Genomic DNA, 115,343 nt, shown 5'->3' with positions numbered 1-115,343 from the left:
AGTCGTCACAGAACGCCACCACGATACCGCGCAACGCGGTCGACAATGGAACGAAGCCGACCTTGACGGCGTCGGACATCAAGCAATCCTCCAATAATCATGAGCCGCCGGACGCCTTATCCGTCCCCCAATCGAGGGGCAAGGCACGATTGGCGGCGTTTCGGAACGCGACGTCGCAACACTATGGCCCGCCGTTGCCTCCGCTGCCAAGCGCCGCGTGGCCAGCGCGCCACAACAGTTAAATTTTAACCGTATTATAACGGCGCCATGGCACAGCCATTTTGTTGACAGATCAAAGGGATGGTAGTGAGAATCTTGGCCTTCGGGAAAGTGTTCAACCCGTTAGGCTCGGAGCCGCTTTCGGGGTAGTTTGCAGGTGCTCGTCGGGGGGCGGCGAGCGGGTTGTGCGGGTCAGGATGGGGTCGATCGACAGGTATATTTTCCGCACGACCCTGGCGTCGTTTGCGGTGGTCTTGATCAGCCTCACGGGCGTGATCTGGATTACGCAGGCGTTGCGCGGTATCGACCTGATGACGAGCCAGGGCCAGACGATCCTGACCTTCCTGGGCATCACGGGTCTGGTGATCCCGTCCTTGATTGGGGTGATTTCGCCGATCGCGGTGATGATCTCGATCTCGCACACGCTGAACAAGCTCGCGACCGATTCAGAGATCATCGTGATGAACGCGGCCGGCATGTCGCCATTCCGGCTATTCCGCCCATTCGTCTACGCTACCTGTGTCGTGGCGGTGCTGGTGACCTTCATCGCCGCCTATATGGCGCCCGATGGCCTGCGCCGGATCAAGCAATGGGACGCCGAGATCACGGCCGACGTGCTCACCAACATTCTGCAGCCCGGCAGCTTCAAGCAGCTCGATCAGGGGCTGACGATTCGCATCCGCGAACGCAAGCCGGGGGGCGAGCTTGCCGGGATCATGATCGACGACCGGCGCGATCCCAAGGAGCGCAACACGATCATCGCCGACCGCGGCACTGTCGTGAAGAACGGCGACGGCTCGTTCCTGGTGCTCGAGGACGGCAATCTCGAGCGATTCGAGATCGGCAAGCGTGAGCCGGCGCTGGTGGCGTTCGCTCGCTACGCCTTCGACATGTCGAAATTCTCCAGCCAAGGCCACGATGTCGCGCTCGGCATTCGCGAGCGCTATCTGTGGGAATTGTTGGAGCCGGACGAGAACGACCCGATCTACAAGCAGATCCCGGGACAGTTCCGGCAGGAACTGCACGACCGTTTCCTGGCGCCGCTCTATCCCTTCGCCTTCGCCGCCCTGACCTTCGCGTTTCTGGGGGCCCCACGCACCACCCGTCAGAGCCGCAACTTCTCGATGGGCGGCGCAATTCTCACCGTGTTCGGGGTGCGCATGGCCGGCTTCGCCTGCTCGGTGATGACGGTCAAGACCCCGGTTGCCGCACTGGTCCAGTATCTCATGCTGTTCGGCGTCATCGGCCTCTCGGTCTGGATCATCGTTGGCGGCGTGGTGGTCGAGCCGCCGCCGGCCCTGATGGAGGCGATCAACAGGTCCAATGCGCGCATCGCGCGGCTGTTCGGAAGGCCGGCCACCGCATGAGCATGGTCACCAACACGCTTGGGCGCTATTTCGCCGGCCGGTTTCTGGTTTCAGCCATCGGCGTGTTCGCGAGCATTTTCGTGCTGCTCGTGCTGGTCGATTACATCGAGATGGTGCGCAGAACCTCCGGCATTGCCTCGGCCTCGGCGATCATGGTCGCGGAGACGTCGCTGTTTCGCGTGCCGCAGCTGCTCGAGAAGATGATGCCGTTCTGCGTCCTGATCGGCGCCATGACCTGCTATCTGGCGCTGTCGCGGCGGCTCGAACTGGTGGTGGCGCGCGCCGCCGGCGTCTCCGCCTGGCAATTCATCGCCCCGGCCCTGGTCAGCTCGATCCTGCTCGGGATCCTCGCCACCGCCGTCTACAACCCGGTCTCCGCCAACTTGCGGGAGTTGTCCAAGCGGATGGAAGCGGAACTGCTCGGCTCCGCGCCGGCCGGCGGCGTCCAAGATGCCTCCGGCTTCTGGCTCAACCAGATCAACAGTGACGGCCAGGTCATCATCAACGCCGCGCGCAGCGAGCAGCAGGGCGCACGACTGACCGGGCTCACGCTCTTCCGGTTCGATACGGACAACCAGTTCAAAGAACGAATCGAAGCGAGAGAGGCGACGCTCGAGGAAGGCCACTGGCTGTTCCGATCGGTGCGCCGATTCTCGCTCGATGAGCCCCCGGTCGATCAGCCGACCTTCATTTTGCCGACAACTCTGACGCCGGCCCAGGTCCGCGACAGCTTTTCCACCCCCGAAACTGTGTCGTTTTGGCAACTGCCGAGCTACATCCGTTCGTCGGAAAGCTCAGGCTTCGCGACCGCGGGCTATCGGCTGCAGTATCATAAGCTTATCGCGCAGCCATTTTTGCTGGCTGCGATGGTGATGTTGGCTGCGTCCGTGTCACTCAGGTTCTTCCGGATGGGTGGCGTTCAAAAAATGGTTTTGAGTGGCGTGGGCGCCGGCTTTCTGCTCTATGTGCTGTCGAAAGTAACTGAAGATTTGAGCAAGGCTGAGTTGATGCATCCGATCGCTGCGGCGTGGCTGCCCGTGTTCGTCGGCGGCCTCACCGGATTTTTGGCCTTGCTCTACCAGGAGGACGGTTAGTGCCGTTCGTCGCCGTCCGACAATCAGCTCTTGCCGCAGCCCGGCAGCAAGCCGTTGCGCGCTGCGCGTGCGCGCGCGCGTCTGTTGTCGTGTCCATTTTCTCGTCCGTTGTCCTCGGACCTCTGCTCGCCTTTGCGTTGACCCTGGTCGTTGCCGCCGCGCTCGACCTGGTCTCCGCCGCGCCCGCCTCGGCTCAGGGCTTCACCTACAATCCGCGCCCCCCGAAACCGGCTCCGCCGCGGGTGGCGAACGACAACCAGATGCTGGTGCAGGCGACCGAGGTCGACTACGACTACAACAACTCGCGGGTGTCGGCGGTCGGCAACGTGCAGCTGTTCTATAACGGCACATCCGTCGAAGCCGATCGGGTGATCTACGACCAGAAGACCAAGCGCCTGCATGCGGAAGGCAACATCCGCATGACCGACTCCGAGGGCAAGATCACCTACGCCAACAGCCTCGACCTCTCGGATGATTATCGCGACGGCTTCGTCGATTCGCTCCGCGTCGAGACCGAGGATCAGACGCGGATGGCGGCAACGCGGGCCGACCGCTCCAGCGGCAATTACACCGTGTTCCAGAACGGTGTGTACACGGCATGCGCGCCCTGTAAGGACGATCCGAAGAAGCCCCCGCTCTGGCAGGTCAAGGGTGCCCGGATCATCCATGATCAGAACGAGAAGATGCTCTATTTCGAGAACGCCCAGCTCGAATTCTTCGGCGTTCCGATGGCGTATATGCCGTACTTCTCGACCCCGGACCCGACGGTGAAGCGCAAGAGCGGCTTCCTGATGCCGGGCTTTTCCTCGTCGACAGCTTTCGGCTTCGGCGTCGAGATCCCGTATTATTGGGCGATCGCGCCCGACTACGACGCGACCTTCACCCCGCGCATCACCTCCAAGCAGGGCGTTCTGCTGCAGGCTGAGTTCCGCCAGCGGCTGAACAATGGCGCCTACCAGGTCAAGCTGTATGGCATAGACCAGCTCGATCGGAACGCCCTGGCCGGTCAGCCCGGTGACCGCCAGTTCCGCGGCGGCGTGGAGACCCATGGCCAATTCGCGCTGAACGACAAATGGGCGTTCGGCTGGGACGGCGTCGCGCTGTCCGACTATTTCTTCATGTCGGATTACCGGCTGTCGCAGTTCAAGGATCCCTACACCTCGTTCATGAGCCTGCCGACGGAAGCGATCTCGCAGCTCTATCTGACCGGGGTCGGCAACCGCAGCTTCTTCGACGCGCGCACGATGTACTTCCTGAGCTTCTCAGGAAACCAGCAGACCGTGCCGGTCGTCTATCCCGTGATCGACTACCAGAACGTGTTCAACTATCCGATCCTGGGTGGCGAGGTCAGCTACAAGACCAATTTCGTCAACCTGTCGCGGCAGACCGCCGCGTTCGATCCGGTGAACACGACGGCCAGCACCACCGGCCTCTGCGCGGTCGCCTCGGCCGATCCGCTGGCGCGCCTGCCGTCGCAATGTCTGCTGCGCGGCGTTCCCGGCACCTATACCCGCCTCACCGGCGAGGCGCAGTGGCGCCGCTCCTATACCGACTCGATCGGCCAGATCTGGACACCGTTCGCGATCCTGCGTGCGGATGCGATCAATGCGAGCATTTCGAACCAGCCCGGCGTGTCGAACTTCCTGCCGACCGGAGACACCCAGGCGTTGCGGGTGATGCCGACCGTCGGCCTCGAATATCGCTATCCGTTCATCAACGTGCAGCCGTGGGGAACCACCACGATCGAGCCGATCGCGCAGGTCATCGTCCGCCCCAACGAGACCTATGCCGGCAAGCTGCCGAACGAAGACGCCCAGAGCATGGTGTTCGACACTTCGAACCTGTTCGCGGTGGACAAATTCTCCGGTTATGACCGCGTTGAAGGCGGCGGCCGCGCCAATGTCGGCGTCCAGGCCACCACCCAGTTCGACCGCGGCGGAACCGTCAAGGCGGTGTTCGGGCAGTCCTACCAGCTGTTCGGGCTGAACTCCTTCGCGGTGCGGGACGTCACCAACACCGGCGTCGATTCCGGCCTGCAACGCGCGGCCTCGGACTATGTCGCGAGCGTCGATTATTCGCCCAACCGGACCTATACGTTCAGCGTCCGCTCGCGCTTCGACCAGCAGACCGCGACCATTCAGCGCTTCGAGGCCGAAGCCAGGGCCAATTTCGATCGCTGGTCGGTCGGCGTGACCTATGGCGATTATGCCGCCCAGCCCGATATCGGCTATCTGACCCGGCGCGAAGGCATCCTCGGCAGCGGCTCGGTCAAGATCACGTCGAATTGGGTGGCTACTGGCGCCGCCCGATGGGACCTGCAAGCCAACAAGATCAATCAATATGCCGTCGGCGCAGGCTATGTGGACGATTGCTTCACGCTGGCCGCGAGCTATGTAACGTCCTACAATTACACGGCGGGAACCGCAGCCCCGACGCTCAATCACACATACATGCTGACGATCGGCCTGCGGACACTTGCCAATACGTCCGTTGGCTTCTAACAGCGCGGAGCGGTGTTTCGGAGGGGGAGTTCGGTCGCGGATCGAAGATGCGCCGCTTCACGTTTGAATCCGTTGCGAACAGCGAAGCTTGGTCATGACGATTTCTCTCTCTCTCGTTCGGTTTGTTGCGGCGGGCTGCATCGCCGCGGCCTGTCTCACCTGCGGCCCGTTCGAGGCCCGCGCCCAAAGCATCGTCGTCATGGTCAATGGCGACCCGATCACCGATTACGACATCGAGCAGCGCACGAAGCTCAACTTCCTGAGCACGCACAAGCAGCAGAGCCGCCAGGACGTGCTGAACGAGCTGATCGACGAAAGGGTGAAGATCAAGGAAGGCAAGAAGTTCGGCGTCGAACCCTCCTCGTCCGACATCGACCAGTCTTTCGCCAATATGGGCTCGCGGATGCGGCTAACGCCCGATCAGCTGGCGAAGTCGCTGGAGAGCCAGGGGATCCGGCCGGAGACCCTGAAAGCGCGCATCAAGGCCGAAATCGTTTGGACCAGCCTGGTGCGCGGACGCTACAAGGAGCGGCTGCAGGTCGGCGAGAAGGACGTTGCAGCGGCGGTGGCCGCTGCCGGCGGCGACGCCGAGCAGCAGGGACAGGCCTTCGAATACAAGATGCAGCCGGTGGTTTTGATCGTGCCGAAGGGGGCACCGCAGAGTACGTTCGAGGCACGCCAGAAGGATGCGGAAGCCCTGCGCGCCCGCGTGCAGACCTGCCAGGAGGCCAATTCCTATTTCCGCTCCATGCAGAACGCGGCGATCAAGGAAATCGTGGTCAAGACCTCGGCCGACATTCCGCCCAACTTGCGCAAATTGCTCGACGACACGCCGATCGGTCATCTGACCCCGCCGGAAGTGACCAAGCAGGGCGTCGAAATGGTCGCCCTGTGCGCGCGCAACCCGACGACCGTCGACACGCCGAAGCGGCGCGAGATGCGCGAGAAGATGTACACGGAGAAATATGAGGCGACGTCGAAGGCCTATCTGCAGGAAGTCCGCAAAGCGGCCATGATCGAATATCGCTGATGGTCAGGCCGCTCGCGCTGACATTGGGTGAACCCGCCGGCATCGGTCCCGACATCACCCTCAAGGCCTGGATACGCCGCAAGGAGCTTCAGCTTCCGCCCTTCTATGTTCTGGGCGATCCGGATTTTCTGGCGCAGCGTGCCAACCTGCTTGGGCTCGCCGTTCCGATCGCAGCAACGACGCCGGAAGCCGCCGCTGGCGCTTTCGCCGAGGCGCTGCCTGTGGTGCACACCGGGGTGGCCACCACTGCCCTTCCCGGCCGCCCGGACCAGTCCAGCGCCGCATCTGCGATCGCCTCGATCCGCGCCGCCGCCGGCGACGTCACGGCGGGTCGCGCCAGTGCCGTGGTCACGAATCCGATCGCCAAGGCCGTGCTCTACCGCGCCGGTTTCCGCCATCCCGGACATACGGAATTCCTCGCCGAACTCGCCGCCGTGGACGGCAAGGTTCCGCAGCCGGTGATGATGCTGTGGTCGCCCATGCTGGCGGTGGTGCCCGTCACGATCCATGTGGCGCTGCGCGATGCGATCGAGCAGCTCTCGAGCCCTCTGATCACCTCGACGGCGCGTATCGTGGCGGCAAGCCTGCGCCGTTATTTCGGCGTCACGCGGCCGCGCCTTGCGATCTCCGGGCTCAACCCGCATGCCGGGGAGGACGGCACGCTCGGCACCGAGGACGATGAGATCATCGCGCCTGCGATCGCCACGTTGCGCAACGCCGGGCTCGATGTGCAAGGACCACTGCCGGCAGACACGATGTTTCATGAGGCCGCACGCAAGACCTATGACTGTGCGATCTGCATGTATCACGACCAGGCGCTGATCCCGATCAAGACGCTGGCTTTCGACGAGGGCGTCAATGTTACCTTGGGCCTGCCCTTCATCCGCACCTCGCCCGATCACGGCACGGCCTTTGCCATCGCAGGCACCGGCAGCGCGAACCCTGACAGCCTGATCGCAGCGATCAAGCTTGCCGCGCGCATGGCCGCCGCCGTCTCATGAGCGCGATCGATGATCTCCCGCCTTTGCGCGAGGTCATTCGCGAGCTTTCGCTTTCGGCGCGCAAGTCGCTGGGCCAGAACTTCCTGCTCGACCTCAACCTGACCGCGCGGATCGCGCGCGCAGCAGGACCGCTCGACGAGGCCACCGTGGTCGAAATCGGCCCCGGACCGGGCGGCCTGACCCGCGCCCTGCTCGCGCTCGGCGCGCGGCATGTGATCGCCATAGAGCACGACGAGCGCGCGATTCCGGCGCTGGAGATGATCGCCGAGCGCTATCCCGGCCGGCTCGAGATCGTCTGCACCGATGCGCGGACCTTCGATCCGAAGCCCTATCTTGGCACGAGCAAGGCCAAGATCGTGGCCAACCTGCCCTACAACATCGCGACCAATCTCCTCATCGGCTGGCTCTCGGTCGAACCCTGGCCGCCCTGGTACGAGACGATGGTGCTGATGTTTCAGCGCGAGGTTGCCGAACGCATTGTCGCGCGCGAGAACGAGGAAGCCTATGGACGACTCGGCGTGCTCGCGAACTGGCGCTGCGAAACCAAGATCCTGTTCGATATCTCGCCATCGGCCTTCGTGCCGCAACCGAAAGTCACCTCCTCCGTCGTGCGCCTCGTGCCGCGCCCCGTGCCCGAACCGTGCGAGCGCCGCGCGCTCGAGCAGGTCGCGGCGGCCGCGTTCGGCCAGCGTCGCAAGATGCTGCGGCAAAGTTTGAAGTCATTGCCTGCCGATCCGGCGCGGCTTGCTGCCGCAGCCGGTGTCGACCCGACCCGCCGCGCGGAGACCATTCCGGTATCAGGCTTTGTTGCCATGGCGCGCGAATTGACGAATATTCGGGCCGAAAACAGCTGATCAAATCCAATCAATTCAAGGGAGAAAACCGATGGCATTGATGCGCCGGCAGTCGCTGGTCAAGTTTGACGCGCCGCTTTGCGAAACCATCGTCGAAACCCCGAAGCCGCAGGGACGCGAGGTCCTGGTCCGCGTCGAGCGCTGTGGCCTCTGTCATTCCGACCTGCACATCCAGGACGGCTATGCCGATCTCGGCGGCGGCAAGCGGCTGGACACGACGCGTGGCATGACCCTGCCGTTCACGCTTGGGCACGAGATCGCGGGGATCGTCGAGGAAGTGGGTCCCGACGCCCCGCGGGAGCTGCTCGGCGCCAAGCGCGCCGTCTTTCCATGGATCGGCTGCGGCCAATGCCGCGACTGCGCCAATGGCGACGAGAATCTCTGCACCAGGCAGCGGTTTCTCGGTGTTTCGATCGACGGCGGCTTCGCCACCCACGTCTTGGTGCCGGACGCCAAATACCTGCTCGAATACGACCCGCTTCCGGTCAACCAGGCCGCGACCTTGATGTGCTCCGGCGTCACCGCCTACGGCGCGCTGAAGCGGCTGGTCGACCGCCCGCGGCAGCGCAATCTGCTGCTGATCGGCCTCGGCGGCGTCGGCATGATGGGCCTGTCGTTCGCACAGGCTATGTTCAAGCAGCCGATCTCGGTTGCCGATCTCAGCGCGGCCGCGCGCGAAACCGCGCTGCAGAACGGCGCGGCGGTCGCCTATGATCCGGCCGAGCCGGAGGTCGCAAGGCGCATCCTGAAGGAGACCGACGGCGGCTTCGATGAGGTGGTCGATTTCGCCGGCAACGAGAAGTCGATGGCATTCGCAGTCTCCGTCCTGGCGCGGGGCGGCAAGATCGTGGTCTCCGGCCTGATGGGCGGACAATTCACCCTGCCGATGGTGCAATGGGTCTACAAGCGGATGACCATCGAGGGCTTCATGGTCGGCACCCTCGCCGAGAGCCACGAACTGATGGCGCTTGCGCGCGCCGGCAAGATCAAGCCGCCGCCGATGCGGGAAGAGCCGATGAGCGACGTGCAGACATGGATCGACGCGCTGCGCGCCGGCCAAGTGGTGGGACGTGTGCTGCTCAAGAACTGACGACCGCGCATCCACCTCCGCCAAGCGGAGGTTCGGCTCTGCGGCGCAGCAGCATCTCGCAACGTCTGAGCAGCTAGCCAAGGTTGCTGGTAGCTGTGATCAAAACGAGGAGGCGAAGGATGCGGCCTGTGATCTCACAGGTCACAGATCTGCGCTCGAAATGATGCCCAAACCGCACCATTCTCACGTCGCGATGTGGGAAAAATGCCGCATCCACAATTGAAAACACCGAGCCGGAATTAATCCGGATTTGCGGCTCATTGCGACCCAACTTCTCTCCGAGAACGCAGCGTTCGATCGCGTATCCGGAGTGATGAATGGCAAAACGAACTGCACGATTTGCATTCGCCATCATTCCCGCGATCGCTGGTAGCGCCCTTCTGATCTCGCTGGCTTGCGCCACCCTCGCCGTTGCGGCCGACGACTGCCTCCCCGAACCCACCGGCGACAAGCCTGACGGCCAGCACTGGTATTACCGCTTCGACCGCGCCAAGAACCAGCGCTGCTGGTATCTGAAAGAGCGGGCGTCGAACGGGACGCCGGTCGTCAAGCAGGCGCAGCAGCCGTCCGCCTGGGACTTCGCTCAGCCGGCGCCGCCGAAGGCCGGGCCGCGCCGAACGGATACGGCCGCACCGCGCAGCTCTTCCGCGGCATCCACCGACGCGCCGATGCGTCTGCGCAACGATGACGATGCCGGAACGGCGCAGAAGACCGCGATCTCGGCGCCCGCCACGACAACCGAACGAGCGGGCCTCGAAAGCCCGGCCGATGCCATGGCGGCCATGCCATCGCCTGCGGCTCAGTCGCAGCTGCTCGACGCTGCCATGCCCGACCCCGGACCGGCAGCGGCCACGCTCACCGGCGACGATGCCGCGCTCGATCCGGACACGAACGCCGGCGCACCGCAGCCGGAGGCGGCTACGATCCCCCCGGCCAAGCCGTCAAAGCCCGTCGCGCCAATTCCCATGCTGCTGCTGGTCGTGGTCGGCGCCCTGTCGATCTCGGGCCTGATGGCGAGCGGCCTTTATCGCTTGGGCAGGATTGGACAACGGCGACGGCGCAATGCGAACTGGCAGATGGCGATCGCCAGGACACGCCGCGCGCGCAGCAAAATGCGTACAAAGGCAAAGCCTGCCCATGTCGCTAGCCGGCCCACAGGCGGCAAGAAGAAACCCGTGAGGGCAGCCGCGCCGCGCGTCGTTGCGCACGCATCGGCGCCCGTCGAGATGGCGCAGGCCTCAACGACCATCGACAACAGAAGCGGACTTGCAGAACTGCTCGAAACCCGCGCGGTCAAATCAGCGACAACGCCGGCCGACTTGCCGGCAACCGCTCGGGCCCATGAGGTGACCGGCTCCGGCCTGGCTCCGGCGAACGCCCCCGATCATGCTGCGGCGATCGAGGACAATCTAGACTCCCGCGGTGGACAGTCCGCCGTCCGAGCCTTCGATCCGATGACGCCCGGCAGTTCTGCAGCTGTCGCGCTCGATCGGCGGGTCATCCATCCTGATACGGTCGAGGAGCTGGAACATCTGCTAGGATCTCGTGCCGTCAAACCGGCCAATCCCGCAGCTTACGAGGCGGATCCGTCCGCAGCGCGCCCGAGCGCAGCGCCGACCATCCTCGATCGCGCCGCTGAAATTGAAAACCTGCTGGAATCCGCCGGCGCATCAGCGGTGCGGCCCGCTGCAGCGACACCTCCCGCAAACCTTCACGTCGCATCTGGCGGCGGCCAGCAAGCGGCGCTGGAAGACACCGACCCAGCCGCCGAACTGATAGATCTCCTCGAATCGCGTTTCGCTCCGCCTGAAGATCGCCCGCCGGCCGCCGAGTTCGCGGCCGCCGCCGCTCAATCGCGCTCCGACGAGTTGCCGCCATGGCAGCGCATTCCGATCACAGCGTCCAATGACGATGACGCAGCGTTGCCTCCGCTCGACTTCATCCCGCGCCCGCAAGCATTGCGTCCCCGCACCCGAGACGTGAAACAGGACCAGTCCCTCGACGGCATCCAGGACATCTTGGCGCGGCTTGCACGCCACGGGTAAACCTGCGCCAGACTCGCGCGTCAGAAATCCAGCTGGCGCTGCAGCTTGCGAACGAATGTGGTGAGTCCGACGCGACGCTCGCGCTTCAACCGTTCGGCTTTGAGGATCGATTGAACCTCTGCAAATGCCTCGTCGATGTCGTGATTGATCACGATGTAATCGTACTCGGCCCAGTGACTCATCTCGTCGCTGGCGCGGCTCATGCGGGCACGGATCACCTCGTGGGAATCCTGGGCGCGGGTGTGCAGGCGCTTTTCAAGATCGGCGGCTGAGGGCGGCAGGATGAAGACGCTGACGACGTCGGCGCGCGCCTTCTCGCGCAGCTGCTGGGTGCCCTGCCAGTCGATGTCGAATAACACATCCTGTCCGACCGACAGCGCCGCCTCGACTGGCGCGCGCGGCGTGCCATAGCAGTTGCCGAACACAGTCGCCCATTCGAGGAGTTCGTCGCGCTTCACCATGTCGTCGAAGCGGGCCAAGTCGACGAACAGATAGTCGCGGCCATCGACCTCACCAGGTCGTTTCGCGCGTGTCGTCGCCGACACCGACATCTGCAGCCCCGGCATGCGCTCGATCAACAGGCGCGACAGCGTGGTTTTGCCGGCGCCGGACGGAGACGACAGCACGAACATCAGCCCGCGCCGCTCCACTCCATCGAAGCTGCCGCCGTGAGCCGTCATCCGTCACTCCAAATTCTGAACCTGCTCGCGGAATTGCTCGACCACCGTCTTCATCTCGAGGCCCGTATTGGTCAGTTCGATATCGTTCGATTTCGAACAGCAGGTGTTGACCTCGCGATGGAATTCCTGGGAGAGGAAATCGAGCCTGCGGCCGACAGCGCCCCCCTTCTTGAGCATCTCGCGCGCCTGCGCGACGTGCGAGGCGATGCGATCGAGTTCCTCGCGCACATCGGCCTTCGCGGCGATCAGCAGGGCTTCCTGGGCAAGGCGGTCGGCATCGAACCGGTCGGAGGTTTCCAGCAGCGCCGCAACCTGTTCGGCGAGCCGAGCCTTCACGGCCTCCGGCTTGCGGCCTGGCGATGCTTCGGCCTTCTGCGCCAGCGCCTCGATCTCGGCGACCCGCTGGTTCAGGATCTGCCCGAGCGTTTCGCCTTCGCGGCGTCGCATCTCGACCAGATTCCTCAGCGCCGCGTCGAACGCGGCAATCGCCGCATCCCGTGCAGCCTTGTCCTCGGCCTCGTCGCTCTCCGGCTCGACCACCTCGATCACACCCTTGATCGCAAGCAGCCCGTCGATACTGGGCGCCACCGCATCCAGCTTGCCGGCAAGCGAGCTTGCGACCTTGACGATGGAGGCGAGCACATCCTCGTTGACCCGCACGGTCGAGCCGGCATCGGCGCGCTTGACGGTCAGATTGGCGTAAATCGTTCCGCGCGACAGCACCTCGGCGACCCGCTTGCGGGCGAAGGCCTCGACGTCGTCCCAGCCCTGCGGCAACCGCAACCGCACATCCAGCCCCTTGGCGTTGACCGACTTCAACTCCCACTCGAACGCGTAAGGTCCGCTCGCCCCGTGACTTCGGGCAAAGCCGGTCATGCTCGACAGCCCCATTTGATCAATTTCTCCGGCAGATCAGGTGGCGGCAGATTCGCCGCATAAAAGTTGCGCGAACCTTAAGGCCTTTTGCCGAAATGTTAAGTCCGGTTCTGCAGCTGCGAATGGTGGGTGCAAGGCTACTGCGGAACCGCAGGCGCCGCCGGTTGAACCGCCCCTTGTCGTGCACCAGCCCCGCCCGTGCGCGACGCCGGCTTCCTGGCAGCCGGCTTTGGAGCGGGGGCGCTCGCGGTCGGCTCCGTCGCAGCCGCATTGGCGTTGGCCGGTGGCGCGTCTTCCGGCTCGACCGTGTCGTTCTGGGTCTGCTTCTCCATCGCCCGCAGCCGGGCGACGTTCTTCTGGTGCAGGTCGTAGGTCTCGGTGAAGGCGTGGCCCCCGCTGCCGTCGGCGACGAAATAAAGGTCGCGCGTGCGCGCAGGATTGGCGGCGGCTTCGAGCGAGGCACGCCCTGGATTGGAGATCGGCCCGGGCGGCAGGCCCTCGATCACATAGGTGTTGTAAGGCGACGGCTGCGTGATCTCGCTGCGCTTGATCGGTCGTCCTAACGTGCCTTTGCCCCCAACAAGACCGTAGATGATGGTCGGATCCGACTGCAGCTTGATCCTCTGCTTCAATCGATTGACGAACACCGCAGCGACACGGCTGCGCTCGTCCGGCTTGCCGGTCTCCTTCTCGACGATCGAGGCCAAGGTGACCAATTGCTCCGGCGTCTTGATCGGAAGGTCGGGGCTGCGGCGCTCCCAGATCTCGGCAAGAACGCGCTTCTGCGCCTGCTGCATGCGCTGGATCACCTGATCGCGGCTGGTGCCGCGCGGAAATTTGTAGGTCTCCGGCAGCAGAGTTCCCTCGCGCGGAATTTCGCGCACGCCGCCGGAAAAGATGTCGCTATCGGACAACCGGGCCACGATCTGCTCCGAGGTCAGCCCCTCGGGAATCGTGACCGAATGCTGCACCACCTTGCCTTCGACGATCACCCCGATCACGTCGCGCAACGATGCGTTCTTCTGGAAGGCGTATTCGCCCGGCTTCAGGTCCGAGCTCGCCTTGAGCGCAAATACGCTGCCGATGAACACCCAGGGATTGACGTCGATGACGCCCTCACGCGTCAGCACGTCGGCGATGTCGCGCTTGCCGGCACGCGCGGGGATGTTGACGATCTTGTCTTCCTGCAGCGGACCGGGCGCTTCGATGATCTGCCGGCCGTAGTAGTAGACGGCGCCGGCTCCGATCATCGTGAACAACAGCAGAGTAATGATGGCGTTGCCGACGACCACAAACGGATTGCGCGCCCGATCCGAACGCCGCGGCGGTGGCGGAACCTGCTCCGGCTCGAGCGCGGCGCGCGGACTGCGGGGCGAGATGGGCGGCCGTTCACTCATCGATGCAACCTTCAGTCCTGTCGCCAAGTGCGGCGAATTTGAAGTTCCGACCGGTTTCTCAGCGCGTTCTTCATCGGAACTTCAAATCCTAAGCCGCACTCGATTCAGGTGGTTCTGCTAGCGCTCTACGGTTCCGATGTCGCAAACGAATCTAACCGCGATAAGATGCGAACCTCGGAATCGAAACACTAGTCGTGGCTTGCGATTCCTCACGCAAGCGACCCGAACTCTACGCCCACCTAACGATTCGTTGTCGAATACGGCGAAACGGTGGTTGCGCCGCGCATCGACCTAGCCGCGCATCGACTTAGTTGACGACCCGTCGCAGGATCAGAGAGGCGTTGGTGCCTCCAAATCCGAACGAGTTCGACAGCACGATGTTGATCTCGCGCTTGCGTGGGGCCTGCGGCACGAGATCGATCGCTGTCTGCACCGACGGGTTCTCGAGATTGATGGTCGGCGGCGCGATATTATCCCGAATCGCCAGAATGCTGAAGATCGCTTCGACGGCCCCGGCCGCACCGAGCAAATGGCCGATCGAGGATTTGGTCGAGGACATCGTAACCTTCGAGGCCGCGTTGCCCAGCAATCGCTCCACCGCACCGAGCTCGATCTCGTCACCAACCTGGGTCGAGGTGCCGTGGGCGTTGATATAGTCGATATCGGCAGCGGTGATGCCGGCCCGTTTCATCGCCGCACTCATGCTGCGGAAGCCGCCGTCACCGTCGGGCGCCGGCGAAGTGATGTGATAGGCATCGCCAGAGAGGCCGTATCCCGTCACCTCTGCGTAGATCCGTGCCCCCCGCGCCTTGGCATGCTCGTATTCCTCGAGCACCACGATGCCGGCCCCCTCGCCCATGACGAAGCCGTCACGATCCTTGTCATAGGGCCGCGACGCTCGCTCTGGAGTATCGTTGAACGCGGTCGACAGTGCGCGCGCAGCGCAGAAGCCCGCGATACCGATCCTGCTGATCGGCGATTCAGTGCCGCCCGCGACCATCACGTCCGCATCGCCGAGTGCGATCAGACGGCTGGCGTCGCCGATCGCGTGCGCACCGGTCGAACATGCCGTGACCACGGCGTGATTCGGCCCCTTCAGGCAGTGCTCGATCGAGACATAGCCGGAGGCAAGATTGATCAGGCGCCCGGGGATGAAGAACGGCGAGACCTTGCGCGGGCCGCGTTCCTTCAAAAGAATTGCCGTTTCGGCGATGCCCGTCAGTCCACCGATGCCGGCGCCAATCATGGTGCCGGTAGCACAGCGGTCCTCTTCGGTCGCCGGATGCCAGTTGGCGTCGTCGAGCGCCTGGCGCGCCGCAGCCATCGCGAAGATGATGAAATCGTCGACCTTGCGCTGGTCCTTGGGCTCCATCCACTGGTCGGGATTGAACGTGCCATCGCTGCCGTCACCCCGCGGCACCACGCAAGCAATCTTGCTGGGCAGATCGGACACGTCGAACGTCTCGATCCTGCGGGCACCGCTCCTGCCTTCGAGGATGCGTTTCCAGGTCGTTTCAACACCGCAGCCGAGTGGCGACACCATGCCGAGGCCCGTAACGACAACCCGCCTCATCTTTGTTTTCTCCAGACCGGGCCTGAGGCGCGACCGCGTCCAATTGATCGAAAGCGCGCGTCAGGCTGTTGTTTGCTGTGCATCACGTAACGGAAATTGCGCCGCTTCCGGATCGCGCAGCCCGCCAATAGCAAGAAACCGGTCGGCCGCATGCAACGGTCCGGCCGGTTTCGCTTGAGATCGCCGAGGCGTCAGCTCTTGGCGTTCTTTTCCAGAAACTTCGTGGCGTCGCCGACGGTCAGGATGGTCTCCGCCGCGTCGTCCGGAATCTCGCAGCCGAATTCTTCTTCGAAAGCCATCACAAGCTCGACCGTATCGAGGCTGTCAGCGCCGAGATCGTCAATGAAGCTCGCGTTGTCGACCACTTTGTCGGGCTCAACACCGAGGTGCTCGACCACGATCTTCTTTACCCGCTCGCCAATCTCACTCATCGTCCAAACCTCGTGCTTGTTCCCTTAAGATCCGACCCCCGGATGATGGCGTCATCCCGGCTGGTAAACTTCCTTCGCGATCGCGCAAAACAGATGTGCCCCGCAGTGAGCCCCTTTCCGAAATCCGCCGACCCCTGCGGACCAAGACTTCGGAAGCGGGACCACCACAAACTCCATAAATCCAGTGCACCTCCGATTGATGGTCCCGCAGAGGGACCTCAGATCGGTCGCACCAGCCGACGGAAGGCCCGGCGAACGACGGCAAGCTTCGCCCCGCCAATATACAGGGTTTGGAAATCCTGCAATGGCGTTCTTTGTCCCTCCGTTGGCGGTTCGGTTATCATACCCACAAAACCTTCATTATCAGGACGGCCTGGGACGTCTTTTCGCCGCATTCGTCCCAGGGACCATCCAGATGCCCGGCGGCTCAGATCATTGCCATTCCGCCATTGACGTGGATGGTCTGCCCCGTCACGTAGCCGCCCTCGTTCGAGGCGAGATAGACCGCAGCTGCAGCAATATCCTCGGGCGTACCGAGACGTGCGGCCGGAACCTTGGTCAGGATGGCTTCCCGCTGCTTCTCGTTGAGCGCGTCCGTCATGGGCGTCTTGATGAAGCCTGGGGCGATGCAGTTGGCGGTCACGCCGCGCTTGGCGTATTCGGCCCCGAGCGTCTTGATCATGCCAATGATTCCCGCCTTGGAGGCGCTGTAGTTGCCCTGCCCGGGATTGCCGGTCACCCCCACGATCGAGGTGATCGCGATAATTCGGCCAAATCGCTTGCGCATCATCAGCTTGGTGGCGGCGCGCGCCAGGCGAAAGGTTGCAGTCAGATTGACCTTGATGACCTCGTCCCAGTCTTCGTCACGGAGTTGGACGAACAGGTTGTCGCGGGTGATGCCGGCATTGGCCACCAGGATATCGAGCTGTCCCATGGCCTGCTCGGCAGCAGGGACCAGTGCCTCGACCTCGGCAGTGTCCGAAAGGTTGCAGGGCAGCACATGAACACGCTCACGGAGCTCGCCAGCCAGCGTTTCCAGCACCTCGCGCCGCGTACCGGAAATCGCAACCGTGGCGCCCTGCGCATGCAGCGCCTTGGCGATCGCGTTTCCGATGCCCCCGGTTGCCCCAGTGACCAGCGCGGTCCTGCCACTCAAATCGAACATCCAACTCTCCTCAACGCCGCGTCAGTTGCGGCCGCACTTACGCCGCCGTCGCGGCGATCAAAGCATCTTTCGCAGTCGCGATGTCGGCAGGTCCCCCAACAGCAATTCCAACCGCCCCATCTGCAATACGCTTGACCAGGCCGCTCAGCACCTTCCCGGCTCCGATCTCGAAGAACCGGGTGACGCCCTGGGCGGACATATAGGCGATCGACTCGCGCCAGCGCACCGTCCCCGTCACTTGCTCGACCAAGCGCCTCCGGATCTCGTCGGGATCGCTGATGGGCGACGCCAGGACGTTGGAAACCAGCGGCGAAACCGGCTTGTGGATCGTCACCTTGGAAAGAGCTTCGGCCATGACCTCGGCGGCCGGCTGCATCAACTTGCAGTGGAACGGCGCGGACACCGGCAGGAGCATTGCGCGTTTGGCCCCCCTGGCGCGGGCAATCTCCACCGCGCGGTCGACGGCGGCCTTATTGCCCGACACCACGACCTGGCCCGCACCGTTATCATTGGCGGCTTGGCAGACCTCGCCTTGCGCCGCCTCCGCGGCCACGGCCACGGCGACTTCATACTCCAACCCCAAAAGCGCGGCCATCGCCCCCACCCCGACGGGTACCGCCTTCTGCATGGCCAACCCACGGGTCCGCAACAGCCGGGCCGTGTCGGCAACCGTCAGGCTGCCCGCCGCAGCCAGCGCCGAATATTCGCCGAGCGAATGCCCAGCAACGAACGCCGCATCCCGGCCAACGGAAAAACCCGCCTCCGTTTCCAAGACGCGCAATGCCGCGAGCGACACGGCCATCAACGCCGGCTGCGCATTCTCCGTCAATTGCAGGGTCTCAGCCGGCCCATCCCAGATGATCGCAGTCAGCTTCTCGCCCAGCGCGGCATCGACTTCGTCGAACAGGGCACGCGCCACCGGGAAATTGTCGGCAAGGGCCTTGCCCATGCCAACCGACTGAGAGCCCTGCCCCGGAAAAGTAAATGCTGCCGTCATCGGCCGCTCCTCGAAACGTTCCGAAATCCCTAGAATCCGCTAAATTTGGAATCCGCTGACTTTGGCCGGAAAGACACCGCCGGAGGCGCGGATGTCAAGCGCATGTCACGTTTCAGCCGCTCTCCCCCCACCGAATCAGGCAGGATTCCCTTGCCATCGGGCCGAAAATGGGTATAAGCGCGCCATCCGTGGGTCCCGAGCCGGGAGCTGAACGGACGGTCTCAGCAAAATCACCTCGATCAGGCGACTTTGATGTGGCAGGGCCAGTCGGCCCGTCGTCCCGTGTTTCCGCCTTCCGAGCTGACGTCTACGAGTCCTTTCCATGAAGGGCTCGAAGGGCTTGACGCCGGGCTCCGCGCCAACTTGGAAAGGACATCCATGCCGCTTTACGAGCATGTCTTTCTCGCGCGTCAGGACGCGAGCACCCAACAGGTGGAAGAACTGACGACCCAAATGACCGGCATCGTCGAGGGACTCGGCGGCAAGGTCACCAAGACCGAGAACTGGGGCGTTCGCTCGCTCACCTACCGCATCAACAAGAACCGCAAGGCTCATTTCGTCCTGCTCAACATCGACGCACCGTCAGCGGCGATCGCCGAGATCGAGCGCCAGGAGCGCATCAGCGAGGACGTCCTCCGCTATCTGAGCGTCCGCGTCGAAGAGCTCGAGGAAGGCCCGTCGGCCATGATGCGCAAGGCTGACCGCGATCGCGAGCGCGATGACCGTGGCGGCGGTTTCCGTGGCGATCGTGACGGCGGAGGCTTCCGCGGCGATCGCGATGGTGGCGGTTTCCGCGGCGATCGCGGCCCGCGCCGGCCCCGTGACGAAGAAACTCCGGACGAGGAGTAAGAACAATGGCTGAAGCTCCTGCACGTCGCCCCTTCTTCCGCCGTCGCAAGACCTGCCCGTTCTCGGGTCCCAACGCGCCGAAGATCGATTACAAGGATTCCAAGCTCCTGATGCGTTATGTGTCCGAGCGCGGCAAGATCGTGCCGAGCCGGATTACCGCGGTATCGGCCAAGAAGCAGCGTGAGCTTGCGCGCGCGATCAAGCGCGCCCGCTTCCTCGGTCTGCTGCCTTACGTCATTCGCTAAGACGTCTGCAGTCGGCGGCCGCGTAGGCTGCCGACTGCATCTCACTTGCTCATAAGGCTTCCGGATCGTCCGGTCGCCGATGGTTGGGGTCAAGCTGACCTCTAACCGCTCGAAAGGAGCGGGACAGCTGATGATTGGACTGTTCGCCATTGCGCTTGCGGCCGGCGCTGCGTCGGCCTTGATGTTCGCCTCGATCATTTCGGGCGCGCTGATCTCGCTCGTGCTCTATTGCCTGGCTCCGCTGCCCCTGATGGTTGCGGCGATCGCCTGGGGCCCGCTTTACGCCGCGATTGGCGGCATTGCGGCCGCGACTTGCCTCGGCGCAGCGGTCAGCTTCTCCTACTGCATTGCTTTTTCCATCGCGGTGGCGTTGCCGGCGTGGTGGCTCGGCCATCTTGCCCTGCTCGGACGTCCGGCCGACAACCATGCCCCTGGGGCGCCACTTCAGCCGGCAGACGCTGCAGCCGCCTTTCAATGGTACCCGATCGAGCGCATCCTGCTTTGGATCGCCGGGGTTGCTTCACTGACGACTTTTGCCGCCCTGCTCACACTCGGCAGCGACGCCGCGACAATCACCGGCACCTTGCACCGGGCGCTCTCGCGCGTCGCAAGCGCGGCGGATTCGCCGATATCGGCAGATGCCGATCAATGGATCGATGCGCTGATCAAGGTCGCGCCGGCCTTTGCCGCTATCTTTGCCACGGCGACTTTGACCGTGAACCTATGGCTGGCCGCCAAGATCGCCGCGACCTCCGGCCTGCTCCGTCGTCCCTGGCCCGACCTCCGCAGCGTCGCCTTGCCGCCGCTGACGGTCGCTGCACTGTTTGCGGCGATCGGCTTCAGTTTTGTCGGAGGTCTGGTCGCGATCATCGCAACGATCGTCACGTCGGTGCTCCTGGCGGCCTATGCGCTGACCGGTCTTGCAGTGCTCCATACGCTGTCGCTCACCTGGAGCGCCCGTCCGCTCTGGCTCGGCCTGATCTACGCGCTCATCTTCACACCGATCTGGCCGATATTGTTTTGCGCATTAGCCGTGCTCGGCCTCGCCGATCTTGCATTTGGGCTACGCCAGCGATTTTGGCAGCGCCGGCCGCCACCTTTGCCAGTCCCCTAACTTCAACCCTCGAACCTGAACAGTACGACAAGGAGAATACCGATGGACGTCATTTTGTTGGAACGCGTCGCCAAGCTCGGCCAGATGGGCGAGATCGTAAAGGTGAAGGACGGCTTTGCCCGCAACTTCCTCTTGAAGCGCAAGAAGGCGCTTCGTGCGACGGCCGAGAACAAAGCCAAGTATGAGGGCATGAAGGCCGAGCTTGAGGCCAACAACATCAAGGCCAAGTCGGAAGCGAGCAAAGTCGCCGAGAAGATTGACGGGCGCGACATCATCATCATCCGCCAGGCCTCCGAAGCCGGCCAGCTGTTCGGCTCGGTCTCCGTGCGCGACATCGTTGTGGCGCTTGACGCGGATGGCATCACCGTCAGCCGCCCGCAGGTCTGGCTCGACGCTCCGATCAAGGCGATCGGTCTGCAGAAGGTGACGATCGCTGTTCACCCGGAAGTCGAGGCATCGATCACCGTGATCGTGGCTCGCAGCGCCGACGAAGCCGAGCGGATCAAGCGCGGTGAAGACATCTCGACGCGCCAGGAGGATCTCGATGCAGCGGCCGAAGCGCTAGAGCATTTTTCGATCAAGCTGGTTCGTATCCTGCAGCTTTGAAGTAGTTGGCGCATTCGGCTGGTTTGAAGCAGTCGAGGCAGCGCCCGATGGCGTCCCATAGGCCATCAACAGTCCGTTCTGCGGCCGCCCTGAGAAGCGCTTTGAGCTTGGAGAAGGCATTTTCGATGGGATTGAAGTCCGGACTGTAGGGCGGAAGATAGAGCAAGTGCGCTCCGGCGGCTTCTATCGCCGCTCGTACGCCCGCGCCTTTGTGGCTGCTGAGATTGTCCATCACGACGATGTCGCCTTGCTGCAATTCGGGAACGAGAACATGATCGACATAGGCTTGGAAAGCCTCGCCGTTGATCGGGCCATCGAGCACCATCGGTGCCGTCATTCCCGATTGACGCAGGCCAGCGACGAAGGTCGTCGTCTTCCAATGACCATGTGGAATTGAAGCCCGCAGGCGCTCGCCGCGAGGGGCGCGACCGCGGGTCCGAGCCATATTGGTCGAGGCCCAGGTCTCGTCGATGAAGACAAGCTTGGTGGCGCTCAATTCGGTCTGCTTGCACGCCCACTCTTCCCGCTTGCTCAGGACATCAGGCCGCTCTTGCTCGGCGGCGTGCGCTGTCTTTTTTTAAACGTGATTTTTCGACGGGCGAAGAAGCGGTGCAGTGCAGAGACGCTGAAGCTGTGCCCTTTGGCCACGAGGGCCATCTTCAATTCCTCCAGCGTCATATCGGACTTGTCAGCAACCAGCGCCAGAATGACATCGGCCTGCGCCTCAATCGCCTTCGAACGCTGATCGCCGCCCAGCTTCTTTGGCGCGACATCGCCAGTTTCCTCTCCCTGCGCGACCCACCGGATCGCACTTGATGCGCTCACCTGGTAATGGGCCGCTGCCTGCCGCCGCGACATGCCGCCCTTGACCGCTGCGACAACCCGCTTCCGAAGATCGACCGAGCAAGAGCCTGCCATCGCTTGCCTGCCTCCTTTGCCTGCAAGCAATTTGAAGCAGACCAGAGCCAATTTGGGAATCCCTCTCGATTCAGCTCGATCGCAAACCGCTCTAGCGGCCGCCGGCGAGTTCTTCGATCCGGAAGCCCAGCAAGAGGATGTTGTCCCGGCTGGCGAGTCCGCGTCATAGTTTTCTCAAAGCGTGTCAAAGCAAGAGCCCGGCCTCGACGGCCGGGCTCTTTTACGTTCTGCGTAATCGCTAATATTTGCCTGACAACGGCCACGCCCTCAATGCGAGGCCGGCGATGACGGGACGGCCGGATCGCTCGCTGCGCTCGATGGCGGCGGTGCAGTCGGGATCGATTGTGTGACCGTCGGCGCAGCGGCCGGCGGCACCGGATCGGCCGGCTGCACGGCTGACTCCCTTGTCTTCGAGCTCTCGGTCGCGGGCGCCTCAACCTTCGGCGTCTCCACACGATCCACTGACCCCGTATTCTCAGTCCGCGACGGCTCCGTCTTCGGAGCTTCCAGCGCAGCGTCGGACGGCTGCCCGGCCGATGCATCGGGCTTTGAAGCGTCGTCGCCGGACGGCTTGCCGTGTTTCCGCTTGGTGACGGACCTGCGGCCCTCGACCGCGGGATGTTCGGCCGCAGGCTGCTGACCGTCGGCATCGGTCCCCGCCTGCGTCGCAGCCCCATGCCGCGACATGCGCTTGCGGTGGCCGCTGCGCGGCGCCGGCTCGTTTTGCGAAGCCGCTCCCTCGGATTCCGGAGCAGCTTCACGCACCTCCGACGCGGCGGCCGGATGGTGTCGGCGCCCGCGCCGCGAAGGTTGCGCTTGTTCGGGGCCGCCCGGTCCCGTCTCCGAACGAGACTCCGGTTTCGGATCCGGCTTTGCTTCCTTGCCGTCCTTGCCTTTGCCCATGTAGCGGGCGTCGGTTGCCCCGTTCGACAGCAGGTAGTTGGCGAGCACGCCGGCCATCTCGGGACTCGTCGTGTAGTGCTGACGAAGGAAGCCCGGCAACGATCCCGGTGCAGTGCTCTTCACGAGGCCCCGCGGACTCTTATGGCAAGCCACGCAAGTTCCGGCGAAGATCTGCGACGGGCTCTTGCCAGCCTCGAGATTTTCCTGCGCCTGTATCGGCCCTGCCATGCAGAGCGTAAGCATCACCGCGCCCAAACCCAGCGCCCGGCCCACCATTCTCGTTCTCCAGCTGCGGTCCCGACCGCGCGCCTCGCGATCGTTCAAGGGAATAGTCGCGCCCGTGCTTTCGCTCACCATCATGGCGAAGATCAAATCCGAAACCGCCTCAAATTCATGTCTTTGCCGGCGATCCCTCATCCCTCACATGCGCGTGCCGTGAGGAGCGATAAGCGCGGAGCGCCGCATCGGCGCTTGCGGCGTCACCTTTTAGCGCAATATCGTGCGAAGGAAAGCGCGCAGATGCGGTACGGGCGAATGTCACTTTTGGAATATCCGCTTTGTCTGCAACGCAGTACCGTCCGAACTGGGAGCTTACTATCATAAAAATCTGTTGAAAGGGAACCAATCGGTTCCCAACGCGTCGAGTGCGACGGCCGGGAAAGTCAGCATCTCACGGGATAGCTCGTTGGGTGGTGTAGATGGACCGTTTGTTGCGTAGCCTCTTGAGGGGCTTCATCCGCCGTGGTTCGGTCGAGTTCACGACCGCGGACGGCGTCAGATTCCGCTGCGGCGATGCCGCAGAAGCCTCCGTGGCTGCGCGGTTTCTGACCCGGCAAGCCCAACGCAGGTTGATCACCAACCCGGAGCTCGCGCTGGGCGAGATATACATGGACGGCAGCTTCGTCATGGAGCGCGGCTCGATTGCCGACCTGCTTGCGATCGTGATGGACCAGCCCGACGTGCTGCCGCGCTGGGCCAAACTGCAGTGGTGCTTGCGCTATCTGACCCGGCACTTCGGGCAGTTCAACTTCCGTGGCCGCTCCCGTACCAATGTCGCGCATCACTACGATCTCGACGGGCGGCTGTACTCGCTGTTTCTCGACGCCGATAAGCAATATTCCTGCGCCTATTTCGAGACGCCGGACACGACGCTCGACGACGCGCAGCTCGCCAAGAAGCGCCATCTCGCCGCGAAGCTCTTGCTCGACAAGAGCGACCGGGTGCTCGACATCGGCTGCGGCTGGGGCGGGCTCGGCCTGTATCTTGCGGAGACTGCCGGCGTCGATGTCACCGGTGTGACGCTGTCGACCGAGCAGGTCCAGGTGGCCAATGCCCGCGCGGCCGAGAAGAGTCTGAGCGACCGGGCCCGCTTCATCCTGCAGGACTATCGCGACGTGCCCGGCCCGTTCGACCGCATCGCTTCGGTCGGCATGTTCGAACATGTCGGGGTCGATTTCTACGAGACCTATTTCCGCCGCTGCGCCGAATTGCTCTCCGACGATGGCGTCATGGTGCTGCATTCGATCGGCCGCTCCGAAGGACCGGATGCCACCAATCCGTGGATCGCGAAATACATCTTCCCCGGCGGCTATATCCCGGCATTGTCGGAAGTGCTGCCGGCGATCGAGCGCGCGGGGCTCCTGGTCTGCGACATCGAAATCCTCCGCCTTCATTACGCCGAAACGCTGAAGGCGTGGCGGGAGCGTTTCATGGCGCGGCGCGAAGAAGCGGTGCAGCTCTATGACGAGCGGTTCGCGCGGATGTGGGAATTTTACCTGGCCGCATCGGAAATGGCCTTCCGCAAGCAGAACATGATGAACTTCCAGATCCAGCTCACGAAGCGACAGGACGTCGTGCCGATAACCCGCGATTACATCCCGCATGAAGAGGCCCGCTTGCGTGCGCGGGAGCGCGGCAGCCGCCCCGTGCTCAAGATGGCCGGCGAATAGTCACACCGTCCTGCCGGAAGTCCCGCGTGCGGCAGTTCGCGGGCTCGTTCGACCCAAAATCCGATGCAGTGAACCGCGGGCGAGCCTGGCTGCCGCCGGCGGGCGCAGCAGTTGCGCCCGCAGCGCCTCCGGCGTCGGGACCGGTTGGGCCGAGGCACGGGACTCCGCGACGTCATCGAAGGTGCGCACCAGCAGGGCCAGCCAGCTCCGGCTCTGCCGCTCCGACCGCCAGTTCCGAAATCGGCGCTTCATCTGCCGCCTCCTGCCCGCGGGAACGCCCTGCTCCCAAAGAAATACCGGTCCGTGTGAACTGGCTCACAGAGAATGCCGGCGCCTTTCCGTAAAGCCTGCGGAATGACGCGGAACACGCACCAGACCATGCTGGACCCCCAGACCGACTTCAGCACCGATTACGCGCTGATCGCAGCTGGCGTGGGCGCTTCCCTCGTCGCGTTGCTCTATCTCCTGCTTGTCTGAGCCGGCCGAACGATCCGCCACGAGGTTAACGAGACCTTTCAAACATTGGTCGGGGCGAAACGTTCCCGGTTCAGATCGGCGGGACCAATTCCCAAACTCGTGACGCCTCCTGCATTGCGCGGAACTTACCTCGGCCTGCTCCGGTCAAGCTTGGCATCCGGCGAAGCCGGATTCATCCACCGCTATTACCCGGCGGTGAATATCGGCGAGCTTTCGCTTTCGCTTCGGTGAGGACGGGCGCTTTATCGCCTCCCCTCGAAAGCTGTTAAACACGCTGTCATGGCCGCCACTGATTCGAACGTTCTCAAACTGTCGCCCGACGCCTCGGCGCCAACCTATCGAAGCGCACCGCACAATATCGAAGCGGAGCAGGGTCTCCTGGGCGCCATCCTGGTCAATAACGACGCGTTCTACCGCGTCTCCGACTTCCTCGAGCCGAAGCATTTCTTCGAGCCGATCCACCAGACCATCTTCGAGACGGCCTCCAGCCTGATCCGGATGGGCAAGATCGCCACGCCCGTGACGCTCAAGACCTTTCTGCCCGCGGATATCGACATCGGCGGCATGACGGTCGGCCAGTATCTGGCACGGCTCGCGGCGGAAGCGACCACCATCATCAACGCCCAGGATTATGGGCGCACCATCTACGACCTGTCGCTGCGCCGCGACCTGATCGGCATCGGCGAGGACATGGTCAACGTCGCCTATGATGCGCCGGTCGATTTTACACCGCGCACCCAGATCGAGGACGCCGAGCGCAGGCTGTACGAGCTGGCGGAATCCGGCCGCTATGATGGCGGCTTCCAGAAATTCTCCCAGGCGCTCACGGTCGCCATCGACATGGCCGCCAAGGCCTTTCAGCGCGACGGCAAGCTGTCCGGCATCTCGACCGGCCTGCGCGATCTCGACGCCAAGATGGGCGGCCTGCAGCACTCCGACCTGATCATCCTGGCCGGCCGTCCCGGCATGGGCAAGACCTCGCTCGCCACCAACATCGCCTACAACGTGGCGCAGGCCTATCGCGGCGAGCTGCAGCCCGACGGTTCCATGAAGGCCGTGAATGGCGGCGTGGTCGGGTTCTTCTCCTGCGAAATGAGCGGCGAGCAGCTCGCCACCCGTATCGTCGCCGAACGCAGCGGCATCCCGTCGAGCCTGATCCGTCGCGGCGGCATCACCGAAGCGGATTTCGAGAAACTGCGGGAATGTTCGATCGAGCTGCAGTCCCTGCCCTTCTATGTCGACGAGACCGGCGGCATCTCCATTTCGCAGGTGATGGCCCGCGCACGGCGGCTGAAGCGGCAGAAGGGGCTCGACCTGCTGGTCATCGACTACATCCAGCTCTTGAGCGGCTCCGGCAAGCGCGGCAACGACAACCGCGTGCAGGAGATCACCGAGATCACCACCAGCCTGAAGGCGCTGGCCAAGGAGCTCAACGTCCCCATCATCGCGCTGTCGCAGCTCTCGCGCCAGGTCGAGAACCGCGACGACAAGCGCCCGCAACTTTCCGACCTGCGTGAATCCGGCTCGATCGAGCAGGACGCCGACGTCGTGCTGTTCGTCTACCGCGGAGAATATTATCTCGCCGCCAAGGAGCCGCGCCCGGGGACCGAGGAACACGCCAAGTGGCAGACCGAAATGGAATTGGCTCTCGGCAAGGCCGAGGTCATCATCGGCAAGCAACGTCACGGCCCCACCGGCACGGTTGAATTGCACTTCGACGCCTCGGTCACGCGGTTCGGTGACCTCGCTCATGATGGCATGGCACCCAGCCACGATTACTAACCTTGCGCGGTTGAACGGGAACGCTGCGGCGCGTAAAAGCCCTACATGACAGTTCCAAGCCCGAAACCGGCCGGCGACGTGGACGCGCCGGCGCTCGAACCGGATCACGTGCCGCCCAGCGCCACCGGCGTTTTGACCGTCGATCTCGATGCGCTGGCGGCGAACTGGCGCAAGCTGGAGAAGACCGCGGTGCCGGCGGAATGCGCCGGCCTGATCAAGGCCGATGCCTATGGTTGCGGCACGGCGCCAGTCGCACGCGCGCTTGCCGCCGCCGGCTGCAAGACCTTCTTCGTCGCCACGCTGTCGGAGGCGCGCGCTGCCCGCGCTGCGCTGCCCGACGCGGCCGCGCTCTATGTGCTCAACGGCTTCTTCCAGAACACCGGCGACGAGTACGCAAAATACAATTGCCGGCCGGTGATCGGCGACCTTCATGAACTCGCCGAGTGGGACATGTTCTGCCGCCGCACCGGCTGGAACGGCGGCGCCGCCATCCACATCGACACCGGCATGAACCGGCTTGGTCTCACCATCGGCGAGGCGCAGAGCATCGTGCCGCGGATCCGAGCCGGCGACCACGGCATCACTCTGGTGATGAGCCATCTCGTCTCCGCCGAGCAGCTCCACGCCCCTGTCAACGCACGCCAGCTCGCCGCCTTCCGTGAGATCGCCAGTGAATTCACCGGCGTACCGGCCTCGCTGGCCAATTCGTCGGGCACGTTCCTCGGCGCACAATTCCAGTTCGATCTGGTGCGGCCGGGCGCCGCGCTTTACGGCGTCAACCCGACGCCCGAAGCCGACAACCCGATGCAGCCGATCGCGGACATCAAGGCCCGCATCGTTCAACTCCGCGAACTCGAGCGCGGCGACACCGTCGGCTACGGCGGCACCTGGACCGCGCGCCGTCCGACCAGGATTGCGGTGATCTCGGCGGGTTATGCCGACGGCTATTTCCGCGCCGCCGGCTCCAACGACGGCACCCGCGGCGCCGACGTGATCATCGCCGGCAAGCGCTGCCCGATCGCCGGGCGCATCTCGATGGACCTGATCGCGGCCGACATCACCGATGTGCCGCCGAAAACCATCAAGCGCGGCCATATGGCCACCCTGCTCGGCGAGGGCATCACGGTCGACGAACTCGCGCATCATTTCGGCACCATCGGCTATGAGGTGTTGACCAGCCTCGGCAAGCGCTACACCCGCGTCTACAAGGGTGAGCCGGATGCGGCGCAGGGCGCGTGAGGACATCACGTCCTCCTGCCGATTGAAGCTGCCATTCGTCCTGTCATCATCACCGGGCATAGCTGCGCGATCTCGCGGCGCCTTGCGCCCGAGAGATGCATCCTTCAGGTCCCTCTTCAAATGCGAGGGCGCAGGGAAGGCCGGGCGCTCGCCGCCCCATGGCCCGCCTGCAGCAAAAAAGCAGGCGGCAGTCACCACAGGATCGGCCGAGACATCCCGGCCTTCCCTGCGCGACGGTTTTAACGGCTGTTTCGCGTTCTCCCCGGTGCGCCGGGCTTTCTGGCCACCGTCATCCGCGCGAGGCAGAGCCTCGTCGCGAACTTGATACTAGCGTCGGAGTATCAGGACCGCGCGACTTGACCGTACGCCTCGAAGACCGTTCGTCCGACGGTCCCAAAGCGTCCATCACAGCCCGCCTCTACGTATCGTGACGACGCGTACGCCCCTCTGCATGAGGCGGGTTGCTGGTAGAGAACCACGATTTCTGAAATTACGAAATAGAAATATTTTTCGTCGGAGATCTGGACAGGCCGAGTCACGTTGAAAACGCAGGCGAACTTCGTGTTTTGGCGCGTGCGATTTTGGAGCTCTTTCTGCTTCGCATGATTTCCGGCCGACGAATGTCACACTGCATTCGTTGGCTGACGCGGGAGACCGCCGTGCCATGCGCTGCGGTGATCGCTCTCAGGGAACCGCGATATGTGAACGTACTCGAATAGCCCTGCCCGAACGGCTTCTGCACATGGCAGCATGCTCGCAGTTGGTCTGGTGGGCATCGAGATCGTGAAAACATCAGGCAGAGACCGCCGCATCTCGCTGCGCTCATGCGTGCTACGTCCAGGCTGGCGCCAGAGCCGGAGCGTTATTGCCCGATGCCAAATCCGCCGGGCTCCACATCACCGGGTGCAACGGGCGGTGCGTATGGGCTCGTGTCGACCCGGTCGTCCTCGGGACGATAACGGTAGCGAGGAACGATATTGTAGTCGGGAATCCAATAGGGATCTCGCCTCACCACGGGCACTATGACCAGCCTGTGCTGCCAAACCGGCCTGTGCAGCGCAGGTCGAACCTCAACTCGCGGGCTGGCGGCGGCTGCAGCACTGAGCACCACCACCGTCCCCAGCGCCAACGTGACGGTCGTCATTCTCATGCGGTTGGATCTTTCCTGGCCAGAGAGCCAAGTCAACGAGCCCCGTTCATGATCGTTCCGGAGTACGTCGAGGTTTGATCCAGGACCGGACGACTACTCCTCCAGGTCCTCAAAGCTGCGGACGTCCTCGGCGCGACGTGCAAGCTCATCGAACCGCATTGCGGCCTTCAACAGCGCGTCCCTGGTTTCGCCGTGACTTGAGGGTTTCGCCGTGACTTGAGCTTTCCGCCTTGGCCCGGAACTGTTCGGCTCGTTTGCGAAAATGTTCGGGTGAATAGCTGCACTCAATTCCCATGACGCTCCCTCAAAGGCCCATTCGTTCTGGGCCTTGGCTGCGCCGGATTCACCATCGCATCTCTCGGTCCAATCTTGCGGAACGTGCGCGCCGGGAGAGTCAAAAAACAAAACATAGCTATCTCAACAGCTTAATGGCAACCTCGTCACATTCGGCAGATTGTGACCCAACCTGGGTTAATGTATCTAATGAGCTTAGTTAGCTAATGAGCTTAGTTAGTACGGCCTCGACGAACGCTATTATCTTCGGCGTGGATCGTCCGACGAGGTCCGCTTCAGAATGATCGTCGGCTTTCCGCGCTGGCCGGATGATTCTCCAGCCAGCCATGACTTGCAAAAGCGGGTCCGCGTCGGGAATTAGGAACTTCGTAGCGCCCGCCTCTGTTGCCGGACATGTCAGCCGTGGCAAACCTGCTCATGCGAAGGCAGAAGCTGCTCGAGCAGCTTGAGAGTGCCACAGCACAGCCCGACCGCGAGGAAATCGAACGTCAACTCGAGCAGATCGAGACGGCGCTGGAATTGCTCGAGTGGTTACCGTCGAGCAAGGATCCGGGCAAACCGTGATGTCGATCCCCCAAATCTCGCTGCAACAAGTCCTTCTGCAACGCGATCCAACGGGCTTGAAGCGCTCGATGATAACTATATTTGCGGTCCCTGCTTGCAATGCGGTTATGCGTCTATATATTAGATTTATTCGATCAGCCGCTGTGCCTTGTTGAATGCGCCCGCGGGCTCCTTTCCCAAAGACATCGTCGAAATTGAATTTGTTCGCGCGATAACCGCACGACGAACGCGCGTGTGCGCTTTGGAGAAAAGAATGACAACGGGTACTGTGAAGTGGTTCAACGGCCAAAAGGGCTTCGGGTTTATCCAGCCGAACGACGGCGGCAATGATGTGTTCGTGCACATCAGCGCGGTCGAACGCGCCGGGCTTTCCGGGCTGGCCGAGGGCCAGAAGCTGACCTTCGAGATCAAGTCCGATCGGATGCGCGGTAAGGTCAGCGCGGACAATCTTTCGCTGGCATAAAAAAGCAGCGCCTTTCCACGGATGTACTGGAAGGCGTTACGCCCGCTCAACCCCTGGGGTTGAGCGGGTTTCTGGTTTTGGACGGTTTGGGGTTTGAACGGCGGGCGGCCGCCTCCTAGAAGCTGATAAAGGATATAGCCGCCAACCGCGCTCCTGATCCGATTTTAGAACTTGAGGCTGTCACTCGGCACAGCTTACTCGGTGTAAGTCCGCCAACGCTCCGCCCTTCGGTAGATGCTCCCCGCCAGACATCGGCGCGCGCGATCGATCTGGGCCTCGGTTGCACCGTGACTACGCGCGTACATTTCGGCGACTGCCGCCGTATATTTCTCGACGTAGTATCGCACCTCCGAACAGGATATCCGTTGTACGAGCCCCGGCTCGCTGGCCGCCTGCACCTGCGAACTCATCGCCAAAATCAGCGCCCCCGCGCCGATCGCACGCCGTAACATCGTCGTCCTCCCACCCACAGAACCGGCTGCCAGGACGCCTGAATCGTGCGGCTCGCGCAAATTAACAATGGTGGGAGCGCGCAAAGTTTGTGGACATTGTTGCTGAGAAGCGTCATCCGCAGAGCTCTCGGCTTTCAATGCTATCGGCTCGTTCCTTGCGTGGAACCGCTCGTGCCGCATCAGTCGGCCCGCCAGAGTCCCCGCCTCCAATCCGATGCGATCGCTCTGCTGCGCTCTCGCTGCCTCACCACGGCATAGCGGATCAGGCATCGCCGACGCGCCGCGCTATTTCTTGTTGGCGTCGAGCACCTTCTTGCAGCTGTCAGCGAGCTGGGCGTACTGCTTGTTCAAGCAGGCGATGATGCGGCCGCCGCCGGGGGTGACGGTCGCGCAGTATTTCTCGTAGTCTGCCTTGCACGCCGTCCTTTGCTCTTCGGTCAGAGCCTGGGCGACAGCGGCCTGCGACAGGCCGACCAGGGCAGTGACCAAAACGGCGTATCCGAGCTTTGACATGAAAATCCCTCTGGTGCCCGTTGCGTTGCTCCCGTCATCATGAAGATCGCCACATTCAACATCAACAACATCGGGCGACGGCTCCCCAACCTGTTGAGCTGGCTCCGCACCGCCAAGCCCGATGTGGTCTGCCTGCAAGAGCTCAAATGCACCCAGGAGGCGTTTCCGATCGAGGCGATCGAGCAAGCCGGCTACCGAGCGGTGTGGCGCGGGCAGAAGACCTGGAACGGCGTTGCCATCCTTGCGCGCAAGACCGAGCCGGTGCTGACCCGCACCGCCCTGCCCGGCACCCCCAAGGACACCGATGCGCGCTATATCGAAGCCGCGGTGCGCGGCATCGTCATCGGCTGTCTCTACCTGCCGAACGGCAATCCGCAGCCCGGTCCGAAATTCGACTATAAGCTCGCCTGGTTCAAGCGTCTGCACAGGCACGCGGCCAAGCTCATCAAGAGCGAGCTGCCGGTGGTGCTGGCCGGCGACTACAATGTCGCGCCGACGCCGCTCGATATCTATCCGACCAAATCCTGGGACAAGGATGCGCTGATCCAGCCCAAGAGCCGCGCTGCGTTCAAGGCGCTGGTGGATCAGGGCTGGTGCGATGCGATCCGCGAGCTCTATCCGGACAAGCCGATGTTCACGTTCTGGGACTACAAGCGCAACCGCTGGCCGCGCGATGCCGGCCTGCGTCTCGATCATCTGCTCTTGAGCCCGCAGCTTGTGCCACGCCTGCTCAAGGCCGGCGTGGACCGCGCGGTGCGTGGCGAAGACGGCGCCAGCGATCACGCGCCGGCATGGGTCGTGCTGAAGTAGCGCTGATATCATGATGCGATTAGGAAGAATCGCATCATGATCTCATCTGTTTGATTGCGCATGATCGCCGCACAAACGCCTATGGCGTTTGTCGCGAGGGAAAACCGGTTTCCACTTTTCCGGATCGTGCTCTAGTCCCGTCCGGCGTCCATGATCGCCTGCGCGAGCCGCGCCGGATCGGAGAAGCAAAGCTCGTGACTGCCGGGGACTTGCACCAGTCGGAATAGCCCAAGCTTGCTCGATAGCCGCGGATGCCATGGCAGGCTGTGTGGCAGCGCGGTATCCTCGGTGCAGTTGATGTAGGACTTGGCGATGCTCATCTCTGCCGGGTTGGTGCGCAGTCCGATCTTGTCCGTGAAGGTCTTGTTCGGATGCGGATTGAGCACCTCATAGGCGCGGGTGGCAGTCGCGAGATCGGCGTCGTTGATGAAGGCCTCGCGCCAGACCGGAAACGGCAGAACCACAGAGCCGTCGCCGCGCTCGGCGCTGATCGCGTCGAACAGCGCAACATAATGCGGCGGCACCATGTCGTTGAGTGACTCGCCGTCATTGGGAACGAAAGCGTTCCAGTAGACCAGCCTGCGGATTCGCGCCGGCACGCGATCGGCGACCCCGGTGATGATCATACCGCCATAGGAATGGCCCATCAGAATGATCTCGTTGAGGTCCTTCTCGGCGAGGTCATCGACGATGGATTGGATCGCCTCGTCGAGGCCGATCGTCTTCGGGTCGCCGGGCCGATTACCCCTGATGGTTGGCAGATGCACGGTGTGGCCCGCAGCACGAATATGCGCCGCAACCGGCTCAAACTCTGCACCCGTGTGCCAGGCGCCGTGGACCAGGACGTAGATTGACATGGTCGGTTTCCTTTGCAGGATATTTGACAGCTGAGCAGCCAGTGTGGCGCAGCGGCGGATGCCGCGCTTGGCTGGAACTGAACCCAATTGGCTTGGGAGCGAACTGGTGCCGGATGTGCAGGCGCTACAGCGGAGCTGGAATACCGAGGCGGTCAGGCCGGCCGAGCAGTTCTCATTCTACCGCGAGGCGATCTGCCAAGCTTTCATGAATCTCACGCCGGAGTGGCCGAAGGGAGCCGCCTTCCCGGCGCGTGTCGAGAATGTTCAGTTCGGCGACGGTGCCGTAAACCGGGTCACCTTTCCCGAGCATACCGTGCGGCGGCTGCCATCCGACATCGCCGCGTCCAGCCGGCGCTGCTTCTACCTGAATCTCAAGCTCGCGGGCCGCTGCCGCATCCTGCAGGACAGTCACGAGCTCAGCCTCTCCTCCGGGCAGGTCGGCATCTTCGACAGCGACCGGCCGTTCACGCTGATACATGATCGCGGACCGGTCCTCGGCGTCGCCTCGTTCAAGGTCCCCGCCGAGGCCATAAACGATCGGTTGGGGCCGTCGGAATCCGTCCCGCCGACGCATGTGTCCGACGATCCTGCGCTCGGGACACTGATCGTGGAGAGCGCGCGATCCTTGAACGCCAATGCCCTGCGCATGCCGCCGGCGGATGCGGCGGCGTTGTTCGGCGTGCTGCTCGATCTTGTCGCATTGGCTCTGGCGCGCCGCAGCCGTGGCAACGTACGCGAAGCAAGCTCCTTCGCGGACGCGACCACGCTGGCGTTACGCCGCGCCATCCATGAGCGGCTGCGCGAGCCGCGCCTGACGGTCACCAGCATTGCCACTTCGGTCGGGATCAGCGAGCGCTATGTGCACAAGCTGCTCGCGCGGGCCGGCACAAGCTTCTCCGAATTCGTGATGGAGCGACGTCTCGACGGCGTCGCGGCGGAGCTGCGCGACCCCGCTCACACCCGTCGCGACATCGGCAGCATCGCTTTCGACTGGGGCTTTGCCGACCTCTCCCATTTTACGCGCCGGTTCAAGCATCGCTTCGGCGTGCGGCCGCGCGACTAGCGGGAGGGGAAGTAGTTCAACTGATCGGCCACGGCGGCATCCGAGGAGGCGCGCAGGGCACAGATCACGCAGTCAGCCGCTTGGCGTTGGCGGCGACATGCTCGCGGTAGCGGTCGACGACCACAGCGGGGCTCGCGCCGGCCATCAGCTCTGCGGTGGCTTCCAGCGCAGCGACGATCTTCTCGGTCACCATCAGTTCGGCCTCGTCGCCGGCATCGGCGTCGCAGCGCGCGAATTTCTCGAGCCGCAGTCGGATCACCTCAGCCGCCTCCATCGCGAGCAGCGCCCCCGCAAACCAGGGAAAGCTGTCCGTTAGCGGCGCGCTGCTGTCCGGCGCGCCAGAAGGATTATCGTCCATCGTGTGCGGCTCCAAAGTCCGAGGAACTGACGTGACAGCATGGGCCTGAAACTCTAACAGCCGGCACGTTCAGAGGCAGGCTTTTTCGCAACCCTTGGCACTTGCCATTAACCATGCCGATCGCACCGGTCTGAAGCCCACGCGACACCGCCGCGCCCGGTGCCCGGTCCGGTATCCGGTGCCAGCATCACGCACTTCGGCTGTCGGGCCAGACCTGCTCCAGATTGGTCGACCGCTCGGGCAATCCCTCGGTCAGGACCGCGGTGCCGCCACACACCGGCAGATGGACGACGAGGCTTGCCGCATCCGGAACGTCGGGCCGCGGCGTCGCGTTCAACAGCAGGATCTCATCGCGCGTGCGCCTGATCTCCTTGAACTCGTAGCTGAACGCCGCCGAGTTGCGCGGGTATTCGCGCCAGATCTGCCCTTGTTTCCTGAAACTGCTTTGGGTGCCGGCATAGACATCAGCGTAAGACAGGCAGGCCGGAATGTTCAGCGTCTTGAGCACGGCCTCGCCGACATTCGAGACCGCGGGAAGCGCGCTGTTCACCGCTCCGATGGCGGCCAACACGGTCGTGGCCGCGGCGGCAAGGATCGCCAGCAATCCCCGCGTCGTCATGCGCGACTGCGCCTTGGGGGAAGAAAGCTTGGGGGAAGAAAGATGTGCATGGGCCATGACTGCGCTCTCCGCGTCTTGGCAAGCAGCGCGCAACAGGTGGCCGCCGATTGCCGCCAACCGAGGTCCGTTCACGGAAACCTAATCTGGCGCAAATCCGGCTTGGCGAGTGTGACGCAGCTCACAACCTTCGATTTCTCGATGGGCGTGGCGCTACGGGAAGACGAGCCGCGCCGCACATCGCCGATGCGCGCCGCAGAAGCTGCTGGAATAGCCCGGCCGCGGCCCCCAATTGTGCTAAGACGTGGTCCCGATCTTCCCGCTAACGATTCCCTTCCCTTCATGGCCAAGAACGCACTGTCCTTTGTCTGCCAGAACTGCGGCGCGGCCTATTCGCGCTGGCAAGGCAAATGCGAGGCCTGCGGCGAGTGGAACACGCTGGCCGAAGAGGACACCACGGGCGCGACCTCGGCGCCGGTCTCGCTGCGCTCCAAGCGCAAGGGCCGGCACTTCCAGCTCGAAAGCCTGTCCGGCAAGAGCCTGGACGCTCCCCGCCTCTCCTCCGGCATGACCGAGCTCGATCGCGTCACCGGCGGCGGGTTCGTGCGCGGCTCGGTGCTGCTGGTCGGCGGCGATCCCGGTATCGGCAAATCGACGCTTCTGACGCAGGCGACCTCCATGCTGGCCCGCGCCGGCCACCGTGCCGTCTATATCTCCGGCGAAGAAGCGGTGGCGCAGGTGCGGCTGCGCGCGGAGCGCTTGGGGCTGGCGGACGCGCCGGTGCAGCTCGCCTCCGAGACCTCGGTCGAGGATATCATCTCCACGCTGTCCGAAGGCACGGTGCCGCGGCTGATCGTGATCGACTCGATCCAGACCATGTGGACGGACACGGTGGAGTCCGCGCCCGGCACCGTGACCCAGGTCCGCGCCTCCGCACAGGCCCTGATCCGCTTCGCCAAGAAGTCGGGCGCGGCGATCATCCTGGTCGGCCACGTCACCAAGGACGGCCAGATCGCCGGCCCCCGGGTGGTCGAGCACATGGTTGACGCAGTGCTGTCGTTCGAAGGTGAAGGCTCGCAGCAGTTCCGGATCCTGCGCGCGGTGAAGAACCGCTTCGGCCCGACCGACGAGATCGGCGTGTTCGAGATGACCGGTCTAGGCTTGCGCGAGGTTACCAACCCCTCGGAGCTGTTTCTGTCCGAGCGCGATCTCGGCAGCCCCGGCACCGCCGTGTTTGCCGGCATCGAAGGCACCCGTCCGGTGCTGGTCGAGATGCAGGCGCTGGTGGCGCCGACCTCGCTCGGCACGCCGCGCCGGGCCGTGGTCGGCTGGGACCCGAGCCGGCTGTCGATGGTGTTGGCGGTGCTGGAGGCCCATTGCGGGGTCAAGCTGTCCGGCCATGACGTCTATCTCAATGTCGCCGGCGGCTTGCGCATCCATGAGCCCGCCGCGGATCTCGCCGCGGCCGCCGCGCTGGTCTCTTCGCTGGTCAATGCGCCCTTGCCGCCGGACGCGGTCTATTTCGGTGAGATCTCGCTGTCCGGCGCGGTGCGACCGGTGGCACAGACCTCGGCGCGTCTGAAGGAAGCTGCCAAGCTCGGCTTCGGCCGGGTGGTGCTGCCCGAACAGACGCGCGGCGAGATCGGCGGCGATGCCGGCCTTAGTCTCAACACCGTTGGCGGGTTGACGTCCCTGGTCGCCGAAATCGCCGCGCGCGGCGTTCCACGGGGCCGACCGGACGGCGCGAGGCAGGAGAATGGCCGTAAGCTTGCGGAAAAAAATGCCACACCAGCGAGATTCCGCCGCCAGGACGGCTAGCCGCATCGTGACGTTCCCGTGACTCGCCGCTATACAACCCCGCAACCGGGGCTACCCACAGGATCGTGCCACCTTGCGGCCTTGTCGGGGAACCGCCCGCTCTCCCAAGAGAGCATGGCCGTGCCGCCGATTCGGAAGACGACCTTTGACCAGTGAAGCGGACCTGACCAGCCGATGCCGATAACGATCCTCGATCTCATCCTGCTCGGCGTCATGCTGATTTCGGGACTGCTCGCGATGGTCCGCGGCTTCATGCGCGAGGTACTGTCGATCGCGGCCTGGGGCGCCGCCGCGTTGGTAACGCTTTATTCATTCTCGAAGCTGCTGCCGACCGCGAAGACCTATTTCAACAACGACACGGTCGCGAGCGTGGTCGTGGTCGCCGGTACCTTCATCGGTACCCTGATCGTGGTGTCGATCATCACGGTCCGCATCTCCGACATGATCCTGGATTCGCGAATCGGCGCGCTCGACCGCACGCTCGGATTCCTGTTCGGACTGGGCCGCGGCCTTCTGATCGTGGTGGTCGCATTCCTGTTCTTCAGCTGGCTGGTGCCGGAAAAGCAGCGGCCCGATTGGGTCACCGGTGCAAAATCCCGCGTCGTCCTGCAGGGAACCGGGGATTGGCTGATGTCGCTCTTGCCTGACGACCCCGAGAACACCATTTTAAAGAAATTCAAGAAGAACAAGCCGGACGACGACCAGACTGACACCGAGCCGCCAGCAGCAGGCGGTGATGGGTACTCAAAGCCTGCCCGCGACAGCTTGAAAAAGCTGATCGAGAAGCCCGCGGCCAAGTGAGGCCGAGGCCTCGCCTAGCAAGGCGGCATGTGAACGAGACCCAGAAGAGAGGCGCGATGGACCAGAACCACGATTCTTCCGGCGAAGCCCAACAAGCGGATCTGGACTTTGGACCTCCCCCCTACCTACGAGACCCCGACCTAGATGGAGACACGCTGCGCGAGGAGTGCGGCGTGTTCGGCATTTATGGGCACGACGACTCCGCCGCGATCACCGCGCTCGGCCTGCACGCGCTTCAGCATCGCGGCCAGGAGGCCGCCGGCATCGTCTCCTATGACGGCTCCCGCTTCCACAGCGAACGACGGCTCGGCTTGGTCGGCGATACCTTCTCCCGCCGCGAGGTGATCGAGCGCCTGCCCGGCAATGTCGCGATCGGCCATGTGCGCTATGCCACGACCGGCGCCACCATCCTGCGCAACGTGCAGCCGCTGTTCGCCGAGCTCAACGCCGGCGGCTTTGCGGTCGGCCACAACGGCAACCTCACCAACGGCCTGACCTTACGCCGCGAGCTGGTGCGCGCCGGCGCCATCATGCAGTCGACCACGGACACCGAGGTGATCCTGCATCTGGTCGCGCATTCCCGCCGCACCAATTTCATCGACCGCTTCATCGAGGCGCTGCGCGCCATCGAGGGCGCCTATTCGCTGGTCTGCATGACCAACAAGAAGCTGATCGGCGCGCGCGATCCGCTCGGCATCCGCCCGCTGGTCTATGGCGAGCTCGAGGGCTGCCCGATCCTGGCCTCCGAGACTTGCGCGCTCGACATGATCGGCGCGCGCTACATCCGCGACGTCGAGCCCGGCGAAGTCGTGATCTTCGACGAGCAAGGTATGCACAGCCACAAGCCGTTCCCGCCGAAACCGGCGCGGCCCTGCGTGTTCGAATACATCTATTTCGCCCGCCCCGATTCCATCGTCGGCGGCCGCTCCGTCTACGAGGTGCGCAAGGCGTTCGGCGCCCAGCTTGCCCGCGAAAGCCATGTCGATGTCGACGTCGTGGTGCCGGTTCCGGATTCCGGCGTGCCGGCCGCGCTCGGCTACAGCCAGCATTCCGGCGTGCCGTTCGAGCTCGGCATCATCCGCAACCATTATGTCGGCCGCACCTTCATCCAGCCGACCCAGAGCATCCGCGAATCCGGCGTGCGCATGAAGCACTCGGCCAACAAGGCCGCGATCGCGGGCAAGCGCATCATCCTGATCGACGACTCGCTGGTGCGCGGCACCACCTCGAAGAAGATCGTGCGCATGATGCGCGACGCAGGCGCGACGGAAGTGCATTTCCGCCTGGCCTCGCCGCCGATCCTCTATCCCGACTATTACGGCATCGACCTGCCGGACCGCGGTGGCCTGCTCGCTGCGACCCATTCGCTGGAGGAGATGCGCGAGCTGATCGGCGCCGACTCGCTCGCCTTCCTGTCGATCGACGGCATGTACCGCGCCATGGGCGAGCCCGCGCGCGACCCGGCCAGCCCGAAATTTTCCGACCACTGCTTCACCGGCAGCTACCCGACCCACCTCACCGACCAGGCGCTGGTCGAGCCGCAGCCGCGGCAATTGTCGCTGCTGGCCGAGGCGAGCTGACGCGCAGCGTCATCCCGGGGCAAGGCGCAGGCCTTGAACCCGGGATCTCGAGCTTATTTATCCGTGCCCATTCCGATCGAGATTCCGGGTTCGATGCTTCGTATCGCCCCGGAATGACGGCCGTTATGGCTATGGGCTTGTCCTAGCCGGTCACGTCTGTAAAAACCGCGCCAACCAAGACGCGGAAACAGCCATGTCCCTCCCCCTCGCCTCCCGTATCGCCCTCGTCACCGGCGCCTCGCGCGGCATCGGCTATGCCACCGCGCACGCGCTGGCCCGCGCCGGCGCGCATATCGTCGCCGTCGCCCGCACCCAAGGCGGGCTCGAGGAGCTCGACGACGAGATCCGGAAGGAGACCGGCAACGGCGCCACGCTGGTGCCGATGAGCATGACCGACACCGACGGCATCGCGCGGCTCGGCGCGGCGCTGCACGAGCGGCACGGCAAGCTCGATATTCTCGTCGGCAATGCCGGCGTGCCCGGCCCCTCCTCGCCGCTCGGCCATATCGACCTGAAGGCCTGGAACGATGCGGTCGCGGTCAATGCGACCGCCAATTTCCAGCTGATCCGCTGCATGGAGCCGCTTCTGAAGGTCTCCGACGCCGGCCGCGCCCTCTTCGTGACCTCCGGTGCCGCGCACAAGGCATCGGCCTATCTCGGCCCTTACGCCGCCAGCAAGGCCGCGCTGGAGACTTTGGCGCGGGTGTGGGCCCACGAGACCGAGCGCACGCCGCTGCGCGTCAATCTGTTCAGCCCGGGACCGATCCGCACCCGCATGCGCGCCACGGTGTTTCCCGGCGAAGATCCTGACACGCTCGACACGCCCGAGCAGGTCGCCAAATTCATCGTGCCGATGTGCCTGCCAAGCTGGACCGAGACCGGCAAGCTCTACGACTACAAGAGCCGCACGCTGAAGAACTTCCAGCCGCCGACCTGAGCGGTTGCAGGGCGGCAACTTCGACGGCTACTTGGCGTCCTCGTCCTCGCCGGCCGCGACCTTGACGAGGCTGATCGCGCGCTCCGGGCAGGCAACGACGCACAGGCCGCAGGCCAGGCAGCGGTCGCTGCGCGGCGTATAGGCCGTCTTCATGCCGTGAACCCGAACGCGCAGGCGGCCGACGAAGGACAGCGCGCGGAAGTCGGCCGGCTCGATCGCCGTAACGTCGAATACGTCGTAGGGACAGACCTCGACACAATCGCCTTTAGCCTCGCATCGATTGCGATCGACAACGGGGACGTAGGCGCCGGGCATGGCCTGGCATTCGGTCCCCGGACGGTCGGGATGCCGCGCGGCCTTGCGCACCTTGGCCGGATTGGCTCGCTTGGAGCGACGCGGCTTGGCGACGGAGTCCGGCACACCGCCGGCTGCTGGGATCAGCTCGGAGTCACGCATCGGCGGTCAACACCATGATGTTGCCGCCGGGATCACACAGCCGATGCTGATCGCCGTCGCCCATGACGTCGATCCGTCCACGCCACCGATGGCTGTAAACGCCACCGCCTCTCATCAGGCTGCGACAGAGTCAGAGCAGTCACCATGGTCTCCATTCGGCGAGGCCGTTGAAGCTTGCCTTCCCAGGAGTGCACATGATCCGAACGCGCAGGGGCATCAGCGGGAGGCCGCGCATGGCTACTTCCTGTCCTGCTTGGCGTTGGCCGGCGTCTGATGATCGCGCGCCGCCACCAGCTCCTTGCGCAGTTTCTCCTGCTCCTCCCACGTCAACACCGGACGCTGTTCGTCACGGGGCACGTCGTTCACGGGAAGATAGTTGTAAGTATTGCCGAACCGCTCGGCCTCCGACGGCATCACGCCCGAGGACGCGCAGCCGGCAAGCGACAGTGCGGCGATCAGCCAGGCCGCCGCTGCACGCGCGCGGCGTCCGACCGCCGCCGCTTCAATCCGCGACATCTCGATGCGGACGATCATCGCACCGCTGCTCCCACATCGGCCGGATGAAGCTCCGCGATACCGAGCGTGCGCCCCGCCCCTGGCAGCCCGGGCGGGCTCTTCGTCCAGGGATAGCCGCGTCTGCCCATCTGGTAACCGCGATCGAACAGCGCGCCCATATAGGCCCGGTCGAACGGTCCATCTGCCTGCACCGTAAAATCGTCCGGGATGCTGGCGAGATTGAAATCAACGCCGTTGAATTTGGTGATGGAGTAGATGCGGTAAAGATCTCCGATGCCCTGGTTCTTGATCAGGGTGGACAGCGAGCGCTGCGTGACCGAGAGCATGTCGGCACCGACGTTCTCCCATTGCGGGTCGATGCGAGCGTTGCGAATGACGAACAGCCGCGCGCCGCGCGATGCGCGCCCGGCCCGCTGGCTCGCAATCAGGCGCTGGATCGACGGGCCGATGAAGACCTGCCGGGTGACGCCGCCATCGACATGAAGCTCGTCATAATCCTTGTCGCCGATGCGAACCTTGATGCGCACCGGTGCGAACGCACCGGGCACGGTAGCCGAGGCCAGCAGCACCTGGCGAAACAGCGCGATCGCCTCGGGCGTATCGACCGCAGCGATTCGGCCCATATCCCACAGCACCGGCCGCTGGGCATCGAGGTCGGTCGTCCCGATCAGCAGGACACGCCCCTTGCTACTCTCGCGGGCGACATCGCGCAGGAAGTCGCGATCGACATATTTCTCGATCAGGTTCGAGAGCGGCGCATTGTCGGCCAGTGCCGCTCCCTGCAGCAGTCCGGAGACGTTGACCGTGAAGATGTCCTTCCGGCCATAGGTGGTGAAGATCTCGCGCAGCTTGTCGTCGCGCTCGCGGCCGAGAAACACGAACGGCGCGATCAGCGCGCCCGAGCTCACCCCGGTCACCATGTCGAACGACGGCCTCTTACCGGACTCGCTCCAGCCGACCAGAAGGCCCGCGCCGAACGCGCCATTCTCCGCGCCGCCGGAGATCGCGAGGAAGTTGAGCTGCCGCGACGCCAGGGCATTCGCGGAAACGCGTTGCACGAGCGTGTCGGCAAATGCCGGCGTCGCCTCATCGCCCCAATACCGGACGTCTCGGAAGCCGACCGGATCGAGGTGGCCGGAAGCCATCTCCGGCGGCGCAGTGCGGGGCATGAGCGCGGCACAGGCCGCGAGCTGGGCGGACGCCAAGATCGCCCCGGCGATCCGAAACAGTTGCGCCGCGCGGCTGCGGAACGATACCTCTCGCCCGGGCGCGGTCGCGCCTATCGCCCCCCTGGGCGTGGCCAACGCAGGAAAGCCCCGCGACATCAGGTCGAGACGCATCATACCCCTGGATACCTTGGCCGCTCATTCCTAGATAAACTACTCTAATAATGTTCCACAACTTCCCGCCCACGTCCACTAAAGTTAGATCAAATTCTCTAGATTAGAGGACACGGAAGTGTTTCTTTATGTTTCCAGGGCTGAGCAGCGGACGGCGCCATGAGGAAGGTCGACCCGGTCAAACACGAACAGCGGCGCCAGGAGATCATCCAGGCGGCGCTGCGCTGCTTCGTCAGGAACGGATTCCATGGTGCAAGCACGACCGACATCTGCGCCGAAGCCAAGATGAGCCCGGGGCACCTCTACCATTACTTCCCCAGCAAGGAGGCCATCGTCGAGGCTCTGGTGCAGAGTGACCTCGCCCATGCGGCCTCGCGCGTCGAATTGATCCTGGCATCTCCCGACATCGTCGAGGCGTTGCTGAGAGAGATCGAGGACACCAGCATCCATCGGCCTGAAGCCCAGGTCCTGAGTGCCGAGGCGCTGGCGGAAGCCTGCCGGAATCCGTCGTTCGCACGCATCGTCCAAGAACATGCGCGCGCGATACGCGCCCTGCTTGTCGATTTCCTCATCAAGGCGCAGCGCCGCGGTGAGGTCGATCCTGCGCTCGATCCCGAAGCCGCCGCCAACATTCTCTCTGCCGTGGTCGACGGCGCCCGCGCGCTGCCGATCCGCAATCCCACCGTCGACATCAAGAAAAGCACGGAGCATTTGCGGATCATGCTCAACCGCTTCCTGAGGCCGCCGGCGACGCCGATGCGACCTCCCGCGGGAAGCAGCAAGCGCCGGGCCTGTGGCCCCCTGGGTCTGCTGAAGAAGAAATGACCGGCCTCGCGGACCGTCCCGCGGTGCGCGCCAACTCGACAGATCCCGGCCTGCGCAAGGCCCGCCCTGGACGGGCGCCGCGATTGACTCCGCTCACCGCCCGCGATTGACTGCAATCAACAAGCAGCTGACCACAGCTCACAGGGAGGATGCCATGACGCGCGCCTTGCGCGAACTCGCGAGCATTGTCGCCCGGTTCGTTCCGCTGGTGGTTGCAGCCTTCCTCATCCTGCTTCCGCGTTTTGCCGGGGCCGGCGAGATTCCGACCTTCGCCGTCGACCCGTCCTGGCCCAAGCAGCTCCCCAACAACTGGATCATCGGCCAGGTCGGCGGCATCACCGTCGACTGGCAGGGCCATATCTGGATGATCCATCGGCCGCGCTCGCTGACAGACGACGAGAAAGGCGCGACGCTGACGCCGCCCCGCTCCAGATGCTGCATCCCGGCGCCGGCCGTGCTCGAATTCGATGTCGACGGCAATCTGCTCCGCGCCTGGGGCGGTCCGGGCGACGGCTACGAATGGGTCGGGCGCGAGCACGGCATCGAGGTCGACGAGCGCGGCTTCGTCTGGATCGGCGGCAATGCAGACAACGACAACGCGATCCTGAAATTCACCCTCGACGGGAAATATGTCGGGCAGATTGGCAGCATCGCGCCGAGCAAGGGCTCCAATGACACGACGCAACTCGGCAAGCCGGCTGAGACCGCGATCGACAAGGATGCCAACGAAATCTACATCGCCGACGGCTACGGCAATCGCCGGGTGATCGTGTTCGACGCGACGACACTGACCTACAAGCGGCACTGGGGCGCCTATGGCCACGTGCCTGACGACGCCAAGCAGCCGCCCTACGATCCGAAAGCGCCGGTCGCGCAGCAGTTCGGCAACCCCGTCCATTGCGTGAAGATCGCGGGTGACGGGCTGGTCTATGTCTGCGACCGCATCAATGACCGTATCCAGGTGTTCAAGAAGGACGGCACCTTCGTCAAGGAATGGTTCTTCGAGAAGAACACGCTCGGCAACGGCGCGGTGTGGGACCTCGCGATCTGGCCCGATCCGAAGCAGAGCTACTTGCTCTCGGCCGATGGCGAGAACAACGAGATCCGCATCATCGATCGCAATAACGGCAACGTGGTCGGCAGCTTCGGTCATAACGGCCGCAGCGCAGGCCAGTTTCACTGGGTGCACGCGATGGCCGTGGACAAGCTCGGCAACGTTTATACCGCCGAGGTGGACACCGGAAAACGCATCCAGAAATTCAGATTGACCTCGGACGCGCTCCGATAAACCTAAAAATGCAGGAGCCGGATCGTGGACGCGGCCCCGCGCCTTTTTGCGCATTGCTGCCGCACGCAAGAGGAGCTATCGAACGAAGATCAGCAAAAGCCCCGCTCAAGAGGGCCGCGCTGGACACAACACCAGGGAGGATACAATGACGACGACCTATGCGCGGCGGCTCGCGATGCTGCTCGCCGCCACCACGCTCGGCTTTGCTGGTCACGCTTCCGCCGACGACAAGACCGTCAAGATCGGCGTGCTCAACGACATGTCGAGCCTCTACGCCGATATCGGCGGTCCCAATTCGGTGGCCGCAGTCAACATGGCAGTGGAGGATTCCGGCCTCAAGTCCAAGGGCTGGACCATCGAGGTCATAAGCGGCGACCACCAGAACAAGCCTGATGTCGGCGTCAACATCGCAAGGCAGTGGATCGACAGCCAGAAGGTCGACGCCATCGCCGATACGCCGAACTCCGGCGTCGCGCTCGCCGTCTCCAATCTGGTCAAGGAGAAGAACGCGATCCTGCTCAATTCGGGCGCCGCGACCGCAGACCTCACCGGCAAGGCCTGCAACGCCAACACCGTCTCCTTCACCTACGACACCTACATGCTCGCCAACGGCACCGGCAAGGCGCTGACCAAAGCCGGTGGCGATACCTGGTTCTTCCTCACTGCGGATTACGCCTTCGGTGCGGCACTGGAGCGCGACACCACCGCAGTCGTCACGGCGAACGGCGGCAAGGTGCTCGGCAGCGTCAAGCATCCGATCAACTCGTCCGACTTCTCCTCCTTCCTGCTGCAGGCGCAGTCGTCGAAGGCCAAGGTCGTCGGGCTCGCCAATGCCGGCGGCGACACCACCAATGCGATCAAGCAGGCTGCCGAATTCGGCATCGTCCAGGGCGGCCAGAGGCTCGCGGCGCTGCTGCTGTTCGTCACCGACGTGCATGCACTCGGCCTCAAAGTCGCGCAGGGCCTCACCTTTACCGAGTCCTTCTATTGGGACCTGAACGACAAGACCCGCGCCTGGTCGAAGCGCTTCATGGAGGCGTCGCCCAAGCATACGATGCCCTCGATGACGGTCGCCGGCAATTACGCCGCCGTGCTGCATTACCTGAAGGCGTTGGAGGCGCTTGGCGGCAATCCGCATGACGGCGCCAAGGTGGTCGCCAAGATGAAGGAGATCCCGACCGACGATCCGCTGTTCGGCAAGGGCCCGCTGCGCGCCGATGGCCGCCGCCTGATCCCGGCCTATCTGTTCGAGGTCAAGAAGCCCGAGGAATCGAAGTACCCTTGGGACTACTACAAGCTGATCGCAACGATTGCGCCGGAAGATGCCGCCAAGCCGCTGGAAGCGAGTGACTGTCCGCTGGTGAAGAAATGACGGCGCATAATTTCTGTATGTTTCGCCTGTGTCGGACCGGAAACTTTTGAGCCATCGGCGAGGTTCGCGTGTTGCGAACCTCGCCGCTGTTTCTCCTCGCGCATCACGCATCCGCAGCGCGATCGCTGAGAGTCATGCGAAGGAGAAGCGCCTGTGATCAAGAGATAGTTACTGACCGGTGCCGTGGAGGCGCGCGCGCTCACGAGAACGACACATCGCTGTCACCTACCGCGACTAAATGCCGCAGCGCGACAGCACACGTTCTTTTAAGGCCAGCCGAATGAAAATCAGACTTCTTTCCACGGTCGCAGTTTCTGCGCTCGCCATCACGATTGCATGCACCGCTCCTGTCTCCGCGGACCAGGACGAACGGGGCCATCAGCATGCACATGACGGAGACACCGCGACACCGATCAAGCATCTCGTGATCATCTTCAACGAGAACCGTTCCTTCGACCATTATTTCGCGACCTATCCGAACGCCGGCAATCCGGTCGGAGAAATTCCCATCAAGGCCAAGCCGCATACGCCGAAGGTGAACAACCTCGCCAACGCCAATCTCCTGGTCAACAACCCGAACTCGACCAACACGGCCAACGGCACCGGCGCGACAGACCCGTTCCGCCTCGACCGCACCCAGGCCAACACCCGTTCCCAGAACCACGCCTACACGCCCGAGCAGCAGGCCTACGACAACGGCAAGGCTGACCTGTTCCCGAAATTCACGGGCCGCGGCACCGCCGGCGGTGCCGGTGCCTTCGGCACCAACGGCCAGGTGATGGGCTATTTCGACGGCAACACCGTCACGGCATTCTGGAATTACGCTCAGAACTTCGCGATGAACGACGCCGCCTATACTGACACCTACGGCCCGTCGACGCCCGGCGCGATCAACGTGATCTCCGGTCAGACCAACGGTGCGCAGAACATCGTCGGCTCGTCATCATCGATCGCAGACGGCCAGGGCGGCCTGACGCTGATCGGCGACACCGATCCCGCCTATGATTCCTGCTCGAGCACGACGAGCACGGTCTTGATGTCGGGACAGAACATCGGCGACCTGCTCAACGATGCGAAGATCAGCTGGGGCAGCTTCATGGGCGGCTTCAACCTCTCTCTGACCAACACCAACGGCACGACCGGCTGCGCGCGCAGCACCTATTCGAGCAACGTGGCCAGCACCATCACCGACTATATCCCCCACCACGCCTGGTTCCAGTATTACAAGTCGACGGCTAACCCGACCCATGCGCGGCCGAGCTCGCTTAGCGCAATTGGACACACGTACAAGGCCGACGGCAAAACCGTCGATCCGGCCAATCACGCCTATGACCTCGAGGACTTCTACGCCGCGGTCTCGGCCGGCAATTTCCCCGCCGTTTCCTACATCAAGATGCCGGCCTATCAGGACGGTCATCCCGGCAATTCCGACCCGCTCGACGAGCAGGCCGGCAACGTCGAGCTGATCAACTTCCTGCAGCAGCGTCCGGACTGGAAGGAGACCGCGGTCATCGTGACCTATGACGACTCCGACGGCTGGTACGACCACGCCTATGCGACGCCGACCAGCGCCTCCTACGACTCCAGCGCCGATCAGGTCAACGGCGCCGGCCTGTGCGGCACCGGTGCTGCCACCCAGCCTCAGCCCAAGGGCCTCAACGGCACGCCCGTCAACGGCCGCTGCGGTCCGGGCACGCGGGTTCCGTTCATCGTGATCTCGCCCTACGCCAAGCAGAACTACGTCAGCCACACGCGCATCTCGCAGGCTTCCGTGGTGCGCTTCATCGAGGACAACTGGTTGCACGGCCAGCGCCTGGGCCGCGGCTCGTTCGACGCCAGCGCCGGATCGATCATGGACCTGTTCGACTTCGAACATGATCACGACGATGAGGCGAACAAACTGTTTCTCGATCCGACTGCGGGCACCGTCATCGTGAGCGTGCCCGAAGGCCATCACCACTAGATCATGATGCGATTAGAACGAACCGCATCATGATCTCATCTCTTTGATTGAGCATGATCTCCGCGCAAACGCCTATGGCGTTTGTCGCGAGGGAAAACCGGTTTCCACTTCTCCGGATCATGCTCTAAGCGATCAGAACAGACATATGAACGTTCACATGTCGTGGCTCCTCGGCGCCGGCCTGCTCTGCATGGCCGGCGCTGTCTCCGCGCTCGAGGCGCAGGGAGTTCCTGGAGCCAATCCGAACCCGATCCACCTCGTCCGTCCGCACACTGCCCCGCTCTCCGCGATGGCGCAGCTCGGCCGGCAGATCTTCAACGACGCCTCGTTGTCGTCGTCGGGGGCGCTGTCATGCGCGTCCTGTCACAGTGCGGATCACGCTTATGGCCCACCTACTGACGAGCCGGTCATGCTCGGCGGCTCGACCCTGTCGCAACAAGGCGCGCGCGCGGTCCCATCGCTGACCTATCTCGAGCGTCAGCCGAATTTCAGCATCGGCCCCGATAAGGGCGACGACGAGAACCTCGTCGACCTGGCGCAGATGGCTGCGATCGCACAACAAGCCCCGCGCGCGAAGAAGATCGCGACGCAGAGTGCAGCTTCGGCGGCGAACATCGTGCCGCAAGGCGGCCTGTTCTGGGACGGACGCGCTGACACGCTGCAGGATCAGGCGCTGTTTCCCCTGCTCGACCGGCGCGAGATGGACGGTGGCAGCATCGAAACCGTCGCCGGCAAGCTGCGCCACGCGCCCTATGTGGAGAGCTTCATCGGCCTGTTCGGCGCCAACATCTTCAACAATCCCCGACTGCTGGTCTCGGAGGCGATGTTCGCTGTCGCCCGCTATCAGCTCGAAGAGCCGAGCTTTCATCCCTACAGCAGCAAGTTCGACTACTGGCTGGAGGGCAAGGCGCAGCTGAGCGCGAGCGAACTGCGCGGCCTGCAATTGTTCAACGATCCCGACAAGGCCAATTGCGCCGGCTGCCATCCTTCCAGCCCTACCCGCGACGGGCTGCCTCCTCTCTTCACCGACCATCAGTACGAGGCACTCGGCGCGCCGCGCAATGCAGCGCTGGCCGACAACCATGATCCAAGCCATTTTGATTTGGGCGCCTGCGGTCCGCAGCGCACCGACATCGCCGACCAGACGCAATATTGCGGCATGTTCCAGACCCCGACCTTGCGCAACGCGGCGACCCGCCGCGCATTCTTCCACAACGGCGTCTTCCGTACTCTGCAGCAGGTGCTCGATTTCTATAATTTCCGCGACACCAATCCTGAGAAGGTCTATCCGCGCGCGGCCGATGGCACCGTGCAGAAATACGACGACCTACCCGCGAAGTACCGAGCCAATGTCGACGTGACCGATCCGCCGTTCGACCGCAAAGCGGGGGAGAGTCCAGCGATAACCGCGCAGGACGAAGCCGACATCATCGCCTTCCTGAACACGTTGACCGACGGCTATCAGCCGAAGCCTTGAGCGGCCCGCCTGATCATCCCCTGATTGCTGGTGTCGCCTCTCGCCATCAGCGCAGCAGGGCCGCGAGCCGGCCGATGCCCTCCGCGATCGTCGGTTCCTGCGGCAGCGAATAGGACAGCCGGATCGTGTTCGCTCCGCTGCCGTCGTGAAAGAAAGCCGCACCCGGGACGAACGCCACCTTGGCCTCCTCGACGGCCCGCTCCAATAACGCCGCACCGGACATGGATTCCGGCAAGGTCGCCCACACGAACAGGCCGCCCTCCGGCCTGGTCCAGCTCACGCCCGACGGCATCTCGGCCTCGAGTGATCCCAGCATGGCGTCGCGCTTGCGCCGGTAATGCGCGCGCGCCGTCGCGATCAACTCGGCGTGCCGGCCGCCTTCGACCAGCCTGTGCATCACCATCTGATTGATGGCCGATACGTTCAGGTCGCTCGCCTGCTTGATGAGCACGAGACGGCCGATGATAGCGCGCGATGCGCAAACCCAACCGACGCGGAGGCCGGGCGCGACGGTCTTCGAGAACGTCCCGAGATAGATCACCCGCGAGCGGTCCAGCGAGCCGCTGCGGCCGGCATCGATGGCCTGCAGCGCCGGGAGCTCGTCCCCTTCGAGCCGCAGCGCCGAATAGGCGCTGTCTTCGAGCACCGGCACGTCGAGCTCGGCGGCCAGGTCCAGGATGTCGCCGCGCGCGGCCAGCGAGAGCGTATCTCCGGTGGGGTTGGCGAAGTCGGGCACGACATAGGCAAACTTGACGCGCGCGCCCGACGTCGCTTTCGCGGCCTCGTCGGCATAGGACGCCGGCGTCCGGTTGGAGGCGTGCGGGCGGATCACGTCGTAGCGCGGCTCGTAGGCCGAGAAAGCCTGTAGCGCGCCGAGATAGGTCGGAGCGGTGACCAGCGCCGTATCGCCGGGGGTGAGCAGCAGCTTGCCGAGGAAGTCCAGCGCCTGTTGCGAACCCGACGTGATGAGGATGTTGTCGGCCGACGCTGGGACGCCGCGCCCAGCCATGTGACCGGCAATCCATTCGCGAAGCGGAGCGTAGCCCTCGCTGACCGAATATTGCAGCGCCGCCGATGCGCCGGCCTGGTCGGCGAGAACCTCGCCATAGGCTTGCGTCGCCGCTGCTGCAGGAAACAGTGCGGGATCGGGAATCCCGCCGGCGAAGGAAATCACCCCAGGTCGTTCGAGCAGCTTGAGCAGCTCACGAATTTCCGATGCCTTCATGCGCTCGGCGCGGCGCGCGTAGATCGGTTGCCAGCTGGACATGATTCCACCCCGAGGAGCTTTGAGAGTTTATGTCAGTATAATTGACCTATTTTCGGCGAGACGCAAGACTCAAAATTCAATCAAAAGTTGAATTGTTATGCCGCAGATCCTCGGACGACAGCGAGGGGGCGGCGTCAGATCACGGGCCAGGGTCTTACGGCTGTGTGCGCTCGAGCTGCTCGTGCTTAAAGAGCCGAGCGCGCTTTACGAGGGTCGCTTGCGCTTGTGCGCAAACGGATTGGCCTTCTCGCGCAAGGTGATGCGAACCGGGGTGCCAGGCAGATCGAACGTGTCGCGCAGCGAATTGGTGAGGTAGCGCAGATAGGATTGCGGGATCGCGTCCGCCCGCGAGCAGAACAGCACGAAGCTCGGCGGCCGCGCCTTGGTCTGCGTGATGTAGTTGAGCTTCAGCCGCCGGCCCGAGACCGCCGGCGGTGGACTGGCCGCGATCGCCTGCTCGAACCAGCGATTGAGCGCCGAGGTCGGCACGCGCTTGTTCCAGACCGCATAGGCGCGGACGATCGCCTCCATCAGCCGGTCGATGCCCTCACCCATCAGGCCGGAGACTGCAACGATCGGAGCGCCTGCGACCTGCGGCAGCCAATGATCGGCATCGGCGCGCAGCGCCGAGATCTGGCCGGGCTTGCCGTCCATCAGGTCCCATTTGTTGACCGCAATCACCAGCGCGCGGCCCTCGCGCTCGATCAGATCGGCGATGCGCAAATCCTGCTCCTCGAAGCGGTTCTGCGCGTCCATCATCAGGACCACCACCTCGGCAAAGCGCACCGCGCGCAGCGCGTCCGCTACCGACAGCTTCTCCAGCTTTTCCTCGATCCGCGCACGGCGCCTCAGTCCGGCCGTGTCGTAGATGCGGAAGCCGCGGCCCTTCCAGTCGATCTCGACGGCGATGGAATCGCGCGTGGTGCCGGCCTCGGGACTGGTGAGCAGCCGCTCCTCGCCGAGCAGATGATTGATCAGGGTGGACTTGCCGGCGTTGGGACGGCCGACGATGGCGACCCGGATCGGCCGCTGCGCGCGCTCCTCGTCGGTCTCCTCGTGCTCGTCCTCATCAGACGCAGGAGGCACGAGCTGGCTCACGGCGTCATAGAGCTCGCCCATACCTTCGCCATGCTCCGCCGAGATCTGGATGGGATCGCCGAGGCCGAGCGCATAGGACTCCATCGCGCCGGCTTCGCCGTGCTTGCCCTCGCTCTTGTTGGCGAGCAGCAGCACCGGCTTGTTGGCGCGGCGGGCGAAATCGGCGAAGGCGCGGTCGGTCGGGGTCAGGCCGACGCGGGCGTCGATCACGAAGAACAGAGCGTCGGCAAGCTCGATCGCGGTCTCCGTCTGCTCCTGCATCCGCGCGGTCAGCGAGCCCTTGGCACCCTCGTCCAGTCCCGCGGTGTCGATCACCGTGAAGGCGAGGTCGCCGAGACGGGCCTCACCTTCGCGGCGGTCGCGGGTCACCCCCGGCAGGTCGTCGACCAGCGCCAGCTTCTGTCCGACCAGGCGGTTGAACAGAGTGGATTTGCCGACATTGGGCCGGCCGATGATGGCAATCGTGAACATGATGATCCAATGCGCCCCTGGTGCGCTTTACGCCGAAAGCTCTAGCTCAATCGGCCAGCGACTGGAATGACGCGCCGGAACAGTCGGTCAAAGGATTAACGGCTGAAGGAGCCGCTCGGCATCGGCGCCGGGAATGAACCGGACGTGCCTGATTGCTGCTGCGGCTGGGCGGCCGTTGTATCGTCCTGGGGCGGTGCCGTGGTGCGGCGGCGGGCGATCTTCTTGGGCTTCGGCGCGGGCGGCACGCCTGCGGCGCCCTCCTCGACCGCAGCGGCCTCGCCATCCTGCGGCGGCTGGTCGGCCGGCGCGGCAGCGGTGTGCCTGGCTTTCTTGCCCTTCTTCGCCTTCGGCTCCTCGGCCGGCGGGGGCTGCACAGGCTGAGCCGCCTGCTGCTGCTCCTCGGTCTGCTGCTTTTCGACCTCGCCCTTGTAGAGCTCCTTCGGCACGCCCTGCTCGAGCCCGGGTACGCCCTCCGGAAACACCGGCTTGCGGTCGCCGGGCAGCTTCTTCTTGGTGTCGAGAAAATCGAGCAGATCGCTCGGGTCGAAACTGCCGCCGCTCGCACAGCCGCCCAGCACGCTGGAGAACGCGAACAGGATGGTGGCGGCAATCAAGCGTTGGTGGCGGCGCATGGTCGGTCCCCCGTTCAAACGTAAAGTCCTGCCGTCGGGCGTCGTCAGCTCTTGGCCACGGGCGGCAACAAGGCCTGCAGCGCCTCCGCGCGCGAGCGCAGCGCCGGCGGCGTCTCGCCATCGAGCGCGATCATGTCCAGCCATTGCCGGGCCGCAGCCGCATCATTGCCGCGCCATGCGGAGAGGGCCAACAGCTCCCGCGCGGCGTGCCGGAACGGTGCGCCAGCCCCGGTGTCGCCTTCCAGGCGCAGCTTCATGTCCTGATAGCTTGCCGTATCGACGAGCAGGCCGGCGGCGCGAAGCCGCGCCAGCGCCTGCTGCTCGCCGCCGATGCTGCGGTCGGCCGCCAATTCGTCGTAGAGCTTGGCCGCCGCCTGCTTGTCACGTGTCGCGGCCTCGGCAGCCTCGCGGAAACGGGCCAGCATGCGATAGCCGGACGGCGCCCTGCCGGCCAGATCGGCGAACGCCTTTTCCGCCTCGGCGTGCTTGTTCTGGTCAGAAAGTTCCACGGCCTTGTTGAAGGCGGCGCCCGCATCGGCGGCCTTCTGCCCCTCGAGATATTGGTAAGCGCGCCAGCCGCCGACGCCGGCGACGACCAGGAGCGCCACCGCAATGATGAAAATCGAATACCGGTCCCACAGCTGCTTGAGCTGCTCGCGGCGGACCTCTTCGCTTACTTCATCAAAAAATTCAGACACTTAGCGATGTCCCATGATAACCGCTGTGAGGTGTTTCGCGTGCGGTATTAACGTGCCGGCGAGCACCCAGCCCCCGATATGTGGCGCCGATACCGCGCCGATATGGCGGAGGCAAGGCCGGCCTTGCGGAATCAAGAGCTTAATACCGGTTTTGCGTCGCTCCCGCCGGAACGCGGCTATCATGCCCTCACCGCTTCGCGCAACTGCCTTCTGATCCCCTCGCGTGGAACGGGCTCGGTTCTCAGGTCTTGGTCTTCATGTCGTAGACATGTTCGGCGGCCGGAAAGGCGCGCGAGCGGACATCCGCCGCATAGGCCGCCACGGCCTCCTCGATGGCGGGTCCGAGATTACCGTAGCGGCGAACGAATTTCGGCACTTTCGGCGACAATCCGAGCATGTCCTCCAGCACCAGCACCTGACCGTCGCAAGCTGCGCTGGCGCCGATACCGATGGTTGGAATAGCGACGTCTTGCGTGATCTTGCGCGCCAGCGGCTCGGCGACCGCCTCGATCACCATCGAGAAGGCGCCGGCCTCGGCGATTGCGCGCGCATCGTTCTCGATCGGGGCCCAGCTGTCCGCCTCGCGCCCCTGGGCCTTAAAACTTCCGAGGGTGTTGATCGATTGCGGTGTCAGACCGATATGCCCCATCACCGGAATCCCGCGCTCGGTGAGAAACCGCACCGTCTCGGCCATCCGCACGCCGCCTTCGAGCTTGACCGCGCCGCACTGCGTCTCCTTCATGATCCGCGCCGCCGAATGGAACGCCTGCTCTTTACCGGCCTCATACGAGCCGAACGGCATGTCCACCACGACCAGCGCCTGGCGTGAACCGCGCATGACGGCGCTCCCCTGCAGGATCATCATGTCGAGCGTGACCGGCACGGTGGTCTCGAAGCCATGCATGACGTTGCCGAGCGAATCCCCCACCAGGATCACATCACAATGCCGATCGACCACCGCCGCAGTGTGGGCGTGGTAGGAGGTCAGCATCACGATCGGCTCGCCGCCCTTGCGGGCCCGGATGTCGGGAGCCGTCTTGCGCCGGGTCGTGGATTGGACCGACATCGTCAGCTCCCCATCACGGGAATGCCGAGCACGACCGGGTGGAAGGCGAAGGCTAGCGCCAGATAGGCGACGATCCCGACCACTACCGCGATCAGATCGTTGCCGATGCCGCCGACAGGAATCGGCGGGGCGCCCGGATCGGCACGGCGCTTCAGCGAGATGCGATCGTACACCGCCCAGGCCAGGATCGAACCGAACAGAACGATGCCGCCGAGATCGCCATTGGCGAGCAGATGGCCGAATGCCCATAGCTTCACGCCTGCCAGCATCGGATGCTTGACGGCACTATAGATGCGGCCGCGGACATAGGCTGCGACGACCAGGATCACCGCCGGCAGCATCAAGGCGATGTTGAGATGCTTCAGAAATTTCGGAGGATTCCATACGGCCTGGAACTCGTCGGCGCGATAATGCGCAAAGCCCCAGACGATCAAGGCGAGGCCGGCCAGCGCCACCAGCGAATAGACGATCTTGTAGGTCCCTTCGCCCATGGACGCGATCAACCGCGCCCGCGCCCCGCGCTGCGCCGTGAACACATGGGCGCCAAGAAATAGCACCAGCCCCACCACCATCACCAGAAGTCCCACGATCGATCCCCCTCTTGCGTGCTGGCGTCAGTCAGACCCCCGTATCATTTTTGGTGGTCGCATCGCAATGTGTCGGCAGCAGTCCGCACTTCAAGTCACTGTTTCTCCGACGACGTCTTCCCGAGGTCGCGATTATCGACGTAGCGGATCGCGATGGGACGCCCGGCGAGCGCGCCGCCCAGATTGGATGAGAACTTGAGCGGCAGGCACGACTGGAGCGAACTGTTGATCGCCTTCAGATAGGTGTCGCGCGTATCGGCCGAGACACCTGACGTCGCGTAGGTCAGCCGCGGTGAGCCGATCATCTCGCCGTCGCGCTTGAAGCTGAAGCGCACCGTCATCTGCATGCCCTCGCGCGCGGCATCCGCCGCCGGCGGCGTCCAGCAGGACCTGAGCGCTGCGAACAGATCGCCGATATTGTCGAGATCGTGGTCGGGCTTCTGATACTTTGCCGCCTGATCCTTTGCAGGCACGCTCTGCACCGTGAGCTGCAGATTCTCCCCGTACGGATAGTCCATTTCCGGTATGCACGGCCACGGCCCATAGACGCCGCAATAGGACGGCGTGCACGGCCCTTCGTCGAGCACGCTGCAGGGCGTGTGGGCAAACGGCACCGGATTGATCTGGCGAGCGCGCCGCTGTGCGGAAGCCATCGCGGGGACCAGCAGCAGCAGGATCAGGCAAAGACGCAGCATGGATGACACCAGGGATCGCTCACGAGAAGGTGGTCGCGGCGCCCGCCGACACAAGGCCAATCCCGTTCACGTCTGCGCGTTCCGTCTCCTCGCGCGGCCGACTCGACCCTGGCGCCGGAACTTGGTTAGATCACGGCAACAGCGACCTCACGAAAGACGAAATATGAGCCCGTCCACACGCCAGACCACGATCAACGTCATCAATCCCAACATGACGGAATCGATGACCGCGCTGATCGCGAAGGCTGCGCAGGCGAGCGCGAGCCCGACGACGCGCGTCGTCGGCCGGACTGCGCGTTTCGGCGCCGCTTCGATCGAGGGACATTACGACGAGGCCCTGGCGACCATCGGCATGTTGAAGGAAGTGGCCGAGGGCGATGCGGCCGGCTGCGACGCCCATGTCATCGCCTGCTTCGGCGATCCTGGCCTGCTCGCCGCGCGCGAGCTCTCCGCCGCACCCGTGCTCGGCATTGCGGAGGCGGCCATGCACGCCGCGAGCTTCGTCGCCACCCGCTTCAGCATCGTCACCACGCTGTCGCGCACCAAGATCATCGCCGAACATCTGGTGCGCAACTACGGCATGGAGCATAGTTGCCGCAAGGTTCGCGCCGTCGATGTGGCGGTGCTCGATCTCGACAAGCCGGAGGCCAATGTCCGCGGCATTCTGCTCGACGAATGCCGCGATGCGCTTGATAACGACGGCATCGGCGCGATCGTGTTGGGCTGCGCCGGGATGGCGGATCTTGCGCAGGAGCTGTCCGGCGAGCTCGGTATTCCCGTGATCGACGGCGTCGCCGCGGCAGTGCGCTTTGCCGAAGCGCTGGTGGGACTGGGGCTGAAGACCTCCAAGCACGGAGATCTCGCCTTCCCCCTGGCCAAGGCCCGCACAGCGATTTGAGGTCCTGCCCACCCGGGCAGTTACGAAACCGCGGATGACGCTCCACATTTGGGATCACCCCTGTTTGGAGCCGCCCATGTCCAATCTGCCCGTGTCCGATCTGTCCGCCCTCACCTCGCTGTCGTCAGCCCTCAACGCCATCGTCGTACAAGCCGCTGGCGCGGTCGTGTCCGTCCACTCCCACCGCTCCCGTGCGACCGGCTTCGTCTGGAAGCCCGGCCTTGTGGTCACCGCCGAGGAGGCACTGGCCGACGAGGGCGAGATTACGCTGGTGTTTGCCGACGGCAGCACGCGACCGGCGACTATCGCGGGCCGCGATCACACCACCGACGTCGCCCTGCTCCGCTTCGAGGCTGCGGGCCTTCCCGGCACGCTCACGCCCGCAGGACTCAAGAACGCGGTGCCGCCGCTTGCCTCGCTTGCGGTGGTCGTCGCAACTGATGATGGTGCGCCAACCGCGGCGCTCGCGATGGTCTCGAAATCGGCCGGCGCCTGGCGCAGCCTGCGCGGCGGCGAGATCAGCGCGCGTATCGAGCTCGGCACCCGCCTGCGCCGCAGTCAGGAGGGCGGCTTGGTCCTCAGCGCCGATGGCAGGGCCATCGGCATGGCGGTGCTGGGTCCGCGCCGGACGCTGGTGATCCCTGCGGCCACGATCGAACACGTTGCCGGCAGGCTCGAAACCCACGGCCGGATCGCGCGCGGCTATCTCGGCGTCGGCCTGCAGCCGGTGAAGCTCGATGACGGCATCGGCGCGATGGTGATGAGCATCGACAAGAACGGCCCGGCGGCGGCCGCCGGCCTGCGCCAGGGCGATGTGCTCACCGCGCTCAACAATCAGTCCTTCAGCAGCATGCGGGCCTTGATGCGCGAACTTGGCCCCGACAGTGTCGGTGCCGTGGTCGACGTGGCGGGCCTGCGCGGCGGCGAGCCGGTCCGCTTTGCGCTCACCATCGGCGAGAGGCCGGCCGCGTGACGGAGGAGACGAGGCCGCCGATCGTCATCGCGATCAATCTCGACGATCCCGATCTTGCGGACCGGCTTGCGGCGCTGCTCGGAAAAGTCGGCGGCCTGCGCCTGGCGGCGCCGGGCGAGCCTGCCGATGTCGTCGTGGTCGCGCCGCAGCCTGCCGAGGACGGTACCGCCGACAGTTTTCAGCTCACCGCGCGCGAACGCGACGTGCTGGCCCTGCTCGCCGAAGGAGCTTCGAACAAGGAGATCGCCCGCGCGCTCGGCATCTCCGTGCACACGGCCAAATTCCACGTCGGCTCGTTGTTGGACAAGCTCGACGCCACCGGCCGCACCGATGCGGTCGCCCACGCCGCGCGGCACGGGATCATCAATTTGTAGAGCTACGGCTTGTCATTCCGTAGAGCGCAGGTCCATCCACTGGTCATTCCGGGGCGCGCGGAACGCGCTCGTTCCGCGCAACATGACGCGAAATGGATTCCGGGCTCATCGCTTCGCGATGCCCCGGAATGACGAGGTGGACAGCCTTTGTCCTCGCGAGGACGACCGACCTTAGATGATCAAATCACGCCCGCTTCTTCACGTCCTTGACGTTGGAGAAGGTGATGCCCTCGGCGCGCTCCTTGGTGTAGCCGAGATAGAACTCGTTCTTGGCCAGGAACACCGGATCGCCATCGACGTCGTCGGCGACGCCGGAATTGTTGGCAGCGATGAACGCCTCCAGCTTCTTCTTGTCGTCACACGAGATCCAGCGCGCCAGCGAGAATTCCGAGACTTCGAATTCGACCGGGAGTGAATATTCGGCATCGAGCCGCGCCTTCAAGACGTCGAGCTGCAGCGGGCCGACGACGCCGACCAGCGCCGGTGCACCATCGCGCGGCCGGAACACCTGCACGACGCCCTCCTCCGACATCTGCTGCAGCGCTTCCTTCAGTTTCTTCGCTTTCATCGCGTCCGTCAGTCGCACGCGGCGGACGATTTCCGGCGCAAAGCTCGGCACGCCGACGAAGGTCAGGTCCTCGCCCTCGGTCAGGGTGTCGCCGATGCGAAGCGAGCCGTGATTGGGAATGCCGACGACATCGCCGGCAAAGGCCTCATCCGCCACCGAACGGTCCTGCGCGAAGAAGAATTGCGGGCTCGACAGCGGCATGGTCTTGCCGGTGCGCACCAGCTTCGCCTTCATGCCGCGGCTGAGCTTGCCCGAGCACAGCCGCGCGAAGGCGATGCGGTCTCGATGGTTGGGATCCATGTTCGCCTGGATCTTGAACACGAAGGCGCTCATGCGCGGCTCGGCCGCGTCGACCTTGCGCAGGTCGGAATCCTGGGCGCGCGGCGACGGCGCATAGCGCCCGAGGCCTTCGAGCAGATCGCCGACGCCGAAATTGCGCAGCGCGCTGCCGAAATAGACCGGGGTTAGATGGCCCTCTCGGAACGCCTCCAGCTCGAACGGCTTGCAGGCTTCCCTGACCAGTTCGAGCTCGTCCTTGATCTGGCCGATATCGAGATTGGCATTGATCTTGGAAAGTTCGCCGATCTCGATCTGCTGCGCAGCACCGGTCTTGGCGCCGCCGCCTTCGAGCAGGCGCACGCCGCCGTCACGGATGTCGTAGGTGCCGATGAAGTCGCGGCCGCGGCCCACGGGCCACGTCATCGGGGTGGTGTCGAGCGCCAGCGTCTTCTCGATCTCGTCCATCAGCTCGAAAGTATCGCGGCTCTCGCGATCCATCTTGTTGATGAAGGTGATGATCGGGATGTCGCGCAGGCGGCAAACCTCGAACAGTTTTCGCGTGCGCGCCTCGATGCCCTTGGCGGCGTCGATCACCATGACCGCGGAATCGACCGCGGTCAGCGTGCGGTAAGTATCCTCGCTGAAGTCCTCGTGGCCCGGCGTGTCCAGCAGGTTGAACACGAGCCCCTCGAACTCGAAAGTCATGACCGAGGTGACGACCGAGATGCCGCGCTCGCGCTCGATCTTCATCCAGTCCGAGCGGGTGTTGCGGCGCTCGCCCTTGGCTTTGACCTGTCCGGCCAGATTGATGGCACCGCCGAACAGCAGCAGCTTTTCCGTCAGCGTGGTCTTGCCGGCGTCCGGATGCGAGATGATGGCAAAGGTGCGCCGTCGTGCCACCTCGTCGGAGAGCGGCGAGCGGATTGGCGTTTCGGTCATAAGCGCGGAATCGGACATGAGGCGGCGAGCGTCTTGAGGGCGTCGGACGTGATGTGTGACGGGAAGCGCGCGGGATCACGGCCGCTGCGCGCCCCTCATATAGGGGTTTTGCAGCGCAACTCCAACCGGCGAAATACTGCCGGAACGGTCCCTTCGGGTCAGTGCCGCAGCACCGAGACCAGCCAATAGGCCAGCGCGGCGACCAGGGCCGAGGCCGGAATCGTGAAGATCCAGGCATAGACGATCGATCCGGCCACGTTCCAGCGGACCGCCGAGGCCCGGCGGGCCGCTCCGACACCGACGATGGCGCCCGTGATCGTGTGGGTGGTCGAGACCGGCACGCCCAGCGCAGTCGCCATGAACAGCGTGATCGCGCCCCCAGTCTCGGCGCAGAAACCCTGCATCGGGGTCAGCTTGGTGATGCGCAGGCCCATGGTGCGCACGATCCGCCATCCGCCCATCAGGGTGCCCAGCGCCATCGCCGCCTGGCACGACAGCACGACCCAGAATGGAATGCCGAAGTCGCCCCCGAGATACCCCTGCGAATAGAGCAGCACCGCGATGATGCCCATCGTCTTCTGGGCGTCGTTGCCGCCATGGCCGAGCGAATAGAGCGAGGCCGAGGCGAACTGCAGGATGCGAAAGGCCCGGTCCACCGCAAAGGGCGTGGAGCGCACCGAGGCCCAGGAGACGATCGCGACCAGGATCATGGCCAGGACCAGCCCGAGCAGCGGCGACAGCACGATCGCAAGCACCGTCTTCGACAGCCCGCTCCACACGGTCGCCGACAGACCCGCCTTGGCCACCCCTGCCCCGACCAGGCCCCCGATCAAGGCGTGGGAGCTGGACGATGGAATGCCGGCCGCCCAGGTGATCAGGTTCCAGGCGATGGCGCCGAGCAGCGCGGCGAAGATCACCTGCGCGTCGACGACCGAAGGTTCGATGATGCCGGTGCCGATGGTCTGGGCGACATGCAGACCGAACACCCCGAAGGCAATGAAGTTGAAAAAGGCCGCCCAGAACACCGCATATTGCGGCCGCAGCACCCGCGTCGACACGATCGTCGCGATGGAGTTGGCGGCGTCATGCAGCCCGTTCAGGAAATCGAAGGCGAGCGCGACCGCGATCAACCCGACCAGGAGCGGAAGACCGAGAGGAGCATCCACGACGGCGCCCTACACCTGTTCGATCATGATCGAATTGATCTCATTGGCGACGTCGTCGAAACGGTCGGCGACCTTCTCCAGGTGGTCGTAGATCTCGGCGCCGATGATGAAGTCCATGGTGTTGGCGTGGCGGTGCTTGAGGAACAGCTCCTTCAGCCCGATGTCGTGGAGATCGTCGACGCGGCCCTCGAGCTTGGTCATCTCTTCGGTGATGGCGGTGATCATCGGCACATTCTGGCCGATCGCCCGCAGCAGCGGCAAAGCCCGGCCGGTCAGATTGGCGCATTCGACCAGGAGCCCGCCCATCTCGCGCATGGTCGGCTCGAACTCCTTGACCTCGAACATCATGACCGCCTTGGCGGTCTGCTGCATCTGATCGATCGCGTCGTCCATCGAGGTGATCAGACTCTTGATATCTCCGCGATCGAACGGCGTGATGAAGGTCCGGCGAACAGCCGTCAGCACCTCGCGGGTGACGTTGTCGGCCTCGTTCTCGAACTGGTTGACCCGTTGGCAGTGCATAAGGATGTCATCGCCACCCTTCAGCATGTCCTGCAGCGCCAGTGCCCCCTCGATCACCACCTTGTTGTGGCGAGCGAACAGGTCGAAAAAGCGCTCCTCCTTGGGGAGGACGGCGCGAAACAAGTGCAGCATGAGACGAGATCCATCGATCGGAAACGGGCCGAGGGCGGCCCGTCACAAATCTGTCATAACGCGGATCGCGTTCCGATAGAAGCGGAAGCCTCGTCGTCCACCGCTTTCTTGGGCAAAAAATTGCTGCAATATCAACGGCTAGAGCGAGCGCCGAAACAAATGGGCGATCTCGCCGACCACGCCGCGGCGGAAGGTCAGCACACAGGCGACGAAGATCACGCCCTGGATCACTGTCACCCACTGGCCGAACCCGGCCAGATATTGCTGCATGGCGATGATCACGAAGGCGCCGACGACCGGTCCGAACACCGTCCCCAGACCACCGACCAGGGTCATCAGCACGATCTCGCCCGACATCGACCAGTGCACGTCGGTCAGCGAGGCGTTCTGCGCCACGAACACTTTCAGCGCGCCGGCAAAGCCTGCGATCGTCCCCGACAGGATGAAGGCCAGCAGCTTGTACTGGTCGGTCTTGTAACCGAGGGAGATGGCCCGCTGCTCGTTTTCCCGGATCGACTTCAGCACCTCGCCGAAGGGCGAGTTGATGGTCCGGAAGATCAGCAGAAAGCCGGCGAGAAAGCCCACCAGCACGACATAGTACAGGACCGTCGACTTCGACAGATCGAAGATGCCGAACAGGTGCCCCTGCGGGATGCCCTGGATGCCGTCTTCGCCATGGGTGAACGGCGTCTGCAGATAGATGAAATAGAGCAACTGCGACAGCGCCAGCGTGATCATCGAGAAATAGATGCCCTGGCGCCGGATCGAGATATAGCCGGTGACGACCGAAAGCGCGAAGGCTCCCGCGACGCCGACCAGGATGCCGAGCTCCGGCGGCAAGCCCCACAGTTTCAAGGCGTGCGCGCTGCAATAGCCGGCCGTGCCCAGGAACATCGCGTGGCCAAATGACAGCAGGCCGCCATAGCCGATCAAGAGGTTGAAGGCGCAGGCGAGCAGCGCAAAGCACAGCGCCTGCATCACGAAGAAGGGATAGATCCCGGTCCACGGCACCAGCGCAAGCAGCGCTGCCATGATGACGAAGGCGATCATTTCGTCGCGCATCGCGCGCGGGGTGATCGGCAATGTAGCGTCGGTGATCGAAGTCATGTCAGGCGGCCCGTCCGGTCAGACCCGTCGGCTTCACCAGCAACACCAGGACCATGAGTACGAAGACCACGGTGTTGGAAGCCTCGGGATAGAAATACTTGGTCAATCCCTCGATCACGCCGAGCGCAAAGCCGGTGATGATCGAGCCCATGATCGAGCCCATGCCGCCGATCACGACGACCGCGAAGACGACGATGATGAGGTCGGCCCCCATCAGCGGGCGGACCTGGTTGATCGGCGCCGACAATACGCCGGCGAGCGCGGCAAGACCGACACCAAGCCCGTAGGTCAGCGTGATCATGCGTGGCACGTTGATGCCAAAGGCACGCACCAAGGTGGGATTTTCGGTCGCGGCGCGCAGGTAAGCACCGAGCCGGGTGCGCTCGATCAGGAACCAGGTGGCGACGCAGACGACGAGCGAAAACACCACGACCCAGCCGCGATAGACGGGCAAGAACATGAAGCCGAGATTCATGCCGCCGCGGAGCTGCTCTGGGATCGAATAGGGCAGACCAGAGGAGCCGAAATAGTTCTGGAAGACGCCCTGCACGATCAGCGCGATGCCGAAGGTGAGTAACAGGCCGTAGAGATGGTCGAGGCCGGCCAGCCACTGCAGGAGCGTGCGCTCCAGGATCATACCGAAGATCCCGACCGCGATCGGCGCCAGGATCAGCGCCCACCAATAGCCGAGTCCAGTGACGTTCAGGAGAAAATAGGCGCAGAACGCGCCCATCATGTAGAGCGCGCCATGGGCGAAGTTGATGATGTTGAGCATGCCGAAGATGACGGCAAGCCCGAGACTGAGCAGCGCGTAGAACGAGCCGTTGATCAGTCCGACCAGAAGCTGTGCGTAGAGGGCTTGCATCCTTGGTGTCTCTTCGTCGTTTCGCTCGTCGTCGATTGCGTTGGCGTCGTTTGGCGACGCCTATCCTGATGCTTTCCGTCCCGGCATCCGTCGGCGCAAGGCCTCGGCGGCCGTCAGACGCCGAGATAGCTGTGCAGCTTGTCCATATTGGCCGGCAGTTCGGCATTGGAAAAGCCGTCGATCACCTTGCCGTGTTCGACGACGAAATAGCGGTCGGCCACGGTGGAGGCGAAACGGAAGTTCTGTTCGACCAGGAGGATCGTAAAGCCCTCCTTCTTCAGCCGCGCGATGGTGTGGCCGATCTGCTGAATGATCACCGGAGCGAGGCCCTCGGTCGGCTCGTCCAGCATCAACAGGCTCGCACCGGTGCGCAGGATGCGCGCGATCGCCAGCATCTGCTGCTCGCCGCCGGAGAGCTTGGTCCCCTGGCTCTTCAAGCGCTCCTTCAGGTTCGGAAACAGCTCGAAGATCTGCTCGAGCGAAAGTCCGCCGGCGCGGACTACCGGCGGCAGCAGCAGGTTCTCACGCACGTCCAGGCTCGCGAAGATGCCGCGCTCCTCCGGACACAGCGCGATGCCGAGCCGCGCGATCTTGTCGGAGGTCATGCGGATCAATTCGCGCTCGTTGAAGCGCACCGAGCCTGTGCGCTTGCCGATGATCCCCATGATCGACTTCAACGTCGTGGTCTTGCCGGCGCCGTTGCGGCCGAGCAGCGTAACCACCTCGCCGGCATTCACGTTGAAGTTCATGCCGTGCAGAATGTGGGATTCGCCGTACCAGGCCTCGAGATTTTTGACCTCGAGAATGGTGTCGGTCGCAGCGGTCTCTGCGCCTCGGGTCGCGACCATCACCTCAGGCATGACCGGCTCCCAGATAGGCTTCCTTGACCCGTTCGTCCTTGGAGAGTTCGGAATAAGGACCTTCGGTCAGCACCTGGCCGCGCGTGAGCACGGTGATGATGTCGGAGAGATTGGCGACGACGCTCAGATTATGTTCGACCATCAGGATGGTGTACTTGGCGGAGATCCGCTTGATGAGCGCCGCGATCTTGTCGATGTCCTCGTGCCCCATGCCGGCCATCGGCTCGTCGAGCAGCATCATTTCCGGATCGAGCGCCAGCGTCGTCGCGATCTCAAGTGCACGCTTGCGTCCATACGGCATCTCGACCGCCGGCGTGTTGGCGAATTCGCTCAGGCCCACGTCGTTCAGAAGCTCGTGCGCCCGGCCATTGAAACGGTTCAGCACCGACTTGGAACGCCAGAAATCGAACGAGCTGCCGTGCTGGCGCTGCAATGCGACGCGGACGTTCTCCAACGCCGTCAGATGCGGAAATACCGCCGAGATCTGAAACGAGCGGACCAGCCCGAGGCGCGCGACATCGGCCGGCGCCATCGCGGTAATGTCCTGCCCGTTATAGACGATCTTGCCGGCCGAAGGCCGCAGGAACTTGGTCAGCAGGTTGAAACAGGTGGTCTTGCCGGCCCCGTTCGGGCCGATCAGCGCATGGATGCTCCCGCGGCGAACCTTGAGCGAGACATCGCGTACGGCGAAGAACCCCGCGAACTCCTTGGTCAATCCGTGGGTTTCGAGAATGAACTCATCAGCCAAACAAATTTCCCCCTGCCCGGCGCCATCAAAGCGGACGCCCGGATCATTATTCGTTCTCGGCTGACCCTTTGGAAGCCTGGACATTTCCTTTGACTATCCTAGGCCGGCCGCCTCCTGGCGCGGAATATGCCGTCAAACGAGGCAGTTAGGCAAGGCGGAAAGCTGTGCATTCACATCCCCGCGGCGGACATTGACCTGTCGTTGAATAAGCCAGCCAATTCGCGCTCTCAGAGAATCTCTTGCGCTCGTCTGCCGCCTGATCCGATGCGATTCACAGCCGGAGCGCAGCTTAGACATTTCGAATGCATCATGGCTTCGCGTCGTCCGACAAATTGAGCAGTGCGATCTCAAGTTGCTTGCTCAGGCTGTCTACGCATGTCCGCTGCATGTGCGCGCGACTACATGAGGCTCCGCGCCCGCGATCGATCGTGAACCCGTGCACCGCACGCGTGGCAACACCAGGACGGATGATCAGCTCGATTGAAATCCCCGCGACCATGTGGGAGCCGATCCAACCAATCATTTTACCGAGCCGACATTGCGAATCCGGTATTGAAGGCTGTATGTGCTCCTGCAATTGCGAACTCGGACCCGCATTGAAGCGGCCGGGCAAAGGCCATTTGATTCGGGCTGCGAGCTATGGAATTTGAGAGTGCCGGCCCTTCGGTTGTCAAATCCATCAGGCAGCGCGTTTTGCTGAACGCTTGGTTGCGCGCGAGGCAGAACGAACGGCCCTTGCCCGGGCTCGCCGGCTTTCACCCCGAGGACATCGCCGACGAGTTGCCCGACATGATGCACTTCGCTGTCGAAACCGAGGGGGCAAGCGTTCGCTTTTTCATCACCCAGGAAGGCGCACGCCTGACCACGACCTACGGCGGCGACCACCTTCGGCCAGAGGAGCGGATCAATCGCTATCTGGACGATGCAATCGGACCGGAACGTTACGCCCGGGTCGCGCCGTACTATCTCGCCTGCGTCCGCCACAGACGGCCGACCTATTCGATCGCGACGGTTTGCGATGCCGATGGCAAGGAGGTCAGCTTCGAACGGCTGCTGCTTCCATTTGGCAACGACGACGGAGTCGAACAGATCGTCGGCTCCTACAAGTCCATCAGCATCGAAGGCGCGTTCCGGCTGGCTAATCTGATGGGACCCGACGCGCGCTGCGCACCCGTGCGGGCGGTCAACACCGTGATCAACGTCGAAACCGTCATGCAGTCCGCGCTCGGTGCCGACGATGACGTCGACATCGTCGAGGCCAGCTGATCTGAACTTCAGATACGCCGGCCCCTACTTCGCAGCCTTTACCTCTTTGGCATAGATGTCCGGCTTGAATCCGACCAGGAGCTTGCCGCCGAGATCGAGCACCGGACGCTTGATCATCGAGGGCTGCGCCAGCATCAGCGCGATTGCCTTGCTTTCGGTGAGATCTTCCTTGTCGGCGTCGGGCAACTTCTTGAAGGTCGTGCCGGCACGATTGAGCAGCGTCTCCCAACCGAGTTCGTCGCTCCATTGCTTGAGCCTGCTCTTCTCGATTCCTGCCGTCTTGTAGTCGTGAAAGTCATACGCGACGCTGTGGTCGTCGAGCCAGGCACGCGCCTTCTTCATGGTGTCGCAGTTCTTGATTCCGTAAATCGTGATGCTCATGCAAGGCGTCCTCAAAAGCCTGTGTACAGCCGCAGCTCTCGCACCGTTCGCGACATTTTGCCATCGTGCCAGGGCTTGAACTGACCGGCTTTTGACAGCTGCAACAGCAAGAGTTCCATGGGTAACTTGTCGTCGTGCTTTGCCACGAAACTGTCCGCAGAGCATTACAATTTCTTCGCATCGCCCGCGTATCAGGCCCGCAGCAGGAGGCCGCGATGGGCAAGATCATGGTACGTTGTCCGCAGACCGGGCAGACCATCGAGACGGGAATGGAGATGGATGCCGCGCGCTTTCAGCGTATGCCGGTGTTCTTCTCGCGTTCATATTGCCCGCACTGCCGCATCCACCATGAATGGTTTGCCGCCCATGCCTGGGTCGAGGATAGCCGTCACGGCAAATCGGTCGAGGTGGCCTGACCACCAGCCGCGGCTCGTCCTGCAACGCCAATCCGTGCTTAGAAGATCGAGTTTCAGATTATCACGAACGCATTCACTCGCCGGGATCACTGCTCAGCGGGGAGTTCGAATCCCCGGGCATCAGGCAAGGAAACAGCTCCTTGAACTTGAACTCGGTCTCGCCCGGTTCGCGGTCGAAGCGCAAAACGACGTCGAAGCGCTTGCTCGACCAGTGCGCCGGAAGGTCCTGCTTATTGCTGACCGGCAGCCGCGGAAGAATATCGGAAACGATGGCCTTGTGCTCCCAGGACACCAGCACGACGCCGGAGAGGTTGAGCAGCGCCGCTACGAGCGCAGCCTCGTGGCCCTTGCCAAACGTGATGTCCGGCTTCGATAGCCCGACCCGCGCAGCGAGCGACTGCACCGTTTCATACGGCCGGCGGCTCGGCTCGGAGTCTCTGGTGCCGCTGTCGGGATCGGCGGCATAGATCGCGTGTGGCGTGGGATAATCGGTTCCACCGAGCCCGCTGCCGAACAGCGCGGTCCATGCCCCCGCCCGCTCCCAGCCGCTGATCACCAGCGCTTTCGGATCTTCCTGACCCTTGTGGGTGAGGCCGGGGCCGGTGATGTCACCATCAGGTTTTTCGGCATGGCGGATGATCAGGATGGTCAGCGCGTTCATGTTGTCCTCCCTGTTGCGTGCGTGACGCACGGATCCAGTGGGTGGGCGTCGCACGAAGTTTAACAACTTCCGCGGGAACGCATACCGTCTTCAAGGCCGCGCTTCGCCCAGCGATGGCGATCGAATGTCAGGCTCTGGTGCGTCGCTCGCCGCCGCCCATGCTGGGCTGTCCGATCCAGGCGCGGTTCAGAAACCGCACGGTGAGTGGCGGCTCAGCCCGGCCGGCGATCCGCACCTGCGCCTCCTGATAGGGGCCGACGGTCCGGAGCGCATCCGGCAGCATGGGATAGATGCGCCGCAGCCAGCGCACTGCCCGTTGGGCGCTGCGCTGCTCCGCCGTGCCAAACGGCAGGTCGAACGCAAGACGCAGCCGCTCCGGCAGCATCTGCGCTGTCAACGCACGATACCAGAATGGTGGAGCCAGCCGCGTGGCCGCGCCGGAAAAGATGCGATGGGCGATGTCGCGCGCGGCCGCGCTGACGGTGAGAACGTCGGACTCCAGCATCTCAGTCGCGTAGGCCTGAAACCCGCCCCAAGTCGGTGCGAGCGCCTCCTGTGGAATGCCGAACAGAGTCGCAAACAGCTTCGCCTCGGTCCAATAACGCTCCCGCTCCACGGGGCCGAGCGGAGCCAGCATCAGATCATGCGCCAGCAGCGCCGTTTCCACCAAAGTGGCATGAACCCAGCGCAATGCATTGACCTCGTTGGCACAATAGCGCGAGCCGGCAGCGAACGGCCCGACGGTCTCGGGCATCTCACCCACCACCGCCGCGTGCCGCCGGTACAGCCGCTGGGCCACCGCAATCGCCTGATCGCGGGTGCCGAACACCATGGTGAAGACGATGTTGAAGGTGCGGTGGAAACGCCCAAGCGGATCGGCAAATACGTGCGACTGATCGGCGATGCCGGCCGCGACCCAGGGATGCGCCAGTTGCAGCAGCAACGCCCGACCCGCTCCCAAGAAGATCGCGGCCTCGCGATTGACCTGCCACGTCACGCTCTCAGGTCCGAAGATTCCGCCGCCGCGCGCTTCGGGCGCGGCGCGCACCATCTCGAGGCAATGATCGAAATCTGCTGCCGAGACCGTCACAGCCGTTTCGGGATCTCCAGCCCACGCTGGACCGCCGGTCGCGCCAGCCCGCGCTCCAGCCAGGCCGGCACACGTGTCAGGTCATCGAAAGCAACGAGTTCGCGCGCGCCATAGAAGCCGATGAGGTTGCGGACCCAGCCGAGCGAGGCGATATCGGCGATCGTATACTCGTCGTCCATGATCCACTGCCGGCCGGCGAGCCGCCCCTCGAGCACGCCGAGCAGGCGCTTGCTCTCAGCGACGTAACGCTCCAGCGGCCGCTTGTCGGCGATCTCCTTACCGGCGAATTTGTGGAAGAAGCCGACCTGGCCGAACATCGGCCCGATGCCGCCCATCTGAAAATGCACCCATTGCAGCGTGTGCCAGCGTTTCGCCGGATCTGACGGGAGGAGCTTGCCGCTCTTCTCGGCGAGATAGTGCAGGATCGCCCCGGACTCGAACAGACCAAGCGGCTTGCCGCCCGGTCCGTCGGGATCGATGATCGCCGGAATCTTGCCGTTCGGATTGAGCGAGAGGAATTCAGGTGACTTCTGCTCGTCCTTGCCGAAATCGACCGTATGAGCCTCGTATGGCAGACCGATCTCCTCGAGCATGATCGAAACCTTGACCCCGTTCGGGGTCGGCAGTGAATAGAGTTGCAGTCGATCCGGATGCTGCGCCGGCCAGCGCCTGGTGATCGAAAAGCTGGAGAGATCGGTCATCTTGTGGCTCGCGCGAAATGGCTCGACGTCAATCTATGACGCAGGAGCCAAGGGGCAAGGCCCCCCTCTTGGGAACGGCACAGCTGCAAAGCGAGTTACAGCAATAGCACAGGAGGAGGACATCATGCCCAGTCCGACCTATGAGCTGATCGCGCAGGCCATGACGGAGCGCAAACAGGTGCTCTGCGTGTACGAGGGCTTTGCCCGCGAGGTGTGTCCAATCATCCTGGGCCACAAGAACGGACGGGAGAAGACGCTGGCTTTTCAGTTCGCAGGCGCCTCCAGCAAGAACTTGCCGCCGGGAGGCGATTGGAAGTGTCTGGAGCTTGCAAAGATGAGCGATGTCACACTGCGTGCCGGCCCCTGGTATTCAGGCAGCAGCCACACCGAGGCGCAACACTGCGTCGATGACGTCGATATCGATGTGAACCCGGAGAGCCCTTACGACCCGAAGCGGCGACTCGTAACCAACGTCGGTTCATCTCGGTCCCGCAAAAGACCCCGGCGTTGATGCCGCTTATTGCGGCTCGCGCGTCCGCGTCCGCAGCAGCGCCGGCAGTTTCGCCGTCGCATCGTGCTGCTCGAGCTTCACGACGGCCCACCGCAGCAGCGCGCTGGCGCCCTGCTTCACCAGCACCTTCATGCCGCGAAAGCTGAAGTCGATCACCACCTCATGATAGCGCATGCCCTTGCCGCCCTTGACCAGGCCAAGGTCGCGCACCAGGCAATAATGCCCATCGCTCATCCGCGCCAATCGGGTGTTCTCGAACATGGCTTTACCATGCACCGCTTTGCCAATCCGTCAATCTTGACAGGAACGACTCATGAACTGAGCACTTGGGAGGCCGGACGGCGCGGTGCATAAGGCAGCGTCGGCCCGTAGCCGAAGCGCAGGACGAGGTCCGGGCGCTTGGCCGTCCCGATCAGCCGTGCGAGCTCCGGCCGCAAGCTCGCCACCTCAATGGGCTGGTTGATGAAGGCAAGCTTCAATCCGAGCCGCGTCGCCTCAAGCGCGAAGCGCTGGCACGCCTGTCCCACTTTGATCCAATGCGCCGATGTGGCTTCGTCGCCGATGAAGATCGCCAGACCGGCCGAGGATGCGATCTGGCGCGCATATCTATCGTTCTCCGAAGCAGCACTGATCACATGGTCGAAGGCGATGCGGCCCAATGCGGTCGGCAAAGATGGATTTCCGCTCGCAGCCGAGAACAGTCCGTCCCCCATCTCCATGGCGCTGCGAGGATTGAAGCGTACCCACTGCTCAAGCTCGCGCATGAAGGCGGGATTGGCCATCTGCGCGGAATTACCGGCAATCACGAGGTCTCCGATCTTCGCCATCTCCGCGCGCGCAGTGACGACGACAAGATTGACGCCTGGTTCGGCACCGGCGGCTTGCAGCTTAGCGAGATCGGCGGCAGGGACCGTGCGGCCATCATAATCCGCGCGCGTCGACTGCCGTTTCGCGATGGCTGCAAGCAACGGCTCCGGCCGGGGCTGTCCGCTTGCGAAGGCGTAGCGCACCCCAGACGCGTCCGGCAGCACGGCGATCTCACCGGGACGACCGCTCGCAGATGCTGCAGTCGCAAGGTTGGTCGCAGCGCAGCCGAGGCTGACAAAAAGATGATGATCGTCCGGATCGACGACCGGCGTGCGCCTTGCAAAATCCGGCAGGATGTCGATCGCCTCGCCGGTCACACGAAAGCGCCAGGGCTGGGTATTGTGGCTATTCGCCGCGAGGACAGCGTAACGGATCACATCGGCGATGTCGGACGTCATCGCTGCGCGGAGCTGCGCAGAATAGGCCTCGTAGTCCGCCATCGATCCGGCCGCCCTGCGCCATGCCGAGAGGCCCGTGCCGGCGGCAAGCAGAGTGCCGGCGCCAATGAGCAAAGTTCGTCTGTTCATGCGGTGTCGTGCCGAAGCTAAAAGCGCCGACACGAATTCTGCATCGGCTCTCCGGCCGATGCGTTGCCGCAGATCAAGCTGCTCCGCAGCGCTCCGAAAACAGGACCCGTTTAGCCGCCCTTCTCGTCATCCAGGCTGACGAGCACCGCGGCATTGGCAATGATGATCGCATCGACGCCCTGCTCGGCTGGAATTTCCAGCCCGCCTTTCACGGCGGTGACTTTGACCGTGCCATAGGGCAGCTCCTTGGCGACCGCGTCGGTGTCGACAGTCTCAGGATTGGGGACCGCAACCGTGACGTCAACGAACATGTCGTGCGGCGTCTTGCCGAGCAGGCGGAAAAAGCCCACGCTCGAATGGCGGATCGCGTCCGAGACCGCGCGCTTCGCAGCCTTCGTGGCATCGCGCCCGTGCACGTCGACACCCATGCCCATTTCGGTGATACAGCGCACGCGTGCCATGAAAACATCCTCTCAAAATCGGCTCATTGGTTCAGAGCTACGGCGGCTTTGGCGGCGCGTCGCGAGCGATACTCCAGCGCCTTCACCGCCAGCGCCACGACGACGAGCGCGCCGCCGAGACAGCTGACGCCGATCCAATGATGCGTGGTCCAGGCGAACGTTGCAACGGCAGAACCGAAAGCTCCGCCAAGAAACATGCCGGTCATGAAGATCGTGTTGACCCGGCTGCGCGCCTCCGGATCGAGCGCAAAGATGATGTGCTGGTTGGAAATCAGCGCGCTCTGAATGCCGAAATCGAGCAGGACGACGCCCAGCGCCAAGGCTGCAAGCGTAGCCCACAGGCCGAAAATAACCCACGCCAACAACACCAACGTGGCGCCGAGCCAGATCATGACGTGCGGGCCGCGGCGATCCGCGGCTTTGCCGGTGAACGGCGCAGCGAGAACGCCGACCGCGCCGACAACTCCGAACAATCCGGCGACATCAGCACCAAGATGGAATTGGGGACCTTGCAGATAGAGCGCCAGAATGGTCCAGAAAGCGCTGAAGGAGCCGAACAGCGCCGCTTGCACCAGGGTCGACGTGCGCAGTGCGGGCTGCCGCATCCACAGCGTGGCGAGCGAACGCAGCGCGGTGTGATAGCCCATTCGCGAGGCCGCCGCATGATCCGGCAAGGCGACCGCCATCAATAGCGCGGCCACCAGTGCGAGCGGGACGCCGAGCCAGAACATGTCGCGCCATCCGGCATGCTCGCCGACGAAGCCCGACAGGGTACGGCTGAACAGGATGCCCAGCAGAAGTCCGGACATCACCGTGCCGATGGTCGCGCCGCGCCGTTTGGCAGAGGCCAGCGATGCCGCGAACGGCACGATCTGCTGCGCGACGGTGGCGCCGGCGCCCGTCAAAAGCGAGGTGATCGCAAGCCAGATCGCCGAGGGCGCAAGCGCCGTTGCAGCGAGCGCCGCGGCAAGCAGGACGAACTGAGCGATGATCAGCGTGCGGCGCCGGTGGATATCGCCGAGCGGCACCAGGAAGAACAGCCCCAGGGCATAACCGAGCTGGGTGGCGGTCGGAACGTAGCCGGCCGCCGCCTGGCCATGGAATTCGCGCTCGATCAGCCCCAGCATCGGCTGGTTGTAATAGATATTGGCGACGGCAATGCCGGTCGCCGCCGCCATGGCGAGCAGCGTCCCGCGCCCAATCTCGCCTGCCCTGGCGACGGGCTGCTTCGTCTCGACCGCTTTCATCCTGGAAATCCCTTTTCCTGCTGCAACGCAATAGCAGGAAAGGTCGCGGCAAATCGACTGTCGGTCGGGATAGCAGCCCTGTGCTGCCTGTATGACCGAAGCCCTTGCGGCGAGCGCAGAAGCTGTTCGCGATGGAGGATTTGGGGCCATGATAACCGCAAAGCGCTCTCGCAGGTATTGCCTCTCGCCGATACCCAGCGCTACGGGCTGGTCGGCTCCCGTGCGAGGACATCGCCGTGGAATGCCGCCTCCGCCTCCTGCCGCAGGCGCTCCGGCTCCTCAAGATAGCGCGGCGAATAATGGAAGGTCGTGAGCCGCCTCGCGCCCGCCTTGCGCGCGAGCTCGCCGGCTTGCGTTGCGGTCAGGTGCCGGCGCTGACGGGCGATGTCCTCGTCAGCTCCCGCGAACGCGCTCTCGATGAAGAGGTGATCGGCCTCCTTCGCGAGCATAAGGACGCTCTCGACATTCGCCGGCGTGAAGGCAGCATCGGTGACATAGGCGATGCGCTGTCCCGGCCCGCTCTTGAGCACATGCCGACGTAATCGGCCGAGCAGTTCGACGCGACCATTGCCGACATCGATCGGCGTCTCATCGCCCTCACCTCGCCGCGCAGCACTCTTGGCGCGATTGAGCCAGGGCCCAACCTGCAGCCCCAGTGCATTCACCCCCTCAGTCCAGACGTTGACACGCAGGGCTTCCTGCAACGCGAATCCCAGGCAAGGAAGGCTGTGCTCCAGCATCCGCGACTCAATCCGCACCTCGCCATCGTCGAACACGACGCCCTCGGGCAATGGGGTGAGACCCAGCGGCCGAGCTTCGAATGCGTCACGCGCCCTGAACGTGACCGATCGCGTCAGACGGTCTTCGACGAACTCAGCCGCGACGATCGAGAAATCGGGCGAATTCTCCCCGAGCAGATTCCATTCATAAGCGGCGAGCTTGGCGGCGATGCCATCGATCAGGCCTGCCGGCCCGACGATACGAAGAACTCCTTCATGGTTGAGACGCACTCGCAGCAACCGGTCGAAGCCGCAGAAATGGTCCAGGTGACGGTGGCTGACGAAGACGTCGCTCACCCGCAACAACTCCCGCGCCGACAACGGACCGAGGTCGCCGAGATCGAACAGCATCGCGCGACGGCCAAAGCGAAAATCGACGTAGAGGCCGGGATCGCCGAATACATCATTGATCAGACGCGACTGGACCAACCAGCTCATGGTGACCTGCTCATAGTGACCTGCTCATGGGAGCTGCCCGATGGTTGAGCCCGCCGTCAAATCTATGGCACGGTGACGATACGGGCGTTCAACTCTCTGAACGATCTGTATACCACTCTCCTTCAACAGCCGTCGCCAGCCAATGCGAGCCCTGGCGGAGCGTGCCGATGCACAGCATCACGTGTGCGGATGCAGATGGCCGCGTCGGCTATTCGGGCTGCTCAGAGCGACCATGTTGAATCAGCCCGATGGAAGTGATCGAACGGAACGATGAGGCGCTGAGCGCCTCAAAACCTTGCTGCTTTTCGAGTCTGCAAAATGTAAAGCGATCCCGCGCGGCGATTCCATAATCGGGCCGCGCGGCTGGCCATCGAAGGCAGACCTGATCCGACCAGCCGTCCGACCTCGGCCGCCCGGTCCAAGCCACGGCCCACTTCGCAATTCCGCCCTTCAGCATCAGATGTCGCCTGCTGCCGTGACGAGCCCGCGGCGCGACGCAATGATCGCACGGTCGATCCGCGCCACCTCGGCAGCGGGGATGACATACTCGTCGCGATCGCGCCAGGCGAAGACGACGAAGGTCGCAAACGCACCGACGGCGCCCAGCGCAACCATCCACCAGATGTGCCAGATCAGCGCAAACCCCATTACGGTCGCGAAGAAGGCACAGACGAATCCGGTCGGTGAATTGCGGGGCATCTCGATGTCCTCGTATTCCCGCGACTCCTTCTCGCGAAGCTGCTCGGCCGTGGCCTTTTCCTTGATCGTCCAATAGGCGTCGAGCCCGGTCACATTGGGCAGGACGGCGAAATTGAACGCGGGCGGCGGCGAGGACGTCGCCCATTCCAACGAACGTCCGTCCCAGGGATCGCCAGTCCGATCGCGTAGCAGTTCGCGATCACGGATGCTGAAGACAAGCTGCAGGATCTGCAGGACGACTCCGATGACGAGGAGCACCATTCCAGCACCGGCAGCCAGCATCCATGGCCGCCATTCGGCGACATCGTAGTGCTGCATGCGACGCGTCATCCCGAGAAGCCCGACCGCATAGAGCGGCACGAAGGTCGCATAGAACCCGGCAAGGGTGAACCAGAACGCCGCTTTGCCCCATCCCTCATGGAGGCGGAAACCGAAGGCCTTCGGAAACCAGTAGGTCATGCCGGCAAACGCCCCGAACAGGACGCCACCGATGATGACATTGTGGAAATGCGCCACCAGGAACAGGCTGTTGTGCAGCAGGAAATCCGCCGGCGGCATCGCCAAGAGCACGCCCGTGAGCCCGCCGAACAGGAACGTCACCATGAAGCCGACCGACCACAGCATCGGTGTCGAATAGCGGACACGACCGCCATACATCGTGAACAGCCAATTATAGATCTTCACGCCGGTCGGGATCGCAATCACCATGCTGGCAATGCCGAAGATGGCGTTCACCTCCGGCCCCGCCCCCATCGTGAAGAAGTGATGCAGCCAGACCATGAACGAGACGATGCAGATCGCCATGGTGGCCAACACCATCGAACGATAGCCGAATAACGACTTGCCGGAAAAGGTCGGCACGATTTCCGAATAGATGCCGAACGCCGGCAGCACCAGGATATAGACCTCGGGATGGCCCCAGGCCCAGATCAGGTTCATGAACATCATGACGTTGCCGCCGGCTTCATTGGTGAAAAAATGGAAGCCGAAATAGCGGTCCAGGATCAGCATGGTCAGCGTCGCTGTCAGGATCGGAAACGCCGCCACGATCAGGAGATTCGACGCGAGCGTGGTCCAGCAGAACATCGGCATCCGCAGGTAGCTCATGCCTCTGGTGCGGAGCTTGAGAATGGTGGTCACGAGATTGATGCCGGCCACCAACGTCCCGACGCCCGAAATCTCCAGCGCCCACAGGTAATAATCGACGCCCACGCCGGGCGAATAGGTCAGCTCCAACAAGGGCGGGAACGGCAGCCACCCGGTGCGTGCGAATTCGCCGACGACGAGTGAGAGATTGACCAGGAGCGCACCGGTCGCGGTCAACCAGAAGCCTACCGAGTTCAAGGTGGGGAATGCAACGTCACGGACCCCGAGCTGCAGCGGGACGACGAGGTTCATGAGCCCGATCACGAACGGCATCGCCACGAAGAAGATCATGATCGTGCCGTGGGCGGAAAAGATCTGGTCGTAATGTTCCGGCGGCAGATAGCCGTTGGAGTGAAACGCGATCGCCTGCTGCAAGCGCATCATGATGGCGTCGGTTCCGCCCCGCAGCAGCATCACGAAGGCGAGCAGCACATACATGATGCCGATCCGCTTGTGATCGACGCTGGTGATCCACTCCCGCCAGAGATAGGGAATGTAGCCCTTGATCAGCACCCACAGCAGAACGCCGAGAATCACGGCAAGCACCACGCCGGCGGCGACCAGGGGAATCGGTTGATCGAATGGAATTGCCGACCAGGTGAGCTTGCCAAGCATCGGTCGCTCCGACGTGTGCGGCTGCCGATCCGGAATCGCTCGGCAGCCGGCCGGTTCCATTGGCGCGTGCCCGGATAAAGGGCCACGCGTCTACATTGCCCGTTGAATACGGAAAAGAACCGATTCGGTTCCAGAGAGTTTCGCGAGACGCGTCACCCGGATGAGGCGACCTTATGGCGGCTGCGCGCCGGTCAACTTCCGCTTTATCGACTTTATCGACCGGGGCCGAGCGCGCTCGCTGCTTGGCACTGCCCGCCGCGGCCACCATCCGCATCACCGCGTCTGGGCCGGCAAGGCCGCAAACGAATCGGATGAAGGCTGCTGCGAGCGAATGTTCGGAATCCGAAGCACCGATTACTCATCCGAGTCCATTTGACAAATTGCCAAAACGAAACCGCCGCGGAGGGGTTTCCTTCGCGGCGGTTTTGATGTGGGGTTTGTGAAGAGGTGTTGGATTGTCCTTTGCAGGCCTGGCGGCGACCTACTCTCCCAAGGCTTGAGCCTTAGTACCATTGGCGCTGAGGAGTTTAACGGCCGAGTTCGGGATGGGATCGGGTTCAGGCTCCTCGCTAAGACCACCAGGCCGGCGAAGGACAACGGGTAAGAAGCAAGCTGTTCGATCGCGATGCGATCGAGGTCCAAATGGACACTGACAATGAGAGCAATCAAGCCGATCGAACGATTAGTACCGGTAAGCTGCATGCATTACTGCACTTCCACATCCGGCCTATCAACGTGGTCGTCTTCCACGGTTCTCAAGGGAATGCTCGTTTTGAGGTGGGTTTCCCGCTTAGATGCCTTCAGCGGTTATCCCGTCCGTACATAGCTATGCTGCACTGCCGCTGGCGCGACAACAGCTCCACCAGAGGTACGTTCACCCCGGTCCTCTCGTACTAGGGGCAAATCCTCTCAACATTCCAACACCCACGGCAGATAGGGACCGAACTGTCTCACGACGTTCTGAACCCAGCTCACGTACCACTTTAATCGGCGAACAGCCGAACCCTTGGGACCTTCTCCAGCCCCAGGATGTGATGAGCCGACATCGAGGTGCCAAACGACGCCGTCGATATGGACTCTTGGGCGTCATCAGCCTGTTATCCCCGGCGTACCTTTTATCCGTTGAGCGATGGCCCATCCACGCGGGACCACCGGATCACTATGACCGACTTTCGTCTCTGCTCGATTCGTAGATCTCGCAGTCAGGCAGGCTTTTGCCATTATACTCGACGAACGATTTCCGACCGTTCTGAGCCTACCTTCGCACGCCTCCGTTACTCTTTGGGAGGCGACCGCCCCAGTCAAACTGCCCACCATGCGCTGTCCCGATCCCGGATGACGGGATGCGGTTAGATATCCATAACCATTAGGGTGGTATTTCACATTGCGGCTCCACCCGAGCTGGCGCCCGAGCTTCAAAGCCTACCACCTATTCTACACAAACAGTCACGAATACCAGCGCAAAGCTACAGTAAAGGTGCACGGGGTCTTTCCGTCTGACCGCAGGAACCCCGCATCTTCACGGGGAATTCAATTTCACTGAGTCTATGTTGGAGACAGCGGGGAAGTCATTACGCCATTCGTGCAGGTCGGAACTTACCCGACAAGGAATTTCGCTACCTTAGGACCGTTATAGTTACGGCCGCCGTTTACCGGGGCTTCGATTCAAGGCTTGCACCTCTCCTCTTAACCTTCCGGCACCGGGCAGGCGTCAGACCCTATACGTCATCTTACGATTTCGCAGAGCCCTGTGTTTTTGTTAAACAGTTGCCACCCCCTGGTCTGTGCCCCCACTGCATGCTTGCGCATGCAATGGGCCTCCTTATCCCGAAGTTACGGAGGTAAATTGCCGAGTTCCTTCAACATAGTTCTCTCAAGCGCCTTGGTATACTCTACCAGTCCACCTGTGTCGGTTTCGGGTACGGTCTGATGTGGAGGCTATTTCCTGGAACCCCTTCGAGGCCCGACCAATCCGTTAAGGTCGGACAACACACGGGATTCGTCACCATCCACTGGCTGCAGAATATTCACTGCATTCCCATCGACTACGCCTTTCGGCCTCGCCTTAGGGACCGGCTAACCCTGCGAAGATTAACTTTACGCAGGAACCCTTGGACTTTCGGCGACACTGTCTTTCACAGTGTTTGTCGTTACTCATGCCAGCATTCGCACTTCTGATACCTCCAGGCGCTCTCACGAGTCGCCCTTCGCAGGCTTACAGAACGCTCCGCTACCGCGCATCTTGCGATGCACCCTAAGCTTCGGCTCGTGGCTTGAGCCCCGTTACATCTTCGGCGCAGAAACCCTTATTTAGACCAGTGAGCTGTTACGCTTTCTTTAAAGGATGGCTGCTTCTAAGCCAACCTCCTGGTTGTTTTGGGATTTCCACATCCTTTCCCACTTAGCCACGAATTGGGGGCCTTAGCTGTAGGTCAGGGTTGTTTCCCTCTCCACGACGGACGTTAGCACCCGCCGTGTGACTCCCGGATAGTACTCTCAGGTATTCGGAGTTTGGTTGGGTTTGGTAAGACGGTAAGTCCCCCTAGCCCATCCAGTGCTCTACCCCCTGAGGTATTCGTCCGAGGCGATACCTAAATATCTTTCGCGGAGAACCAGCTATTTCCCAGTTTGATTGGCCTTTCACCCCTAACCACAAGTCATCGGAGCCTTTTTCAACAGGCACCCGTTCGGTCCTCCAGTGAGTGTTACCTCACCTTCAACCTGCTCATGGCTAGATCACTAGGTTTCGGGTCTAATACAACGAACTTGGCGCCCTATTCAGACTCGCTTTCGCTGCGCCTACGCCTATCGGCTTAAGCTTGCTCGTTAAATTAAGTCGCTGGCCCATAATACAAAAGGTACGACGTCACCCAGAACGCATCTTGGGCTCCGTCTGTTTGTAGGTGTCCGGTTTCAGGTCTATTTCACTCCCCTCGTCGGGGTGCTTTTCACCTTTCCCTCACGGTACTGGTTCACTATCGGTCGCTGAGGAGTACTTAGGCTTGGAGGGTGGTCCCCCCATGTTCAGACAGGATTGCACGTGTCCCGCCTTACTCGAGCATGAATGATTGAATTACCCATACGGGGCTATCACCCTCTGAGGCCCTGCTTTCCTGACAGGTTCTGGTTGTCGTTCATTCATGACTGGCCTGGTCCGCGTTCGCTCGCCACTACTAGCGGAGTCTCGGTTGATGTCCTTTCCTCCAGGTACTTAGATGTTTCAGTTCCCTGGGTTCGCTTGAAACCTCCTATGTATTCAGAAGTCTCATACCTTCTCTTGATAACCGGAAATCCAAGACCTCACGGCCTCGAATTCTCTCAGTATCTGATCAAACTCCAAAACCAAGGTCTTGGAGTTCCGGCTATCGAAGGTGGGTTTCCCCATTCGGAAATCCGCGGATCAAAGCTTCTTCGCAGCTCCCCACGGCTTATCGCAGCGTAGCACGTCCTTCATCGCCTCTCAGCGCCAAGGCATCCACCGAACACCCTTAAGGCACTTGATTGCTCTCATCATCAATGTCCACACACTCGGCAGAATGTTCACCGCCCTCACCTCTCCCGAAGGACAGGCGTCAAGGCGGCGCGGACACTGATTTAGAAAGACCAGCTTGCTTCTTAAGATCGAACCGATAGCGAGGCGGTCAAGCTTCGCTAACAGAGCCGTTTACAACAACACGAAAGCTTCACAGCTTCCGTCTTGCGCCGAAACGGCCCGGAGATAGTGAAGGTCACGCACAGTTTAATGCCGAAAGCTCCCGCTCGATTGCTCGAGTGAATGCCCTCAGCCTGCACGATCCCAACTCGGATCGATCTCCTCTTCACGATGTCAGATAACACGCAGCCTCAAGTCCTGGTGAGGACAATGAGATGCGAATTGGTGTCTCGCGGACGATGTCGAACCTGCGCTCTCTCAAGCTGCCGACCGGCAATCAAACCATCTGGTGGAGCCAGACGGGATCGAACCGACGACCTCATGCTTGCAAAGCACGCGCTCTCCCAGCTGAGCTATGGCCCCGTAACCAGAAGACGAATGCCATGCTGCGCCAGAAAAGTGGTGGGCCTGGGAAGACTTGAACTTCCGACCTCACGCTTATCAAGCGCGCGCTCTAACCAACTGAGCTACAAGCCCTTAACGCTTAACGAGGCTTGCGGTGCCGCGATCCACGACGCTGTCGCGCCCGATCGTTGCGCTCAGCCCCTGGCGCGTGTTCGTCCGCGAAGAAAGAGAAACGAAGACGGCGAAATCCCGCCAATGGAGCTCATCAGGATCTGGCGATCGTGATGGCCCCTGAATGTTTCTAAAACGATCCGATAGTGAACGTGATGTTCACTGAAGGATCATCCTTAGAAAGGAGGTGATCCAGCCGCAGGTTCCCCTACGGCTACCTTGTTACGACTTCACCCCAGTCGCTGACCCTACCGTGGTCGGCTGCCTCCATTGCTGGTTAGCGCACCGCCTTCAGGTAAAGCCAACTCCCATGGTGTGACGGGCGGTGTGTACAAGGCCCGGGAACGTATTCACCGTGGCGTGCTGATCCACGATTACTAGCGATTCCAACTTCATGGGCTCGAGTTGCAGAGCCCAATCCGAACTGAGACGGCTTTTTGAGATTTGCGAAGGGTTGCCCCTTAGCTTCCCACTGTCACCGCCATTGTAGCACGTGTGTAGCCCAGCCCGTAAGGGCCATGAGGACTTGACGTCATCCCCACCTTCCTCGCGGCTTATCACCGGCAGTCTCCTTAGAGTGCTCAACTAAATGGTAGCAACTAAGGACGGGGGTTGCGCTCGTTGCGGGACTTAACCCAACATCTCACGACACGAGCTGACGACAGCCATGCAGCACCTGTGTTCCGGGCTCCGAAGAGAAGGTCACATCTCTGCGACCGGTCCCAGACATGTCAAGGGCTGGTAAGGTTCTGCGCGTTGCGTCGAATTAAACCACATGCTCCACCGCTTGTGCGGGCCCCCGTCAATTCCTTTGAGTTTTAATCTTGCGACCGTACTCCCCAGGCGGAATGCTTAAAGCGTTAGCTGCGCCACTGGTGAGTAAACCCACCAACGGCTGGCATTCATCGTTTACGGCGTGGACTACCAGGGTATCTAATCCTGTTTGCTCCCCACGCTTTCGTGCCTCAGCGTCAGTATCGGGCCAGTGAGCCGCCTTCGCCACTGGTGTTCTTGCGAATATCTACGAATTTCACCTCTACACTCGCAGTTCCACTCACCTCTCCCGAACTCAAGATCTTCAGTATCAAAGGCAGTTCTGGAGTTGAGCTCCAGGATTTCACCCCTGACTTAAAGACCCGCCTACGCACCCTTTACGCCCAGTGATTCCGAGCAACGCTAGCCCCCTTCGTATTACCGCGGCTGCTGGCACGAAGTTAGCCGGGGCTTATTCTTGCGGTACCGTCATTATCTTCCCGCACAAAAGAGCTTTACAACCCTAGGGCCTTCATCACTCACGCGGCATGGCTGGATCAGGCTTGCGCCCATTGTCCAATATTCCCCACTGCTGCCTCCCGTAGGAGTTTGGGCCGTGTCTCAGTCCCAATGTGGCTGATCATCCTCTCAGACCAGCTACTGATCGTCGCCTTGGTGGGCCTTTACCCCACCAACTAGCTAATCAGACGCGGGCCGATCTTTCGGCGATAAATCTTTCCCCGTAAGGGCTTATCCGGTATTAGCACAAGTTTCCCTGTGTTGTTCCGAACCAAAAGGTACGTTCCCACGCGTTACTCACCCGTCTGCCGCTGACGTATTGCTACGCCCGCTCGACTTGCATGTGTTAAGCCTGCCGCCAGCGTTCGCTCTGAGCCAGGATCAAACTCTCAAGTTGAACTTGAAGCTTTGAACCGGCTGATCACAACGTTTGACGAGGTCCCACCTATCAATCACCCACGCTTCACAGCGCAAATGATCATGGTGTTACCTTTGAAACATTGTCCGCCGAAGTCTTCTCGTCCGATCTCAGAACCAAAAGCCGAAGCTCTCAACCCCAAGACCCGCAAGGACTCCGCCGTCCACGTTTCTCTTTCTTCATCTTCACTTGTCAAACAGCCTGCGCTTCGAAGCCATAAAGGCTGCGAAGAGCTTCAACCTCGATTATTTCGGTAGCGAGGAAGTCCCGAAAGCCGGGGCGCTTCACATAGCTTATTTTCCGAGATCGTCAAGGGCCAACCAGAAAATAACTTCGTCCCGAAAGTTCAGGCCTCAGTCATCAGTGATGTCCGGCTGGCGTGGCGGGGTGATAGTGCGATGCCGCATTCGACACAAGAACTTTTTGCGACGCCTGTGAATATTTCTGGATAACCCCGCATCGCGCAGCGCGCGCAATGCACAAGGCGGCTCAATCTCGCAAACGCGTCCTGGTCATCGCCGCATGTTCCGACTGAGAAAACTGCTGAAGCGAAGGCATGCGCCCCGCCCTTACCCGCGACTTCGTCCCCGCCAGATCAATCCGTAGTACGCCAGTTGCACGACGAGCGCCGCAGTGAAGCCCGCCGGATACCCCATCCAGACGCCCTCCAGCCCAACCCAACGCGACAGCAGATCGGCAGCCGGCAATTGCACCAGCCAGATCCCGGCCAATGCAATCACTGTTGGCCAGACGACCGTTCCGGTCGAGCGCATGACGCCGGCAAGAACCTCGCTGACACCCGCGAGCACATAGCTCCACAGCGAGATCAGCAGCGCGCGCTCGGCAATCGCCAATGTTGCGGGATCGACCACGAACCACGATAGAACCGCCCGCGAAAACACGCCGAGCGCGATCACCGTCGAAATTCCTACGGCCAGGTCGAGCGTGATTGCGATCCGCGTGACCTTTCCCAGGCGGTCGGGCTTGCCTGCACCGATCGCCTGTGCAGCAAAAACTGTCGCGGCGAGCCCGAACGCCTGCATGGGCACGAGCAGATATCCGACCACCTGATTGACGGCGCCATAAGCCGCAGTCGCGCTCGATCCGAACGGGTTGATCAGTGCGACCATCGCCACTTCCGACAGCGAGGTCACCGCGGTCTGGATCCCGCCGGGCACGCCGATTCCGAAAAACGGCGCAGCGATCTTGGAATCGATACGAAGCCGACGCAGGAACTCCCGGTCGACAGCCATAGGATGCCGCCGCACGCGCAGATAGACGATGAGGCACGGCAGCGATATGGCGCAGGCGATGAAGCTCGCCCATGGAGCACTCGTCACGCCAAGCTGCGGCAGTCCGCACCACCCCTGGATCATGGCCGGCGTCAGCACCAGCGTGATACCGATGTAGATGACCATAACCAGAAGCGGTGTTTGCACGTCACTCGTGCCGCGCAAAAGAAACATATACGCAAAGACCAACGTCACCGCAGGCAACGAGATGAAGGTCACGCGCGCATAGTCGATGGCGGAGGTCATGATGTCTTGCGGCGTGGCCATGATCTCGAGCAACTCCGGAGAGATGCGATAGCCAACGATCGCGACGGCAACGCTGAGCAAGGCGCAGACAGAAAGCGTCGTTCCAGCGGCGCTTTTGACTTGAAGAATGTCCCCTGCCCCATGGGCCCGCGCGACCAGCACGACGCCACCGGAAATCAGCCCGATCAGAAAGGAGACGAGGAGAAAGAAGATCGGAAAGAATGCGGACGCAACGGCCAGCGCCGATGACCCAAGGAGTTGGCCGAAATAGATGGCCGTGATCGTGCCGGACAGCAATTGCAGCGCCGCACTTGCAGTCTGCGGGATCGCAAACCGCACCATCTCCCGCCATAGCGGCGCCTCGCCGGTCGAGTTGGACCGCTCGGCTGCCGTCAGTCGCACTGCTGCCGACCGATCTTCAACCGACGCTGCTTCCGTCCGGGTGGCCGCAGCGTTCGGCAAGGCGGTGCTCGGCGCGCCGCGCGTGCTGCTCGGCGTCATAGCTGTGTAACCGGATCGACCCGCGCGGTTCGTTGGCTTTGCCTTGCGCCGAGCGCTGGAACGTCTCGCCGAAACATCGCAAGAGGCAACTTGGGATCGGCGGCGATCGCCATCAGCAGTTCAACCACATCGTCCAACAAACATTTCATCGCCGTCGCATCAAAGCGATGCGGGCTGAAGACCAGCCGGAAGCCCAGCCGCGCGGCCGGTGCAATCACGAGGCATAATGGAAAATCAATGCCCGCTTCGAAGCTGCCGGTCGCGGTGACCCTGACTTCAGCCGGCGGCACAGCTGTGCTGCTCGCAAGCGAACTCCCGGTCGGATAGTTCTCAAAGACAACGACCGATTCGAACAGAGCCTGGTCCGACGGCACACCGACCCAATGTTGAATGTCGCTCAACAGACTTCGGTCGTACACCTGTTCCTCGGCCTGCCGAACCTGCAAATCCGTCAGCCAATCCGTCACGAGCATTCCCGGATCTATATGAATACGCCGCGGCAGGATGTTGGTGCACAATCCCAGGATCTGCTCGACGCCGGGCAATTCGCCGGGGCGGACAGCGGTCGTCATGCCGAACACGATCTCGTTCTTGTTTGCTTGACGCACGAGAGCCAAAATCCACGCGCCCTGAACAAGGGTATTCATTGTCAGGTGCTGAGTTTGGGCTGTGGCCTGGAGCCGTGCGGTCAACCGCTCCAAGAGTATCGCGCGATGCTCCGCGCATGCATCGGCCGGAGCTGTTGGATCACCTGGCGGCAAATTCAACCGATAGGGCAAGGCTGCACCTTCCAGGCGGTCGAGCCAGAACGCACGGCTAGCGATTTGATCGGCGGAGACGAGCCAGGCGAGATAGTCGCGAAACGATCTGGGTACAGGCATGGCCGAGCGAACTCCGCGCGCGGCGAGATAGAGGTCCATGAACTCCCGCAACAGAGGCGCAATCGACCAACCATCGAGGAGCAGATGGTGAAAGCTCAGAACCAGGGTGTGCTGTGTGGACGCGTGGCGCAGAAGGCTCGCACGCAGCACGTCTCCCGCAGCAAGATCGAGCCCCTGCTTTCGATCCTCGGAGAGAAACTCCTGCAGATGCTGCTCGGCAATGTCAGCCGCGGCCACCGAATTGTCAGTGGCGGACCAGCGCGGCTTTGCGTTCCGCCGCACGACCTGCAATGGCTCCCCCTCGTCGTCCGGAAAGGCGACGCGCAACGCAGGATGCCGAGCCGCCAATTCGTACCATGCTGCCTCTAACGCAGCACAATCGAGCTCGCCTTCCAGATGCAGCCAGATCTGCTCGTGATAAGCTACGCTATCCGGTGACCGCCGGGCGTGCGCCAGCATGATCCGCTGCATCGGCCCGAGCGGCCAGATGTCTTCGATATCGGGATAGTGCTGCTGCAGGGCAGCAAGCCGCGCCTCGTCGAGGCGAACCAACGAGAAATCGGACGGTGTAAATTGCCCTAACGGGCGTGCAGCGCAGTGGCGGATCACCCCGCGCAAGGCTGCCGTGAAGCGCTCGGCCAGATCGTCGATCGAGGCCCGATCATGCGCCGCCGGCCACCAGCGCCACTCGAGCTTCAGCCTGGCGCCACTGATGAGCGCCACCACCTCGAGCAGATGGTCCCTGCCCCGCTCCGGTGCGATCTGAACGCCCGAACTCTCGCCCGCGAGACGCCAGCCTTGCTCCGTGGTTTCATCGAAGCGTCCGAGATAGTTGAAGCTGATCGCGGCTCGTGGCAGCGATCGCAAGACGTCCACGGTCTCGTCGTTGAGATAGCGCAACAATCCCCAGCCGATGCCACCTTGGGGTACCCGGCGAAGATGCTCCTTGATGCGCCTGAGCGCGATGCCTGCCGCCAAGCCGCCATCCCTGAAATCGGCAACGTCCAGTTGTCCCGCATCGAGCCGAACCGGAAACATGGTGGTGAACCAACCGACGGTCCGCGACAGATCTACGGCCGCAACCATGTCTTCACGACCGTGGCCCTCAAGATCGACAAGCGTCGCGGTCTCGGTCTCGCCTCGGGCCGCACGCCAATCGGTCAGTGCGACGGCGAGCGCTGCGAGCAGAGCGTCGTTGATACGAGTATGATAGGCCTTCGGCACGATCGTGAGCAGCGCTTCAGTGTCTTCAGCAGACAATCCTGTCGTCAGACCTTCGGTTTCACCATAGGTTGCAAAGCTGAAATCAACGGCGTGGTCGGTCGGAAATTCCGGCGCATCCCGACAGGTGGCGGTCCAAAAATCGAGTTCGTCCAATACTTCCGCCGAGTGCGCATGGCTTGAAATTCGTGTGGCCCATGTCCCGAACGAAGTGGTTTTGTTGGCAAGAGTGATCGTCTCGCGGCGTTCGAGCTGATCGTAGCCGGCCATGAAATCCTCGATCAGGATGCGCCAGGACACGCCGTCGACGACGAGATGGTGGATGATGAACAGAAGCCTGCCGGGGGCCTCGGCACCGAAATCGAACCAGGCGGCAACAACCAGCCGGCCGGCGCTGGGGTCGAGACCTTGCTGAAGCGCGGTCGCTGCAATTTCCAGCTGAGATATTCGCGCGGCGGGGGCGAGCTCCGCCAAATCGAAATGTGAGAGCGTGACGGAGACCTCATCAACCGGCAAAAGCTGCTGCCGCCAGCCGGCCTCCTCTCGGACAAATCGGCTGCGCAGCGCATCGTGATGGATCAGGAGCGATGCGAGCGCGCGCTCGAGGTGAGCCTGTTTGATATCAGCCGGCACTTCAAGCAGGACAGACTGGTTGAAGTGGTTGATCGGTCCCGGCTGTTCGAAGAACCAGCGCTGAATCGGAGTCAAAGGTGCACGGTCCGGCGCGCTATCGACATCGACGACAATTTGCGATCGATCCGCGACCTGGGCCAGTGTCGCGACGGTCTGGTATTGAAAGATCTGCCGCGGCGTGATCGTCACACCGCTGGCGCGCGCACGCGAGACGAGTTGCATGGATTGGATCGAGTCGCCTCCGAGCTCGAAGAAGTTGTCATTGATGCCGACGCGGTCGAGGCCGAGGACCTCGGCGAACAGGCCGGCCAGCACGGTCTCGACCGGATTGCGCGGCGGCTGCTCGCCGGCCCCGCGATTGCGGTCGGGCGCCGGCAACGCGTTGCGGTCGAACTTGCCGTTCGGGGTCAACGGCAGCCGGTCCAGCCGCACGATCGCCGACGGCACCATGTAGTCCGGCAGCCCCTGTTGCAGCTGGCGGCGCAGCTCGCTGATGTCGGCCGAGGCTTCCGGATCCGCCACCACATAGGCCACCAGCCGCTTGCCGGCGCCATCCTCGCGTATGACAGCTGCAGCCTGCGTCACGCCGGGCTGCGCCAACAGCGCCGCCTCGATCTCGCCGAGCTCGATGCGGAAGCCACGCAGCTTCACCTGAGTATCCAGCCGCCCCAAGAACTCCAGTTCGCCATCGGCGCGCCAGCGCACCAGGTCTCCGGTGCGGTACAGCCGCTCGCCGGGCGTGAACGGGTTCGGCAGGAAGCGCTCCGCCGTCAGCCCCGGCCGCCGCAGATAGCCGCGCGCGACACCGATGCCGCCGATATGGAGCTCGCCGGCCACCCCGACCGGCACCGGCTGCAGTCGCCGGTCCAGCACATAGCTCCTGGTGTTCGGCAACGGACGGCCGATCGGCGGCCGGCCAGCGCCGTCGCAGCGGAACATGGTGGTGCACACGCTGGCTTCGGTCGGACCATAGGCGTTGAATACCTGCCGCCCCGCCAGCCATGGCCGCAACAGCTCCGCCGAGCAGGCCTCGCCGCCGACGAGCAGCGTCTTCAGATCCTTGAACTCGGCGACAGGCAAGGCGGCCAGCGCCGCCGGCGGCAGCAGCACCGTGCTGATGCGCTGCCGCAGCAGCAGCTCGCGCAACGGCTCGCCCGGCATCAGCTCGTGCTGGGCCGCCAGCACCAGCGCCGCCCCGACCCGCCAGCTCATCACCAGGTCCCACACCGCCGCATCGAAGCTGATCGAGGCGAACTGCAGGATGCGGTCGCTCTCCTCCAGCGGCAGCCGTGCCAGCTGCGCGTCGGCAAGGTTCATGATGCCGCGATGGCTGATCATCACCCCCTTCGGCTTGCCGGTCGAGCCCGAGGTGTAGATCACATAGGCCAGATGATCGGCATCGACACCGCTCATCGGCGCCGTCTCGGGATGCGCGGCAATCGCCTGTCCATCGACATCGAGCCGCACCACGATCGCATCGCTCGCCGGCAGGCGCTGCAGCAGCGCCTCCTGCGTCAGCAGCACCTCAACCTTGGCATCATCCAGCATGTAGGCCAGCCGCTCGGCCGGATAGCGCGGGTCGAGCGGCAGATAGGCCCCGCCCGCCTTGAGGATGCCGAGCACCCCCACCACCATGTCCAGCGAGCGCTCCACACACAGCCCGACGATCACGTCGGGGCCGACGCCCAGCCCGCGCAGATGATGCGCCAGCTGGTTGGCGCAGCGATCGAGCTCGCCATAGCAAAGCTCGTCATCTTCCCAGATCGCCGCAACCGCATCCGGCCGGCGTTCCGCATGCGCGGCGAACAGCTCGTGCAGGCAGACATCCTGCGGGTAGCTCGCCGCGGTGTCGTTCCAGTCCACGATCAGCCGCCGCCGCTCGGCCTCGCTCAGCAGATCGAGCGCAGACAATGGTCGGTCGGGCTCCGCCACGATCCCGTCCAGCACCCGCATGAAGTGCTCCACCAGCCGTGCGATCGTGCTGTCCTCGAACAAATCGGCGGCATAGACCAGCGAGCCCTGTAGCGCGCCATCGGCTTCCGCCAGCGACAGCTCCAGATCGAACTTGGCCGCCACCGTTCCGGTCGCGAACGGTTCGATGGAAAGGCCCGCCATCCGCCCTGCCCGCTGCGGCATGTTCTGCAGCGCGAACACCACCTGGAAGATCGGCTCCCGGCTCAGGTCGCGAACCGGATGCAGCGCCTCCACCAGCTTCTCGAACGGCAGGTCCTGATGCGCATAGGCATCGAGCGCGGTCGCCTTCACCCGCCGCAGCAGTTGGCGGAACGACGGCGCACCCGCAAGATCGGTGCGCAGCGCCAGCATGTTGACGAAGAAGCCGATCAGGTTCTCCGTCTCGGCCCGTGTCCGTCCTGCGATCGGCGTCCCCACCACCACATCGTCCTGGCCGCTCCAGCGCGCCAGCACGACGTCGAACGCCGCCAGCAGCACCATGAACAGGGTCGCGCCCTCCGCACGCGCCAGCTGCGACAGCGCCACGGTGCGCCTCTCGTCGATCGTGAAGCGATGCAAAGCGCCGCGGAAGCTCGGCACCGCCGGCCGCGGCCGGTCGGTTGCAAGCTCCAGCCCGGCCGGTGCGCCGGACAGCTGCTGCGTCCAATAGCCAAGCTGCCGCTGCAGCGTCTCTTCCGCCAACCAGCGCCGCTGCCACACTGCATAGTCGGCATATTGGATCGGCAGGGCTGGCAATGGCGAGGAACGTCCCGCCGCAAAGGCCGCATATAGCTGCTCCACCTCCCCGACCAGCACCCCCATCGACCAGCCGTCCGACACCACGTGATGCATCGACAGCACCAGCACGTGGTCCTCGGGCGCCAGCTGCAGCAGCGCCGCCCGCAACAGCCGGTCACGGGCCAGGTCGAACGGCTGCTGCATGATGCGCTCCGCCCGCTGCCGCGCCTCCTCCGCGGAGACCACAACCGGCTCCAGCTCGACCTGCCAGGGCGGATCGATCCGCTGCACCGCGCTCTCACCCTGCGGCTCGAACCGCGTCCGCAACACCTCGTGCCGTCGAACCACCTCGCTCAAAGCCGCCGACAGTGCCGCGCCATCAAGCCGGCCCACCAGCCGCACCGCCGCCGAGATGTTGTAGGTCCCGCCCGCAAGCCCAAGCTGCTCCACAAACCAAAGCCGCTCCTGACCATGCGACAACAGCAACGGCGCATCGCGCGGAGCGCACGGGATATCCCGAACGACACGCCGTCCTTCGGCAGCGGCGGCCATTCGCCGCTGCAGCAGTTCACGCCGCAACGATGCAATGTTGGTCATCCCATGCTCCCGATCACGGCCTCGGATTGGTCGCGCTTGGCGCTGACATCGTCCAGATCCTGCAAGGCGATCTTGAGCTCTTCGGCTGTCATCGACTCGATATCGCCGGCGAGCGCCTCTTCAACATGCAGCGCAATGTCAGCCACCGTGGGTCCCGTGAAGATCACACGGACAGGCAGCTCAATTCCAAGCGTGGCCCGCACCTGGCCGATGAGCTGCATCGCCAGCAGCGAATGGCCTCCGAGCTCGAAGAAGTTGTCATTGATGCCGACGCGGTCGAGGCCGAGGACCTCGGCGAACAGGCCGGCCAGCACGGTCTCGACCGGATTGCGCGGCGGCTGCTCGCCGGCCCCGCGATTGCGGTCGGGCGCCGGCAACGCGTTGCGGTCGAACTTGCCGTTCGGGGTCAACGGCAGCCGGTCCAGCCGCACGATCGCCGACGGCACCATGTAGTCCGGCAGCCCCTGTTGCAGCTGGCGGCGCAGCTCGCTGATGTCGGCCGAGGCTTCCGGATCCGCCACCACATAGGCCACCAGCCGCTTGCCGGCGCCATCCTCGCGTATGACAGCTGCAGCCTGCGTCACGCCGGGCTGCGCCAACAGCGCCGCCTCGATCTCGCCGAGCTCGATGCGGAAGCCACGCAGCTTCACCTGAGTATCCAGCCGCCCCAAGAACTCCAGTTCGCCATCGGCGCGCCAGCGCACCAGGTCTCCGGTGCGGTACAGCCGCTCGCCGGGCGTGAACGGGTTCGGCAGGAAGCGCTCCGCCGTCAGCCCCGGCCGCCGCAGATAGCCGCGCGCGACACCGATGCCGCCGATATGGAGCTCGCCGGCCACCCCGACCGGCACCGGCTGCAGTCGCCGGTCCAGCACATAGCTCCTGGTGTTCGGCAACGGACGGCCGATCGGCGGCCGGCCAGCGCCGTCGCAGCGGAACATGGTGGTGCACACGCTGGCTTCGGTCGGACCATAGGCGTTGAATACCTGCCGCCCCGCCAGCCATGGCCGCAACAGCTCCGCCGAGCAGGCCTCGCCGCCGACGAGCAGCGTCTTCAGATCCTTGAACTCGGCGACAGGCAAGGCGGCCAGCGCCGCCGGCGGCAGCAGCACCGTGCTGATGCGCTGCCGCAGCAGCAGCTCGCGCAACGGCTCGCCCGGCATCAGCTCGTGCTGGGCCGCCAGCACCAGCGCCGCCCCGACCCGCCAGCTCATCACCAGGTCCCACACCGCCGCATCGAAGCTGATCGAGGCGAACTGCAGGATGCGGTCGCTCTCCTCCAGCGGCAGCCGTGCCAGCTGCGCGTCGGCAAGGTTCATGATGCCGCGATGGCTGATCATCACCCCCTTCGGCTTGCCGGTCGAGCCCGAGGTGTAGATCACATAGGCCAGATGATCGGCATCGACACCGCTCATCGGCGCCGTCTCGGGATGCGCGGCAATCGCCTGTCCATCGACATCGAGCCGCACCACGATCGCATCGCTCGCCGGCAGGCGCTGCAGCAGCGCCTCCTGCGTCAGCAGCACCTCAACCTTGGCATCATCCAGCATGTAGGCCAGCCGCTCGGCCGGATAGCGCGGGTCGAGCGGCAGATAGGCCCCGCCCGCCTTGAGGATGCCGAGCACCCCCACCACCATGTCCAGCGAGCGCTCCACACACAGCCCGACGATCACGTCGGGGCCGACGCCCAGCCCGCGCAGATGATGCGCCAGCTGGTTGGCGCAGCGATCGAGCTCGCCATAGCAAAGCTCGTCATCTTCCCAGATCGCCGCAACCGCATCCGGCCGGCGTTCCGCATGCGCGGCGAACAGCTCGTGCAGGCAGACATCCTGCGGGTAGCTCGCCGCGGTGTCGTTCCAGTCCACGATCAGCCGCCGCCGCTCGGCCTCGCTCAGCAGATCGAGCGCAGACAATGGTCGGTCGGGCTCCGCCACGATCCCGTCCAGCACCCGCATGAAGTGCTCCACCAGCCGTGCGATCGTGCTGTCCTCGAACAAATCGGCGGCATAGACCAGCGAGCCCTGTAGCGCGCCATCGGCTTCCGCCAGCGACAGCTCCAGATCGAACTTGGCCGCCACCGTTCCGGTCGCGAACGGTTCGATGGAAAGGCCCGCCATCCGCCCTGCCCGCTGCGGCATGTTCTGCAGCGCGAACACCACCTGGAAGATCGGCTCCCGGCTCAGGTCGCGAACCGGATGCAGCGCCTCCACCAGCTTCTCGAACGGCAGGTCCTGATGCGCATAGGCATCGAGCGCGGTCGCCTTCACCCGCCGCAGCAGTTGGCGGAACGACGGCGCACCCGCAAGATCGGTGCGCAGCGCCAGCATGTTGACGAAGAAGCCGATCAGGTTCTCCGTCTCGGCCCGTGTCCGTCCTGCGATCGGCGTCCCCACCACCACATCGTCCTGGCCGCTCCAGCGCGCCAGCACGACGTCGAACGCCGCCAGCAGCACCATGAACAGGGTCGCGCCCTCCGCACGCGCCAGCTGCGACAGCGCCACGGTGCGCCTCTCGTCGATCGTGAAGCGATGCAAAGCGCCGCGGAAGCTCGGCACCGCCGGCCGCGGCCGGTCGGTTGCAAGCTCCAGCCCGGCCGGTGCGCCGGACAGCTGCTGCGTCCAATAGCCAAGCTGCCGCTGCAGCGTCTCTTCCGCCAACCAGCGCCGCTGCCACACTGCATAGTCGGCATATTGGATCGGCAGGGCTGGCAATGGCGAGGAACGTCCCGCCGCAAAGGCCGCATATAGCTGCTCCACCTCCCCGACCAGCACCCCCATCGACCAGCCGTCCGACACCACGTGATGCATCGACAGCACCAGCACGTGGTCCTCGGGCGCCAGCTGCAGCAGCGCCGCCCGCAACAGCCGGTCACGGGCCAGGTCGAACGGCTGCTGCATGATGCGCTCCGCCCGCTGCCGCGCCTCCTCCGCGGAGACCACAACCGGCTCCAGCTCGACCTGCCAGGGCGGATCGATCCGCTGCACCGCGCTCTCACCCTGCGGCTCGAACCGCGTCCGCAACACCTCGTGCCGTCGAACCACCTCGCTCAAAGCCGCCGACAGTGCCGCGCCATCAAGCCGGCCCACCAGCCGCACCGCCGCCGAGATGTTGTAGGTCCCGCCCGCAAGCCCAAGCTGCTCCACAAACCAAAGCCGCTCCTGACCATGCGACAACAGCAACGGCGCATCGCGCGGTACCGGCAACAACAGTGGCGCTGATGGCGCTGGCGCGAGCTGCAGCCGCTCGGCCAAGCCTGCGACCGTGGGCGACTCGAACAACGTGCGCAAAGGGACTTGGACTGCGAGTTCCTGCTGTGCACGGGCCACCACTTGGGTCGCAAGCAGTGAATGTCCCCCGAGCGCGAAGAAATCGTCATTGACGCCAACGCGATCAACACCGAGAACATCGGCGAAGATAGCCGCCAATGTCAGTTCAGCCGCGTTGCGGGGCGCAATGTAGTCATCCTCTCCGTGCCGATCCGGCGCCGGCAGCGCATTGTAATCGAGCTTGCCGTTCGAGGTCAGCGGCAAACGATCGAGCCGCATCACAGTCGAAGGCACCATGTAGTCCGGAAGGGATTGCTGCAGTCGAGCGCGCACCTCACTCACATCGAGGGCGACATCCCGAGACGGCACCACATAGGCGACAAGTTGCTTGCCGGCAGTGCCGTCGCGTACCACCACGGCTGCTCGCTCGACCCCGGGCTGCGCCAGCATCGCTGCCTCGATCTCGCCGAGCTCGATACGGAAACCGCGGATCTTCACCTGATGGTCAATGCGGCCGAGATAATCGAGCTGACCGTTCGCCCTCCAACGCACCAGGTCGCCGGTACGGTAGAGCCGCTCACCCGATGCAAACGGGCTTGGCACGAAGCGCTCGGCCGTCAGGCCGGGCCGGCCGAGGTAGCCGCGGGCAAGGCCTGCGCCGCCAACATAAAGCTCGCCCGCAACCCCGATCGGCGCAGGTTCGAGCCCCCGGTCGAGAACGTAGGTCTGCAGATCGGGAATCGGGCAGCCAATCGCGCTCGCGGCGGCCTCGACATCCGCCCGCCTGACGGGCCGCCAGGTCACATGGACCGTGGTCTCGGTGATGCCGTACATATTGATGAGTTGTGGCTGCGTGTCGCCATGCCGCTCGAACCAAGGCGCAAGCTCGGCAAAATTCAGCGCCTCGCCACCGAAGATCACAAAGCGGAGCGCCAGCTCCCGGGCCGCATCGCGATCGGCCCGGATCAGCCCGGCGAAGGCCGACGGCGTCTGATTGAGGACCGTGACGCCTTCGCGCGCCAAAAGCTCATGAAACAGATCGGGCGACCGGCTGATCCAGTAGGGCACCACCACCAGCCTGCCGCCCTTGAGCAGCGCACCCCACACCTCCCAGACAGAAAAATCGAAGGCGAGCGAATGAAACAAGGTCCAGACGTCCTCTGGGCCGAAGCTGAACCAGGCATCCGTGGCAGCCAACAACCTGGTGACACGATCATGGGGAATGAGCGTGCCCTTGGGCTTGCCGGTAGAACCTGACGTGTAGATGACATAAGCGAGGTTGTCGGACGCGCAGTTGCTTGCCGGCGCCGTCTCAGGATGGCGCGCGATATCTGGCCAGTCGCGGTCGAGTTGCACCACGATGGCGTCATTCGCAGGCAGGCGATCGCCGCGGCCTTGCTGGGTGAGCAGGATCCGCGCCCTGGCATCATCAAGCATGTAGGCGAGCCGCTCGGCCGGGTAGCTCGGGTCGAGCGGTAGATAGGCGCCGCCCGCCTTGAGGATGCCGAGCAGGCCGACCACAGCGTCGATCGAGCGCTCGAGATAAAGGCCGACGACGACCTCGGGACCGACGCCGAGTTCCTGCAGGTGATGCCCTAGCTGATTGGCGCGACGATCGAGTTCACCGTAAGTCAGCGTCTCGCTTTCGAAGCTGAGCGCAACCGCGTCCGGCGTCCGCGCAGCCTGCGCAGCAAACAGCTCGTGCAGCACAGCTGTCGAATAGCTCGCCGGCGCTGGGTTGAACTCCGTCACGACCTGGCGCTGCTCGTCCTCGCTCAGTAATGACATCGCCGACAGCGGCCGCGCCGGATCGACGATGATCTGATCCAAAATCTGCTCAAAATGACCGATCAGCCGTTCGATCGCCGACGCCTCGAACCGCTCGGCATCATAGATCAGCTTGACCAGCAGCGACTGTTCGCCGATGACCTGCAGGGTCAGCGGATAGTTGGTCCGCTCGGACGTGGTGACACTCCTGATCCGCAAGGTCCGCGTGAGAGCGGTCACCGCGGATAGTTGCGTCGGATAGTTCTCGAATGCGACAATGCTCTCGAACAGCGGTGTGCCATCCGACACCTCGCTCCAGCGCTGGACCAGGGACAGCGGGCTATATTGATGTTCCAGCAACTCCGTCTGGCGCGCCTGGACCTCGCGCAGCCAATCCAGCACATGGTGATGACGCGGCAGTGCGATACGCAGCGGCAGCGTGTTGACGAACAGGCCGACTGTGCGCTCGACGTCCGGTATATCAGCTGGGCGTCCTGATACCGTGACGCCGAATACCACGTCATCCCTGTCGCAGTAGCGGCCAAGCAGCAGAGCCCAGGCTCCCTGCACCAGCGTGTTGATGGTCAATTTGTGATGGCGTGCGAAGCTCTCGAGCGTGGTCAACTCCGTCCCGATCACGTGGCTATGCTCGGCATAACGCTCGCTTCGCGTGGCGTCAGGCTGGGGTCGCGCCAGGAGCAAGGAGGTCGGCGTGTCGAAGCCTGCGAGACGCTGCCGCCAATAGGCTTCCGCCGCCGGCATGTCCTGGCGCTGCAGCCAGGCGATGTAGTCACGGAACGGACGCACCGGAATCAGCTGCGGCGCCTCACGCCGGCTCAGAGCGACGTAGGCAGCAAAGACGTCATCGAGCAGCAGCGGCATCGACCAGCCATCGAACAGGATGTGATGGCTGTTCCAGAGCAGGCCGTAAGCGCGCTCACCGGTTCGGATCAAGCAGAGCCGCATCAGCGGCGGGCGGTCGAAATCGAAGTTGCGGGTCCTCTCGGCCTGCTGCAGCTCCGTGAACCGAGTCTCCTGCTCGGCAGCAGGCAAGCCTCGCCAATCCTCGCGCGCGAAAGGCAGCACAGCCCTGCGCAAGACGACCTGTAGCTGTATTGCCAGATCCTGGCCGACAAAGGCGCTCCGCAGCACGGCATGACGCGCCACCGCCAGTTGCCAGGCCTGCTCGAAGGCATCGACATCGAGCGCTCCCTCCAGCCGACAGGCCAGCGAGATCACGTAGAGCGCGGAGTCGGGCTCGTAGAGGCTATGGAACAGCATGCCCTGCTGCATCGGCGACAACGGATAGATGTCCTCGACCTGCCGTGGGCCGCCGACTGAGGCGATGAGGCGATCGAGGTGCTGCTGACCGATCCTGGGCTGTCCCTTGGTCTTGCTCGTATGCATGTTCATCGATCGGCTCCGATCTCAGAGAGTGAGGTGGCCCTGGAGGAGTGGGAAATCAGACAGCGTGAAGCCGCCATCGCTGATTTCGCAGTGCTCGATCAGAGCCTGCAGGTATGCGACAAGACCCGCTGCAAGAGCCTCGATGGTCGATGCGTCGTGAGATGCCGGACTGTAGACCCACTGCAGCTGCAGGCGACCGTCGCGGACGTAGGCGGAGACGTCGATCAGATGCGCCCGCCTGTTGCGCCCGTCCTGTTGGGCGCCGACGTCTTCCGGCGCAAAGCGCAAGGCCCCTGCTCCGCCGCTGCCGTCGAGCTGGCCGAGATAGTTGAAGCTGATCTCGGGGCTGACCTCCGGCACGGCTGCGCCAGCGAGATAGCGCAGCAGGCCATAGCCGATGCCGCGGTGGGGCACGGCCCGCAATTGCTCCTTCACCACCTTCAGCGCCGCGCCGGCATCGGATGTACCTTCGACCTCGAGCAGCACCGGGAACAGGCTGGTGAACCAGCCCACCGTCCGCGAGACGTCCAGCTCGGCAAACAGCTCCTCGCGGCCATGGCCTTCGAGCGCAACCAACAGCCGTCGTTGTCCGGTCCACTCGGCACAGGCCTCGACCAGCGCCGTCAGCAACACGTCGTTGATCTGGGTGTGATAGACTCCGGGCACGTCCTGCAGCAGCGCCCGCGTCTGCGCCGCATCCAGCGTCACGCTCACCATGCGCACCGTGTCGGCACGGTTGGTCCCGCCCTCATGGTCGCGCGGCAGACGAGACGCCTCCGCCCAGGGCTGGCCCTGCCAATAGGCCAGCTCGCGCTGTAAGCTCTCCGAGCCGGCATGCACCACCAGCCGTTCGGCCCAGGCCCGGAACGAGGTGGTCTTTGCCGCCAGCCTGACCGGCTCACCTTGCTGCAAGGCCGAGAGAACAGTGGCGAGGTCCTCCAGCAGGATCCGCCACGACACCCCATCCACCACCAGATGATGGACGATCAGCAGCAGCCGCCGGCCCTGGGAGCCGAGATCGAACAGCCCGGCGCAAAGCAAGGGGCCATCGGCCAGATCGAGGCTCGCCTGCAGCCGGTCGGCATGCTTCTTCAGCGCCGCGGGCTGCACCGCCGCGCCAAGCTCGGTGAGATCGATCGGCTCGCAGGCGAGCTGAACGGCAGCCTCGTCCTGCCCATGCAGCTGCCGCCAGCTCTCTCCCTGCCGATGGAAGCGCAGCCGCAGCGCATCGTGATGGCGCAGCAGATGGCTCATTGCCTCGCTCACCAGTCCAGGCGTCAGCGCCGCAGCCGCATCCAGCAGCACCGTCTGGTTGAAGTGATGCGGCGCTGCGAGCTCCTGCTCGAAGAACCAGTGCTGGATCGGGCTCAGCGGCACCTCGCCGGTCACCAGCCCCTGCTCGGCCGTGACCGCCGTCGCATGACCGGCGACCGCCGCAAGCGCTGCGATCGTCTGCTGCTCGAACACCTGCCGCGCCGTCAGGCTCAGCCCGGCCCGCTTGGCCCGCGCCACCACCTGGATCGACTGGATCGAGTCGCCGCCGAGTTCAAAGAAGTTGTCGGTGACGGAGACGCGTTCCAGCTTGAGCACCTCGCGCCAGATCGCAGCGAGCGCGGCTTCGGTGGCGTTGCGCGGGGCGATGATCTCGCCCCGGCCCTGCCACTCCGGCGCCGGCAGCGCGTTGCGGTCGAGCTTGCCGTTCGGCGACAATGGCAGCCGGTCCAGCCGGACGATCGCCGACGGCACCATGTGGTCCGGCAGCGTGGCCTGCAGTTGCCGGCGCAACGCGTCGGCCTCGCAGCGCGCATCGTCGCGTGTCGTGACGTAGCCGACCAGCCGCCGCTCGCCGCTGTCCTCGCGCACCACCACCGCGGCCTGCTCCACCTCGGCATGGGCCGAGAGCGCCGCCTCGATCTCGCCGAGCTCGATCCGGAAGCCGCGGATCTTGACCTGGTGATCGATGCGGCCGAGGTAATCCAGCGCGCCGTCACTGCGCCAGCGCGCGAGATCCCCGGTGCGGTACAGCCGCTCGCCGGGCGTGAACGGATTCGGCACGAACCGCTCCGCAGTCAGCCCAGGCCGCCGCAGATAGCCGCGGGCAACACCGATGCCGCCGATATGGAGCTCGCCGGCCACCCCGATCGGAACCGGGTTGAGGCGATGATCCAGCACGTAGAGCTGGATGTTGCTGATCGGACGGCCGATCGGCACCTGCGTGGCGGCAGGCTCCAGCCGGCACGCCCACGCGCTGACGTCGACCGCAGCTTCGGTCGGGCCGTAGAGGTTATGCAGCCGGCACGACGGCAGCAGGTCGAGGAAGCGGTTCTGCGTCTCCACCGCCAGCGCCTCGCCGCTGCAGATGGTCGCGCGCAAGGAGCCGCATCGCTTCAGATCCGCAGCCTCCAGGAAGGCCTGCAGCATCGAGGGCACGAAGTGGACGATGCTTACCCTGGCCTGCTCGATCAGCTCGGCCAGATAGGCCGGATCCTGATGGCCGCCGGGCCGGGCGATCACCAGCTCGGCGCCGTGGGCCAAGGGCCAGAAGAACTCCCACACCGAGACGTCGAAGCCGAACGGGGTCTTCTGCAGCACCCGGTCGTCGGGCGTGAGTTGATAGGCCGCCTGCATCCAGGCCAGGCGGTTGACGATGCCGCGATGGGCGTTCATCACCCCCTTCGGCCTGCCGGTCGAGCCCGAGGTGTAGATCACGTAAGCGAGGTTGGCCGGCGTGCAGCTGGTGCTTGGCGCGGTGTCGGGATGGCGCGCGATCTCGGGCCAGTCGGCATCGAGCCGCACCACGCTCGCCGCGCCCGCAGCCAGGCGCTCGACCAGGTTCGCCTGGGTCAGCAGCACCGGCGCCATGGCGTCATCCATCATGTAGGCCAGCCGCTCGGCCGGATAGCTCGGATCGAGCGGCAGATAGGCTCCGCCGGCCTTGAGAATACCAAGCAGCGCGACCACCATCTCCAACGATCGCTCGGCCAGCACGCCGACCACGACGTCGGGGCCGACACCCAGCCCTTGCAGATGATGCGCCAGCTGGTTAGCACGGCGGTCGAGCTCGCCGTAGCTCAAGGTGGCGTCCGCAAAGCGCAGCGCGATTCTGTCAGGCGTGCGCGCCGCCTGGATCGCGAACGGCTCATGCAATAGCCCTTGCGGAGTACCCGCCGCCGTGGCGTTGAATGCGCTCACCACCTGCTGCTGCTCGGCATCGCTCAATAGCGACAGCGCCGAGAGTGGCCGGTCCGCATCGGCCACGATCTCCCCCAGCAGCCGCGCCAGGTGCTGGAGCAAGCGCTCGACCGCGGTTGTCTCGAACCGTTCGCGCTCCGCGATCAGGCGGAACGAGAGCTGCTCGCCGACCGTCACCTGCAGGGTCAGCGGATAATTGGTGCGCTCCAGCGGACGGACCTCGCTGATCCGGATCGTCTCGGCGAGCCCGCCCAGCGCCGACATCTCCGCCGGATAGTTCTCGAACGCCACGATGCTCTCGAACAGCGGCGTCGCAGCCGGCAGCTCGCTCCAGCGCTGCACCTCGGCAAGCGGAGAGTATTGGTAGTCGGTCAGCTCGCTCTGCCGCGCCTGCACCTCACCCAGAAACTCCAGCACGTTTGCCTGCTCCGGCAGCACCACGCGCAGCGGCAGCGTGTTGATGAACAGCCCGACCGTGCGCTCCACCTCAGGCAACTCGGCCGGACGGCCCGACACCGTAACGCCGAACACGACGTCATTGCTGTCGCCGTAGCGGCCGAGCAGCAGCGCCCAGGCCCCCTGCACCAGCGTGTTGACGGTCAGCCGGTGCCGACGCGCGAAGCTCTCGATCTCGCCAAGCGCGATCTCGCAGGTCTGCTCGGCATAGCGGTCTTGGCTTTGCTCCGTCAGCACCGAGGCCGCAGGACGGCCGAGCCCGAGCGAACTCGGCGTGCCGAAGCCGGCCAGACGCTGCCGCCAATAGGCTTCCGCCGCAGCCATGTCCTGGCGTTGCAGCCAGGCGATGTAGTCGCGGAACGGACGCAGCGGGATCAGCTGCGGCGCCTCGCGCCGGCTCAGGGCCACATAGGCTGCGAACACCTCATCGAGCAGCAGCGGGATCGACCAGCCGTCGAACAGGATGTGATGGCTGTTCCAGAGCAGGCGGTAGTCATTATCCCCGGTCCGGATCAGGCAAAGCCGCAGCAGCGGCGGAGATGCGAAGTCGAAGCCGCGGCTGCGCTCGGCCTGCTGCAAGGCCTCGAACCGCACCTCCTGCTCGGCGGCAGGCAAGCCTCGCCAATCCTCGCGCACGAACGGAAGCTTCGCTGCGCGCAACACCACCTGCAGCGGCACCGCCAGATCCTGGCCGACAAAGGCCGAGCGCAGTACCGCGTGACGGGCCACCACTGTCTGCCAAGCCTGCTCGAACGCATCGCCATCCAGCGCACCTTCCAGCCGGCAGGCCAGCGAGATCACATAGACCGCGCTCTCGGGCGCATAGAGGCTGTGGAACAGCATGCCCTGCTGGGTCGGCGACAACGGATAGATGTCTTCGACCTGCTGTGGCCCGCCGACTGAGGCGACGACGCGGTCAAGCTCGTCCTGGCGCAGTCCGGCCAGCGGGATGTCCGACGGCGTCAGGCCGCCGTCACTCGCCGCGCAGTGCGCGATCAGCGCACGCAAGGCTGCGACATGATCCTCGGCGAGCGCCGTGATCGTGGCGGCCTCATGCAGCTCGGAGCTGTAGAACCACTGCAGCTGCAGGCAGCCGTCGCGGACATGGGCGGAGACGTCGATCAGATGCGCCCGCCGGTTGCGCCCGTCCTGCTGGGCACCGACGTCTTCCGGCGCAAAGCGCAAGGCCCCTGCTCCGCCGCTGCCGTCGAGCTGGCCGAGATAGTTGAAGCTGATCTCGGGGCTGACCTCCGGCACGGCTGCGCCAGCGAGATAGCGCAGCAGGCCATAGCCGATGCCGCGGTGGGGCACGGCCCGCAATTGCTCCTTCACCACCTTCAGCGCCGCGCCGGCATCGGATGTACCTTCGACCTCGAGCAGCACCGGGAACAGGCTGGTGAACCAGCCCACCGTCCGCGAGACGTCCAGCTCGGCAAACAGCTCCTCGCGGCCATGGCCTTCGAGCGCAACCAACAGCCGTCGTTGTCCGGTCCACTCGGCACAGGCCTCGACCAGCGCCGTCAGCAACACGTCGTTGATCTGGGTGTGATAGACTCCGGGCACGTCCTGCAGCAGCGCCCGCGTCTGCGCCGCATCCAGCGTCACGCTCACCATGCGCACCGTGTCGGCACGGTTGGTCCCGCCGTCATGGTCGCGCGGCAGACGGGACGCCTCCGCCCAGGGCTGGCCCTGCCAATAGGCCAGCTCGCGCTGCAAGCTCTCCGAGCCGGCATGCGCCGCCAGCCGTTCGGCCCAGACCCGGAACGAGGTGGTCTTCGCCGCCAGCCTGACCGGCTCGCCCCGCTGCAGCGTCGAGAGAACAGTGGCGAGGTCCTCCAGCAGGATCCGCCACGACACCCCGTCCACCACCAGATGATGCACGATCAGCAGCAGCCGCATGCCCTGCTCCCCAAGATCGAACAGCGCCGCGCGCAGCAAGGGGCCGTCGGCCAGATCGAGGCTCGCCTGCAGCCGGTCGGCATGCTTCTTCAGCGCCGCGGGCTGCACCGCCGCGCCAAGCTCGGTGAGATCGATCGGCTCGCAGGCGAGCTGAACGGCAGCCTCGTCCTGCCCATGCAGCTGCCGCCAGCTCTCTCCCTGCCGATGGAAGCGCAGCCGCAGCGCATCGTGATGGCGCAGCAGATGGCTCATTGCCTCGCTCACCAGTCCAGGCGTCAGCGCCGCAGCCGCATCCAGCAGCACCGTCTGGTTGAAGTGATGCGGCGCTGCGAGCTCCTGCTCGAAGAACCAGTGCTGGATCGGGCTCAGCGGCACCTCGCCGGTCACCAGCCCCTGCTCGGCCGTGACCGCCGTCGCATGACCGGCGACCGCCGCAAGCGCTGCGATCGTCTGCTGCTCGAACACCTGCCGCGCCGTCAGGCTCAGCCCGGCCCGCTTGGCCCGCGCCACCACCTGGATCGACTGGATCGAGTCGCCGCCGAGTTCAAAGAAGTTGTCGGTGACGGAGACGCGTTCCAGCTTGAGCACCTCGCGCCAGATCGCGACGAGCGCTTCTTCCGTGGCGTTGCGCGGCGCGATGATCTCGCCCCGGCCCTGCCACTCCGGCGCCGGCAGCGCGTTGCGGTCGAGCTTGCCGTTCGGCGACAATGGCAGCCGGTCCAGCCGCACGATCGCCGACGGCACCATGTAGTCCGGCAGCATCTGTTGCAATTGGCGGCGCAGCTCGCTGATGTCGGTCGAGGCTTCCGGATCCGCCACCACATAGGCGGCAAGCCGCTTGCCGGCGCCATCCTCGCGTATGACGGCTGCAGCCTGCGCAACGCCGTCCTGCGCCGATAGCGCCGCCTCGATCTCGCCGAGCTCGATGCGGAAGCCACGCAGCTTCACCTGGCTATCCAGCCGCCCCAAGAACTCCAGCTCGCCATCGGCGCGCCAGCGCACCAGGTCTCCGGTGCGGTACAGCCGCTCGCCGGGCGTGAACGGGTTCGGCAGGAAGCGCTCCGCCGTCAGCCCCGGCCGCCGCAGATAGCCGCGCGCGACACCGATGCCGCCGATATGGAGCTCGCCGGCCACCCCGACCGGCACCGGCTGCAGTCGCCGGTCCAGCACATAGCTCCTGGTGTTCGGCAACGGACGGCCGATCGGCGGCCGGCCAGCGCCGTCGCAGCGGAACATGGTGGTGCACACGCTGGCTTCGGTCGGACCATAGGCGTTGAATACCTGCCGCCCCGCCAGCCATGGCCGCAACAGCTCCGCCGAGCAGGCCTCGCCGCCGACGAGCAGCGTCTTCAGATCCTTGAACTCGGCGACAGGCAAGGCGGCCAGCGCCGCCGGCGGCAGCAGCACCGTGCTGATGCGCTGCCGCAGCAGCAGCTCGCGCAACGGCTCGCCCGGCATCAGCTCGTGCTGGGCCGCCAGCACCAGCGCCGCCCCGACCCGCCAGCTCATCACCAGGTCCCACACCGCCGCATCGAAGCTGATCGAGGCGAACTGCAGGATGCGGTCGCTCTCCTCCAGCGGCAGCCGTGCCAGCTGCGCGTCGGCAAGGTTCATGATGCCGCGATGGCTGATCATCACCCCCTTCGGCTTGCCGGTCGAGCCCGAGGTGTAGATCACATAGGCCAGATGATCGGCATCGACACCGCTCATCGGCGCCGTCTCGGGATGCGCGGCAATCGCCTGTCCATCGACATCGAGCCGCACCACGATCGCATCGCTCGCCGGCAGGCGCTGCAGCAGCGCCTCCTGCGTCAGCAGCACCTCAACCTTGGCATCATCCAGCATGTAGGCCAGCCGCTCGGCCGGATAGCGCGGGTCGAGCGGCAGATAGGCCCCGCCCGCCTTGAGGATGCCGAGCACCCCCACCACCATGTCCAGCGAGCGCTCCACACACAGCCCGACGATCACGTCGGGGCCGACGCCCAGCCCGCGCAGATGATGCGCCAGCTGGTTGGCGCAGCGATCGAGCTCGCCATAGCAAAGCTCGTCATCTTCCCAGATCGCCGCAACCGCATCCGGCCGGCGTTCCGCATGCGCGGCGAACAGCTCGTGCAGGCAGACATCCTGCGGGTAGCTCGCCGCGGTGTCGTTCCAGTCCACGATCAGCCGCCGCCGCTCCGCCTCGCTCAGCAGATCGATTTCGGACAATGCTCGGTCCGGCTTGCAGGCAATCTGATCAAGAAGTTGCAAAAAATGACCGATCACACGGTCGATGGTCGCGCGATCGAACAGATCGGTCGCATACTCGAGGGAGCATTCGATGCCGGACGGCACCTCCTGCACATACAGCGTGAGATCGAATTTTGCCGTCTGATGTTCGGCATCGGCTTCAATCCGGCTGACGGCGACACCCGGCAATTCCAGGGAGTCGAACGGCGTGTTCTCGAATGACAGACAGGCCTGGAATAGCGGATGTCGCGACAGGACGCGTTCCGGCTGCAATGCATCGACCAGCTTCCCAAACGGAATGTCCTGGTGTGAATAAGCCCCGAGCGCGGTCTCCTTGATCCGACCGAGAAAATCCCTGAACGTAGGATCTCCGGAGAGTTCGCAGCGCATGACCAGCATGTTGACGAACATTCCGGTCAGGCCTTCCAGCTCCAGCCGAGAACGACCTGCAACCGGAGACCCGACGAGAATATCCTGCTGGCCGCTGTAGCGAGAGAGCAAAAGCGAGAACGCAGCGAGGAACACCATATACAAGGTTGCGTCTTCGCGGCGTGCCAAGGCCATGAGCTGCGCACGCAGCTCACCTGATACGACGAACGGCACTGTCGCGCCCGCAAAGGACTGCACCGGCGGCCGCGGCCGGTCGGTCGGCAACTCCAGCGTCGTCGGAGCACCAGCCAGCTGGCCGCGCCAGTGGTCGACGTAGCGACTGAGAACGTCGCCATCGAGCCAGTTGCGCTGCCACAGCGCATAATCGGCGTATTGAACGGCAAGGTTCGGCAGCGACGCAGTGCGCCCCTCCACTTCGGCGCGATAGAGCAGCCCAAGTTCCCGCAACAATACCCGGAGCGACCACCCATCCGAGATGATGTGGTGCATGTTGACCAGCAGAAGATGCTCGCGTTCGCCGAGCTTGACGAGCATGGCACGGAGCAGCGGCCCTGTGCGAAGATCGAAAGGTTGCCTGGCATGATCGTTGATCAGCCGGCGTGCCTCGATCTGCCGTTCTTCGCGCTCAAGCGCCCCAAGATCGGTGAACCCGATCCGAAACGCCTGCGTCTCGTCGATCACCTGGACGCCGCGGCCATCCACGAGCTCGAAGCGGGTACGCAGGTTCGCATGGCGACGCACGATCTCTGAGAACGCACACTGCAGCGCGGGCCCATCTAACAGACCGTCGAGGCGAAGCGCACCAGCCATATTATAGGCCGCCCCTACATCTTCGACCTGGTCGAGAAACCAGAGCTGCTCCTGGGCATACGACAGCGGAAGAGTCCGGACGCGTGGCCCTGGGACGAGTGCTGGCGCAACCAATCCGGTCTGCTGGCGCTGCGCTTCATCGATCTTCGTCGCCAGCATCCTGATCGTCGGCGCCTCGAACACTGCCCGCAGAGGTATCGCCACCTGGAATACGGCATTCACCCGTCCGATCAGTTGCGCCGCGATCAAGGAGTGGCCGCCGGACGCAAAGAAGTTATCGTCGACACCCAGCTCCGAGAGCTGCAGTACGTCGCACCAGATTGCGGATACGACCTCCTGAACGCCCCCCGTCGGCATCGTGCGCTGATCATTCGACTGAGGCGTCGGCTCCGGCAAGGCGGCACGGTCGACTTTCCCATTCGCTGTCAGCGGCAAGGAGTCCAGCACCACGATGTGCACGGGCACCATGTAGTCCGGAAGCGACCTTTGCAGGTGCTGTCGCAGCGCATCTGTCGAGAGCGTCCGGTCCGGCTTTGCCGCGACGTAGCCGACGAGCTGCTTGCCGGTCGCGGTGTCGCGCGCCAAGACCGCCGCTTGCGCGACGCCGACATGATGCCGTAACGCGGCTTCGATCTCGCTCAGTTCGATGCGGAAGCCACGGATTTTTACCTGGCCGTCACGCCGCATCAGATACTCGATAGCGCCATCGGCAAGGCGGCGCACGATGTCGCCTGTCGCATAGAGCCGGCCACCGGCCCGACCAAACGGATCAGGGATGAAGTTTTCGGCGCTCAGAGCCGGCCGGCCCCAATAGCCGTGGGCGAGGCCGGCGCCACCGACATAGAGTTCACCCGCGACCCCAATCGGGACGGGCTGGAGCGCGGCATCGAGCACGTAGCAGGTGCTGTTGGCGATCGGACGGCCGATCGGAATCGCTCGCGCATCAGCTGGGACGGCCTTGACCTCCATCCACGTGCTGAAGGTTGTGCCCTCAGTAGGTCCATACAAATTCAGCAGTCGCCGCGGCGCGCCGTGCTCGAGCACGGTGCGTACGGCCTGCGGGTCCGCCGCTTCACCGCCGAACAACACATCCCTGACGGACGCGAAGATGTCAGGAGCCTCCTGCGCCAGCCGATTGAACAGCGCCGTGGTCACGAACACACTATCGAGACGTCGCTCCCGCACGGTGGCGGCGAACCGGCTCGGCGAAAGTGCAGTGTCCCGATCAATGATGACGATGCAGCATCCGTTGAGCAGCGCCGCCCACAATTCAAACGTGGCCGCATCAAAGGACGGGCTCGAAAGATGGCTCACCCGATCGCCTGGCGAGAGCGCGATGTAGTCGGCTCCAATGGCCAGACGCGCGATCGCCCGATGCGGCACCGCAATGCCCTTGGGAAGCCCAGTCGAGCCCGATGTATACATTACGTAGGCGACCGCTTCGCCGCCCAGCTCAGCCGACGGCTGCGCATCCGTATAAGGCGCATCGGCCACGCGGAGCGAGGGCAGTTCAGCCGGAGCGCATCCGCCTGGAGCAACGACGACCGCAGCCAAGCCGGCGTCTCTTACCATGAAGGTCAGGCGCTCCTCCGGGTAGCTCGGATCGAGCGGCACGTAGCAGCCACCGGCCTTTAGGATTCCGAGCATGCCCGCGATCAGGCCGGCCGAGCGCTCGCCGGAGAGGCCAACGGCTGCGCCAGGAACGATGCCAAGTCCGCGTAGGCCGGCGGCGATCCCGTTGCTCCAGGCATCGAGCTCGCGATAGCTGATGCGGCGCCCTCCATCATCCACCGCGATTGCATTCGGATAGCGCACGGCTTGGTCGGCAAATATCTCGTGCAGGCTGCGTTCGGCTGGATAGCGCCGTGCAGTGTTGTTCAATTCAACCAAGAGCTCGCGTCGTTCCAATTCGCTCAGCAGCGGGAGATCGCGAATCCGCCAATCCGGATTGGCAGCAATGGCGTCCAGCAGTTGTGCGAAGTGGCACGCCAGGCGCTCGATCGTTGTTTGATCGAACAGCTCGGTCGCATATTCGATCGATACGTCCAGACCTCGCTTCGCGTCGTAAACATGAACAGTCAGATCGAACTTGGCCTGCTTATTCTCGGCAGGGATCGGCGTCAGTTGCAAACCAGGAATGACAAGCCCCTCGAACGGCGCCTGCTGAAGCGCGAACATCACCTGGACCAACGGATGCCGAGCCATGTCGCGGTCCGGCTGAAGCGCTTCGACGAGCCGCTCGAATGGCAGATCCTGATGCGCATAGGCATCGAGCACTGTCGTCTTGACCTGTTGCAGCAGCTCCCTGAAGCTCTGCTGGCCGGAGCAGTTCGCGCGCAGCACCAAGATATTGGCGAAGAAGCCGATCAATCCCTCGAGCTCATGCCGGCGCCGGCCGGCGACCGGCGACCCGACGAGAATGTCGGTCTGACCGCAATAGCGCGACAACAGCAGCTGAAATGCGGATAGCAGCACCATGAACAGAGTGGCATTCTCCTGTCGGGCCAGGCGCTGAACCGCTGTGACAGTCGCCTCCGCGATGGAGATCCGATGATGAGCGCCGGCGAACGTTGGGTCCGGTCGTCGCGAGCGATCGGTCGGAAGATCGAGTTGGGGAGACGAACCTGCCAGGCGCTCGGTCCAATAGGTGAGCTGGCGCTCGAGCGCGTTGCCTCGGAGCCACTGCCGCTGCCAGAGCGCATAATCAGCATATTGCACCGGTAATGGCTCGAGCGGAGAAGGCTTCCCTGCGCGGAAGGCCTGGTACAGCGCGGTGACCTCTCCGATCAGAACCTCCGACGACCACGCATCCGAGATGATGTGATGCATGGCGAGTAGCAGGAGGTGCTGCTCGGACCCAAGCCGGATCAGCCGGGTGCGGAAGGGTGGCGCCGCGCTGAGATCGAATGGTTCAGCAGCGTGCTCTCGGCTTTGCCGATCCAGCTCAGCGTTCTGCTCCTGCCTGGAAAGATGTGAGAGGTCCAAGACATCGAGCCGATACGACGCCGCAGGATCGACGATCTGAACGGCGCGCCCGCTCACCGTCTCGAACCGGGTCCGCAGCATTTCATGCCGCCAAACGATCTCGCTCAAAGCTTGCTCAAGAGCATTCGCGTCGAGTTCGCCCTCGAGCCGAAGTGCGACGGCGACATGGTAGGAGGAGCCCGCACTGCCGAGTTGCTCAAGAAACCACAGTCGTTCCTGTGCAAAGGACAAGGGCAGCTCGCTCGTACAGCGAGGCACGACCGGCGGCAGCTCGCTGTTCTGCGAGCGGATATCTTCAAGAAACGCGGTGATTTCCTGCTGACGCGCGCGGACCTCATCAATCCGTTCGCGCGTCATCACGCCGCGAGGAGCACGGTAACGTACCTGACCATTTTCAGACCAGATCTGGACGCCGTCGCGCCGCAGCAGGGAGAGCAGGTTTTCAATCATCAGATGATCCCTTCCTCCAGTTCGGCTTCCGCTTCGACGGCAAGCGGTCCGGCATTCGCCCAGCCAAGAACCTCGATCCGGTCGGCAAGCTGGCCAAGCGTCGTCGTCTCGAACATCGCCTTGAGCGGCAGGGCCACCTGCAATTCCCTTTGCACGCGGGCGATGGCGCGCGTCGCCGACAGCGAGTCGCCGCCGAGCTCGAAGAAGTTGTCGGTGACGGAGACGCGTTCGCGCTTGAGCACCTCGCGCCAGATCGCAGCGAGCGCGGCTTCGGTGGCGTTGCGCGGGGCGATGATCTCGCCCCGGCCCTGCCACTCCGGCGCCGGCAGCGCGTTGCGGTCGAGCTTGCCGTTCGGCGACAATGGCAGCCGGTCCAGCCGGACGATCGCCGACGGCACCATGTGGTCCGGCAGCGTGGCCTGCAGTTGCCGGCGCAACGCGTCGGCCTCGCAGCGCGCATCGTCGCGTGTCGTGACGTAGCCGACCAGCCGCCGCTCGCCGCTGTCCTCGCGCACCACCACCGCGGCCTGCTCCACCTCGGCATGGGCCGAGAGCGCCGCCTCGATCTCGCCGAGCTCGATCCGGAAGCCGCGGATCTTGACCTGGTGATCGATGCGGCCGAGGTAATCCAGCGCGCCGTCACTGCGCCAGCGCGCGAGATCCCCGGTGCGGTACAGCCGCTCGCCGGGCGTGAACGGATTCGGCACGAACCGCTCCGCAGTCAGCCCAGGCCGCCGCAGATAGCCGCGGGCAACACCGATGCCGCCGATATGGAGCTCGCCGGCCACCCCGATCGGAACCGGGTTGAGGCGATGATCCAGCACGTAGAGCTGGATGTTGCTGATCGGACGGCCGATCGGCACCTGCGTGGCGGCAGGCTCCAGCCGGCACGCCCACGCGCTGACGTCGACCGCAGCTTCGGTCGGGCCGTAGAGGTTATGCAGCCGGCACGACGGCAGCAGGTCGAGGAAGCGGTTCTGCGTCTCCACCGCCAGCGCCTCGCCGCTGCAGATGGTCGCGCGCAAGGAGCCGCATCGCTTCAGATCCGCAGCCTCCAGGAAGGCCTGCAGCATCGAGGGCACGAAGTGGACGATGCTTACCCTGGCCTGCTCGATCAGCTCGGCCAGATAGGCCGGATCCTGATGGCCGCCGGGCCGGGCGATCACCAGCTCGGCGCCGTGGGCCAAGGGCCAGAAGAACTCCCACACCGAGACGTCGAAGCCGAACGGGGTCTTCTGCAGCACCCGGTCGTCGGGCGTGAGTTGATAGGCCGCCTGCATCCAGGCCAGGCGGTTGACGATGCCGCGATGGGCGTTCATCACCCCCTTCGGCCTGCCGGTCGAGCCCGAGGTGTAGATCACGTAAGCGAGGTTGGCCGGCGTGCAGCTGGTGCTTGGCGCGGTGTCGGGATGGCGCGCGATCTCGGGCCAGTCGGCATCGAGCCGCACCACGCTCGCCGCGCCCGCAGCCAGGCGCTCGACCAGGTTCGCCTGGGTCAGCAGCACCGGCGCCATGGCGTCATCCATCATGTAGGCCAGCCGCTCGGCCGGATAGCTCGGATCGAGCGGCAGATAGGCTCCGCCGGCCTTGAGAATACCAAGCAGCGCGACCACCATCTCCAACGATCGCTCGGCCAGCACGCCGACCACGACGTCGGGGCCGACACCCAGCCCTTGCAGATGATGCGCCAGCTGGTTAGCACGGCGGTCGAGCTCGCCGTAGCTCAAGGTGGCGTCCGCAAAGCGCAGCGCGATTCTGTCAGGCGTGCGCGCCGCCTGGATCGCGAACGGCTCATGCAATAGCCCTTGCGGAGTACCCGCCGCCGTGGCGTTGAATGCGCTCACCACCTGCTGCTGCTCGGCATCGCTCAATAGCGACAGCGCCGAGAGTGGCCGGTCCGCATCGGCCACGATCTCCCCCAGCAGCCGCGCCAGGTGCTGGAGCAAGCGCTCGACCGCGGTTGTCTCGAACCGTTCGCGCTCCGCGATCAGGCGGAACGAGAGCTGCTCGCCGACCGTCACCTGCAGGGTCAGCGGATAATTGGTGCGCTCCAGCGGACGGACCTCGCTGATCCGGATCGTCTCGGCGAGCCCGCCCAGCGCCGACATCTCCGCCGGATAGTTCTCGAACGCCACGATGCTCTCGAACAGCGGCGTCGCAGCCGGCAGCTCGCTCCAGCGCTGCACCTCGGCAAGCGGAGAGTATTGGTAGTCGGTCAGCTCGCTCTGCCGCGCCTGCACCTCACCCAGAAACTCCAGCACGTTTGCCTGCTCCGGCAGCACCACGCGCAGCGGCAGCGTGTTGATGAACAGCCCGACCGTGCGCTCCACCTCAGGCAACTCGGCCGGACGGCCCGACACCGTAACGCCGAACACGACGTCATTGCTGTCGCCGTAGCGGCCGAGCAGCAGCGCCCAGGCCCCCTGCACCAGCGTGTTGACGGTCAGCCGGTGCCGACGCGCGAAGCTCTCGATCTCGCCAAGCGCGATCTCGCAGGTCTGCTCGGCATAGCGGTCTTGGCTTTGCTCCGTCAGCACCGAGGCCGCAGGACGGCCGAGCCCGAGCGAACTCGGCGTGCCGAAGCCGGCCAGACGCTGCCGCCAATAGGCTTCCGCCGCAGCCATGTCCTGGCGTTGCAGCCAGGCGATGTAGTCGCGGAACGGACGCAGCGGGATCAGCTGCGGCGCCTCGCGCCGGCTCAGGGCCACATAGGCTGCGAACACCTCATCGAGCAGCAGCGGGATCGACCAGCCGTCGAACAGGATGTGATGGCTGTTCCAGAGCAGGCGGTAGTCATTATCCCCGGTCCGGATCAGGCAAAGCCGCAGCAGCGGCGGAGATGCGAAGTCGAAGCCGCGGCTGCGCTCGGCCTGCTGCAAGGCCTCGAACCGCACCTCCTGCTCGGCGGCAGGCAAGCCTCGCCAATCCTCGCGCACGAACGGAAGCTTCGCTGCGCGCAACACCACCTGCAGCGGCACCGCCAGATCCTGGCCGACAAAGGCCGAGCGCAGTACCGCGTGACGGGCCACCACTGTCTGCCAAGCCTGCTCGAACGCATCGCCATCCAGCGCACCTTCCAGCCGGCAGGCCAGCGAGATCACATAGACCGCGCTCTCGGGCGCATAGAGGCTGTGGAACAGCATGCCCTGCTGGGTCGGCGACAACGGATAGATGTCTTCGACCTGCTGTGGCCCGCCGACTGAGGCGACGACGCGGTCAAGCTCGTCCTGGCGCAGTCCGGCCAGCGGGATGTCCGACGGCGTCAGGCCGCCGTCACTCGCCGCGCAGTGCGCGATCAGCGCACGCAAGGCTGCGACATGATCCTCGGCGAGCGCCGTGATCGTGGCGGCCTCATGCAGCTCGGAGCTGTAGAACCACTGCAGCTGCAGGCAGCCGTCGCGGACATGGGCGGAGACGTCGATCAGATGCGCCCGCCGGTTGCGCCCGTCCTGCTGGGCACCGACGTCTTCCGGCGCAAAGCGCAAGGCCCCTGCTCCGCCGCTGCCGTCGAGCTGGCCGAGATAGTTGAAGCTGATCTCGGGGCTGACCTCCGGCACGGCTGCGCCAGCGAGATAGCGCAGCAGGCCATAGCCGATGCCGCGGTGGGGCACGGCCCGCAATTGCTCCTTCACCACCTTCAGCGCCGCGCCGGCATCGGATGTACCTTCGACCTCGAGCAGCACCGGGAACAGGCTGGTGAACCAGCCCACCGTCCGCGAGACGTCCAGCTCGGCAAACAGCTCCTCGCGGCCATGGCCTTCGAGCGCAACCAACAGCCGTCGTTGTCCGGTCCACTCGGCACAGGCCTCGACCAGCGCCGTCAGCAACACGTCGTTGATCTGGGTGTGATAGACTCCGGGCACGTCCTGCAGCAGCGCCCGCGTCTGCGCCGCATCCAGCGTCACGCTCACCATGCGCACCGTGTCGGCACGGTTGGTCCCGCCGTCATGGTCGCGCGGCAGACGGGACGCCTCCGCCCAGGGCTGCCCCTGCCAATAGGCCAGCTCGCGCTGCAAGCTCTCCGAGCCGGCATGCGCCGCCAGCCGTTCGGCCCAGGCCCGGAACGAGGTGGTCTTTGCCGCCAGCCTGACCGGCTCACCCCGCTGCAAGGCCGAGAGAACAGTGGCGAGGTCCTCCAGCAGGATCCGCCACGACACCCCATCCACCACCAGGTGATGCACGATCAGCAGCAGCCGCCGGCCCTGGGAGCCGAGATCGAACAGCCCGGCGCAAAGCAAGGGGCCATCGGCCAGATCGAGGCTCGCCTGCAGCCGGTCGGCATGCTTCTTCAGCGCCGCGGGCTGCACCGCCGCGCCAAGCTCGGTGAGATCGATCGGCTCGCAGGCGAGCTGAACGGCAGCCTCGTCCTGCCCATGCAGCTGCCGCCAGCTCTCTCCCTGCCGATGGAAGCGCAGCCGCAGCGCATCGTGATGGCGCAGCAGATGGCTCATTGCCTCGCTCACCAGTCCAGGCGTCAGCGCCGCAGCCGCATCCAGCAGCACCGTCTGGTTGAAGTGATGCGGCGCTGCGAGCTCCTGCTCGAAGAACCAGTGCTGGATCGGGCTCAGCGGCACCTCGCCGGTCACCAGCCCCTGCTCGGCCGTGACCGCCGTCGCATGACCGGCGACCGCCGCAAGCGCTGCGATCGTCTGCTGCTCGAACACCTGCCGCGCCGTCAGGCTCAGCCCGGCCCGCTTGGCCCGCGCCACCACCTGGATCGACTGGATCGAGTCGCCGCCGAGTTCAAAGAAGTTGTCGGTGACGGAGACGCGTTCCAGCTTGAGCACCTCGCGCCAGATCGCGACGAGCGCTTCTTCCGTGGCGTTGCGCGGCGCGATGATCTCGCCCCGGCCCTGCCACTCCGGCGCCGGCAGCGCGTTGCGGTCGAGCTTGCCGTTCGGCGACAATGG

83 protein-coding genes, 2 tRNA genes and 3 rRNA genes (1 of these 88 running past the window's edge) are annotated in these 115,343 nt (G+C 64.0%); 35 read left to right on the top strand and 53 right to left on the bottom strand.

The window, feature by feature from the left end:
• A protein-coding gene (locus QX034_RS27825; RefSeq protein WP_315704197.1) for a leucyl aminopeptidase crosses the window boundary here: on the bottom strand, window positions 1-79 show its beginning. It extends 1,463 nt beyond the left edge of the window; the window shows 79 of its 1,542 coding nt (coding positions 1-79); the start codon lies at window positions 77-79; the stop codon falls past the left edge of the window.
• Between the two features lie 337 nt (window positions 80-416).
• On the opposite strand from QX034_RS27825, the gene lptF reads away from it, so the two are divergent.
• The 8 genes from lptF to QX034_RS27785 all read left to right on the top strand — a co-directional run bounded on the left by lptF (window position 417) and on the right by QX034_RS27785 (window position 11,201).
• Window positions 417-1,586, top strand: coding sequence for an LPS export ABC transporter permease LptF (gene lptF / locus QX034_RS27820; RefSeq protein WP_315704198.1), 1,170 nt, complete (start codon window positions 417-419; stop codon window positions 1,584-1,586).
• Window positions 1,583-2,680, top strand: a complete 1,098-nt coding sequence (gene lptG / locus QX034_RS27815) for an LPS export ABC transporter permease LptG (RefSeq protein ID WP_315704199.1) — start codon at window positions 1,583-1,585, stop codon at window positions 2,678-2,680. The genes lptF and lptG overlap by 4 nt, the downstream gene beginning before the upstream one ends.
• Window positions 2,680-5,181, top strand: coding sequence for an LPS-assembly protein LptD (locus tag QX034_RS27810; RefSeq protein ID WP_315704200.1), 2,502 nt, complete (start codon window positions 2,680-2,682; stop codon window positions 5,179-5,181). The genes lptG and QX034_RS27810 overlap by 1 nt, the downstream gene beginning before the upstream one ends.
• Window positions 5,182-5,248: 67 nt before the next feature.
• Entirely contained in the window at window positions 5,249-6,211 is a 963-nt protein-coding gene (locus QX034_RS27805; RefSeq protein ID WP_315704300.1) for a SurA N-terminal domain-containing protein, read from the top strand.
• A complete protein-coding gene (gene pdxA / locus QX034_RS27800) occupies window positions 6,211-7,212 on the top strand; it encodes a 4-hydroxythreonine-4-phosphate dehydrogenase PdxA (protein ID WP_315704201.1) in 1,002 nt (333 codons plus the stop codon). The genes QX034_RS27805 and pdxA overlap by 1 nt, the downstream gene beginning before the upstream one ends.
• Entirely contained in the window at window positions 7,209-8,066 is an 858-nt protein-coding gene (gene rsmA / locus QX034_RS27795; protein WP_315704202.1) for a 16S rRNA (adenine(1518)-N(6)/adenine(1519)-N(6))-dimethyltransferase RsmA, read from the top strand. The genes pdxA and rsmA overlap by 4 nt, the downstream gene beginning before the upstream one ends.
• A 31-nt stretch (window positions 8,067-8,097) precedes the next feature.
• Window positions 8,098-9,156, top strand: a complete 1,059-nt coding sequence (locus QX034_RS27790) for an alcohol dehydrogenase (protein WP_315704203.1) — start codon at window positions 8,098-8,100, stop codon at window positions 9,154-9,156.
• A gap of 317 nt (window positions 9,157-9,473) precedes the next feature.
• Window positions 9,474-11,201: a hypothetical protein gene (locus tag QX034_RS27785; RefSeq protein WP_315704204.1), complete on the top strand. Its 1,728-nt coding sequence runs from the start codon at window positions 9,474-9,476 to the stop codon at window positions 11,199-11,201.
• 20 nt (window positions 11,202-11,221) lie between these two features.
• Here QX034_RS27785 and gmk read toward each other — a convergent pair whose 3' ends face one another.
• The 7 genes from gmk to fabD form a co-directional block, all read right to left on the bottom strand.
• The gene (gene gmk / locus QX034_RS27780; protein WP_315704205.1) at window positions 11,222-11,881 is read right to left on the bottom strand and encodes a guanylate kinase; all 660 of its coding nucleotides are present in this window, start codon (window positions 11,879-11,881) and stop codon (window positions 11,222-11,224) included.
• Window positions 11,882-11,884: 3 nt separating this feature from the next.
• A complete protein-coding gene (locus tag QX034_RS27775) occupies window positions 11,885-12,772 on the bottom strand; it encodes a YicC/YloC family endoribonuclease (protein WP_315704206.1) in 888 nt (295 codons plus the stop codon).
• A 122-nt stretch (window positions 12,773-12,894) separates the two neighbouring features.
• A complete protein-coding gene (gene mltG, locus QX034_RS27770; RefSeq protein WP_315704207.1) occupies window positions 12,895-14,154 on the bottom strand; it encodes an endolytic transglycosylase MltG in 1,260 nt (419 codons plus the stop codon).
• 307 nt (window positions 14,155-14,461) lie between these two features.
• Window positions 14,462-15,727 (bottom strand): beta-ketoacyl-ACP synthase II, encoded by a 1,266-nt coding sequence (gene fabF, locus QX034_RS27765; RefSeq protein ID WP_316196149.1) that lies wholly within the window; start codon window positions 15,725-15,727, stop codon window positions 14,462-14,464.
• 191 nt (window positions 15,728-15,918) lie between these two features.
• Window positions 15,919-16,158 (bottom strand): acyl carrier protein, encoded by a 240-nt coding sequence (locus QX034_RS27760; RefSeq protein WP_008969609.1) that lies wholly within the window; start codon window positions 16,156-16,158, stop codon window positions 15,919-15,921.
• A gap of 427 nt (window positions 16,159-16,585) precedes the next feature.
• Complete coding sequence (gene fabG / locus QX034_RS27755; RefSeq protein WP_316167459.1) at window positions 16,586-17,323, bottom strand: 3-oxoacyl-[acyl-carrier-protein] reductase; 738 nt, start codon at window positions 17,321-17,323, stop codon at window positions 16,586-16,588.
• Between the two features lie 37 nt (window positions 17,324-17,360).
• Entirely contained in the window at window positions 17,361-18,320 is a 960-nt protein-coding gene (gene fabD / locus QX034_RS27750) for an ACP S-malonyltransferase (RefSeq protein WP_315704210.1), read from the bottom strand.
• A gap of 378 nt (window positions 18,321-18,698) precedes the next feature.
• Between fabD and rpsF the strand changes: the two genes are divergently transcribed.
• From rpsF to rplI, 4 genes are all read left to right on the top strand, one after another.
• Window positions 18,699-19,169: a 30S ribosomal protein S6 gene (rpsF, locus tag QX034_RS27745; RefSeq protein WP_315704211.1), complete on the top strand. Its 471-nt coding sequence runs from the start codon at window positions 18,699-18,701 to the stop codon at window positions 19,167-19,169.
• 5 nt (window positions 19,170-19,174) lie between these two features.
• A complete protein-coding gene (rpsR, locus tag QX034_RS27740) occupies window positions 19,175-19,414 on the top strand; it encodes a 30S ribosomal protein S18 (protein WP_008963441.1) in 240 nt (79 codons plus the stop codon).
• A 130-nt stretch (window positions 19,415-19,544) separates the two neighbouring features.
• Window positions 19,545-20,528, top strand: a complete 984-nt coding sequence (locus QX034_RS27735) for a DUF2232 domain-containing protein (protein WP_315704212.1) — start codon at window positions 19,545-19,547, stop codon at window positions 20,526-20,528.
• Between the two features lie 42 nt (window positions 20,529-20,570).
• Window positions 20,571-21,134 carry a 50S ribosomal protein L9 gene (gene rplI / locus QX034_RS27730; RefSeq protein ID WP_316196147.1) on the top strand — a complete coding sequence of 188 codons (564 nt, stop codon included), beginning with the start codon at window positions 20,571-20,573 and terminating at the stop codon, window positions 21,132-21,134.
• On the opposite strand, the gene QX034_RS27725 is transcribed toward rplI, so the two are convergent.
• Window positions 21,106-22,052, bottom strand: a protein-coding gene (locus QX034_RS27725) for an IS630 family transposase (RefSeq protein ID WP_315727984.1) whose coding sequence is annotated in 2 segments (ribosomal slippage) — window positions 21,106-21,704 and window positions 21,704-22,052 — 948 coding nt in all. Because the reading frame shifts where the segments join, the coding sequence is not laid out codon by codon here. The genes rplI and QX034_RS27725 overlap by 29 nt on opposite strands.
• 267 nt (window positions 22,053-22,319) lie before the next feature.
• The gene (locus QX034_RS27720) at window positions 22,320-23,231 is read right to left on the bottom strand and encodes a hypothetical protein (RefSeq protein ID WP_315704214.1); all 912 of its coding nucleotides are present in this window, start codon (window positions 23,229-23,231) and stop codon (window positions 22,320-22,322) included.
• Between the two features lie 422 nt (window positions 23,232-23,653).
• On the opposite strand from QX034_RS27720, the gene QX034_RS27715 reads away from it, so the two are divergent.
• Window positions 23,654-24,904 carry a cyclopropane-fatty-acyl-phospholipid synthase family protein gene (locus tag QX034_RS27715; protein ID WP_316189334.1) on the top strand — a complete coding sequence of 417 codons (1,251 nt, stop codon included), beginning with the start codon at window positions 23,654-23,656 and terminating at the stop codon, window positions 24,902-24,904.
• On the opposite strand, the gene QX034_RS27710 is transcribed toward QX034_RS27715, so the two are convergent.
• A complete protein-coding gene (locus tag QX034_RS27710; RefSeq protein WP_316189335.1) occupies window positions 24,905-25,156 on the bottom strand; it encodes a hypothetical protein in 252 nt (83 codons plus the stop codon).
• 102 nt (window positions 25,157-25,258) lie between these two features.
• On the opposite strand from QX034_RS27710, the gene QX034_RS27705 reads away from it, so the two are divergent.
• From QX034_RS27705 to alr, 3 genes are all read left to right on the top strand, one after another.
• Window positions 25,259-25,381, top strand: coding sequence for a hypothetical protein (locus QX034_RS27705; protein WP_315704306.1), 123 nt, complete (start codon window positions 25,259-25,261; stop codon window positions 25,379-25,381).
• 279 nt (window positions 25,382-25,660) lie between these two features.
• Entirely contained in the window at window positions 25,661-27,163 is a 1,503-nt protein-coding gene (locus QX034_RS27700) for a replicative DNA helicase (protein WP_315744440.1), read from the top strand.
• Between the two features lie 45 nt (window positions 27,164-27,208).
• Complete coding sequence (gene alr, locus QX034_RS27695; RefSeq protein WP_316196146.1) at window positions 27,209-28,402, top strand: alanine racemase; 1,194 nt, start codon at window positions 27,209-27,211, stop codon at window positions 28,400-28,402.
• A gap of 862 nt (window positions 28,403-29,264) precedes the next feature.
• Here the strand turns inward: alr and QX034_RS27690 are convergent.
• Window positions 29,265-29,552 (bottom strand): hypothetical protein, encoded by a 288-nt coding sequence (locus tag QX034_RS27690; RefSeq protein ID WP_315744436.1) that lies wholly within the window; start codon window positions 29,550-29,552, stop codon window positions 29,265-29,267.
• A 696-nt stretch (window positions 29,553-30,248) separates the two neighbouring features.
• Between QX034_RS27690 and QX034_RS27685 the strand changes: the two genes are divergently transcribed.
• Both QX034_RS27685 and QX034_RS27680 read left to right on the top strand, forming a co-directional pair.
• Entirely contained in the window at window positions 30,249-30,410 is a 162-nt protein-coding gene (locus QX034_RS27685; RefSeq protein ID WP_315744520.1) for a hypothetical protein, read from the top strand.
• A gap of 253 nt (window positions 30,411-30,663) precedes the next feature.
• Window positions 30,664-30,873, top strand: coding sequence for a cold-shock protein (locus QX034_RS27680; protein ID WP_315704220.1), 210 nt, complete (start codon window positions 30,664-30,666; stop codon window positions 30,871-30,873).
• Window positions 30,874-31,610: 737 nt separating this feature from the next.
• On the opposite strand, the gene QX034_RS27670 is transcribed toward QX034_RS27680, so the two are convergent.
• Window positions 31,611-31,838 carry a cysteine rich repeat-containing protein gene (locus tag QX034_RS27670; RefSeq protein ID WP_316189337.1) on the bottom strand — a complete coding sequence of 76 codons (228 nt, stop codon included), beginning with the start codon at window positions 31,836-31,838 and terminating at the stop codon, window positions 31,611-31,613.
• 39 nt (window positions 31,839-31,877) lie between these two features.
• Between QX034_RS27670 and QX034_RS27665 the strand changes: the two genes are divergently transcribed.
• Entirely contained in the window at window positions 31,878-32,648 is a 771-nt protein-coding gene (locus QX034_RS27665) for an exodeoxyribonuclease III (RefSeq protein ID WP_315704223.1), read from the top strand.
• Between the two features lie 131 nt (window positions 32,649-32,779).
• On the opposite strand, the gene QX034_RS27660 is transcribed toward QX034_RS27665, so the two are convergent.
• The gene (locus QX034_RS27660) at window positions 32,780-33,505 is read right to left on the bottom strand and encodes an alpha/beta hydrolase (protein WP_315704225.1); all 726 of its coding nucleotides are present in this window, start codon (window positions 33,503-33,505) and stop codon (window positions 32,780-32,782) included.
• Between the two features lie 106 nt (window positions 33,506-33,611).
• Here QX034_RS27660 and QX034_RS27655 point away from each other — a divergent pair, with 106 nt between their 5' ends.
• Entirely contained in the window at window positions 33,612-34,568 is a 957-nt protein-coding gene (locus QX034_RS27655) for a helix-turn-helix domain-containing protein (protein ID WP_316196338.1), read from the top strand.
• A gap of 64 nt (window positions 34,569-34,632) precedes the next feature.
• Here the strand turns inward: QX034_RS27655 and QX034_RS27650 are convergent, their stop codons facing one another.
• Window positions 34,633-34,926 carry a hypothetical protein gene (locus tag QX034_RS27650; RefSeq protein WP_315744428.1) on the bottom strand — a complete coding sequence of 98 codons (294 nt, stop codon included), beginning with the start codon at window positions 34,924-34,926 and terminating at the stop codon, window positions 34,633-34,635.
• A gap of 187 nt (window positions 34,927-35,113) precedes the next feature.
• Window positions 35,114-35,602, bottom strand: coding sequence for a hypothetical protein (locus QX034_RS27645; protein ID WP_315704227.1), 489 nt, complete (start codon window positions 35,600-35,602; stop codon window positions 35,114-35,116).
• 282 nt (window positions 35,603-35,884) lie between these two features.
• On the opposite strand from QX034_RS27645, the gene radA reads away from it, so the two are divergent.
• From radA to QX034_RS27625, 4 genes are all read left to right on the top strand, one after another.
• On the top strand, window positions 35,885-37,360 hold the full coding sequence (gene radA, locus QX034_RS27640; RefSeq protein WP_316196144.1) for a DNA repair protein RadA: 1,476 nt from the start codon (window positions 35,885-35,887) through the stop codon (window positions 37,358-37,360).
• 174 nt (window positions 37,361-37,534) lie between these two features.
• Window positions 37,535-38,161: a CvpA family protein gene (locus QX034_RS27635; protein ID WP_316196143.1), complete on the top strand. Its 627-nt coding sequence runs from the start codon at window positions 37,535-37,537 to the stop codon at window positions 38,159-38,161.
• 56 nt (window positions 38,162-38,217) lie between these two features.
• Window positions 38,218-39,741: an amidophosphoribosyltransferase gene (gene purF / locus QX034_RS27630; protein ID WP_315704230.1), complete on the top strand. Its 1,524-nt coding sequence runs from the start codon at window positions 38,218-38,220 to the stop codon at window positions 39,739-39,741.
• A gap of 193 nt (window positions 39,742-39,934) precedes the next feature.
• Window positions 39,935-40,678, top strand: a complete 744-nt coding sequence (locus QX034_RS27625) for an SDR family NAD(P)-dependent oxidoreductase (RefSeq protein ID WP_316196141.1) — start codon at window positions 39,935-39,937, stop codon at window positions 40,676-40,678.
• Window positions 40,679-40,705: 27 nt separating this feature from the next.
• Here QX034_RS27625 and QX034_RS27620 read toward each other — a convergent pair whose 3' ends face one another.
• The 3 genes from QX034_RS27620 to QX034_RS27610 all read right to left on the bottom strand — a co-directional run bounded on the left by QX034_RS27620 (window position 40,706) and on the right by QX034_RS27610 (window position 42,993).
• Entirely contained in the window at window positions 40,706-41,134 is a 429-nt protein-coding gene (locus QX034_RS27620) for an ATP-binding protein (RefSeq protein ID WP_315744425.1), read from the bottom strand.
• 237 nt (window positions 41,135-41,371) lie between these two features.
• A complete protein-coding gene (locus QX034_RS27615) occupies window positions 41,372-41,668 on the bottom strand; it encodes a hypothetical protein (protein WP_315704233.1) in 297 nt (98 codons plus the stop codon).
• Window positions 41,665-42,993: a patatin-like phospholipase family protein gene (locus tag QX034_RS27610; protein ID WP_316196139.1), complete on the bottom strand. Its 1,329-nt coding sequence runs from the start codon at window positions 42,991-42,993 to the stop codon at window positions 41,665-41,667. The genes QX034_RS27615 and QX034_RS27610 overlap by 4 nt, the downstream gene beginning before the upstream one ends.
• Before the next feature lie 156 nt (window positions 42,994-43,149).
• On the opposite strand from QX034_RS27610, the gene QX034_RS27605 reads away from it, so the two are divergent.
• The 5 genes from QX034_RS27605 (at window position 43,150) to QX034_RS27585 (ending at window position 49,915) form a co-directional block, all read left to right on the top strand.
• On the top strand, window positions 43,150-43,815 hold the full coding sequence (locus QX034_RS27605; RefSeq protein WP_315704235.1) for a TetR/AcrR family transcriptional regulator: 666 nt from the start codon (window positions 43,150-43,152) through the stop codon (window positions 43,813-43,815).
• 154 nt (window positions 43,816-43,969) lie between these two features.
• Window positions 43,970-45,103 (top strand): hypothetical protein, encoded by a 1,134-nt coding sequence (locus QX034_RS27600; protein WP_315704236.1) that lies wholly within the window; start codon window positions 43,970-43,972, stop codon window positions 45,101-45,103.
• Window positions 45,104-45,248: 145 nt separating this feature from the next.
• A complete protein-coding gene (locus QX034_RS27595) occupies window positions 45,249-46,475 on the top strand; it encodes an ABC transporter substrate-binding protein (RefSeq protein ID WP_316196137.1) in 1,227 nt (408 codons plus the stop codon).
• A gap of 280 nt (window positions 46,476-46,755) precedes the next feature.
• The gene (locus QX034_RS27590) at window positions 46,756-48,438 is read left to right on the top strand and encodes an alkaline phosphatase family protein (protein ID WP_316196135.1); all 1,683 of its coding nucleotides are present in this window, start codon (window positions 46,756-46,758) and stop codon (window positions 48,436-48,438) included.
• Window positions 48,439-48,595: 157 nt separating this feature from the next.
• Entirely contained in the window at window positions 48,596-49,915 is a 1,320-nt protein-coding gene (locus QX034_RS27585; RefSeq protein WP_315704239.1) for a cytochrome-c peroxidase, read from the top strand.
• Between the two features lie 46 nt (window positions 49,916-49,961).
• On the opposite strand, the gene QX034_RS27580 is transcribed toward QX034_RS27585, so the two are convergent.
• The 7 genes from QX034_RS27580 to QX034_RS27550 all read right to left on the bottom strand — a co-directional run bounded on the left by QX034_RS27580 (window position 49,962) and on the right by QX034_RS27550 (window position 56,429).
• A complete protein-coding gene (locus tag QX034_RS27580) occupies window positions 49,962-51,182 on the bottom strand; it encodes a PLP-dependent aminotransferase family protein (RefSeq protein ID WP_315704240.1) in 1,221 nt (406 codons plus the stop codon).
• A 204-nt stretch (window positions 51,183-51,386) separates the two neighbouring features.
• Window positions 51,387-52,754: a ribosome biogenesis GTPase Der gene (der, locus tag QX034_RS27575; protein WP_315704303.1), complete on the bottom strand. Its 1,368-nt coding sequence runs from the start codon at window positions 52,752-52,754 to the stop codon at window positions 51,387-51,389.
• Window positions 52,755-52,846: 92 nt separating this feature from the next.
• Window positions 52,847-53,383, bottom strand: coding sequence for a hypothetical protein (locus QX034_RS27570; RefSeq protein ID WP_316196133.1), 537 nt, complete (start codon window positions 53,381-53,383; stop codon window positions 52,847-52,849).
• 44 nt (window positions 53,384-53,427) lie between these two features.
• Complete coding sequence (locus tag QX034_RS27565; RefSeq protein ID WP_315704242.1) at window positions 53,428-54,081, bottom strand: tetratricopeptide repeat protein; 654 nt, start codon at window positions 54,079-54,081, stop codon at window positions 53,428-53,430.
• A gap of 241 nt (window positions 54,082-54,322) precedes the next feature.
• A complete protein-coding gene (gene panB, locus QX034_RS27560; RefSeq protein WP_315704243.1) occupies window positions 54,323-55,147 on the bottom strand; it encodes a 3-methyl-2-oxobutanoate hydroxymethyltransferase in 825 nt (274 codons plus the stop codon).
• 2 nt (window positions 55,148-55,149) lie between these two features.
• A complete protein-coding gene (locus QX034_RS27555; protein ID WP_316196131.1) occupies window positions 55,150-55,734 on the bottom strand; it encodes an NnrU family protein in 585 nt (194 codons plus the stop codon).
• Between the two features lie 95 nt (window positions 55,735-55,829).
• Window positions 55,830-56,429, bottom strand: coding sequence for a hypothetical protein (locus QX034_RS27550; RefSeq protein WP_315704245.1), 600 nt, complete (start codon window positions 56,427-56,429; stop codon window positions 55,830-55,832).
• A 163-nt stretch (window positions 56,430-56,592) separates the two neighbouring features.
• Between QX034_RS27550 and QX034_RS27545 the strand changes: the two genes are divergently transcribed.
• The 3 genes from QX034_RS27545 to QX034_RS27535 all read left to right on the top strand — a co-directional run bounded on the left by QX034_RS27545 (window position 56,593) and on the right by QX034_RS27535 (window position 58,674).
• The gene (locus tag QX034_RS27545) at window positions 56,593-57,327 is read left to right on the top strand and encodes an aspartate/glutamate racemase family protein (RefSeq protein ID WP_315744420.1); all 735 of its coding nucleotides are present in this window, start codon (window positions 56,593-56,595) and stop codon (window positions 57,325-57,327) included.
• A 76-nt stretch (window positions 57,328-57,403) separates the two neighbouring features.
• Window positions 57,404-58,300: a S1C family serine protease gene (locus QX034_RS27540; RefSeq protein ID WP_409977498.1), complete on the top strand. Its 897-nt coding sequence runs from the start codon at window positions 57,404-57,406 to the stop codon at window positions 58,298-58,300.
• Complete coding sequence (locus QX034_RS27535; RefSeq protein ID WP_315704247.1) at window positions 58,297-58,674, top strand: helix-turn-helix transcriptional regulator; 378 nt, start codon at window positions 58,297-58,299, stop codon at window positions 58,672-58,674. Before QX034_RS27540 ends, QX034_RS27535 begins: the two co-directional genes overlap by 4 nt.
• 184 nt (window positions 58,675-58,858) lie before the next feature.
• Here the strand turns inward: QX034_RS27535 and QX034_RS27530 are convergent, their stop codons facing one another.
• The 7 genes from QX034_RS27530 to QX034_RS27500 all read right to left on the bottom strand — a co-directional run bounded on the left by QX034_RS27530 (window position 58,859) and on the right by QX034_RS27500 (window position 65,860).
• Window positions 58,859-60,478, bottom strand: a complete 1,620-nt coding sequence (locus QX034_RS27530) for a peptide chain release factor 3 (RefSeq protein WP_315707306.1) — start codon at window positions 60,476-60,478, stop codon at window positions 58,859-58,861.
• 140 nt (window positions 60,479-60,618) lie between these two features.
• Window positions 60,619-61,626, bottom strand: coding sequence for an anion permease (locus QX034_RS27525; protein WP_315707307.1), 1,008 nt, complete (start codon window positions 61,624-61,626; stop codon window positions 60,619-60,621).
• A 9-nt stretch (window positions 61,627-61,635) separates the two neighbouring features.
• Window positions 61,636-62,280, bottom strand: coding sequence for a DUF47 domain-containing protein (locus QX034_RS27520; RefSeq protein WP_315707308.1), 645 nt, complete (start codon window positions 62,278-62,280; stop codon window positions 61,636-61,638).
• 138 nt (window positions 62,281-62,418) lie between these two features.
• Complete coding sequence (locus tag QX034_RS27515; RefSeq protein ID WP_316196129.1) at window positions 62,419-63,387, bottom strand: branched-chain amino acid ABC transporter permease; 969 nt, start codon at window positions 63,385-63,387, stop codon at window positions 62,419-62,421.
• A 1-nt stretch (window position 63,388) separates the two neighbouring features.
• Window positions 63,389-64,252: a branched-chain amino acid ABC transporter permease gene (locus QX034_RS27510; RefSeq protein ID WP_315707310.1), complete on the bottom strand. Its 864-nt coding sequence runs from the start codon at window positions 64,250-64,252 to the stop codon at window positions 63,389-63,391.
• Window positions 64,253-64,365: 113 nt separating this feature from the next.
• A complete protein-coding gene (locus QX034_RS27505; protein WP_315707311.1) occupies window positions 64,366-65,112 on the bottom strand; it encodes an ABC transporter ATP-binding protein in 747 nt (248 codons plus the stop codon).
• Complete coding sequence (locus QX034_RS27500) at window positions 65,105-65,860, bottom strand: ABC transporter ATP-binding protein (protein WP_315707312.1); 756 nt, start codon at window positions 65,858-65,860, stop codon at window positions 65,105-65,107. Before QX034_RS27500 ends, QX034_RS27505 begins: the two co-directional genes overlap by 8 nt.
• A 735-nt stretch (window positions 65,861-66,595) precedes the next feature.
• Here QX034_RS27500 and QX034_RS27495 point away from each other — a divergent pair.
• Complete coding sequence (locus tag QX034_RS27495; protein WP_316196127.1) at window positions 66,596-67,126, top strand: hypothetical protein; 531 nt, start codon at window positions 66,596-66,598, stop codon at window positions 67,124-67,126.
• 24 nt (window positions 67,127-67,150) lie between these two features.
• On the opposite strand, the gene QX034_RS27490 is transcribed toward QX034_RS27495, so the two are convergent.
• On the bottom strand, window positions 67,151-67,507 hold the full coding sequence (locus QX034_RS27490) for an ArsC family reductase (RefSeq protein WP_315745444.1): 357 nt from the start codon (window positions 67,505-67,507) through the stop codon (window positions 67,151-67,153).
• A gap of 215 nt (window positions 67,508-67,722) precedes the next feature.
• On the opposite strand from QX034_RS27490, the gene QX034_RS27485 reads away from it, so the two are divergent.
• Complete coding sequence (locus QX034_RS27485) at window positions 67,723-67,923, top strand: hypothetical protein (protein WP_315707315.1); 201 nt, start codon at window positions 67,723-67,725, stop codon at window positions 67,921-67,923.
• A gap of 73 nt (window positions 67,924-67,996) precedes the next feature.
• Here the strand turns inward: QX034_RS27485 and QX034_RS27480 are convergent, their stop codons facing one another.
• The 3 genes from QX034_RS27480 to QX034_RS27470 form a co-directional block, all read right to left on the bottom strand.
• Window positions 67,997-68,584 (bottom strand): histidine phosphatase family protein, encoded by a 588-nt coding sequence (locus tag QX034_RS27480; protein WP_315745445.1) that lies wholly within the window; start codon window positions 68,582-68,584, stop codon window positions 67,997-67,999.
• A 127-nt stretch (window positions 68,585-68,711) separates the two neighbouring features.
• A complete protein-coding gene (locus QX034_RS27475; RefSeq protein WP_316196125.1) occupies window positions 68,712-69,674 on the bottom strand; it encodes an oxygenase MpaB family protein in 963 nt (320 codons plus the stop codon).
• Window positions 69,671-70,375 carry a glutathione S-transferase family protein gene (locus QX034_RS27470; RefSeq protein WP_316196124.1) on the bottom strand — a complete coding sequence of 235 codons (705 nt, stop codon included), beginning with the start codon at window positions 70,373-70,375 and terminating at the stop codon, window positions 69,671-69,673. The genes QX034_RS27475 and QX034_RS27470 overlap by 4 nt, the downstream gene beginning before the upstream one ends.
• Window positions 70,376-70,499: 124 nt before the next feature.
• Here QX034_RS27470 and QX034_RS27465 point away from each other — a divergent pair, with 124 nt between their 5' ends.
• Window positions 70,500-70,886: a hypothetical protein gene (locus QX034_RS27465; RefSeq protein WP_315707319.1), complete on the top strand. Its 387-nt coding sequence runs from the start codon at window positions 70,500-70,502 to the stop codon at window positions 70,884-70,886.
• Window positions 70,887-70,892: 6 nt separating this feature from the next.
• On the opposite strand, the gene QX034_RS27460 is transcribed toward QX034_RS27465, so the two are convergent.
• The 16 genes from QX034_RS27460 to QX034_RS27385 all read right to left on the bottom strand — a co-directional run.
• Window positions 70,893-71,120, bottom strand: a complete 228-nt coding sequence (locus tag QX034_RS27460; protein ID WP_315707329.1) for a hypothetical protein — start codon at window positions 71,118-71,120, stop codon at window positions 70,893-70,895.
• Window positions 71,121-71,197: 77 nt separating this feature from the next.
• Window positions 71,198-72,280 (bottom strand): Acg family FMN-binding oxidoreductase, encoded by a 1,083-nt coding sequence (locus tag QX034_RS27455; protein WP_315707320.1) that lies wholly within the window; start codon window positions 72,278-72,280, stop codon window positions 71,198-71,200.
• Window positions 72,281-72,390: 110 nt separating this feature from the next.
• On the bottom strand, window positions 72,391-72,741 hold the full coding sequence (locus tag QX034_RS27450; protein ID WP_315707321.1) for a Lin0512 family protein: 351 nt from the start codon (window positions 72,739-72,741) through the stop codon (window positions 72,391-72,393).
• Window positions 72,742-72,764: 23 nt separating this feature from the next.
• Complete coding sequence (locus tag QX034_RS27445; protein ID WP_315707322.1) at window positions 72,765-73,988, bottom strand: MFS transporter; 1,224 nt, start codon at window positions 73,986-73,988, stop codon at window positions 72,765-72,767.
• Window positions 73,989-74,188: 200 nt separating this feature from the next.
• Window positions 74,189-75,205, bottom strand: a complete 1,017-nt coding sequence (locus tag QX034_RS27440; RefSeq protein WP_315707323.1) for a ribonuclease Z — start codon at window positions 75,203-75,205, stop codon at window positions 74,189-74,191.
• Between the two features lie 456 nt (window positions 75,206-75,661).
• Window positions 75,662-77,665, bottom strand: coding sequence for a cbb3-type cytochrome c oxidase subunit I (locus tag QX034_RS27435; RefSeq protein WP_315707324.1), 2,004 nt, complete (start codon window positions 77,663-77,665; stop codon window positions 75,662-75,664).
• 468 nt (window positions 77,666-78,133) lie between these two features.
• A 5S ribosomal RNA gene (rrf, locus tag QX034_RS27430) occupies window positions 78,134-78,248 on the bottom strand.
• A 78-nt stretch (window positions 78,249-78,326) separates the two neighbouring features.
• Window positions 78,327-81,168 (bottom strand): 23S ribosomal RNA (locus QX034_RS27425).
• Between the two features lie 436 nt (window positions 81,169-81,604).
• Window positions 81,605-81,680: transfer RNA gene (locus QX034_RS27420), tRNA-Ala, on the bottom strand.
• A gap of 37 nt (window positions 81,681-81,717) precedes the next feature.
• A tRNA-Ile gene (locus QX034_RS27415) sits at window positions 81,718-81,794 on the bottom strand.
• 219 nt (window positions 81,795-82,013) lie between these two features.
• A 16S ribosomal RNA gene (locus QX034_RS27410) occupies window positions 82,014-83,502 on the bottom strand.
• Together the 16S, 23S and 5S rRNA genes with 2 tRNA genes alongside form the textbook arrangement of a ribosomal RNA operon.
• 590 nt (window positions 83,503-84,092) lie before the next feature.
• On the bottom strand, window positions 84,093-85,463 hold the full coding sequence (locus QX034_RS27405) for an MATE family efflux transporter (protein ID WP_315707325.1): 1,371 nt from the start codon (window positions 85,461-85,463) through the stop codon (window positions 84,093-84,095).
• Window positions 85,464-85,558: 95 nt separating this feature from the next.
• Complete coding sequence (locus tag QX034_RS27400; RefSeq protein ID WP_315707327.1) at window positions 85,559-91,585, bottom strand: non-ribosomal peptide synthetase; 6,027 nt, start codon at window positions 91,583-91,585, stop codon at window positions 85,559-85,561.
• Complete coding sequence (locus tag QX034_RS27395) at window positions 91,582-98,028, bottom strand: non-ribosomal peptide synthetase (protein WP_315707328.1); 6,447 nt, start codon at window positions 98,026-98,028, stop codon at window positions 91,582-91,584. Before QX034_RS27395 ends, QX034_RS27400 begins: the two co-directional genes overlap by 4 nt.
• 15 nt (window positions 98,029-98,043) lie before the next feature.
• On the bottom strand, window positions 98,044-110,433 hold the full coding sequence (locus QX034_RS27390) for a non-ribosomal peptide synthase/polyketide synthase (protein WP_316196122.1): 12,390 nt from the start codon (window positions 110,431-110,433) through the stop codon (window positions 98,044-98,046).
• On the bottom strand, window positions 110,433-115,343 hold a 4,911-nt coding region (locus tag QX034_RS27385), incomplete at its 5' end, for a non-ribosomal peptide synthetase (RefSeq protein WP_316196120.1). The genes QX034_RS27385 and QX034_RS27390, both read right to left, overlap by 1 nt.

This window comes from Bradyrhizobium sp. SZCCHNR3119, from assembly GCF_032487775.1.
Taxonomy (GTDB): domain Bacteria; phylum Pseudomonadota; class Alphaproteobacteria; order Rhizobiales; family Xanthobacteraceae; genus Bradyrhizobium.
This window is presented reverse-complemented; position numbering and strand designations above follow the sequence as displayed.

Coding starts and splice junctions, on each gene's coding strand:
- QX034_RS27760 (WP_008969609.1), bottom strand. CDS start 16,158: ATGAGTGAGATTGGCGAGCGGGTAAAGAAGATCGTGGTCGAGCACCTC.
- QX034_RS27530 (WP_315707306.1), bottom strand. CDS start 60,478: ATGTCCGATTCCGCGCTTATGACCGAAACGCCAATCCGCTCGCCGCTC.
- QX034_RS27625 (WP_316196141.1), top strand. CDS start 39,935: ATGTCCCTCCCCCTCGCCTCCCGTATCGCCCTCGTCACCGGCGCCTCG.
- rpsF (WP_315704211.1), top strand. CDS start 18,699: ATGCCGCTTTACGAGCATGTCTTTCTCGCGCGTCAGGACGCGAGCACC.
- QX034_RS27595 (WP_316196137.1), top strand. CDS start 45,249: ATGACGACGACCTATGCGCGGCGGCTCGCGATGCTGCTCGCCGCCACC.
- QX034_RS27690 (WP_315744436.1), bottom strand. CDS start 29,552: ATGAGAATGACGACCGTCACGTTGGCGCTGGGGACGGTGGTGGTGCTC.
- QX034_RS27460 (WP_315707329.1), bottom strand. CDS start 71,120: ATGAGCGATGGGCATTATTGCCTGGTGCGCGACCTTGGCCTGGTCAAG.
- QX034_RS27790 (WP_315704203.1), top strand. CDS start 8,098: ATGGCATTGATGCGCCGGCAGTCGCTGGTCAAGTTTGACGCGCCGCTT.
- QX034_RS27435 (WP_315707324.1), bottom strand. CDS start 77,665: ATGCTTGGCAAGCTCACCTGGTCGGCAATTCCATTCGATCAACCGATT.
- alr (WP_316196146.1), top strand. CDS start 27,209: ATGACAGTTCCAAGCCCGAAACCGGCCGGCGACGTGGACGCGCCGGCG.
- QX034_RS27540 (WP_409977498.1), top strand. CDS start 57,404: ATGTCCAATCTGCCCGTGTCCGATCTGTCCGCCCTCACCTCGCTGTCG.
- QX034_RS27715 (WP_316189334.1), top strand. CDS start 23,654: ATGGACCGTTTGTTGCGTAGCCTCTTGAGGGGCTTCATCCGCCGTGGT.
- QX034_RS27665 (WP_315704223.1), top strand. CDS start 31,878: ATGAAGATCGCCACATTCAACATCAACAACATCGGGCGACGGCTCCCC.
- QX034_RS27615 (WP_315704233.1), bottom strand. CDS start 41,668: ATGATCGTCCGCATCGAGATGTCGCGGATTGAAGCGGCGGCGGTCGGA.
- QX034_RS27470 (WP_316196124.1), bottom strand. CDS start 70,375: ATGACCGATCTCTCCAGCTTTTCGATCACCAGGCGCTGGCCGGCGCAG.
- QX034_RS27440 (WP_315707323.1), bottom strand. CDS start 75,205: ATGAGCTGGTTGGTCCAGTCGCGTCTGATCAATGATGTATTCGGCGAT.
- QX034_RS27510 (WP_315707310.1), bottom strand. CDS start 64,252: ATGCAAGCCCTCTACGCACAGCTTCTGGTCGGACTGATCAACGGCTCG.
- QX034_RS27720 (WP_315704214.1), bottom strand. CDS start 23,231: ATGGTGGGCCGGGCGCTGGGTTTGGGCGCGGTGATGCTTACGCTCTGC.
- QX034_RS27455 (WP_315707320.1), bottom strand. CDS start 72,280: ATGAACAGACGAACTTTGCTCATTGGCGCCGGCACTCTGCTTGCCGCC.
- QX034_RS27710 (WP_316189335.1), bottom strand. CDS start 25,156: ATGAAGCGCCGATTTCGGAACTGGCGGTCGGAGCGGCAGAGCCGGAGC.
- lptF (WP_315704198.1), top strand. CDS start 417: ATGGGGTCGATCGACAGGTATATTTTCCGCACGACCCTGGCGTCGTTT.
- QX034_RS27585 (WP_315704239.1), top strand. CDS start 48,596: ATGTCGTGGCTCCTCGGCGCCGGCCTGCTCTGCATGGCCGGCGCTGTC.
- rpsR (WP_008963441.1), top strand. CDS start 19,175: ATGGCTGAAGCTCCTGCACGTCGCCCCTTCTTCCGCCGTCGCAAGACC.
- fabF (WP_316196149.1), bottom strand. CDS start 15,727: ATGAGGCGGGTTGTCGTTACGGGCCTCGGCATGGTGTCGCCACTCGGC.
- QX034_RS27620 (WP_315744425.1), bottom strand. CDS start 41,134: ATGCGTGACTCCGAGCTGATCCCAGCAGCCGGCGGTGTGCCGGACTCC.
- radA (WP_316196144.1), top strand. CDS start 35,885: ATGGCCAAGAACGCACTGTCCTTTGTCTGCCAGAACTGCGGCGCGGCC.
- QX034_RS27520 (WP_315707308.1), bottom strand. CDS start 62,280: ATGCTGCACTTGTTTCGCGCCGTCCTCCCCAAGGAGGAGCGCTTTTTC.
- gmk (WP_315704205.1), bottom strand. CDS start 11,881: ATGACGGCTCACGGCGGCAGCTTCGATGGAGTGGAGCGGCGCGGGCTG.
- QX034_RS27645 (WP_315704227.1), bottom strand. CDS start 35,602: ATGGCCCATGCACATCTTTCTTCCCCCAAGCTTTCTTCCCCCAAGGCG.
- fabD (WP_315704210.1), bottom strand. CDS start 18,320: ATGACGGCAGCATTTACTTTTCCGGGGCAGGGCTCTCAGTCGGTTGGC.
- QX034_RS27395 (WP_315707328.1), bottom strand. CDS start 98,028: ATGAACATGCATACGAGCAAGACCAAGGGACAGCCCAGGATCGGTCAG.
- rplI (WP_316196147.1), top strand. CDS start 20,571: ATGGACGTCATTTTGTTGGAACGCGTCGCCAAGCTCGGCCAGATGGGC.
- QX034_RS27700 (WP_315744440.1), top strand. CDS start 25,661: ATGGCCGCCACTGATTCGAACGTTCTCAAACTGTCGCCCGACGCCTCG.
- QX034_RS27775 (WP_315704206.1), bottom strand. CDS start 12,772: ATGGGGCTGTCGAGCATGACCGGCTTTGCCCGAAGTCACGGGGCGAGC.
- QX034_RS27600 (WP_315704236.1), top strand. CDS start 43,970: ATGACGCGCGCCTTGCGCGAACTCGCGAGCATTGTCGCCCGGTTCGTT.
- QX034_RS27670 (WP_316189337.1), bottom strand. CDS start 31,838: ATGTCAAAGCTCGGATACGCCGTTTTGGTCACTGCCCTGGTCGGCCTG.
- lptG (WP_315704199.1), top strand. CDS start 1,583: ATGAGCATGGTCACCAACACGCTTGGGCGCTATTTCGCCGGCCGGTTT.
- QX034_RS27545 (WP_315744420.1), top strand. CDS start 56,593: ATGAGCCCGTCCACACGCCAGACCACGATCAACGTCATCAATCCCAAC.
- QX034_RS27680 (WP_315704220.1), top strand. CDS start 30,664: ATGACAACGGGTACTGTGAAGTGGTTCAACGGCCAAAAGGGCTTCGGG.
- QX034_RS27735 (WP_315704212.1), top strand. CDS start 19,545: ATGATTGGACTGTTCGCCATTGCGCTTGCGGCCGGCGCTGCGTCGGCC.
- rsmA (WP_315704202.1), top strand. CDS start 7,209: ATGAGCGCGATCGATGATCTCCCGCCTTTGCGCGAGGTCATTCGCGAG.
- fabG (WP_316167459.1), bottom strand. CDS start 17,323: ATGTTCGATTTGAGTGGCAGGACCGCGCTGGTCACTGGGGCAACCGGG.
- QX034_RS27580 (WP_315704240.1), bottom strand. CDS start 51,182: ATGTCCAGCTGGCAACCGATCTACGCGCGCCGCGCCGAGCGCATGAAG.
- QX034_RS27465 (WP_315707319.1), top strand. CDS start 70,500: ATGCCCAGTCCGACCTATGAGCTGATCGCGCAGGCCATGACGGAGCGC.
- QX034_RS27605 (WP_315704235.1), top strand. CDS start 43,150: ATGAGGAAGGTCGACCCGGTCAAACACGAACAGCGGCGCCAGGAGATC.
- QX034_RS27660 (WP_315704225.1), bottom strand. CDS start 33,505: ATGTCAATCTACGTCCTGGTCCACGGCGCCTGGCACACGGGTGCAGAG.
- QX034_RS27650 (WP_315744428.1), bottom strand. CDS start 34,926: ATGGACGATAATCCTTCTGGCGCGCCGGACAGCAGCGCGCCGCTAACG.
- QX034_RS27390 (WP_316196122.1), bottom strand. CDS start 110,433: ATGATTGAAAACCTGCTCTCCCTGCTGCGGCGCGACGGCGTCCAGATC.
- purF (WP_315704230.1), top strand. CDS start 38,218: ATGGACCAGAACCACGATTCTTCCGGCGAAGCCCAACAAGCGGATCTG.
- QX034_RS27705 (WP_315704306.1), top strand. CDS start 25,259: ATGACGCGGAACACGCACCAGACCATGCTGGACCCCCAGACCGACTTC.
- QX034_RS27550 (WP_315704245.1), bottom strand. CDS start 56,429: ATGCTGCGTCTTTGCCTGATCCTGCTGCTGCTGGTCCCCGCGATGGCT.
- QX034_RS27635 (WP_316196143.1), top strand. CDS start 37,535: ATGCCGATAACGATCCTCGATCTCATCCTGCTCGGCGTCATGCTGATT.
- panB (WP_315704243.1), bottom strand. CDS start 55,147: ATGTCGGTCCAATCCACGACCCGGCGCAAGACGGCTCCCGACATCCGG.
- mltG (WP_315704207.1), bottom strand. CDS start 14,154: ATGAGTGAACGGCCGCCCATCTCGCCCCGCAGTCCGCGCGCCGCGCTC.
- QX034_RS27785 (WP_315704204.1), top strand. CDS start 9,474: ATGGCAAAACGAACTGCACGATTTGCATTCGCCATCATTCCCGCGATC.
- QX034_RS27515 (WP_316196129.1), bottom strand. CDS start 63,387: ATGACTTCGATCACCGACGCTACATTGCCGATCACCCCGCGCGCGATG.
- QX034_RS27490 (WP_315745444.1), bottom strand. CDS start 67,507: ATGAGCATCACGATTTACGGAATCAAGAACTGCGACACCATGAAGAAG.
- QX034_RS27570 (WP_316196133.1), bottom strand. CDS start 53,383: ATGCGCCGCCACCAACGCTTGATTGCCGCCACCATCCTGTTCGCGTTC.
- QX034_RS27590 (WP_316196135.1), top strand. CDS start 46,756: ATGAAAATCAGACTTCTTTCCACGGTCGCAGTTTCTGCGCTCGCCATC.
- QX034_RS27485 (WP_315707315.1), top strand. CDS start 67,723: ATGGGCAAGATCATGGTACGTTGTCCGCAGACCGGGCAGACCATCGAG.
- QX034_RS27400 (WP_315707327.1), bottom strand. CDS start 91,585: ATGACCAACATTGCATCGTTGCGGCGTGAACTGCTGCAGCGGCGAATG.
- QX034_RS27505 (WP_315707311.1), bottom strand. CDS start 65,112: ATGCCTGAGGTGATGGTCGCGACCCGAGGCGCAGAGACCGCTGCGACC.
- QX034_RS27450 (WP_315707321.1), bottom strand. CDS start 72,741: ATGGCACGCGTGCGCTGTATCACCGAAATGGGCATGGGTGTCGACGTG.
- QX034_RS27610 (WP_316196139.1), bottom strand. CDS start 42,993: ATGATGCGTCTCGACCTGATGTCGCGGGGCTTTCCTGCGTTGGCCACG.
- QX034_RS27445 (WP_315707322.1), bottom strand. CDS start 73,988: ATGAAAGCGGTCGAGACGAAGCAGCCCGTCGCCAGGGCAGGCGAGATT.
- pdxA (WP_315704201.1), top strand. CDS start 6,211: ATGGTCAGGCCGCTCGCGCTGACATTGGGTGAACCCGCCGGCATCGGT.
- QX034_RS27480 (WP_315745445.1), bottom strand. CDS start 68,584: ATGAACGCGCTGACCATCCTGATCATCCGCCATGCCGAAAAACCTGAT.